Here is a 114,084-nt window from a genome sequence, read left to right as displayed (position 1 = left end):
CGGATAGTTTTGCATCGGCATCACTTCCCAGTTCGGATCCTTGATCGTACCCATGAAGCGGCTGCCCAGCTTGTCTGGTCCTCCAGCGGCCCAGCCGGTAAACACCTTGGCCAGGCCTGCCACGTCTTCATGGGTATAGGTTTCAACCGGCTTGCCGCTTTGCAGCTTCCGACTGCCATCGGGATTCAGTTCATACAGGCCGATGGTAAACAATTGCATGATTTCCCGGGCAAAGTTCTCATCGGGCTGGTGATTGCCATTTTCCTTCTGATTGCGGAAGTGGGAGAGATAAATCCCCATTGCCGGGTGCAGACTGACTCCTTCCAGCAGCGTGCGGAAATTCCCGAAGGCGTTGTCCGCCAACAGATCGTAGTAGTCGCCGACGCAACGTGGACGTCCACCGAGATTGGCTTCCTGGAACGATACGACGAAAATCTCCGAGAGTGCGAAGGCGATGCGTTGTCGCAACTGGTCATCGGCTTTGACGGCCTGCGTCCAGAATTTTTCCTGGAAGTTGGTTTGGGTGGGCGCGGTGTATTGATCCAGGTAGGTCAGGTAACGCGCCTGCGGGGCGTTGAACTGGGTGTTGATCCAAGCTTCCGCCGTGCCGCCCGTCAGGCTGGCTACCGATGCACTGGTCGGGCCGAAGGTGGCTTGCGCCAGCAAGCGCGAAGCCATCGGTGGTGTCAATGGCGCCGGCTCTGCGGCGCCTGCCTGGGTTGTTATTGTGACGAGTACTGCAAAGTAGGCCGCACTGGTTACAGTTCTGAAGGTTGCTTGCATTTCTTTTCCCTTTGGGCAATAGATGGAAATAATTGTAATATTTTTATTGCAATTAAAATTAATTTTTTATAATTTATTTTTTTTGCAATGGAATGCGCGCTGCGGTAACCGTTCTGTGGGAGCGTCATTGGGGTAGAAATAAAAGCAAGAATTATGGTGTTTTTAACGCAATTTCTATTGTTTTTATTGAAGCACTCGTCTTGCTGCGCTGTGTCATTGCTTTGGGGAAGCTTTTTCAACAAGGAATACGCCTTATTCTGTTGAATTTTCTACCGTTTCCCTATCATGGCGGTTATCATTCCGTTATCACGGATGTCAGTAAGCTGGCGTTGACAACCTTGCTTGCTGTGTCGCAGCATTTCTCTGGCGCTGTCGGCGTGGCGCCTCATTTTGCCGCCACGACGTTCTTAACCATCGATTTCTTCCTTTTCTCTGACTTATTGACATGCAAATGGATAAACCGTTTTCTAATCTGATCTTGGGCGGCGGTGATGTTCCCAAGCGCCGTCGTCTGCTGTACCGCGTTGCCAAAGCTGCACCTCAGGTGTTGTTGGAATACATTAAGGACTTTTCCAGATACCTGAAGTTTTCTGGCACGTTGGATGGCACCCCGGAGGCAAATCTGCTGGCGCGCATTACTGCGACTTACCACAATATTGAAAAGGGACTGTCGTTGCCCGAGCCGCGATTGGGGTTTGGCAAGGAAAACCTGACAAATCTGATCCTGGCGATCCAGAAATACCAGCGCCTATATGGCCCCAGTCATCCTATCCTGATGTCGGCACGTGATGTGCTTGCTACATATGCGGTCTACCATGAAAACCACCACTTTCCAGATTATCCTTGCAAGACTGAAATCCAGAAGTTAATCGCGGCGGTGCCGGCAGCCGAGACTGGCGCCCAGATGGGCGGCACCCGCTTGGTCAAGCGCGAGGAAATCATGCGGTCGGTGGCACCGGTCTCCGAGGAATTCTTCATGCAACGCCACAGCATCCGCGCCTTCAGTGACCGTGAAGTGGATATCGCCGATATCGAGGCGGCTATCCGCGTCGCGCAGAAGTCGCCGGTGGTGTGCAATCGGCAGTCGGGTTCGGTCCATGTGATCGCCGATCCGGAACTGGTGCAGGCCGCGCTGAACCTGCAAATGGGCGCGCGCGGCTTCTCCCAGGCTGTCAACAAGCTGCTGGTGGTGACCGTCGATCTGCGCAATTTCTGGCAGGCGGGTGAGCGCAACCAAGGCTGGATGGACGGCGGTATGTTCGCCATGTCGCTGATCTATGGTCTGCATTTGCGTGGACTTGGCTCGTGCTGTCTGAACTGGAGCAAGACCAACAGCCAGACCCAAGTCATGCGCGAGCTGTTGGGGCTGGAGTCGTGGGAGTCGATTATCATGCTGATCGCGGTTGGCCATATTCCTGACGAGGTTGTCGTGCCGTTCTCCAGCAGGAAAAATCCGTTGCTGGTGACGCGCGTGATTCAGCACTGGAAAAAGAAACAACCGGACTGACATGAAGACAATATTCGCAACTTCCTCGATGTTTGCCCGAATATTGAGTCAGACGCTGGTATTCCTATTGATAGGTAAAGTACTGGGTCCGGTCGAACTGGGCCAGTTCTCGCTGTTCATGGTGTACGCCAGCCTGATCGGCCTGGTGGCGGATTATGGTTGTTCCAACCCGGCGCTGCGCGAAATGTCGGTAGATGTGCCAGGCGCGACAGGCATCATGAACGACTATCTGGTATTTCGCATCGGCATGGGAATAGTGTGCTACGGCCTCGGTGGACTGGGCCTGTATTTTGGCGGCCTGGTCACGATGGCAGACTTCAACCTGTTTCTGCTGATTAGCTTGGCGTCATTTGTTGCGATGCAAACTGACTTTATTTTGCTGATCTTCCGCGCCACCACGCGTTACAATGAAGAGACAGTCACATCCGTCTGCACCTCGCTGTTCCACCTGCTGCTGGTCGGCTCAGTATGCTTTCTGGCGCCGCGCATCGTTCCGGTAACGCTGGCTTTCCTGATTTCACGGCTATTTGCGATGGCCTTCACGGTATTCATGGCGCGCCGTAAAGCTGCCATTTTCAGTTACCCGTCCGGCCGCATTGTCGTGGCGTTGAAAACGGTACCCGCGATGTTGCGTAAGCGTACATGGTATGCCGCCGACAGCTTTATCACGGCAGCGTTTAACCAGATCGACACTCTGCTGGTAGGGCACTTGCTTGGGCTGCACGCTCTGGGCAATTACCAGATCGGTGCCAAGGTTCTACAGATGAGCCTATCGATTGTGCAGATCGCTTCCAGCGTCTACATCCCGGTGCTTTCGCGCGCGATTCATCAGACGCACCCAGTCCGCGTCGTCATGCAGATGATCTTGTCGTTGGCCGCCGTGGGTGCCGCCGGGGCATGCAGCATTTACTGGATCATGCCGCATCTGGTCAACCTGTATATGGGTACCCAGTTCGCCGACGCCAATCTGCTGTGGGGGGGCATAGCGCTGGCGGTGTTCATCCGTTGCCTGGCTGCCGGTTTCGGCATTCTGTTGGTGGCGCTGGATAAGCCGGGCATCCGCACTTTCGTGCAGATCGGTATCATCTCCAGTCTTGTAGTGCTGGCGTGGGTGTTAGTGCCGGCATACGGCCTATGGGGCATGGGATACGCGGTGGCCGGCTCGTTGGGCGTGGGTCTGGTTATCTACGTCGTCGCGGTGCTGAAGTTGGCACCTGCTTTATTTTCATTGCGCAAATTGCGGGCGGTGAAACTGTCCTGATTGTGACCGGCCTCCACTACTTTCCGGTAGTGGAGGCCGCTGGGCTTAGCCCATGAAGCCGAGGTTTTTGACGGCAAAATTGCCGATGTTCGGGAATACGGCCGCCAACTGCGTGGCCGATACGCCAAACCACAAGGCCAGCGTTGCGCCGTACTGATCCACTGACGTGGTGGGGAGCAGTGAACCTGACCCCACATCCAGCGCGTGGTCAACGCCCGTGACCGGGAAGCTGCCGTAAATATCCTTGCCTTTGACTGCGCCGCCTACGATGAAGTGGTGCGAGCCCCAGCCATGGTCGGTACCGTTGCCGTTAGAGGTGAAGGTGCGGCCAAAGTCCGACGCAGTAAACAGCGTCACCTGCTTCCGCATATCGGCGCCCTGCAGCGCCGCCATTGTCGTGTTGAAGTAAGCGATGGCATGGTCGAGCCGCGCCATCAAGTCGGCATGCGCGGTCTTTTGCTGCGCGTGGGTGTCAAAACCGCTCATGCTCACATAAAACACTTGTCGTTTCACACCCAAGGCGTCACGGCCGGCGATCACGCGCGCCACCGCCTGCAACTGCAGCGCCAGCGGATTTGGCGTCGACATGCCGGTGTTGGGATTGATGTAGTTCGTCGGATTGGGAATGCCGCCAGCGCCGGCCGGCGCCATGGCGTTGGTCAGCGTCGCTTGCGCGGTGATGGCGCGGCTGGCCACGGCGGCATGATCGTTCTGGAATTTGTCGCTGCCTTGCCCGGTAATGATGGCGCGCAGCGGGTTAGCGCCAGGCAACGTGCCGAACAAGGATGTGTTCAGGTTGAGGATCCCAGGCAGACCGGTAGGCGCTATTTGCAATTGCCGTGTTTGTTTGCCCGCCAGAAATACTGCGTTGCCGGATATCGAAATGCAGCCGAAGGTCGAGTTGCTGTTGGCGGAGCCCACGACATCGCCCATACGTCCACCCCAGCCCGAGATTGCACCCTCCGGGCTGCTCGATTGCCAAATTGATTGCTGATCGTTGTGCGAAAACAGTTTTGGAGGCAGCGCTACCGAGCCCGCCTTGTACTGGGTCAGCGTGGTAGGCTGTACCAAGGTGCCGACGTTGGCGATGATGGCGGCGTTGCCGACGTCGAACAGGGATTTCACGGTCGTCAATCCCGGATGCAGGGCGAAAGTGCGGCCCTGATCGTTGAGAGGTGCGATCGGCAGGATTCCCCCAGCAGCGCCGAGGCCGGGCAACGCGATCGAATTGCCGTCGGTAGTGACGCGCAGTCGCTGATATTCGTTCCACGAGGTGCTGTCGGTAGCCAGCACGGTGTTGAAACCGTCATTGCCGCCGGCCATATAGAGGCAGACCAGGGCCTTGTAGTCGCTGGCGGTTTGCGCGGCGGCCGAGCTCATCGCTGCCAGATTCACGGTAAAGGGGGCTGCGGCGCCACCGGCCAGCGCGGCCATCGAACCGAGGAAGTTGCGGCGAGAAAAATTGTGCTTGCTCATGTCGACTCCTTATTTCTGTACGATATATTCGGGCGAGGCCATGGCAAGGAAAACAGCCATGTAGACGCGGTAGTTTGCCAGCCGTGTCACCAGTGCGGCATTGCTGCTGGTCGCTACCGGGCGCTCGATGGAGCTGACGGCGGCGATGATTTGTGAACGCAGGGTGGATGACATGTTGCCGTTCAGCAGCAGCAGGTTAATGCGGTCCACCAGTTTGCCCGGATTGTCGATCAATACCAGCTCATTCTGATAGTTGGGTTTAACGTCCAGGTTGGTTCCCACACCGCTGGAGACGGCATTCTGCATGAAGTTGAGATAACCGATCAGACTGGGTTCAGCGACGATCTGCATCTCCGGGGCCACCATGCCGGCGTCGGCCAGTTGGGACTCAGGTGGTACATAGCCAGGGCGGTAGAAGTTGAACACGGACGGCGAACGCAGCGGGGACTGTGCCAGGCCATAGATGGGATCATACAGGCTAGGAATCAGATAGCGAGCTGAGGCGGAGGTGGCGTTGAATGCGCGCATCCAGTTAGCCAGGCGGATCAGCGGTTCGCGTACTTTTTCAGCGCCGGCGCTCAAATCGCGCGCTTCGCTATCCATCAGGACCGCGCGGATCACCGCTTTCATGTCGCCGCGTACGCCAGAGCCGTTATCGGCAAAAGCAGCAGCCACGCGGCTGATGTAGGCAGGGCTGGGGTTGCTGGTAACCAGGCGCTGGATGAGTTCGCGACCGATGAACGGGCCAACATTGGGATGGTTAAACAAGGTGTCGAGTGCGACTTTCAGGTCGGCTTCGCCTGTGGTCGTGCCCTGAATTGTTTTGCCAAGGAAGGTTTTCTCCGACGTCGAGTGGAAAGCCGGATACATGACCATTGGCTTGATTTCCCAATCCGGGTCCTTGATCGTGCCGATGAAGCGGCTGGCGAGTTTGTCGGTATTGGAGAAGCTCCAGCCCGTAAATACTTTGGCCATGCCCATGACGTCGTCATGGGTGTAGGTTTCGACTGCCTTGCCGTTGACAATCACTTGGCTGCCGTCCTGGTTCAGCTTGTACAAGCCAATGGACATGAGTTGCATGATTTCGCGCGCGAAGTTTTCGTCTGGCAGGCGATTGCCCGACTCTTTTTGGTTGTGGATGCTGGACAGATAAACGCCCATCATCGGATGAAGGGCAACCGATTCCAGCAGTTGGCGGTAATTGCCGAAGGCGTTTTTGCCCAGCATATCGTAGTAATCAGCCATGCCGCGCGTGTGCTCGGCCAAGGTTGCGTCTTCAAACGACACGACAAAGATTTGTGACAGTGCAAAAACCACGCGCTGGCGCAACTGGTCGTTGCCTTCCATTACACGTTTCCAGAAAAACTCATTGAACTGCGCTTGGGCGGCGGGGGAGCCCGCCGCTGCCAAGGTTTCGATATACGAACGATAGGTGGGCGCCGGAATGAAATTGAGCTGAGCTTCCAGCCATGCCGACGGGCCGCTGGCGACCACCGAATTAATCAGCCCCATGTTCGGGCCGAAAGAGGCTTGAGCAAGGAAGCGCGAAGCCATTTCCGGCGTCGTAACCATGCTGTCGCCGCTGGTGGTCAGGCTGGCCAGTAGCTGGCTGCCACCACTCAATACGCGGCTGCTGCCGGTAGTGCTGCTGGTAACGATCTCGGCGCTGGTAACCGTACCGTTGTTAACGCCAACGCCGTTGCTGGCGCTCCCGCCGCCGCATGCGGTAAGGACTGCAAACGACGTTGCGGCGATCATCGTTCGGATAGTAGCGGAATTCATTGCGGTTGTCCTCGAAAGGTTGAATCGATGATGAATTGTAGCCCCGTGGAAAGTATTTCCACACGGGAATTCAAATTTATTTGCTCATCATTTGAGCAATGTTTACGACTAACTATTTTTCCGGCCGAAATTAGACGAAGTTCGCCACAAATTAAGCGAACTTTTCTAAAAGAAAACTAAGATGGTTTATTTGAAATGTCAGATTTCGACAACGGAAAATTAACTGTTGGACACAGTTTTTTCACAGGGGAAGGGATTTTTTTGTGACGATTCCAATCTGATAATTGCGCGTAGATGCGTTGAAATTGGCAGATATTGAGGTTTTTATATGGGAGTTGCCAAAAACATCTTGGCTTATAGGAGCGACAGGATAGTACCATGCAATTTAACATTTTTGCTCGCCCGAAATTGTAACAAGGGAGGAGCGTCAGATGCGTCAGGCGGGAAAACGGGGTGTGGAAAAGGCTGGAGGGGGGCTGGGGGATGGTGTCACCAACAGGAATCGAACCTGTATCAAGGTCTTAGGAGGACCCCATTCTATCCGTTGAACTATGGTGACACGCGCGCGACCGCCAGGTGGGGCGCAGCGAGCGGCTATCATATCGGCTTTTGGCGGGGAAAGGAAGCAACCGCCTTGTCGGACACATAAGAAGTCGTGGCCGGCGCCCCGTCTGCCAGTACAATACTGGCTTCATTCACCTATCGACGGTGCGGCCGCCTTCGGGCGTGGCGTTGTCGAGTACCTCTCTTTCTATCATGGCTGTCATAACTCTATCCTCGGCGCAACTGGCGTTTGGGCACGTCGCGCTGCTCGACCACGCGGAATTTTCACTGGAAACCGGCGAGCGCGTCGGATTGATTGGCCGCAACGGCACCGGCAAGTCGTCGCTGCTGAAGATCATTTCCGGCCGCTTCAAGCTGGACGACGGGCTGCTGGTGATGCAGCAGGGGCTGAAGATCGCCTACGTCGAGCAGGAGCCGGTGTTCGATCCGGAAATGACGGTGTTCGACGCGGTCGCTTCCGGCATGGGCGATCTGCAGGACCTGCTCAAGGAATACGACGCGCTGACTTCCCAGTTCGGCCAGGGCAATGACGACGCCGTCATGGAGCGCATGCACGACGTCCAGGTCTTGCTGGACGCGGCCGATGCCTGGAGCCTGCCGAACAAGGTTGAAACCGTGCTGGACCGGCTGAACCTGACCGGCGACATGCTGATGAAGACACTGTCCGGCGGGATGCAAAAGCGTGTGGCCCTGGCGCGCGCGCTGGTCTCGGCGCCGGACGTGCTGCTGCTCGATGAACCGACCAACCACCTGGACTTCACCTCCATCATGTGGCTGGAAGGCTTGCTGCGCGACTTTAAGGGCAGTGTGCTGTTCATTACCCATGATCGTTCCTTCCTGGATAACGTCGCCACCCGCATCATCGAGCTCGATCGTGGCCGCTTGCTGTCGTTCCCGGGTAACTTTACCGCCTACCAGGTGCGCAAGGCCGAGCAGCTGGAAAACGAGGAAGTGGAAAACGCCAAGTTCGACAAGGTGCTGGCGCAGGAGGAGGTGTGGATACGCCGGGGCGTCAAGGCCCGCCGCGTGCGCGACGAGGGTCGCGTGCGGCGCCTGGAGGCGCTGCGTCTGCAGCGCGCCGCCCGCCGCGAGCAGCAGGGCCAGGTCAAGCTGGAGGTGTCGTCGGGCGAGCGTTCCGGCAAGATCGTGGCGGAACTGGAAAACGTTAGCAAGAAATTCGGCGACCGCGTCATCGTCAGCAACTTCACCGGCACCATCCTGCGCGGCGACAAGGTCGGCTTGATCGGCGCCAATGGCGCCGGCAAGACCACGCTGCTGAAAATGATCCTGGGCGAATTGCAGCCGGACGGCGGCGTCGCCAAGCTGGGCACCAAGCTGCAGGTGGCGTACTTCGACCAGATGCGCACCCAGCTCAACGAGGAAGCCAACCTGATGGAAACCATCGCCCCGGGCAGCGACTGGGTCGAGATCAACGGCGCGCGCAAGCACGTCATGAGCTACCTGAACGATTTCCTGTTCGCGCCCGAGCGCGCACGCTCGCCGGTCAAGTCGCTGTCCGGCGGCGAGCGCAACCGCCTGCTGCTGGCGCGCCTGTTCGCCAAGCCGGCCAACTGCCTGGTGCTCGATGAGCCGACCAACGACCTGGACATCGAGACGCTGGAACTGCTGGAAGAATTGCTGGAAGAGTACCAGGGCACCGTGTTCCTGGTCAGCCACGACCGTACCTTCCTCGACAACGTGGTGACACAGGTGATCGTGGCCGAAGGCGAGGGCAACTGGCGTGAATTCGTCGGCGGCTACAGCGACTGGGAGCGCATGCGTCCAGCCCAGCAGGCGCTGGCGGCCAAAGCCCCCGTCAAGCCGGCGCCCGCCGCGGCGTCGGCTGCTGCGTCGCAGCAAAATTCGATTGCAAAGCAGAAAAAGCTCAGTTATAAAGAGCAGCGGGAACTTGATGAATTGCCAAAGTTGATTGCCGCGCTAGAGGATGAGCAGGCGGTGCTGGCCGGGCAGCTGTCGGATCCGGACTTTTACAAGAAGACCCCGGCCGAAGCCAAGCGCCTGAACGCGCGCGTGGCGGAGATCGAGGACGAACTGCTGTCGGCGCTGGAAAAATGGGAGGCGATCGAAGCGCGCGCCAAGGCTTAACTTTCTTATGAGATAGTTTGCATGGGTAATGTCAATGTTTGAGCGCGCCGCGCTGGTGCGCATCCTGCCGTTCGCGCTGTACATGTTTTTCCTCTTTATCTCCGACATGCTGGGACGGCTCGGTTACGGGCCGTACGCGCTGCGCTGGCTGTACGGTGTCAAGATAGCCTGCGTGCTGACGTTGTTGTGGCTGTTTCGCCGGGATTACATCGAACTGGCGCGGCCGCAGTGGCGCTGGACGGCGGTGGCTGGCGCGGTGTCGGCGGGCATTGTGGTATTTTTGTTATGGATATGGCTGGATGCGTCGTGGATGGTGATGGGCAGCTCGGCCGGTTTCGATCCCCGCGTGCAGGGCCGGATTGATTATCCGCTTGCGGCGGTGCGCCTGGCCGGCGCGGCGCTGGTGGTGCCGGTGATGGAAGAACTGTTCTGGCGTTCCTACCTGATGCGCTGGCTGGACAACAAAAAATTCCTGTCGGTCAATCCGGCTGGTGTAAAACTTTCTACAACTGTTGTCACGGTGATATTATTTGGGTTGGAGCACAATTTATGGTTTGCCGGCGTGGTGGCCGGCGCTGTTTACAGCGTGTTGTACATGCGTGGCCGCAGCCTGTGGTCGCCCATCCTGGCACACGCGGTGACCAATGGACTGCTGGGCGTTTGGGTGTTGGCCACGGCCAACTGGACCTACTGGTAGCGTGTTTTCTAGCAACAGATTTTTAAGACAAAACAACCAATGTCGATCTATTTGAAATTCTCTCCCGGCAGCCGTGGCTGCCTTGCATTGCAACCCTCCGCCTTGGTGGCTTGGACTTTGGTCGTGGGTGCCGCGTTCAGTTCGCCCGCCCAGGCCGCGCTCAGCGACACGATTCACCCGTTCGCCGCGATTGGCTATACCCATGACGACAACCTGCTGCGCCTGGAAGATGGCCAGCAGGTGGACGGCATGCGCAGCGACAACGTGCGCCAGCTTCAAGCCGGCTTCACGTTCGAGCGCCCGGTCGGCCGCCAGATGTTCGTCGGCTCGGCCAAGGCCAGCCGCGTCAGTTTCGACCACTTCAGCCAGCTGGACTACAGCGGCGAGGATCTGCAGGCCACGTGGAACTGGGTGTTGGGCAACCAGCTGACCGGTCACCTGGGCGCGACGTACTCGCAGACCATCGCGCCGTTCTCGGATTTTCACACCAACCAGCGCAACCTGAAGACGCAGAAGCACGGCTTCTACGACATCAATTGGCTGTTCCAACCGCACTGGCAGGTCCATGCGGGCTACATCAAGGACACCTTCGACTACGATCTGGCCTCGCAGCGCTTCAACAACCGCACAGAAAAAGCCACCGACGCCGGCTTCGACTTCCTGGCCGGCACCGGCAGCACGGTCGGCCTGGTGGCGCGCCGCCTGACCGGCAACTATCCGGACGCGGTGCGCCAGGGCACCTTCGTCCAGGAGTCGGGTTACACCCAGGACGAGCTCAAGCTCAAGGTGCTGTGGCGCGTCAGCGATGTCACCCAGCTGCAGTTCCTCGGCGGCCGCGTCAAGCGCCGGCACGAGCAGAGCGTCGAGCACGATTCCAGCGGCACCAACGCGCGCGTGACGGCGCAGTGGGCGCCGCGCGAACGCTTGCGTTTCAACGCGGCCGCCTGGCGCGAGTTCACCGCGGTCGAGTCGAGCGTGCTGAATTATGCGCTGGGCAAGGGTGCCAGCGTCAGCGCCGCCTGGGACGTGTCGGCCAAGATCCGCCTCGACGCGCAACTGCGCAGAGAGAAACGCGACTTCACCGGCCTGATCGCCTCCGTGCTGCCGGTTAGTTACAACGACAAGACCAGCGCAGCCAGCGTGGGCGCCACTTACGCGCCGACGCAAAGCAGCCAGCTCGGTGTCACGTACGCGCATGACAAGCGCGACCCCAGCAACCGCCTGTTCAGCAGTGGCTACCGCTCCAGCAGCGTGTCGCTAAACGCCAGCATCCAGTTTTGAGCCGCACGATGAATATTAGTGATCTTCCCCTGGTAGCTTTTTTTCAGCGCGTGCTGGATCCCCTGATCATCATGGGCAGCCTGTACCTGTGCTCGGCCGCCGTCGGCGCGCCATTCAACGGTTATATGTTGATTTTGATGGTGCTGGCGTTCTATGTGTCCACCTCGGTGTACGCCTATGTCGATCCTTATCGCAACTGGCGGCGCGGCCACATGTTGGGCTATGTGCGCGGCGTGCTGGTGGGCTGGGCCATCATTGCCGCCATCCTGTTGCTGTTAGGTAAATGCAGTGGCCTGATCTCGCTGTACGACCGTAAGGCAGTCACCGCCTGGCTCCTGGTGACGCCGCTGGCCTTGCTGGTGAACTACGTCGCCACTTGGTGGACCGGCAACGGCCGCCGCGCCAGCGAGGTGCGCTCGGTGGTGATCGTCGGTGCCAACGACCTGGGCCTGCGGTTTGCCGAGAAGATTGAGAACCAGGCGGGGCACCTGATGCAGGTGCGCGGCTTCTTCGACGACCGCATGGAATTGCGTCGTCCGCCGGGCTTGCGCCACGAAATGTTGGGGAAAATGGATGACGTCGCGCAATACGTGCGCGCCCATAACGTCAAGATGATATATATTAGCCAGCCGATTTCTGCGCAGCCGCGCATCCGCAAGTTGATCGATGAACTGCAGGACACCACCGCTTCGGTATATTTCTTGCCGGATATCTATGTCTTCGACCTGATGCAGGCCCGTTTCGACAGCGTAGCGGGCATGCCGGTGATCGCCATCTGCGAGACGCCTTTCACCGGCTTCAACAGCATGGTCAAGCGTGTCAGTGACATCGTACTGGCACTTGCCATCCAGATTATGTTGCTGCCAATCATGCTGGTGATCGCGTTGTTGGTGAAGCTGGGGTCGCCCGGTCCAGTGATCTTCCGTCAGCGCCGCTACGGGCTGTATGGCGAAGAGATCATCGTCTACAAGTTCCGTTCGATGACGGTGACCGAGGACGGCGACAAGGTGGTGCAGGCGAGGAAGGGCGATCAACGGGTGACGCCGATCGGTGCCTTCCTGCGCAAGAGTTCCCTGGACGAGTTACCGCAATTCATCAACGTACTGCAGGGGCGGATGAGTATTGTGGGGCCGCGCCCGCACGCGGTAGCGCACAACGAGCAGTACCGGAAGCTGATCAAGGGTTATATGCTGCGCCACAAGGTCAAGCCCGGCATCACCGGCTGGGCCCAGGTCAACGGCCTGCGCGGCGAGACGGAAACGCTGGACAAGATGGAGGCGCGCATCCAATACGACCTGGATTATTTGCGCAGCTGGTCGCTGTGGCTGGATATCTGGATTATCCTGTGCACGGTTAAAGTGGTATTGAAGCGCGAAAACGCGTTTTAACGACAAGGTGTCGCACTGCAGCAAAAAACGTGTTAAGAATGTCAAGAGTGTTTATAATATTGACAGGTATAATTGTTGCGGGCATACTTTTTGGCCGCGGTTGCGTAGTGCTGGCGCAGCCCTTGATTTTTAGAAGGTTGGACAGGCGTGGCTTGCAGGAGTCTGGGTGCCGCCGGATGGCCGGAGGCTCCAGCAGTTTTATGTGCAATTGCAACATGTCTGCCATTTACATGGTTTTATTGAAGGAATGACTTTGAATCACTTAAACAGCATGTACCGACAACGGCTCGCTTGCGCGGTGCTGGTATTGATCGCCGCCGCCGGCCTGAGCGCCTGCGGGGACAAATCCAAGAAGCCTGGTCAGACGCTGGCCAGCGTGAATGGCAACGAAATCACCGTATTGCAACTGAACGAGGAACTGCAGCGTTCCGGCGTTGCGCCGGCCCAGCAGGAAGCGGCCAGCAAGCAGTTGCTGGAAGCGTTGATCGATCGTCAGCTGCTGCAGGAGCAGGCGGAAAAAGATAAGACCGACCGCGATCCAAAAGTGGTGCAGGCAATTGAGCGCGCCAAGTCGCTGATCCTGGCCCAGGCTTATATGCAAAAGCGCATAGGCAATGTCGCCAAGCCCAGCCGTACCGAGGTTGAAGAGTACTTCCAGAAAAATCCTGGATTCTTTTCCGGTCGTAAGCAGTTCGACATGCGTGAGCTGGTGCTGGCCACGGCCGACGTCGACGCTCCGCTGAAGGCTGCCATGGACGCCTCCAAGTCGCTGGAGGAAGTGGCTGCATGGATGGACGCGCACAAGGTGCGTTACAGCCGCGCCCAGCTCACCCGCACCAGCGCCGACCTGCCGCCCGAGCTGTCCAGCAAGCTGCTGGCCCTGCCCAAGGGCCAGTTATTCATCATCAAGGAAGGCGCGCGCAGCCTGCTGATTTCGATCGCCGAGATCAAGGACGCGCCGGTGACGCTGGACATGGCGGCGCCGCAGATCGAGCAATTCCTGGTCAACAAGCGCACCAAGGAAGCCACCGACGCCGAACTGGCGCGTCTGCGGGCCGGCGCCAAGATCGAATATCTGAACAAGTCCGCAGCGCCCAAGGCTGCCGAACAGGGCGCTGCCCCAGCTCCGGCGGCGGTAGCCGCACCGGCGGCGGCTGCGCCGGCGGCCAGTTCGTCGGAGGCGAACGACCGCGGTGTGGCCGGCTTGAAATAAGCGTGCAAATTTAATTCTTCACGAACAGGGCATATGATGAAACGATTGATGGGATGGATATTGGCGGTGCTGTGCATGTCCGCGATGGGCAGTGCCGGCGCGGCCGACGTGAAGCTGGGGTCGAGCGACGTGCTCAAGGTGACGGTGTACGGTAGTCCCGACCTGACCACGGAAACGCGGGTCAACGAGGCCGGCAAGATCACCTTCCCGCTGATCGGTGAAGTTGAGATCGGCGGCCTGTCGACCGCCGACGCCGAAAAGAAAATCGCCGGCATGCTGGAGAGCGGCGGGTTCGTCCGCAAACCGCAGGTCAACATCCTGGTCACTGTGCTGCAAAGCCAGCAGGTATCGGTGCTGGGACAGGTCAACCGTCCTGGTCGCTATCCGATTGAAGGCAAACGCAGCGTGCTGGACCTGCTGGCGCTGGCCGGCGGTCTGAGCGCCGACGGCGGTGAAACAATCGACCTGATCCGCAAGACTGGCGACGGCAAGACCGTGCGCGAAGTGGTGGACGTGGTGGAAATGGCCCGTACCGGCGACCTGAACCGCGATCTGGAACTGACCAGCAACGACGTCATCTACGTCGAACGCGCGCCGCGCTTTTACATCTATGGCGAAGTACAGCGTCCGGGCGTGTTCCGCCTGGAGCGCAACATGACCGTGGTGCAGGCGCTGTCGACCGGCGGCGGCCTGACCCAGCGCGGCACCGAACGCGGCGTGCGTGTCAAGCGCCGCGGCGCCGACGGCAAGTTGCAGACGCTGGACGTCAAGCATGACGATCTGCTGCAGCCTGACGATGTCGTCTATGTCAAGGAAAGCTTGTTCTAAAGCCGGGTCACCGTCGTCTTTTTTAGTCCAGAAATGAAAGCATCGCCATGAATTTTTCCCAAATCCTGTTGGTTTTGCGGGCGCGCAAAAAAATCATCCTGCTGACGTTGCTGTTCACCGTGGCGGTGACGGTGGTGGTCAGCCTGATCCTGCCCAAAACCTATAAAGCGACCTCGTCGGTCCTGCTCAATTACAAGGGTGTCGATCCGTTGACCGGCATGTCGATGCCGGGCCAGCTGCTGCCGGGCTATGTGGCGACGCAGATCGACATCATCACCAGCAAGAACGTGGCGCTGCGTGTGGTGGACGCGCTCAAGCTGGCGCAGAGCCCGGCTGTCATCGAGCAGTTCAACGACTCGGAAGACGGCCAGGGTACAGTGCGCGACTGGCTGGCCGAGCTGTTGCTGAAGAAGCTGGAGATCGTGCCATCGCGCGAGAGCAGCGTCATCGAGATCAGCTTCAAGGGTTCCGACCCGCAGTTCGTCGCGGCCATCGCCAACGCTTTTGCCGAAGAGTATCAGCGCGCCAATATCCAGCTGAAGGTCGATCCGATGAAAAAGGCCACCACCTATTTCAACGACCAGTCCAAGTTGCTGCGCGACGCGGTGGAAGTGGCGCAAAGCCGCCTGTCGAAATACCAGCAGGAAAACGGCATCGTCAGCGTCGACAACCGCCTCGACGTCGAATCGAACCGCCTCAACGACCTGTCGGCGCAACTGGTCGCGGCCCAGGGCCAGCTGATGGAAGCGCAGTCGCGCCAGCGCATGGCGAGCGGCGAGTCGGGAGAATCGCCTGATGTGGCCGGCAACCCGCTGATCCAGAACATGAAGGTCGCGCTCAGCACGGCCGAATCGAAATTCGCCGACGTCGCCCAGCGTCTGGACAAGAACCATCCGCAATACCAAAGCGCCAAGGCCGAAGTGGACCAGTTGCGCGCCGACCTGAAGGCGCAGACCAAGGCCGCCTCGAACACCGTCGGCAACAATGCGCAGATCTTGATGCAGCGCGAAGCGCAGATCCGCTCCGCTTTGCAGGAGCAGAAGAACAAGGTGCTGGCGCTGAACCGCACCCGTGACGAACTGAACGTGCTGCAGAAAGATGTCGAGAGCGCGCAGCGCGCGTTTGACGCCACCTCGGTGCGCCTGTCGCAGACCCGCATCGAAGGCCAGGCCGAGCAGTCGGACGTCGCATTGCTGAATCCCGCCGTGGCGCCGGTCAAGCCCTACAGCCCGAAGATCCTGATCAACACGGCGCTGGCGATCGTGCTGGGATCCATGCTGGGCGTCGGCCTGGGCTTCCTGATGGAACTGTTCGACCGCCGCGTGCGCTCGCAGAGCGATCTGGCCGACATGCTCGACATCCCCGTGCTGGGCGTTATTGACTGGAACCAGGCCAAGCACCGCAAATCGCGCTTCAAGGGCCTGTTCCTCCGCCGTAGCACTTTGCGCCTGAATTAATCAGAGATGGAACCTTCCATGACCACCACTCCCAATCTTGTCTCGCCGGTCAATCCGGTCCCACCGATCCCGCGCAAGGGCGACTCCAGCATCGGCGGCTTGCTGCTGGCCTCCGGCAAAATCACGCCGGAAAACGCCGAACGCGTGCTGCGCATGCAAAAGGAACTGGGCATCCGCTTCGGCGAAGCGGCCCAGCGCCTCGGCCTGATCACCGAGCAGGACATCCAGCAGGTGCTGGCGCGCCAGTTCGACTACCCCTATCTGCAAGAGGGCGAGACCAAGTTCTCCAACCAGCTGGCGGCGGCGTTCCGCCCGTTCAGCCCGCAAGTGGAAACGCTGCGCGCCGTGCGCAGCCAGCTGATGCTGCGCTGGTTCGCCAGCGGCCGCAAGTCGCTGGCCATCGTCGGTGTCAACCAGGGTGACGGCGTCAGCATCTTTGCCGCCAACCTGGCCGTGGTGTTTTCCCAGCTGGGCGAAAACACGCTGCTGGTCGACGCCAACCTGCGCCGTCCGCGCCAGAACGAAATCTTCGACCTGCAGGCGCGCGCTGGCCTGTCCGACATCCTGGCCGGCCGCGCCGGCACGGAGGCCGTGGCCAGGATCGACTCCTTCGTCTCGCTGTCGGTGTTGCCGGCCGGCACGCTGCCGCCGAATCCGCAGGAGTTGCTGAGCCGCGCTTCCTTCGGCTCGCTCAACGCCACGCTGGAACAGAACTACGACGTCGTGCTGTATGACGTGCCGGCCTATGCGACCGGCGCCGACTTGCTGTCGATCGCCGCCCGCGCCGGCGGCGTGCTGCTGGTGGCGCGCAAAAATGAAACCCTGCTCACCGATATCAACACGATGACCGAACAGCTGTTGCAAAGCGGTTCCAAGGTGGTCGGTTCGGTACTGGTTGAGTTCTGATGCAGGATTCGGTCACACAAGCCGCCAGCAGCGGGCGCGTACCCGGCTGGAAGGTGGGTCTGGCCGATCTGTGGCCGGTCCTGCTGGGCATGGCCAGCCTGTTCGTGCCCAGTTTCTATCGTTTGTTTACGGGTGTCTGGGCCACGGAAGACCAGGCCCACGGCCCCATCATCCTGGCGCTGTCGTGCTGGCTGCTTTACCGCCAGTGGCCGGACATGCTGGCGCGCAGCGCCGGCGGCCGCGGCGCCCGCTTCGGCTGGCTGCCGTTCACCGCCGGCCTGCTGGCCTACATCGTCGGCCGTTCGCAGCAGATCTATATCCTGGAAATTGGTTCCTTCATCTGCCTGACCGCGTCGCTGGTGCTGATCCTGCGCGGCTGGACCGCACTGCGCGTGCAGTGGTTCCCGTTCTTCTTCATGCTGTTCATGATACCGCTGCCGGCCGAGCTGGTGATCATGTTGACCATGCCGATGAAAATGGCGGTGTCGTGGGCTACCGAGCAGTTGCTGTACGCGGCAGGCTACCCGATCGCCCGGGCCGGCGTGATCCTGCAGATCGGCCAGTACCAGCTGCTGGTGGCCAACGCCTGCGCCGGCCTGCAGACGCTGCTGACGCTCGAAGCGCTGGGCCTGTTCTACCTGAACGTGGTGCGCCACACGTCGGCCTTCCGTAACATCACGCTGGCGCTGTTCATCATTCCGATTTCCTTCTCGGCCAATGTGATCCGCGTCATCGTGTTGACCCTGATCACCTATTATTTCGGCGATGCCGCGGGGCAGGGCTTCCTGCACGGGTTTGCGGGCATGGTGCTGTTCATCAGCGCACTGAGCCTGATACTCGGCATCGACACGCTGCTGCAATGGTTCGTCTCGCGCCGCCAGCTGCGCAGCATTTCTCCCACAGGAACCCCGCCATGAAACAGACTTTGCGTATCAGCCTGGTGGCGGGCGTGCTGATGGTGTCGTCCGCCGTGCTGGCCAAGATCATGACGCCGACCGAGCGGCTTGCCGACGTGCGCCCGCCGCTGGTGCTGGAGCACGAGATTCCAACCGCTTTTGGCGACTGGACCGAGGAAAAGGAACTGATGGCGCAGGTCATTAATCCGGAAGCGGCCAGCGAGCTGGCGAAAATCTACACCCACACCTTGTCGCGCAACTACATCAACCGCAACGGTGAACGCATCATGCTGTCGATCGCCTATGGTGCGGACCAGACCAGCGGCCTGCAGCTGCACTATCCGGAAGTTTGCTATCCCGCACAAGGGTTCAACCTGGCGTCGGCCACCAAGGGCATCTTGATGACCAATCTGGGCGCGTTGCGCGTCAAGCGTCTGCAGACTTCGCTGGGCAGCCGCAATGAGCCGGTCACCTATTGGACGACGATGGCGGACAAGGTCGTGCTGGGCGGTTACGACACCAAGTTCGCGCAGTTGAGCTACGGTTTCCGCGGCCAGATTCCGGATGGCTTGATTTTCCGTGTGTCGTCGATTTCCAACGATCCTCAGGCAGCGTTTCAGGTGCAAGACCAGTTCGTACGGCAGATTGTCGACGCGCTGCCGGCGCAATCACGCGTGCGTTTCGTCGGCACGCCGCGTCGCCCATAAGGCGCGGCACCGGATGCGATAAATCCCTGTTTGTCCCCTTCACTGAGTTGTAAAAGGAAAATATATGATCACGGTTGGCTTGCTCTGGCATTCTTTATCCTCAGGTAACCTTGGCGTCGGAGCGCTGACTGAATCGAACATCGCGATCGTGCGTGGCGTGGCCGAGTCGTTGGGGCAGCGCGTGCGCTTCATCGTGCTCGGTTCCGGCACCGAAAACCTGCCGGCATTGGCGGCCGAGTTGGCCGAAGCCGGCCATGTGTTGGAGAACCAGCGCGTGCGAATTTTCCGTTCCAGCTTCCGCGAACAAATCAAGCGCTGCGACCTGGTCATCGACATTGGCGAGGGCGACAGCTTTGCCGACATCTATGGCTTCAAGCGTTTCTTCTTTTACTGGCTCAGCAAGAACATCGTCTGCAGCCTGGGCAAGCCGCTGATCCTGGCGCCGCAGACCATCGGCCCGTTCGATGGCGTGGCGGCGCGCATGCTTGCCAAGCAGGTGATGGGGCGTTGTCGCCGCGTGTTCGCACGCGACAACCTGTCGAGTGCTTATCTGAAGCAATTGGATGTGACGCAGAATACCGATGAGGCCATCGACGTCGCCTTCCGCCTGCCGTTCAAGGCCAAGCTGTTCGCCGACAACGGGAAGACCCGGGTCGGTATCAACGTCTCCGGCCTGCTGTTCAACGGCGGCTATACCGGCGGCAACCAGTTCGGCCTGAGCATCGACTATCCGTCGACCATCCGTCGCCTGATCAAGCACTTCCAGGCGCTGCCGAATGTGGAGGTGCATCTGGTCGGCCACGTGATCGAGCCGCACATGCCGAGCGAGGACGACTACGTACGCGGTTTGGCGCTGGCCGAGGAATTCCCCGGTGTGATCGTGGCACCGGTGTTCAGCCGTCCGAGCGAAGCGAAGTCCTACATCGCCGGCCTCGACTACTTTACCGGCGCGCGCATGCACGCCTGCATCGCGGCGTTTTCGTCGGGTGTGCCGGTGGTGCCGATGGCATACAGCCGCAAGTTCAACGGCCTGTTCGGCACGCTGGGCTACGACACCATCGCCGACTGCAAGGTCGACAGCGAGGATACGGTCTGCGCCAAGATTGGTAACGGTTTCAGCCAGCGAGAGCAGTTGCGCGGCCAGGTGCGGGCAGGGCTGCAACGGGTCGAGCAGCGTCTGGGGCGCTATGAGGCCAGCTTGACGCAGGTGCTTGGCGCTGCGACGGGGAAATAATATGAACACACTGCGCAGCTATTCCGTCGGTTTTTCCTCGGCACTGGGGAGTTTGTTCTCCAGGGCTCGTCTAAAGGCCCTGCTGGTGTTCTGGTTGCCGGTGTTTCTGGTTTCCGCGTTTCTGGGTCTATGCTGCGTCATGCTGCCGTGGTGGCTGAATCTGGGCATGGCCGCCGCAGTCGCTTATGTCTGCATGTTATGGATCTGGCCTTGGGTAGGCTTCGGCGTGTATGTGCTGATCGCAATCGTAGCGCCGGATTTCAAGCTGGCCGATGCTGCCACCGTCGGCACCATGATGGTCCTTGCGTTCCGGATATGGAGTACCAGACAGATGGCGCCGCCATTGCCATCGCGCCTGTCGACGGTGATGTGGGTATTTGCCATTATCGTTGCTGTGTCTTTTGGCATGGCCATTTTCTATTTCCATAACAAGGTGCCGAATATTTACCGCGATGGGCGGGCATTTCTTTATTGGCTGTGGCTGCCCATTCTATGGCGCATGACCGCTGGCCAGCAGGACAGCATTCCCAAACTGGTGCGGGTCATGGTCGGCATCGCGCTAACAGTGGTGGGCTTGGCTGTTTTTCAATGGGTTACGGGAATGCAGGTGGTGGCGGTGGGCTTGGTGGCATCGCTAGGCACCACCTCGGGCTTTGGCGAGGAAGTGACGCGGGTACAGATGCCGGGATTTTTGTTTGTATCCTGGGCCATCATCTGGCTAATGTTGCAGGTCCTCTACAAGCGTGTCAATCTGCTGGTCGCCGGCCCCATGATGCTGTTGCTGCTGGCTGGCCTATATGTCAATTTCGGCCGCGGTCTGTGGGCTTGGACGTTTATTGGCATTCTGTTGCCGGTATTTTTCATCGGTACCGGGCGCTCGGCCAAGTTGCTGGTTACGGTCACGCTGGGCGCTGTGCTCAGCGTGGGGACGCTAGCTGTGTTCAAACCTTCGGTTCTAGAAAATATCAGTAGCCGCCTGTCCAGCGTGCAAAACGAGGGCGGGCAAAAGACCTCCTACGGCTGGCGTGAACTGGAAAATCAGGAGGCGATGATAACGCTGCGGCGTACACCGGTATTCGGCGTCGGCATGGGCGGCGAATATCGGCCATGGGTACATGAACTGCGCTTGTTTTACGAGCACGTACGCTATATTCACAACAGTTACCTGTTCATCGCAGTCAAGCTTGGCATCCCTGGCTTGTTGTGCCTGATGCTGTTGTACTGGCGTGCCTGGAACGGCGCACGCCGAGGCTTGCCGAAGGTTAATGACCAGCAACGGGTGACGTTGCTGGCCTGTCTATCGTTTTTCCCGATTACCATGGGACTGTGCATCACTCAGCCGGAGTTCATGAATACCTACAGCGTACTGATCTTTGTATTCATGATCATTATTTTCGCCAACTGCTTTGTGACGGATGCGTCGGCCACCAAAACCGCGCGTCACGCGGGAAGGCATTGATGGCGAGCCCTCCTGCCAAGGCCTTTGTTGTCATCTTGAACTGGAACGGCTGGCGCGATACGCTGGAGTGCCTGGAAAGCCTGCTGGCCAGTACCGGGGTGGAACTGCGCGTGGTGGTGTGCGATAACGCATCTAGCGACGGTTCGGCTGCGCAACTGCGCGCATGGGCGGATCGCCGTTTCGGCGCGTTTGGCTGGACCGAGGTGGATCGCTTGTTGCCGCAGGCGCGGCCAACCACCGACCACGCATTTGTGCTGCTGCACAATGGCGGCAATTTGGGCTTTGCAGGAGGCAATAATCCAGGCATCGCCTACGCGATGGGTGATGCTGCTTGCGAATACATCTGGCTGTTGAATAACGATACCGTGGTCGAGCCTGATGCGCTGGCGCAGGCTATTGCACGCATGCGGCAGGACCGCCGCATCGGCTTGTGTGGTTCGACGCTGGTGTATTACCATCAGCGCGATCAGGTCCAGGCTTTCGGCGGCGCTCGCTATTCGCCCGCCCGGGGCAGTTCGGTGCATGTCGGCGCCTTCGAGCCGCGCTCCGCAGTGCCGGCGGCGTCGGCGGCAGTGGAAGCCTCATTGTCTTATGTCATTGGCGCGGCCATGCTGGTGCGGCGGGCTTTTGTCGAGCAGGTGGGATTGATGACGGAAGACTATTTCCTCTATTTTGAGGAGATTGACTGGTGTACGCGCGGGCGCGCCCATTTCGCGCTCGGTTATGCACCGGCCAGTGTGGTCTATCATAAGGAGGGGGCGTCGATCGGCACCGCCGCCACGGGTGGCTCGGCGCTTTCGGTGTATTACCTGTTCAAGAACAGGTTGCGCTTCACCGCGCGATTCCATGCGCGCCATCTGTTGACAGTAGTTTTGTTCAGCTTGATTGATGTCGCAAAATTTGTATACCGGCGGCGCTGGCCGCAAGTGTCTTCGGCGTTGCGGGGCATGTTGCAATTACCGCGGGCCCGACCCAAATGAGCTGGTCGTCGCCGGCTGCCGATGAACGAGTTGACTGGAGGTTGAAATGAACCTGATCCCGTTGCATATCCGTAGCGTCTTGCGACGCTTGGGACCGGCCGTGGTGATAGCAGCGCTGGGCATGGGCTGGCTGCTGCCATCTCACGCGGCCGATGATTTTAAAATCGGCGTGTACTATTTTCCTGGCTGGAAAGATAACCAACTGGGCGGGCCGTATCCCCACCCGTGGGAGAAAATCAAGCCGTTTCCCGAACGCGAACCGACGCTGGGTTGGTATGCCGAAGGGGATATTCCTGTCATGGAGAAACAACTCGGTTGGATGAATCAATACGGCATAGACTACGTGGTTTTTGACTGGTATTGGGGAAGTGACAACAAGACCCATCTGGATCATGCGCTAAATGCTTATTTGCGAGCGAAGGATCGTCATGACGTGCAGTTTGCGATCATGTGGACCAGTCACAGCGACTACATGTTTAGCCTGGAACAGTTCAAAACCATCTTTCAATTCTGGGCTGATCGTTATGGGTTTCGCAAAGAGTATTTGAGAGTGGACGGCAAACCAGTGGTGTTTATTTTTTCCGCTGGCTTGTTAAATAAGAATGCGGCCAAGCTGGGTATGACCACGGCACAGTTGCTGGCGATAGGCGATCAAATATTCAAGGATGCAGGTCTTGGCGGGGTTTCCTTTATTGGCGGGGTTTCGAACGGCCCCAACGGCGTGGATTATTCGCGTCAGAGCGGCTGGACCGGATTTTCTTCGTATAACCTGCATGGACCGGCGTTGAAGCGTTTTGCCGGGGGACGCCAGCAAACCCGCTCCTATGCCGAGCTGGCCCAGGGGTATGACGACCAGTGGCAATACATGCTGAGTCACGTCGAGGGAATTTACGTGGTGCCGATGCTCTCCGGATGGGACCACCGGCCTTGGGGGGCCAGCCCGGATCCTATGCATGACATGTCCATCGCCGATCCTGTCCAGTTCCAGAAACACCTGGAGGCCGCACGTGCGGTGATGCTCAGTGAGCCTGAAAAGACCAAAAAGATGGGGGTGATTTGCTGCTGGAATGAATTCGGAGAGGGTTCTTTTATCGAGCCAACCAAGAAATTCGGTTTTTCGTATCTGGAAAAAGTGAAACAGGTATTCGGAACGCAAAAGTGAGTCTCCAGCCATTCAATCGCGTGGTGTCTTTCTGAGGGACATGCTATGTTGTCGCCCCGCGGTATCTGCGGCGTTGACGAGGAGCAAGCGGTATAGACGCGGAATTTTTTTGGTCGGAGAGTAAATGATATCCAATATGAACTACACCTCGGCGGCGCCGCATGGTGAATGATAATTTGCGTCTGGTGATTGTCGCGCAGGAGTTTCCTTATCCTCCAAATCACGGCGGCAGGGCGGACGTGTGGCGGCGCATGCGTGCGTTGCAGCGCTTGGGCTGCTCGGTGATGCTCGTGTGCTGGTGCGACGACTATGACCAGCCCACCGCGGAGCATCTGCGGGCGGTCGAGCAGGTGGCGGAGACCGTGCAGGTCATCGTCAAGCGTCGCGGCTGGCGTCAGGATGGTCGGCGCTTATGGCGCATATTGAACGGCATCCCGTCTCACGCGGCCGCAAGATGGGCCGATAGTGCCGATCAAGGACCGCTGATGCGGTCCGTGCGCGCATTTCAACCGCAAGCGGTATTGCTGGACTCACCTTATGGCGGCGTGTTCGCGCGCCAATTGAGCGCCCGGTTGGATGTACCGCTGTTTTACCGTTCGCATAATATCGAGCACGCTTATTTTGCTGGCCAGGCTGCCGCTGCCAGCAGTATCAAGAATCGTTTGGCGTGGACCTTGGCGCGCTGGCATCTGCATGCATATGAGCTCTCGCTGATGAAGGTTGCCGCAATCACTTTTGATATTTCGGCCGATGATATGAAGATATGGCAGGCGGAAGGTATTCGCAACGGCCACTGGCTGCCGCCTCTGCCAGAGGCTATTTTCGACGCGGCGCCTGCGGCCACCACTGCCGTTGGTGCGCAATTGCTATTTCTGGGCAATCTGCGCGCGCCCAATAATGTGCGTGGAGTGCGCTGGCTGGTCGAGCAGGTCATGCCACTGGTCTGGCAGCGGAGGCCTGACGTGCCGTTGACCATTGCCGGTTCGATGCCGCTGGCTGAAGTGACCGCGCTGGTCGATACCGACCCGCGTCTGGAATTGCGCGCAAACGTCGCCGACGCGCCTGGACTGATGGCTGCGGCAGGCTTGCTGCTCAATCCAGTATTGTCCGGCAGCGGCGTCAATGTCAAAACCCTGGATATGCTGATGACCGAGCGTCCTATCGTTAGCACGCCGCAAGGGGTGGCCGGCTTGCCGCAGTCGCTGCGGTCATTGTGCCGGGTCGCTGCCGACCCGCAAACGTTTGCCGATCAAATCATCGAGGGGCTGGAGGCGCCGGCCATCGACGCCGCGGCCAGGGTGCGCGGACGCGAGCAGTTCTCCCTGCAGGCGGTATCTGCCGCAATGGCCGCCATGCGGCGCGCGATCGACGCGCATCGGCCTATCCGGACAACAGCTTAGAAAATAACGGGGTATATAAAATGAGAGTAGGTCTGGACTTGCATGTGGTGGACGGGATCTTTCAGGGATCGCGTTCGCACGTTCTGGAGGTGTTTTCCCGGGTGGCGAAGTTGTGCCCGGAGATCGAGTTTGTTGGCCTGCTGGACAAGGTCGACGAGTTCAAACGCAACTATCCATCCTTCAATTTGCCGAACGTCAGAGTGGAGCATTTGCCGCATACCGGCGCGATCAGGCGGTTGACCTGGGAGCTGCCCCGTCTGCAGCGCAAACTGGGGCTGGATTTGATGCATTCGCAATATATTATCCCGTTGCCGTCGTTGTCGAAGACGGTGGTAACGATCCATGATGTGTTGTTTGAGAGCCATCCGGAATTCTTCCAACCTTTCTTCCGCTTACGTTCGCGTTTGCTGATGCGGCTGGCCGCTTTCCAGTCCGAGCATGTATTTACGGTCAGCCAGTTCTCCAAGGGAGAAATCGAGCGGCGCTACCGCATGCGTCCGGAGCAGATTACCGTCACCCCCAACGGTGTCGATTACCGGCGCTTTTATCCCGGACAGGACGGCGAGGCCATGCTGGCACGGCGCGGGCTGGCATCTGGTGAATATTTACTTACCGTCGGCCGCCTGGAGCCCCGCAAAAACCACGTCACGCTACTCAAGGCCTACGCTCAACTGGGGGACGATGCGCCCAAGCTGGTCATCGTGGGACAGAAGGATTTCGGCTTCGAGGCGATGTTCAATGAGGTGGCGGGCAATCGCTTCCGCGACCGAGTATTGATCCTGGAGGATGTTGCTGAAGCGGAATTGCCGGTGCTCTACCGTCATTGCATGGCCTTTATCTATCCGTCGCTGGCTGAAGGTTTCGGCATGCCGCCGCTCGAAGCCATGGCCAGTGGCGCGCCGGTGATCGTTGCCAACAACACGGCCCTGACCGAAGTCGTGGAAACGGCTGGCTTGCTGGTCGGCTCCACCGATGTCGAAGGTCTGACGAACGCCATTCGGCGGGTGGTGACCGAACCGACCACCCGTGCGGACCTGCGCGCGCGCGGACTGGCACAGGCCCAGAAGTTTTCCTGGGACGTCGCTGCCGAGGCTGTGGCGGCGCGCTATCGAGCGCTGAATCGAAAATGAATCATTGAAATTTACTTGTGCATTTGCTCAGTTTAATTGTCTTGGTGTTAAAATTACCGGACTAAATGCTGCGCTGCGCAAAAAATGCCGTGTGTGATGCAATAACAGATATGAAAAAATGAGAAAAACTGTACGAATACTAGGCACCCATGGCGTGCCGGCCGCTTATGGCGGATTTGAAACCGCAGCGGAAAATATTGCGTTATTTTTGGTGCGGAAGGGCTGGCGAGTGATCGTCTACTGCCAGACAAAGGGGCGTGGCCCCATTGTCGAGGATGTCTGGCGTGGCATCGAACGCGTTTCCATTCCGATCGAGGCCGGCGGTTGGAAAGGCACCTCCCAGTTCGACCTGAAGTCGATTAAGCACGCTTGCCGGACCAAGGACTTGTGCCTGACTTTTGGGTACAACACTGCGGTGTTCAATACGCTGCAACGCATCAAAGGCATCCCTAACGTCATTAATATGGATGGGATCGAGTGGTCGCGCGCGCGCTGGGGATGGATGAAGCAAACCATTCTGTATGTCAACGAACGGATCGGCTGCTTCGTCGGCAATCACCTGATCGCCGACCATCCCGAAATCGAGACCCATCTGCTGACCCGGGCGCCGCAGCGCAAGGTCAGCACGCTGACTTATGGCGCCGATCCGGTCGCCGACGCGCCTGAAGATGCGGTGCGCGCGTTGGGCTTAGTGCCGGGGCAGTATCTGAATCTGATCGCACGGCCCATCCCGGAAAACTCGATCCTGGAAATGGTCGAGGGTTTTTCCGCCAAGCGGCGCGGTTGCAAACTGGTAATCTTGGGCAAGTATGAACCGGACATCGACGATTACCACCGTCAGGTACTGGCGGCGGCCAGCGATGAAGTGGTGTTTCCCGGTGCGATTTATGACACTGCGGTGGTGCAGGCGCTGCGCTTCCACAGCCTCGCTTATGTGCATGGTCATACCGTTGGCGGCACGAATCCGTCGCTGGTCGAGGCCATGGCTGCGACCAACGCCGTGATCGCGCACGACAACGTCTATAACCGCTGGGTGGCGCAGGGGGCGGCCGTGTATTTCAGTGACGCCGCCAGTTTTGGCGCCTGCGTCGAGAAATTGCTGGAGTCGCCGGAGGTGTTGCAGAGCCTGCGAGCGCACAGCAAGCGTCGCTTCTTTGAAGAATTTACCTGGGAGCACGTCGCTGGCCAGTACGAACAACTGCTGCTGCGCTATTTGCCTGGGCAAATAGCCGGACAGGGGTGAATTTTTTTGCATTGATAAATATTTTGATGAGGTGAAAAATGGTTAGAGTTGCCGTAGTCGGGCTGGGAAAAATGGGCTTGTCGCACCACGCGATGATCAATGCTCACAAGGATGTGAAACTGGTGGCGGTCTGTGACGGCACCGCCTACCTGCTGGATGTCTTGAACAAATACACGGGCGTCAAAACCTATTCGGATTACGCCCTGATGTTGAAAGAAGTCGAGCTCGACGCGGTATTGATCGCCACGCCATCGGGCTTCCATGCCGACATGGTTCGCGCGGCGCTGGAACGCGGGTTGCATGTATTTTGCGAAAAGCCGTTTTGCCTGACGGTGGCTGATGCCGAGGAATTGACTGCGTTAGCCCAGAAAAAAGGCTTGGTCAACCAAGTCGGCTACCACTGCCGCTTTGTCGGTGCGTTCCAGGAAGTCAAGCGTCTGCTCGACGCCAACGTCATTGGCGAGGTCAGCCATGTGCTGGCCGAGGCCTATGGCCCTGTGGTGCTGAAACCCAAGGGCTCGACTTGGCGTACGCAGCGATCCGAGGGCGGGGGCTGCCTCTACGACTACGCGGCACACCCGATCAATCTGGTTAACTGGTACTTTGGCGCGCCCAAGGGGGTCGGCGGTACCGTGCTGAATAAAGTCTTCTCCAAGGACACCGACGACGAAGTCTACAGCACCCTGTATTTCGACGGTGGCAAAAGCGCTCAGGTATCGGTCAACTGGAGCGATGAGTCGTACCGCAAGATGAGTACCAAGATCACGATCCAAGGTCCGGCCGGCCGTATCTATGCCGACCGCCAAGAGTGCCAAGTGTACCTGCGCGAAGACGCCGTTATTCCCGAGGGCTATAAAGTCGGTTGGAACGTGCGTTACACCACCGAGCTGACCGAGCCGGTCGACTTTTATCTGCGTGGAGAGGAATACACCGCCCAGCTGGATTACTTTGTTAGCAGCATTCAGCAATCGCGTGCCGACAACGTGAATTCCTTCGCCAGCGCCGCCGCGACCGACAAGGTGATCGCGCTGATGATAGCCGATGCGGAAAAAGGGCCTTCGACCTTGGCTGAAGGAGCGACGTTTGAGCCGGTGCGCAAAAAACGCGGTTTCTTTGGTCTGTAATTGTCACGCATCGTCACGGAATAAATTGAGGGAGTAAGTTATGGATCGTTTGCTGTTTGGTGACAACCAATTCTTTGGTGTTAATCATATGTCCGAAGAAAAAGCACGGGCGCAAGCCATGCGTTTTCAGGACACGGGGGCCATCATGGAGGTGCTGGACATCGCCTATGACGAGGGCATCAAGACTTTCATGTGCACAACCCACGAGCGTATCGCCGAGGTTTGCGACAAAGTGCGTGCTCAGCCTGAGCGCTACGCTGATTTCTCGTTCTACCCATGCATGCCTTACGCGCACAAGTACGCCAACGCAATGACCGACTATGGCATGATGGGCGCGATCAAGCGTTTTATGCCGGACGAGGGCTTTCTGGACGCGGCTCTGCGGGGCGGCATGTCGCTGGCGCGCAAGGACATCGAAGGCATCACCACGCTGTTGATCGATGCTGAAATGAAGATGTTCCAAGGATTGAAGACACCGGTCATCTTTTTGCAGAACGTCGTGGTTGACCTGCTGCTGGGCCTGGGTTTCAAGGAGGCGTTTTCGATTTTCGCGGATCACGTGAAGAAGCGTTACAACGCCGAGCCGGGATTCATCACGATGAACTTGCCTAAGCTGCTCGATGTGCTGGATGAGCTGGGCATAGAGAATCCCATCGTGTGCTCGAACATCAACAAGATTGGCTTCCGCGTGTCCGGCGGCGTTGAGGCATACGAGGACGCATTGCGCAATCGTAAGTTCCGCGCGATCGCGATGTCGGTCTTCGCATCGGGCGCGATTCCGCCGAAAGAGGCGATCGACTGGGTTTGCGAACAGCCCAACATCGAATCGATCGTGTTTGGTGCCTCCAGTCGCGGCAACATCCGCAGTACCCGCCAGTTGGTTCAAGAGAATTGGAAGGACGCGGTGTAAGCCAGTGCGCGGCGGCAGCGCCGCGCTGCGCCTAACAGCAGATGATTTCTACATTCGACAAGGCATATGCCGAAGGTGAGCCCAGGACCGGCGCGCCGCGCGCCGCTCGCCGCCAGGAAATCGAAGTGCTGCGTATCGTCAGCGCGTTCGGTATCGTCTGGTTCCATAATATTGCAATACCCGGTCAGGATATCGGCTACGCCGGCCTCGTCGCGTTCATCATTATTTCCATGTATTTTGCCACCTTGGGCAGCACGCCGCCCAAGCCGGTCGCGCAGCGCGCACGAGTATTACTGTTGCCGTGGCTAGTGTGGTTCATATTCTTTGGCTGTCTGAACCTGGCGAAACATGAGCCTTTTGTACCACTGGACCATGGCTTGGTCGCGGGCGTACTGCTCGGCAGCAGCGTGCACTTGTGGTACTTACCCTTCATCTGGATTGTCATTGTACTGTTTGACCGGGTCAAGCGGCCGCTGGGCGAGCGAACTCTGGCATATGGCAGCGTGACACTGGCGCTGTGCTTGTTGCTCTCCTGCAGGCTGTGGCGCGGCCCTTCGCTAGCGCTGAATTACCCGTATGCGCAGTATATGCATGCGGCTGCCGCAGTGTTCCTCGGAGTGTTTTTCGCCAATTGCAAGGTCTTGGCGCGCCCCGTGCAGTTGGCGTTGGTGGCGGCGGTGCTGCTGACGATCGTGTGGTTTACCCTGTCGATGCGTGGCATAGGCGTTCCCTATCTGCTGGGCGTGTCCGCAGCGGCCGTGACGCTGCTGCCAGAGTGGCAGCTGCCGCCGTCGTTCAACGTTAGCGGGCTATCCGAATGTACGCTGGGTATCTACCTCTGCCACGTTTTCTGGCTCAAACTTTTGCCGAAACTGGTACCGATGCCGCAAATGGTTCTGCCTTGCGTGGTGTTTGTGGCCTCGGCGCTCTCAGTCTGGGCGTTCAGAAAAACGCTGCCGCGTCTGGCCAGATATATCGTCTAGTTCAGACGCGGGCAGCCTGCCGCGCGGCCGGCATAAAACGGTTGCCAACCTTTTTGCCGTAGGCGATGGACGGCGTTTCAATATAGCGATAACCCAGCCAAGCCAATACAAAGGACAGGCCGAACTGCGTGGACACCAGCAACGGACCGACCGGTATCAGGTTTTGGCTGACGCCGATGACGATGGGGTGCAGCAGGTAGGCGGAATAGCTGACCGTGCCCATCCATGCCAGCCAGCGCGGCCAGCGGACGTATTCGGTGGTCAACAGGGCGGCAACAAAGAACACGATGCTCGCGCCCCAGGCGCTCGCCATGGGAACCAGGCTCAGCGTGCCGACGGCCAGTTCCTCGGTCCTGCCGGCGAAGGCCGCGTAGGCAGCAATCGCCGTCGTCAACAGACCCAGCGCAACGCCGGCGGCGGCGTATTTGCCGGCAAGCCTTTTCATATGCCATTCGGCCAGAACCCAGCCCAGTAGCATCAATTCCAGATTGAAGACACCGTAGGCGAAAAATTTATGCATTCCGAATTTCATGCCCAGCGCCAGTCCTGCCGTTAGCAAGGAATAACCCACAAAAATAAGGAAAGGGCGCTTCAGCATGCCTGTCACTGAGAGGGCCGTCATTAAGAAATAAAACGCCATTTCGAACTTCAGGCTCCAGAAGACATTGATCGCGTTCTTGATGCCGACGAATCCCTGCATCATCGTGAAATTGACTGCCATGCCGAACGGGCTGAGGGTTTCCTGAAAATGGTACAAGCCCGCACTGGCGAACAGCAGCACGGTAATCAGGCAGACCCAGTACGCAGGGTACAGCCGGAAAAAACGGTGCAGCCAGAACACCTTGAGGCTCGGCGATGCATTCAATGACTTGGGAATGATGTAGCCGCTGATCAGGAAAAACAACGAGACGCCGGCTTGGCCGATTTGAAAGTAGTTGGCGTCGATCAGTTGAGCCAATTGCGAACGTTCGTGCATGATGTGGCTGAAGATAACCAGAAAGACGGCGATACCTCTCAAGGCATCCAGGAATTGAAGCCGGGCTTTCGATGTGCTCATATCATCCCTTGGTTAGTATTGAAGTGTAATGATATCGTTTAATCATCATTGTGATGAAAAAAACATGTGGTCTGATGGATGTTCTTTGTATTATATTGTAACATAGCAAATATGCTGCGCCGCGGCGAATTTCTGCACGACGATGACTGTGACGGTGGTGTGGATGAGATGCTGCATAGCCATATTAAAGCGGCCGATGTGTGTGACGGGCGACAGCAATACTTGCTCAATCATATAGTATGCTTTCACGCGGAGTTAACAGAGAGGGTTTACATGAAAGCAATGATATTGGCTGCGGGCAAGGGCACGCGGGTGCGTCCATTGACCTATGATTTGCCCAAGCCCATGATTCCTATCCTGGGCAAGCCGGTGATGGCCTATCTGATCGAGCATCTGGCCAAGTACGGCGTGACGGAGATCATGGTCAACGTCAGCTATTTGCATGAGAAAATCGAGGATTATTTCGGTGAAGGCCATCAGTACGGCGTGCAGATCGGTTACTCCTTCGAAGGCTACACCAACAACTACGGCGAGGTGGTGCCGGAGCCCTTGGGTTCTGCGGGCGGAATGAAGAAGATCCAGAACTTCGGCGGCTTCTTCGACGAGACCACGATCGTGTTGTGCGGCGATGCGCTGATCGACCTCGACATCAAGTCTGCGCTGTTCGAGCACAAGCGCAAGGGCGCGCTGGCCTCGGTGGTGACCAAGGAAGTGCCTTGGGACAGCGTGTCGAGTTATGGCGTGGTGGTCAGCGACAAGAACGGCCGCATCCAGTCGTTCCAGGAAAAGCCTAGCAAGGAAGAGGCGCTGTCGAACTTCGTCAGCACCGGCATCTACATCTTCGAGCCGGAAGTGCTGGACCTGATCCCGTCGGACCGCCAGTTCGACATCGGCTCGGACCTGTTTCCGCTGCTGACCGAGAAGGGCCTGCCGTTTTACGCGCAGCAGCGGCCGTTCAACTGGATCGACATCGGCAGTGTCAAGGATTACTGGGAAGTGTGCCAGAGCGTGCTGATGGGCGAAGTGGCCCATCTGGACGTGCCCGGCATTCAGGTGGAGGAGGGGCTGTGGGTGGGCTTGAACACCAGCATCGACTGGAAGGGCACGCGCATCCAGGGACCGGTGTACATCGGTTCCGGCTCGCGTATCGAAGCGGGCGTGACCATCGTCGGCCCGAGCTGGATCGGTCATGGCAGCCATGTGTGCGAGGGCGCCAGCGTGGTGCGCAGCGTGCTGTTCGAATATACCCGCGTGTTACCAGATGTTTCGCTTGATGAAATGATCGTGTTCAAAGACTACAGTGTCGACCGTTCTGGAGAGATGCGGCACGTGTCGGACTACGATTCGGATGAATGGGCCAATGCGCGCGACCGCCGCAACAAGCGTCGCGCGGAAAACAGTAACGAAGTTAATCGAGAAGAGAAAGCTATTACAATCCTATGAAAATCTATCCAGTCATACTGTCCGGCGGCGCCGGCACCCGTTTATGGCCTTTGTCGCGCGCGGCGCTGCCCAAGCAGCTGCTGCCGCTGGTGTCGGACCGGACCATGCTGCAGGAAACCGCGCTGCGCCTGGCCGGCTATCCCGGCATGATGGCGCCGCTGGTGGTGTGCGGCAACGAGCACCGCTTCCTGGTGGCTGAGCAGATGCGTGAAATCAAGACCGCCCCGCTGGGCATCCTGCTCGAACCGGTCGGCCGTAACACCGCGCCGGCGGTGGCTGTCGCCGCCAACTACCTGACGGCCATCGATCCGGACGCGATGATGCTGGTGCTGCCGGCCGATCACGTGATCGAGAACGTCGATGCCTTCTACGCGGCCGTCGGCCAGGCCGCGGCGCTGGCCGCCGACGGCGCGCTGGCCACCTTCGGCATCGTGCCGACCGGTCCGGAAACCGGCTACGGCTACATCCAGAGCGGCAAGGCCGTCGCTGGCGGCAACAACGGCTTTGCGGTCGACCGCTTTGTCGAAAAGCCTGATATGGAAACGGCCAAGGGCTTTGTTTCGGCCGGCAACTTCTTCTGGAACAGCGGCATGTTCATGTTCCGCGCCGACCGCTATCTGAGCGAACTCAAGGAGTTTCAGCCAGCCATGGCGGCCGCCTGCGAAGCGGCGGTCAAGGGCGACTACCGCGATCTGGACTTCTGCCGCCTCGACGAGGCCGCATTCACCAGCGCGCCGTCCGATTCGATCGATTACGCGGTGATGGAGCACACCCGGCACGCGGTGGTGGTGCCGGCCGACATCGGCTGGAGCGACGTCGGCTCGTGGTCGGCGCTGCATGACGTGCAGCCGGGCGACGCCCAGGGCAATGTGCAGCGCGGCGATGTCTACCTGGACAATGTCTCCGGCTCGCTGGTGCGCGCCGAGAGCCGCATCGTGGCCGTGGTCGGCGTCAAGGACCTGATCGTGGTGGAAACCGCCGACGCCGTGCTGGTGGTGCACAAGGATCAAGTCCAGCGCGTCAAGCAGATCGTCGATCACCTGAAGGCCAAGGACCGCACCGAGCATCTGCACCACACGAAAGTCTATCGTCCATGGGGCTGCTACGAGGGCATCGACATCGGCGAGCGCTTCCAGGTCAAGCGCATCACCGTCAATCCGGGCGGCAAGCTGTCGCTGCAAATGCACCACCACCGTGCCGAGCACTGGATCGTCGTCAGCGGCACCGCCCGCGTTACCTGTGGCGATACCATCACGCTGCTGACCGAAAACGAGTCCACCTACATTCCGATCGGCATGAACCACCGGCTTGAGAACCCGGGCAAGTTGCCGCTGCACCTGATCGAAGTGCAGTCCGGCAGCTACCTCGGCGAGGACGATATCGTGCGTTTCGAGGACGTCTACCAGCGCGCCTGATGTTGCGGCGCAACACTCTGAAAGCCGGGGCGACCCGGCTTTTTCTTATTTCCCCGGGCAAAATGGGGATGTTCGAGGACAAATATTTCCATGGTGAATTTTTAAAAAAAAAGTTCTACATTTGCAAGCTTCAATGTGCAAATTGTAATATACTGGCGTCAGATGAGTAGTTCCCAACAAGCATGATGTCTTCCCGGCATCTTTTAATCCTAATAGTAGGCAGGCATGAAAAAAACTTCACACGCTATCGTTGCAGCCCTGTTGCTGGGCGCCGCCGCTTTCTCCGCTAACGCGGCGACAGTGACCCATACGCCTAAAACCATCGACCTGAGCGCAAGCGCCGCCAAGTACGGCGACAGCTTCAGCACCGGCCTGGCCCAGGCCACGTTCACCGATGTCTTCAATTTCCACGTCAGCGCCAAGAGCCTGCTGTCAGCCGACCTGACCTCGACCTCGAGCACCGCGGCTGTCGGCCTGGACCTGACCAATTTCCTGGTCTATAACAGCGCCGGCACCCTGCTGTACTCGGGTGTGCAGAAATCGACCGGCAAGGTCGACAACTGGAAGCTGAGCACGCCGAATCTGGTGTTGAACACGGGCAACTACTACCTGCAAGTGGTGGGCAAGGTCAATTCGAACAGCGCCGGCAGCTTCTCCGGCAACATCGCACTGAAAGCGCTGGCGGTACCGGAAGCCGATACCTACGCCATGCTGCTGGCAGGCCTGGGCCTGGTTGGTTTCGTCGCACGCCGCCGCAAAGCCGCGTAATTCGCCCACTTTAAGATAGAGAACAAGCATGAAAAAATATACTTCGATCCTGATGGCCGTGGTTCTGGCCGCCGCCAGCGCCTTCGCCGGCGCGGCTGATTTCCAGCGCACCTCCACCATCACCCTGGTTGACGGCACCTCGGACTTCGGTCCGGCCAGCGCCTTTAGCGCAGGCAACTTGGACAAAACCTTCTCGGACGTGTTCAACTTCTCCATTCCCAGCCTGAGCAGCGCCGACAGCAATGTGTCGTCGGTCAGCATCGGCGATAACGCAGGCATCGACTTCAGCCGCTTCGACCTGTATAAAGTCGGTTCGCCGATCGCCGCCGCCACCGGCAGCCTGGACGTCGACAGCGGCCTGTGGATCCTGTCTGGCACCAATCTGGCCGCCGGCAACTACTTCTTCAAGGTCGAAGGCACCATCAAGTCTGCCGACGCGATCAGCTACTCGGGCAACCTGGTGGTATCGGCAGTGCCGGAAGCGGACGCCTACGCCATGCTGCTGGCTGGCCTGGGCCTGGTTGGCGTGATCGCCCGCCGTCGCAAGAGCGCCTGATATACCGGCCGCGCCTTCGGGCGGCCCGCTCCTCTCACCCCGCAAGCCTGACGGTTTGCGGGGTGTTTTTATTTTCCGTCCCCGGTGAACCCGATATAATGCGCAGTAGGGCGGCGCCGCCGCCTGCTGCCATGGATCCCGCGTTGCGCACACTGTTATTTCTTGCCGCCCTCCTGAGTTGCTGCGCCGCCCGCGCGCAGATGATCCGCCCGCAAAGCGGTTCCGAATTGCGTGCCGCCCAGCTGGGGCTGGTGATCAACGACGATGATCCACGCAGCGTCGAGATCGGCGAATACTACCGCACCACGCGCGAGGTGCCGGCGCAGAACGTGGTGCACGTGCACATTCCCAACCGTCCGCGCAAGCTCGACGCAGAGCAGTTCCGCCAGCTGAAGGCGCAGATCGACGCCGGGCTGGGGCCGCAGGTGCAGGCCGTGCTGATGGTGTGGACCGCGCCGTATGCGGTCGAGTGCAATTCGATCACCTCGGCCTTCACGCTGGGCCTGGATGTGGGGCTGTGTCAGAAGCCCTGCGGCCCGGGCAAGCCCAGCAGCTATTTCAATGCGCCGGGCGGTCAGCCGTTCAGGGACTACCAGATGCGCCTGTCGATGCTGCTGCCGACCGAGTCGGTGGAGGGCGCGAAGGCGCTGATCGGACGTGGCATGGTGGGCGGCTTCAGCGTGCCGGCCGCCACCGCGTGGTACCTGGTCACCAGCGAGACGCCGCGCAACAGCCGGGCGCCGTTTTTCCCGCCGTCCGGCACGGTGGCATCGAAGAAGCTGACCATCAAAAACCTGCGCGCCGACAGCATTGAAGGGCAGGGCGACATCATGATCTACCAGACCGGCATGGCGCGGGTGGCCAAGCTCGACACGCTGCAATTCCTGCCGGGCGCGTTGGCCGATCATCTGACCTCGACCGGGGGCGATCTGCTCAGCGACGGCCAGATGAGCAGCCTGCGCTGGCTGGACGCGGGCGCGACCGCCAGCTACGGCTCGGTGACCGAGCCGTGCAACTATTGGCAGAAATTCCCCCAGCCCACCGTGCTGCTGCGGCACTATCTGGCGGGGGAGACGGCGATCGAGGCGTATTGGAAAAGCGTGGCGTGGCCGGCGCAAGGCGTGTTCATCGGCGAACCCCTGGCGGCGCCCTACCGGCGCTAGGCCGGCGTGTCAGGCGCCGCGCCGACGCAGGCGGACCAAGCCCAGCAGCGCCAAGCCCGACAGCAACATCAGATAGGTAGCGGGTTCGGGGATGGCGGCAGTGCTGCCCAAGCCGATAAGGGCGCCGCCGCCGGCTTGGTCGCCGGCCTGGCGCCTGTTGCCTTGTGCGTAGCGACCGTCGCTCTGGTCGAAGCGCAGCACAATCAAGCCGTCGTCTTCCGCCTGCTGCAGATCCAGGCGCGCCAGCTGGCCCAGGTCCTGGCGGTTCAGGCCGTCGCCAATATAGGCATGCAGCTCGTTGTCGGTGCTGTCGAGCTCGACGTGGACGTTGTTGCCCATCTTGTCCAGCAGCGCCTGTTCTTCTTCCGTGCTCAGCGTGCGCCGTCCGTCCGCCATTTCATCGAGCATGGCCAGCAGCTTGTCCGGATCGAGACCGTCGTTCAGCGGTTCCGAGGCGTCGTGGTTGGCGTCGGCCAGGCGGCAGCGGCCGGTGTAGCTGTCCAGGTCGTTCTTGCCTCCGCCGTTCAACGCGCGCTGGGCGCGGGACGACAGCGGCGCGTCGTCGCCGCCATTCCAGGCGGTGTTGGGTTTGGAGCGCTCGGCGGTCACCGGCTGACCGACGCAGTTGCCCATTCCGGAAGCCGGCGGCTTCGGCTTGTGCGTTTGCAGGCCGCTGTGAGCTTCAATGACGGGGACCGCGATGGCGCTGGTATAGCCGGTCACCAGCAAGCCGGCCAGGATCGCGCGGGTGCAGAGGTGTTCGATTGTATGCATTGTGGTCGTGTATGTCCGTATTTAACAAACAAATCGCTCGGCGGGGAGGGGCGAAAAACGTTCTTGGAAAAACAATTTCATTCCTGAACGGCAATTATTATTGTATCACGCTTTATTGTCGACAACGCACAACGTGCCGCCGTCACAACAGCCGGCTTAGTCTGAACGGACTAAGCCGGCGTCATCATGGCGTCATGGCCGGCCCTTAATATGCAAATTGCAAGCTTCAAAATCAATTTGCCAACATTCCAGGACTGTTCATGAAAAAATTCTTCGCTACACCGGCCACCCGGGCCGCCGCCACGCCTGGCCGGCGCACCATCATCGCCGCCGCCCTGATGGCGGGCCTGTCGGCCCAGGCCCTGGCCGCCACCCCCATCGTCATCAGCCAGGTGTATGGCGGCGGCGGCAATTCCGGCGCCAAATACAAGAACGATTTCATCGAACTGTTCAACCGCGGCGACAGCGCCGTCGACATCAGCGGCTGGAGCGTGCAATACGCCAGCGCCACCGGCAGCAGCTGGCAGGTCACCAAGCTCGCCGGCAACACCGTGCTGCAGCCCGGCCAGTACTTCCTGGTCCAGGAAGCGGTTGGCACCGGCGGCACCGACAGCCTGCCGGCACCGGATACCATCGGCACCCTGGCGCTGAGCGGCACCACCGGCAAGGTGGCGCTGGTCGGCAACGTCAGCGCGCTGGCCGGCGCGGCGCCCGCCGCCGGTTCCTATGTCGACCTGATCGGCTTTGGCTCCGCCGGCTACTTTGAAGGCAGCGCCGCCGCGCCAACCCTGAGCAACACCACCGCCGCGCTGCGCGCCGCCGCCGGCTGCACCGACGCCGACAACAACGGCACCGATTTCAGCGCCGGCGAGCCGACCCCGCGCAACCGCGCCAGCGCGCTGCATGCGTGCGGCGTGCCGGCCGCGCCGCCTATCGTCGCCACCTGCCCGACCAGCCTGTCGCTGGCCTTTGGTATCAGCGGAAGCGCCGACCTGAGCGCCACCGACAGCGACGGCGTCGTCAACAACGCCGTCATCACCTCGGCGGCCGTGCCGGGCATCAGCCTGGCCAACTTCCTGGCGGCATCGGCCGCCGGCGGCAACGCCACCGTCAGCCTGAACGTGGCCGCCTCGGTCCAGGCCAACACCTATCCGGTGACGATCCGCTTCGACAACGACCAGTCCCAGCAAACCAGCTGCACCATCAACGTCAGCGTCGCCGCGCCGGCCACGCTGACCCACACGATTCCGCAAATCCAGGGCCAGGGCGACACCAGCCCGTACGCCGGCACCATCCAGACCACCGAAGGCGTGGTCACGGCCAAGGTCGGCTCCGGCTTCTTCATCCAGGACGAGACCGGCGACGGCGATCCGCTGACCTCGGACGGCATGTTCGTCTACACCACCGCCGCCAACACCGGCACGGTGCAGGTCGGCGACAAGATCCGCATCACCGGCAGCGTCAGCGACTACGCGCCGGTCGCCGGCGGCCACGCCTACACCGAGCTGCAAAACATCAGCGCCATCGTCAAGCTGGCCGGCGGCATCAGCATCACCCCGACCAACGTCCAGCTGCCGCATCCGAACCTGGGCCAGGTCGAAGGCATGCTGGTGCGCTTCACCAATCCGCTGACCGTGTCGCAGCTGGAATTCCTGGGCGACCGCGGCGAAGTCACGCTGTCGTCGGGCCGCTTGGAAATCGCTTCCAACCGCTATCGCGCCGGCACCCCGGAAGCGCTGGCGCACGCCGCCGCCAACGCGCTCAACCAGATCGTGCTGGATGACGGCATCTTCGTCACGCCGACCACCATTCCCTACCTGGGCGCCGACGGCTCGCTGCGCGCCGGCGACACGGTGTCCGACCTGACCGGCGTGGTCGACTTCGGCGCCAAGGGCGGCGGCGGTGCCGGCTTCAAGCTGCAGCCGACCGTGGCGCCGGTGTTCTCGCAGGACAATCCGCGCACCGATCCGCCGGTGCTGGCACCGGGCAACATCAAGGTGGCCAGCGCCAACGTGCTGAACTACTTCACCACCTTCACCAACGGCACCGACGTCGAGGGCAACACCAACCAGGGCTGCTCGCTGGGTTCGTCGGTGGCCAAGTCGAATTGCCGCGGCGCCGACAACCTGAACGAGTTCAACCGCCAGACCACCAAGATCGTCGGCGAACTGAAGGCGATCAACGCCGACGTGTTCGGCCTGATGGAAATCCAGAACAGCGGCGAGTACACCGTGACCAAGCTGGTCGATGCGCTGAACGAAGCGATCTCGCCGGGCACCGGCCTCAAGACCTACGCCGTGGTACCGAAGCCGTCCACCACCGGCACCGACGCCATCCGCGTGGCGATGATCTACAAGCCGGCGGCGCTGACCATGGTCGGCAATGCGCTGACCGACGGCGACGCCATCAACAACCGTCCGCCGATGGCGCAAACCTTCAAGGCGGCCAATGGCGCCAAGTTCTCGCTGGTGGTCAACCACCTGAAATCGAAGGGCAGCTGCCCGAGCGGCAGCGGTCCGGACGCCGACCACAACGACAGCCAGAGCTGCTGGAACGCCACCCGCATCCTGCAGGCGCAGCGCCTGGTCAACACCTTCGTGCCGCAGGTGGTCAGCGCCGCCGGCGACGCCAAGGTGCTGCTGATCGGCGACTTCAATTCCTACGGCATGGAAGATCCGATCAACACCATCACCGCCACCGGCTACGTCAACCAGCTGGAGCGCTTCGTGCGCGGCAGCGGCGACATGCCGTACTCGTTCGTGTTCAACGGCGAAGCGGGCTACCTGGACCACGCGCTGGCCAGCGCCGCGCTGAGCCCGCAGGTGGCAGGCGCCGCCGAATGGCATAACAACGCCGACGAGCCGACCGTGGTCGACTACAACACCGACGGCAAGCCGCAGGACAAGTACACCAGCGCGCCGTACCGCGCGTCCGACCACGATCCGGTGGTCATCAGCCTGAACCTGGCGGCGCCGTACACCGACGTCACCGGCAGCTTCCGCGCCGTCGGCACCGGCCTGGTGCTGAACCGCGCCACCGGCAAGTTCGGTTCGACCTTCTCGATCACCAACACCGGCAGCACCACGCTGAACGGTCCGTTCCAGGTCGAGTTCGATGGACTGGACGCCAGCGTGACCCTGGTCAACGCCACCGGCAGCCATGCCGGCGCGCCTTACATCACGGTCAACACGGCATCGCTGGCGCCCGGCGCGACGGCCTCGTTCGCGCTGAGCTTCAGCCGCACCGGCAGCGCCAATATCAGCTACACCACCAAAATCTATACCGGCTCTTTCTAAGGATCACACCATGTTCGCATCTCATCTCTCTTTCGTACGCCGCGCGCTGCTGGCGCTGGTAATCGCCGCCGGCGCCAGCCTGGCGTCGGCCCAGACCATGCACGTGGAGCTGGACACCAGCCAGTTCAGCGATACCGGCTGGATCGACCTGCAATTCAATCCGTCGAACATGCCGGTCGCTTCGGCCGGCGCCGTGATCAGCAATCTGAGCGGCTTCGGTAGCTCGGCCGACGCTGTGCTGTCGGGCGACGTGCAGCAGCAGGCCGGAGGCTTCTTGTTCGGCAATAGCACGTCGTGGAACGACCTGTTCCATAGCGTGGCGTTTGGCGGCAAGGTCAGCTTCGACGTCAGCTTCAGCGGCTTGTCGGATGCGGCGCCGGCCGCCATTCCGACCAAGTTTTCGGTCGCGCTGTACGGCGCCGACGGCGCCACCCAGCTGGGCGATGTCGATCAGTTCGGCAACCTGCTGTCGTTGACCTGGCAGCCGACCGCCGGCGCCGGCATCGTGGCGCTCGACATCCACGATCACACGATCGGCAGCGTCAGCGCCGTGCCCGAGCCAACGACCTGGACCATGCTGGGCGCCGGCCTGGCGCTGGTTGGCCTGGCCCGCCGCCGCAAGCTGCAGGCCTGAGTTTTAGCCGCGCAAAAAAACGACACAGCAATGTGTCGTTTTTTTATGCGCGCACGATTTTAGATCGTCTGTTCTAAACCGCAAGTAATACAGGTAAACACTGGATATATACTAAAAATATCTGAATTCTCAATACAAATCATATTAGTAATGCCAGTTTGCTTATTGCATAGTATTTCCTTTACACGGATTTGCCATGCTACCCGCCCATATCCTTGTCATTGAAGACGAACCTGCGATCCAGGAACTGATAGCCCTCAACCTGAGCATGGCCGGGCACACGGTCAGCCGCGCGTGCGACGCCGAGAGCGCCTTGCTGATGCTCGAAGACGGCGTGCCGGACATGCTGATGACGGACTGGAACCTGCCCGGCCAGTCCGGCCTGTCGCTGATACGCCGCCTGCGCGCGCAGCCGTCCACGCGCGGCCTGCCGATCATCATGGTGACCGCCCGCTGCGGCGAGCCGGACAAGATCATGGCGCTGGAAAGCGGCGCCGACGATTACATGACCAAACCCTTCAGCCCGCGCGAGATGGTGGCCCGGGTGCACGCGCTGCTGCGCCGCGGCCAGTCGCACGTGCAACGGTACGGCGCCGACGCGGTGCAGATGGCCGGCCTGCGGCTCGATCCGCACACCTTGCGCGTGACCGCCGGCGCCCGCGAACTGGCCATGGGCCGGGTCGAATTCAAGCTGCTGAACTTCCTGATGAGCCATCCCGAGCGCGTGCACACGCGCGCCCAGCTGCTCGACCAGGTGTGGGGCAGCGACGTCTACCTGGACGAGCGCACCGTCGACACCCACGTCGGCCGCCTGCGCAGCGCGCTGCAGCCCAGCGGCCACCAGCAGCGCATCGAAACCGTGCGCGGCAGCGGCTACCGCTTCAGCGCCAGCGGGCATGCCGGCATGGCGGCCAGGGTCTGACCGTGGAACAACTGGTCATCTTGAGCAAGCTGGAGCAGGAGTACCTGCTGCACGCGATCGAGGCGGCGCTGCCGGTGCGGCAGGCGGGCCAGTTCTTCCTGTGGACGCAGGGCCAGCTGCAGGCGCTGCTGCCGCACCAGGTTATGATGTGCCTGCAGTTCGGCCCGCAGGACGAGGTGCAGCACGTCGAATGCGTGCACAGCACGGTGCTGGACGCCGGACTGCTTGGCCGCCTGGGCAACCGCGACGACGGCCTGGCGCTGCGGCTGGCGCGCCATTGCCGCCAGGGCGTCGGTTTGCCGGCCATGCTGGACGCCACGCCGGGCGCCGAGCGCCATCCGCTGGCGCCGTTCCTGGGCGAGCTGCGCGACCTGGGCCTGGACAACCTGCTGCTCCACGGCAGCGAGCGCCTGCCGGGCGGCGCCACCTTTTTCGCGCTGTTCGGCCTGCCGCACCGGCCGCGCGCGCGTCACGCCTATTTCCTCGAACTGCTGCTGCCGCATCTGCACATGGCGCTGCAGCGCATCAACCAGCAGCAGCGCCAGGCCCGCGCCGGCGCGCGGGCGCGGCCGGCCAGCGCGCGCGAGATGGAAATCCTGTACTGGGTGCGCGAGGGCAAGAGCAACGAGGAAATCGGCCTGATCCTCGGCATCAGCGGCCTGACGGTCAAGAATCACCTGCAGCGGCTGTACCGCCTGCTGGGGGTGTCCAACCGTGCCCACGCCATCGCGCGCGGCATGGCGCTGCACCTGTTCGAACAGCCGGCGCTGGCCCTGGCGGAAGCCGCCTGAGAGATTGTTATTCCGATAACGGGCATGAAACCGTCGCAATCTGGCGCGGCCGCAGGCGCACACGGCAAGAAAAGATTGTCTGGTATGCAAACCGCATGGTAGCCTCTGACATCTTGCCGCAGGGCGTGGCGAATTAAGGAGTCGTTAGGATGGAAGTTGCAAAGAATTCCCGTAAGACCGCAGCTCACAAGGCTGGCGGCTTTACCCTGCTGGAACTGCTGGTGGTCATCGTTATTATCGGTTTGCTGGCGGCCTATGTGGGCCCCAAGTACTTCGCCCAGCTGGGCAAGTCGGAAGTGACGATCGCCAAGGCGCAGATCGAAGCGTTTGAAAAATCGCTCGACACCTACCGCCTGGACGTGGGCCGCTATCCGACCACCGACGAGGGCCTGAACGCGCTGCTGGTGGCGCCTGCCACGGCCGGCGCCAAATGGAACGGCCCTTACCTGAAGAAGGGCGTGCCGCCGGATCCATGGGGCCATCCATACCAGTACAAGGCGCCGGGCACCAAGTCCGAGTTCGAGATCACTTCGCTGGGCCGCGACGGCCAGCCCGGCGGCACCGGCGAAGACGCCGACATCAGCTCGCAATAAACCGGCAACAATCTCGTAGTAAGCTAATCATCCCAGCCGTCACGGAAAGTAGTTTTCGCCATGCAGTTCGATGTCCGCACATTGTCGGCCGATATGGTCATCTCGCATCTGCTGATCGATGGCCGCGATGAGGCCGACGCGCGCCGTCAGGTGGAGGCGCGCGGCTTGTTCGTCAGCGCCATCACGCCGGCCGGCGGCGGGCTGGGCCTGCGACGGGGCAAGAGCCGCGGCAAGGGCCTCTCGCTGGTGCTGTTCAGCCAGGAGCTGCTGGCGCTGCTGACGGCCGGCCTGGGCATCGTCGAGGGCCTGGAGGCGCTGCTGGAAAAGGAAAGCAGCCCGGCCACGCGCAGCGTGCTGGAACGCCTGCTGTCCGGCCTGCGCGAAGGCCAGCGCTTTTCCGCCGTGCTGGCCGAGCAGCCGGAATTGTTCCCGCCGCTGTACATCGGCATCGTCAAGGCGGCCGAGGGCACCTCCGACCTGCCGCGCTCCCTGTCCCGTTTCATCGATTACCAGCAGCGCATCGACCTGGTGCGCGGCAAGCTGGTGTCGGCGGCGATTTATCCCTGCATCCTGCTGCTGGTCGGCGGCGGCGTCAGCATGTTCCTGATCGGCTACGTGGTGCCGCGCTTCGCCGAGGTCTATCAGGGCGCCGGCCGCAACCTGCCGTGGCTGTCGCAGCAGATGCTCAACTGGGGCCAGTTCGCCGGCCAGCACACCATGCTGCTGCTGGGCGGGATCGCCGCCGTGCTGGCGGCGCTGGCGCTGGGCGTGCGCCAGCTGATGGGCAACGGCGGCTTCGCGCGGCTGCTGGGCCGCCTGCCGGGCATCGGCGAGCGGGTGCGCATCTATGAGCTGTCGCGGCTGTACCTGACGCTGGGCATGCTCAGCGAGGGCGGCATCACCATCATCCATGCGATCGACACCGTGCAGGGCATGGTGTCGGCCGGCATCCGCCAGAACCTGCAGGCGGCGCGCGCCGATATCGAGGCGGGGCTGCCGCTGTCGACCGCGTTCGAATCGAACCAGCTGACCACGCCGATCTCGCTGCGCATGCTGCGCGTGGGCGAGCGCACCGGCGACATGGGGCCGATGCTGACGCAGTCGGCGGCCTTCTACGACGGTGAAATCAGCCGCTGGATCGAACGCTTTACCCGTACTTTTGAACCCCTGCTGATGGCGGCCATCGGCCTCGTCGTCGGTGCCATCGTGGTGCTGCTGTATATGCCGATATTTGATCTGGCCGGAGACATGTCGTGACGCTCCAGGCCCCACCGGTGCTGGATACCGCCATGGTGGCGCGCGCGCGCCACCTGCGCCAGCAATCGAAACGCACGCTGGTCGAGGAGCTGGAAGCCTTGAGCGGCATGGAGCCGCGCCTGGTGGTGCAGGCGCTGGCGCATCCGTTCGGCATGGCCGTGCTGGAGACCGTGGACATGCTGGCCTTCACCCCGGCCTTCGAGCTGCTGCCGCTGTCGCAGGCGATGGCGCGCCACTGCGTGCTGCTGCGCGGGCACGACGGCATGGTGGTCGGCGTGATCGCCGATCCCTTCGATCTCGACCTGCAGACCTGGCTGGGCACGCAGGCGCGCGCCACGCCGCACGCGCCGCTGCAAACGCGGCTGGCGCTGCAGGCCGACATCCAGGCCTACCTGTCGAAGCAGGAAGAATCCGCGCGCGCCACCGATTCGCTGCTGCCCGGCGCCAGCGAGGGCCGGCGCGACGGCAAGACCGCCGCCGTGCTGTCGTTCGCGTCGGTGTCGGAAGCGGCCAGCCCCGCCGTGCGGCTGGTCAATTCGACCTTGTACGACGCGCTGAAGGCGGGCGCCTCCGACATCCACCTGGAGAGCACCTCCGGCGGCCTGGCCGTCAAGTACCGCGTCGACGGCGTGCTCGATCACGCCACCGCCGTCAACGGCATCGACGTCGCCGAGCAGATCATCTCGCGCCTGAAGGTGCTGGCGGAGCTGGACATCGCCGAGCGCCGCGTGCCGCAGGACGGCAGCTTCCGCGTCGAGGCCAACTCGCGCGAGATCGATTTGCGCGTCTCCATCATGCCGAGCATCCATGGCGAGGACGCGGTGATCCGTATCCTCGACAAGCGCGCCATGATCGAAGCCTACGGCTCGCTGACCTTGGAGGCGCTGGGCTTCGACGCGCCGTCGCTGGCGACCCTGCGCGTGCTGGCGCAGGAAGCCTACGGCATGCTGCTGGTGACGGGGCCGACCGGCTCCGGCAAGACCACCACGCTGTACGCCGCGCTGACCGAGATCCACAACGGCCGCGAAAAGATCATCACCATCGAAGACCCGGTCGAGTACCAGCTGCCCGGCATCCTGCAGATCCCGGTCAACGAGAAGAAGGGGCTGACTTTCGCGAAAGGCTTGCGCTCGATCCTGCGCCACGACCCGGACAAGATCATGGTCGGCGAGATCCGCGACCGCGAGACGGCGGAAATCGCCGTGCAGTCGGCGCTGACGGGCCACCTGGTGCTGACCACCGTCCACGCCAACAACGTGTTCGACGTGTTCGGCCGCTTCACCCACATGGGCATCGATCCGTATGCGTTCGTGTCGGCCTTGAACGGCATCTGGGCGCAGCGCCTGGTGCGCATCAACTGCCCGCACTGCGCTGCGCAGTACACGCCGGACGATCAGGAACTGGCCAGCGTGGGCCTGGCCCGCGCCGACGTCTACGACTACCGCTTCATGCAGGGCAAGGGCTGCGGCGACTGCCGCGGCACCGGCTACAAGGGCCGCCGCTCGATCGCCGAGATCCTGACCCTGAACGACGAGATCCGCGAGCTGATCGTCGACAAGCGGCCGATCCGCCAGATCAAGCAGGCGGCCTACGAGAACGGCACGCGCAGCCTGCGCCTGGCGGCGCTGGAACTGGTCAAGCGCGGCGGCACGACGCTGACCGAAATCAAACGGGTGACCTTGCATGCGTAGATCATTCGGACAATCCCTGCGCATCGGCGTCTCCGGTTCCGGCGTCAGCCTGCTGCGCGTGAGCCGCTGGACCGGCGAGCCGGTCACGGTGCTGGCCGAGCAGGCGATCGCGCCATCGGGCGAGCATCCGTTCGACGCCATCGCCAACGCCTTGCGCGCGCTGCTGGGCGAACACGCTGGTGCCAACACCTTGGGCGGCTGGCCGACCAGCATCGTGCTGGCCGACGACCTGGCCCGCATGTGGCGCGTGACGCCGCCGCCGGGCGCCGCGCGTCTGGCGGACATCGAAGCGGCGGCCGGCTTCCGCTTCCAGTCGCTGTATGGCGAAGCGGCGACGGCGTGGCAGATTTCCGCCGACTGGAGCGCGACGCAGCCGTTCTTCGCCGCCGCCGTGCCGCGCGCCTTGCTGGCCGTGCTGCGGGTGGTGGCGCAGGAATTCAAGCTGCGCGTCGTCGGCATCGAACCGCATTTCGTCTCCGCCTGGAACCGCTGGCGGCGGGGCATCAAGCCGGGCGCGTGGTTCGGCCTGGTGCACGACAACCTGCTGACCTTGGCCGCCATCGAACCCGATGGCAAAGGCATCCGCGCCATCCGCGTGCTGCCGCTGCCGGGAGCGCAGGGGGCCGACCAATACTGGCTGAGCCAGACGCTGACGCGCGAGGCGCTGCTGCTGGACATGGCCGCGCCGGAGTCGCTGCAAGTATGCGGCGCCGCACCTGCCGCATGGAGCAAGCCGCCGGCCAACGCGGCCTGCATCGCTTGCGCGGCATTGGACCATGCGCAGCAGGCGCCGGCCGGCGAGATGTCGGCCATGGTGCTGCTGGCGCGCGGCGGGAGCCTCGCATGATACATACGAATAAGCGCATGAACATCGATTTCGCGCCGCGCAGCCTGCGCCGCAGCTTGTTCCACACCCATCCGGCGTTGCTGGCGCTGGCCGGCTTCGGCTTGCTGCTGTGCGCCGGCGCCGGTTTCGGCGGATGGAAGCTGGTCGAGCAGCAGCGCTTGCGCGCGCACCAGCTGCGGCACGTGCAGGAACGCGCAGCGGCCATTTCCGCGCGGCCGGTCGAGGTGGCGCAGGTGGCGATACCGGAGGCGCAGGCCACCTTCGTCAACGGCGCCATCATGCAACTGAACCTGCCGTGGCGCGAGCTGCAGGATGCGGTGGCCGCCGCCACGCCGCGCAGCGTGGCGCTGGTGGCGATGGAGCCGGATCCGCGCAAGCGGGTGCTCAAGCTCACGGCCGAGACCAAGACCAGCGACGACATGGTGGCCTACGTGGCGGAGCTGAAGCAGCAGGAGCTGTTCAGCGGCGTGATGTTGACCCGCCATGAGATCAACGAGCAGGACCCGAACCGGCCCTTGCGCTTCCAGCTGGAGGCCACATGGGTAGCGCGATGAACCGGATTAACCTGGCGGCCCTGGTGCTGCGCGCGCGGCTGGCGCTCGGCCGTATCGGCGCGCCCGCTTGCATCGCCATCGTGTTGTGCGTGGCCGGCGTGGCGGCGTGGGCCTGGCTGCTGCCGCATCGCGCGGCGCAGGCGCGGCTGATGGCGCAGCCTTTGCCGACGCCGGCCGCGCTGGTGACGGCGCCGCCGCCGCCATCGGCCAACCAGAACCTGGCCGGCTTCTATGAGGTGCTGGGCGAGAAGCGCTACGCCGAGCAGCAGGTCAAGGTGCTGTTCGACCTTGCCGCGAAAAGCAATCTGTCGCTGAGCCAGGGCGAGTACAAGGCCTTCTACGACAAGGCCAGCCGCGTCAGCACCTACCAGATCAACCTGCCGGTGAAGGGACCGTATCAATCGATCTGGCAGTTCGCCATGCAGGGCCTGCGCGACATGCCGTTTGCCTCGCTTGACGAAATCGCTTTCCGCCGCGACGCCATCGCCGACGCCAACGTCGAAGCGCGCCTGCGCTTTACCCTGTACCTGAAGGACGGCGAACCATGAAACCCTATCAAATCGTGATGGGTGTAGCGCTGGTCGCCGCCGCCGGCCTGGTGCTGTTTGGCGATAACTCGCCGTCCGGCGACATCGCCGAACCGGTGGCGCGCGTCCGCGCGTCCGCGCCTGCCGCCGCCGTTCCCGTGCCTGCAAGCCGGGCCTCCAGGGACGCCAAGCCGCAGGCCGAAGTCGCGATCCTGCGCCTGACGCCGCGCGCGATGCTGGTCGGCGAATCCGGCGAGGCCACGTTCGCCTCGGGCGAGGGCGTCTTCCTGGGTCAGAACTGGAACCCGCCGCCGCCACCGCCGCCGCCCAAATCCGCCGTGAACGTGCCGCCGCCACCGCCGATGGCGCCGCCGATACCCTTCGTCGTGATCGGCAAGGCCGTCGCCGACGGCGCCTGGGAAGTGTATTTGTCCCGCGCCGACAAAACCTATGTGGTGCGCAATCAAACCGTCATCGACGGCACCTACCGCGTGGACAGGATCGCGCCGCCGCTGATGTCCGTGACCTATCTGCCTTTGAACCAGGTACAACAGATCAATATTGGAGTCCTCGACTGATGGCTAGTCATCTGAAGAATGTGGGCCGCCGCGCCGCGCTGCCCGCCATGCTGGCGATCGCCCTGAGCGGCTGTGCCGGACAAATGGCGTACCGCGACGGCCGCGACCTGATCGCCAAAGACCAGATCGAAGCCGGTCTGCTGAAGTACCAGGAGGCGGTGAAGGCCGATCCCGGCAACGCCCAGTTCCGTTCCGCCTATCTGGTGGAGCGCGACCGCGCCACCCTGCGCTACCTCGACCAGGCCGAGCGCCAGCAGGCCGAGGGCAAGCTGGACCTGGCGGAGCAGGGCTTCCGCCGCGTGCTGGGACTGGACCCGTCGAACGAACGCGCCCGCAACGGCCTGCGCGCGCTGGAGCGGGACGGCCGCCAGGGCAAGCTGCTGGACGCCGCCGCGCAAAACCTCAACAAGGGCGAATACGAACTGGCCAAGCAGAAGCTCAACGCGCTGCTGACCGAGAACCCCGGCAACGAGAAGGCGCGCCTGATGCTGCGCGAGGCGCTGGACAAGACCGCGCCGCCGGCGGTGGAATCGGGCCTGGCGAAATCGTACAAGCAGCCGATCTCGATCGAGTTCCGCGACGCGCCGCTCAAGCAGGTGTTCGAGGTGATCTCGCGCCGCTCCGGCCTGAACTTCGTGTTCGACAAGGACGTCAAGACCGACCAGCGCACCACGGTGCTGCTGAAGAACAGCACCGTCGAATCGGCGATCTACTTCCTGCTGCTGACCAACCAGCTGGAGCAGCAGGTGATGGACGCGAACACGGTGCTGATCTACCCGAACGTGGCGGCCAAGCTGAAGGAATACCAGGAGATGACGGTCAAGACCTTCTTCCTGGCGAACGCCGAGGCCAAGCTGGTGGCCAACACGCTGAAGACCATCCTCAAGTCGCGCGACGTGGTGGTCGATGAAAAACTCAACCTGCTGATCGTGCGCGACAGCCCGGAGGCGATCCGCCTGGCCGAAAAGCTGGTGGCGCTGCAGGACGCGCCGGAGGCGGAGGTGATGCTGGAGGTGGAGATCCTCGAAGTCAAGAAGGGGAGCTTGATGAATCTGGGCGTCGAATGGCCGACCAGCATCGGCCTGGCGCCGTTGTCGACCTCCGGCGGCACCGGCATCACGATCCGCGACCTGAACAACCTGAACCAGCGCACCATCGGCGTCACCGGCGTGTCGATGGCCATCGACGCCAACAAGACCAACACCGACTCCAACCTGCTGGCCAATCCGCGCATACGCGTGCGCAACAAGGAAAAGGCCAAGGTCGTCATCGGCGACAAGCTGCCGGTGATTACCACCACGGTGTCGTCCGGCGTGGGCGGCTTCGCCAGCGATTCGGTCACCTACGTCGACGTCGGCCTGACCTTGAACGTCGAGCCGACCATCTACCTGAACAACGAAGTGGCGATCCGCGTGCAACTGGAGGTCAGCAACCTGACCAACACCATCACCACCAAGAACGGCGGCACCGCCTACCAGATCGGCACGCGCCAGGCGTCCACCCTGCTGCAGCTGAAGGACGGCGAGAACCAGGTGCTGGCTGGCCTGATCAACAGCGAGGAGCGCGGCACCGCCAACCGCATACCGGGCGCCGGCGACCTGCCCATCATCGGCCGCCTGTTCGGCAGCCAGCGCGACGACAACCAGAAAACCGAGATCGTGCTGTCGATCACGCCGCACCTGATCCGCAACGTGCAGCGTCCGGAAGCGTCGTCGTCGGAATTCTCGGCCGGCACCGAAGCCAGCTTCCGCCGCCGTCCGGACCTGACGCCGCGTGCGGCGGCGCAGTTGCCGCCGGTGCCGGGCATGCAGCCGGCCGCGCTGCCCGCCGTGCCGTCGCCGGTGCGTCCGCCGCCGCCGGTACAAGCCATGCCGATCTCGCAGGGCCAGCCGGCGCCGCTGCCGCCGACCCAGGGAGTGCAGCCGCAGCCGGTGCAGCCGGAACCTCAGCCCGAGCCTGCGCCGCCGGTGCCGCAGCAGTAAGGACATGACGATGCGCGCGCGGGGCTTCACGCTGATCGAGCTGCTGGTGACGCTGGCCATCCTCGGCCTGCTCAGCGCCCTGGTGATCCCGACCGCGAACGTGGTGGTGCAGCGCCGCCAGGAGCAGGAGCTGCGCGAGGGGCTGCACCAGATCCGCGCGGCGATCGACGCCTACAAGGTGGCGTACGACCAGGGCCGCGTCGCCAAGTCGCTGGGGGCGACCGGCTATCCGAAAACGCTGGAGCAACTGGTGGAAGGCGTGCCCGACGTGCAAAACCCCAAGCATGCGAAGATATTCTTCCTGCGCCGGGTGCCGCGCGACCCGTTCAATCCCGACGCCTCGCTGAGCGAGTCGCAGACCTGGGGCAAGCGCAGCTACGCCAGCGAAGCCGACCAGCCGAAGGAGGGCGAGGACGTCTACGATGTCTACAGCCAGAGCGACAAGACCGGCCTGAATGGCGTGCCGTACAAGAAATGGTGAACATGAAAACCAAGGGATTCACGCTGATCGAGTTGCTGGTGGTGCTGGGCATCGTCGCCCTGATGCTGACGCTGGCCGTGCCGCGCTATTTCCCCAGCATCGACAAGTCCAAAGAGGTGGTGCTGGCCGATAACCTGCGCAATATGCGCCAGGTGATCGATCAGTATTATGGCGATACCGGCCGCTATCCGGACACGCTGGAGCAGCTGGTGGAGAAGAAGTACCTGCGCGGGCTGCCGGTCGATCCGATCACCGACAGCGACGCGACGTGGGTACTGGTGCCGCCGGAAGACGCCACCAAGGGCGGCATCTACAACATCAAGAGCGGCGCTCCCGGCAACGACCGCAGCGGCAAGCCATATTCCGACTGGTGATATGGCTGAAGCGTCAACATTCCAGCGCATTCCGCGACGCCTGGCCGGCAGTCGCGGCTTCACCTACCTTAGCCTGATCATCCTGGTCGCCATCATCGCTTTGGTGGCCGCGACGTCGCTCAAACTGGGTTCGGTATTGCAGCGCAGCAGGGCGGAAACGGAGTTGCTGGAAATCGGCGCCGCATTCAGCGACGCCTTGAAAAGTTACGCCGACGCGACGCCGCAAGGACAGCCGCCGCAGCCGCCGTCGCTCAAGGAGTTGCTCAAGGATCCGCGTTTTCCCGGGACCCGCCGCCACCTGCGCAAGCTGTTTGTCGATCCGGTGACGGGCAAGCCGGAGTGGGGCATTGTTTATCTGGGCGACAAGGTGGGCGTGCTGGCGGTGTACAGTTTGTCGAATGACAAACCTGTGAAAGTCGGCAACTTCCCGGCGCGCTATTCTGGATTTGACGGCAAGAGTCACATCTCCGAGTGGAAGTTCACGATGGCGTCCGAGTTGCCTGGCGCCGCGACGATGACGGGAACCCAGCCGCAAATTGCGCCTGCTGTACCTGCGTTACAACAAAATATGCCTGCACCATTGCCTGCACCAATTCTGACGCCGGCGCCGACCGCCCCAACTCCAGCCACCCCCGTCCCGGCGCCTGAAACGCTGCCCGCTCCCTCTGAAGAGCCTGCTCCGGCACCGCCACCACCCCCGCCGCAAGAGCCCGAAAATCCTGATGTAAAGCAAGACTAGCGTGAGAAAAGTTCATTTTTTTCACCAAAATCATGCGCGAGGCTTTCACGGAATTGGTGCAATGCAATACGTGTTTTATATTGTGAAAATTGTTAACTATAAGAAATAAAAAATAGAATATTTACAATTGTAATGTATGCTTTTATGCTACTATTTGTCTCGGCAGCACTCCTATTGACTTACAAAGTGGTTGGCGCAAGCGCAGCCACAATTCGTTTGATTAAGGAAAATCATATGAAATTGAAATCTCTCGCGGCCGGCGCATTGCTGGCGGCAGCATCGTTCGGCGCGTCTGCGACAACCACAATTCTGGGCACCCTGGACCCTACCGGTCCGGACACCCTGTCGGACAAGTCGGTCAAGTACGTCGCAGTCGGCTCGGTGATCAACGACTCGTGGATCTTCACCGTCGATACGCCTTCGGCAACCTCGTTCGGTGCGCAGCAAACCTTCGCCGTTCCAACTGGTGCCATCACCGGTTTCGGCGCTGAGATCCTGGGCGTTCCAGGTGGCACGTTCGGTTCGGCCAACATCGACGGCAACCAGCTGAACTTGAACTGGGCCGGCAACCTGGCCGCCGGTACCTACACCGTGCACGTATGGGGTGTTACCGCTATTAAGAACACCCAGTACACCGCCACCGTTGCGGCTCTGCCAGTTCCAGAACCAGAAACCTACGGCATGATGCTGGGTGGCCTGGCACTGGTTGGTGCTGTCGCTGCTCGTCGCAAAGCAAAGAACGCAGCCTAAGTCTTAGCCGCTAAAAAACCCGCCAGCCTGAACGCGCTACGATCGCGTTCAGTGCGGCGGGTTTTTTTTCGTCTGTGGCTTCAGGTCAGCGCGCGATGCGTTTGAAGTCGGCGAGGCGGAAGCCCATCGCCAGCAGGGCGGCGAAGTAGACGCCGGCGCACACGCCGATTAACGCCAGCAGCGCGGCGGCGCGCAGCAGCGCGTGGTGCTGCAGGCCCAGCCAATCGATTTGACGCGCGCCGAACCAGGCGGCCGCGCCCATCAAACCGCAGGCGAGCACCAGCTTGACGCAGAACACTGTCCAGCCCGGCTTCGGCCGGTGGATGCCGCGCCGGCGCAAGCCCGCATATAAGAAGCCCGCATTCAGGCAGGCGCCCATGCCGATCGACAGCGCCAGGCCGGCCACCTGCAGGTAGGGCACGAAGACCCAGTTCATCAGCTGCGTCGCCAGCAGCACGCCGATGGCGATCTTGACCGGCGTGCGGATATCCTGTTGCGCGTAAAACGCCGGCGCCAGCGTCTTGACCAGGATAATGCCCAGCAGGCCGGCGGCGTAGGCGATCAGCGGGTGGGTGGACTGGGCGGCCGCCTCGGCGGTGAATTTACCGTAGTGGAACAGGGTGGCGATCATCGGCTCGGCCAGCACGGCCATGCCGACCGCCGCCGGCAGCGCCAGCAGGAAGGTCAGGCGCAGGCCCCAGTCGAGCAGGTCCGAATATTCCTGCTGGTCGCCGTCGGCCTGCGCCTTGGACAGGCTGGGCAGCAGGATCGTGCCCAGCGCCACGCCCAGCAGGGCGGTCGGGAACTCCATCAGGCGGTCGGCGTAGGACAGCCACGAAATGCTGCCCTCGGCCAGGCGCGAGGCGATGCTGGTGTTGATCATCAGGCTGATCTGCGCGGCCGAGACGGCAAACACCGCCGGGCCCATCTTCTTGAGCACGCGGCGCACGCCGGGATCGCCGAGGCCGGCGGCCGGGTTCCAGGACAGCGTCGGCAGCATGCCGATCTTGATCAGTGCCGGGATCTGGATCGCCACCTGCAGCACGCCGCCGACAAACACCGCGATCGCCATCGCGTAGATCGGGTGTTCCAGGTGCTGCTGCAGGAACAGCGAGGCCAGGATGGAGGCGATATTCAGCAGCACCGGCGTGAAGGCGGGGATCTTGAACTCGCGCCAGGTGTTGAGCACGCCGCCGGCCAGCGCCACGAAGGCCATGAAACTAATATAAGGGAACATCAGGCGCGTCATCCACACGGCGGCGTCGAACTCTTCCAGGCCGTTGGCGATCAGGTAGATAAACAGCGGCGACGCTATAATGCCGACCACGCTGACGATCAGCGTCGACCACACCAGCGTATTGGCCACGTGGTCGGTCAGGCGCTTGCTGGCTTCCTGGCCCTGCTTGTTCTTGTACTCCGACAGGATGGGCACGAAAGCCTGCGAGAACGCGCCCTCGGCAAACAGCCGACGCAGCAGGTTGGGTATGCGGAAGGCGACGATGTAGGCATCGGTATAGGCGCCGGCGCCGAAGGCGCGTGCAATCAGGGTTTCGCGCAGTAATCCGGTGATACGGGACAGCATGGTCATGCTGGAGATGGCGGAGAGTGTTTTGAGCAAGTTCATGGGCAGTGATTATAGTTGCTCCCGTCGAAAAATATCGCTATAATCGCAGGCTGTACAGAATTCTGTTACGCAGACACTAATGTTTGGCAGGCAGTAGTTTGACTCACATGGTTCGGCAGACGCACTGAACGCACCTGTTTGGCAAACAATAATGTTTGCAAACGCACCTTTACCCTGTTTTAGGAAATTCCATGGCAAATACCGCACAAGCGCGTAAGCGCGCTCGTCAAGCAGTCAAGCAAAACGCTCACAATTCGTCCCAGCGTTCGACCCTGCGCACCGCTATCAAGGCAGTTCGCAAGGCGATCCAGGGCGGCGACAAAGCTGCTGCGACCGCAATCTTCCAATCGTCCGTGTCGACCATCGACAGCATCGCCGACAAGAAGATCATCCACAAAAACAAGGCAGCTCGTCATAAGAGCCGTCTGGCAGCTGCCCTGAAGGCACTGTCCGCTTAATTCCCCGCACGGGGATTTACAGCAAGAACCCGCCTGACCTGGTCAGCGCGGGTCTTTTCGCTTGTGCGGCCGCTTTTTTGTGGGCGTAAAAAAGGCCGGCGCAAGGCCGGCCCGGTCCGGTCGCCAGAACTTATTTGGCTGGCATCGAAGCGGAGGCTTCTGCCGAAGCGGCGGCTTTCTTGGCTTTTTTAGCTTTCTTGGCTTTCGGAGCCGAAGCGTCGGCCGAAGCGGAGGCGGAGGCCATCGGCGCCGAAGCCATGGCCGAGGCGGAGGCCGAAGCGGACGGGGCGGCGGCGAAAGCGGAAGCAGCAAACAGGGAGGCAACCAGGGCAGCGATGATCTTGGACATGATAAGTTCCTTAGTCAGTTGAGAAACAGCTAAAAAAACAAAGATTCGGATGAATCTGTTTCATTAACGCAGCTCAAAAATTTCCAGTTGACACAAAAACTGCTGTTTTTCAAAATTTTATTTGCTGCATTGCATCAAATATGGCGCGTCGTTGCGGCATTGCGCGCCACAGTCCTCGTGCCGCAGGTGCCGCAGCAGATCGGTCAGCGGCGTGCGCGACAGGCCCAGCAGCTCGGCCGAGCGGCGGTCGATTTCATTGGCCAGGTCCAGCTGCAGCCATTCCATTTCATCGAGCATGGTGCGCAGCTCCAACAGGATGCCGGGGTCGTCGTGGGCGATGTCGAGCATGCTGTCGCTGTGGTCGGGGTCGAAGCCGGCCTGCAGCACCAGCTGCCGGATCGAGTTCATGCGCTCGAACAGGAAGGCCAGCGGCGAGCGCTCCGGTGCCGTCGGCGCCACCTGGTGCTCGAAGGCGCTGCGCAGCGCGAACCAGGCGCGCAGCACCTCGGCCAGGTGGGCCAGCTGGAAGGCCGGCCCGCGCTCCTGCCGCGTCTGGTGGGCGTCCTGCGGCGTGGAGTGGATCAGGTCGCGCAGGGCGTCGACGGCGGCCGCGTCGAAGCGGCTGTGGTGCAGGCGCGCCAGCATGTCCAGCCGCGGCAGGTCGAAGCGGCGTATCACCGTCTCGGCCACGTCGGCCACCGCCAGCAGCTTGGCCAGCGGCGAGATCTTCCCGGCCCGCAGCCCGGCCGGATAGCCGCTGCCGTCCTGCCGCTCGTGGTGCTGCAGGATCGCCAGCCGTGCGGCCGGCGGAAAGCCGGGGATGCAGCTGAGCAGCACATTGCCGGTCAGCGGGTGGACGTGGATGAAGCGGCGCTCGTCCGGGGTGATGTTGTGGCCGCTGGCCAGCAGCAGCGGGTCGGTGTGCATCTCGCCGACGTCGTGGCACAGCGCGGCCAGCAGCAGCGTGGCGCGGTCGCCGGCGTCCAGTTTCAGCCGCAGCGCCAGCGCGCAGGCGATCATGCTGGTGCGCAGCGAGTGCTCGAAGATGTCGGGGCGCTGCTCGCGCATCACGGTCAGCCGCATCAGCAGCGGGGGCGGCAGCCTCAGCGCTGCCAGGCCGTGCTTGACGGCCAGCGGGTCGCCGGCGCGGTTGGCGAGGCGGGCATAGACCGGGTCGTGCTCGAGGATCTTGCCGGCCTCGATGGCCAGGCCGGCGGCGTCGATCGCCCGATCGCTGATCAGCATGCCGTCCAGCGGCTCGGTCAGCTTGTGCTGGGCCAGCCGCTCGAACTGCTCGTCGCCGAGCCGCGTGCCGCCGGCGACCAGCTTCATGCCGTTGCTACAGTAGATGTCCCGGTGCGCCGTCACCGGTCGGCTGCGCGCCAGCGCGGCCACGGCCTGCAGATAGTATGGACTCTCGGTGTAGGACGCGGTCGCTTCTGCAGGCATGGCTTTCCCCCGGCGCGTGGCAATACGCCAACCTATTTAATATAGGCAATGCTTGCCCAAATGCTAGCTCAATTGCCAGATTTAGTTCTGGCCAGACAAATCCTTGGGCGACACTTCCATCCATTCGCCCGGCATCAGCGGGTGCGTCGCCAGCGAGATGGCGCCGATGGCGCTGCGCACCAGCCGCAGCGTCGGCAGGCCGACGGCGGCCGTCATGCGCCGCACCTGGCGGTTCTTGCCTTCCTGTAGCGTGATCGCCAGCCAGCTGGTCGGCTGTCCGGCGCGCTGGCGGATCGGCGGGTTGCGCGGCCACAGCCATTCGGGCTCGGCGATGCGCACCGCCTTGCACGGCTTGGTGACGAAGTCGCCCAGGTCGATCGGCGCCTGCAGCTTCGCCAGGCTGGCCGCGTCCGGCACGCCGTCCACCTGCACCAAGTAGACCTTGGCTTCCTTGTGGTCGGGATGGGCGATGGCGTGCTGCAGCTTGCCGTCGTCGGTCAGCAGCATCAAGCCTTCGCTGTCGGCGTCCAGGCGGCCGGCGGGGTAGATGGCGGGAATCTTCAGGTAATCGGCCAGCGTGGCCTTGTCGTCCTGCGGGGAGAACTGGCACAGCACTTGAAAAGGTTTATTAAAGAGTATCAGGGACATGCTTCTATACTGGTGAAATTGGTGTAGGCTTACAAGCCCAATTCGTGCATAATGTGAAACGTCTGTCTTATGTCTTATAGAAGACTTAGAGTCCACTTCGGAGAACCACGATGTATCAACATATCAAAGTACCTGCCGACGGCCAGAAAATCACCGTCAACGCCGATTTTTCCCTGAATGTACCAGATAACCCCATCATTCCCTACATCGAGGGCGACGGTACCGGTATCGACATCACACCCGTGATGATCAAGGTGGTGGACGCCGCCGTGGCCAAATCGTATGGCGGCAAGCGCAAGATCAGCTGGATGGAAATCTACTCCGGCGAGAAATCGACCACCGTGTACGGCCCCGACGTGTGGCTGCCGGAAGAAACCCTGACCGTGCTGAAGGATTATGTGGTGTCGATCAAGGGCCCGCTGACGACGCCGGTCGGCGGCGGCATCCGCTCGCTGAACGTGGCGCTGCGCCAGCAGCTGGACCTGTACGTCTGCCTGCGTCCGGTGCGCTACTTCACCGGCGTGCCATCGCCGGTCAAGGAACCTGAAAAGACCGACATGGTGATCTTCCGCGAGAACTCGGAAGACATCTACGCCGGCATCGAATACCAGCAAGGCTCGGAAGGCGCGAAGAAGCTGATCGATTTCCTGGTCAAGGAAATGGGCGTCACCAAGATCCGCTTCCCGAATACGTCGGGACTGGGCATCAAGCCGGTGTCGATCGAAGGCACGCAGCGCCTGGTGCGCAAGGCGATCCAGTACGCGATCGACAACGACAAGCCGTCGGTGACCATAGTCCACAAGGGCAACATCATGAAGTACACCGAAGGCGGCTTCCGCGACTGGGCGTACGAACTGGCGCAGAAGGAATTCGGCGCGCAGCTGATCGACGGCGGTCCTTGGTGCAAGCTGAAGAATCCGAAGACCGGCCGCGACATCATCATCAAGGATTCGATCGCCGACGCCTTCCTGCAGCAGATCCTGCTGCGTCCGGCGGAATACAGCGTCATCGCCACCTTGAACCTGAACGGCGACTACATCTCCGACGCGCTGGCCGCGCAAGTGGGCGGCATCGGCATCGCGCCGGGCGCCAACATGTCGGACTCGGTGGCGATGTTCGAGGCAACCCACGGCACCGCGCCCAAGTACGCCGGCAAGGACTACGTGAACCCGGGTTCGCTGATCCTGTCCGCCGAGATGATGCTGCGCCACATGGGCTGGACTGAAGCGGCCGACCTGATCATCAAGGCCATGGAAAAAGCCATCGACTCGAAGAAGGTCACCTACGACTTCGCCCGCCTGATGGAAGGCGCGACCCAGGTGTCGTGCTCGGGCTTCGGCGACGTGATGATCGAGCAGATGTAATCGCGCTTGCGCAGACCAGGCCCCGCCCCAGCGATGGTGCGGGGTTTTTTTCATCGGAGAGACCATGCGTGACACCGCCGCCCCCGCCGCGCCGACCTTGTGGCAGGCCTTCCTGTTCTGGCTCAAGCTGGGCCTGATCAGCTTTGGCGGGCCGGCCGGGCAGATCGCCATCATGCACCAGGAGCTGGTCGAGCGGCGGCGCTGGATCTCCGAGCGCCGCTTCCTGCACGCGCTGAACTACTGCATGCTGCTGCCCGGGCCGGAGGCGCAGCAGCTGGCCACCTACATCGGCTGGCTGATGCACCGCACGCGCGGCGGCGTCATCGCCGGCGCGCTGTTCGTGCTGCCGTCGCTGCTGTTGCTGATCCTGTTGTCGTGGCTGTACATCGCCTACGGCCAGCAGCCGCTGGTGGCGGGGCTGTTCTACGGCATCAAGCCGGCGGTGACCGCCATCGTGCTGCAGGCCGCGCACCGCATCGGCTCGCGCGCGCTGCGCAACGGCTGGCTGTGGGCGATCGCCGGCGCCGCGTTTGTCGCCATCTTCGCGCTGCAGGCGCCGTTCCCGCTGATCGTCGCCGGCGCCGCGCTGGCCGGCTACCTGGGCGGCCGTTTCCGGCCGCAGCTGTTCGGCGCCGGCGGCGGCCATGGTAAGGCCGGAGCAGGCGCCGCGCAGCCATCGCATGGCGCCGCCGTCATCGACGACGACACGCCGCCGCCGCCGCACGCGCAATTCCGCTGGAGCCGGCTGGCGCTGGTGGCCGGCTGCGGCGCCATGCTGTGGCTGCTGCCGATGGGCGTGCTGATGCTGACCTCGGGCTGGCAGCACACGCTGACGCAGATGGGCTGGTTCTTCACCAAGGCCGCGCTGCTGACCTTTGGCGGCGCCTATGCGGTGCTGCCCTATGTCTACCAGGGCGCGGTGGGGCACTACGGCTGGCTTGGCGCAACGCAAATGATCGATGGCCTGGCGCTGGGCGAAACCACGCCCGGCCCGCTGATCATGGTGGTGGCCTTTGTCGGCTTCGTCGGCGGCTACACCGGACAGCTGTTCGGCCCGGACCAGCTGGCGCTGGCTGGCGCCGTCGCGGCCACGCTGGTCACCTGGTTCACCTTCCTGCCGTCGTTCGTCTTCATCCTGGCCGGCGGCCCGCTGGTGGAGGCCACCCGCGACGACCTGAGCTTCACCGCGCCGCTGACCGCCATCACGGCGGCCGTGGTCGGCGTCATCGTCAACCTGGCGCTGTTCTTCGCTTACCACGTGTTGTGGCCGGCCGGCTTCGGCGGGCGGTTCGACTGGGCGTCGGCGCTGATCGCGCTGGCGGCGGCGGTGGCGTTGATCCGTTACCAGCGCAAGGTGCCGCAGGTGATCGTCGTGTGCGCGGCGGTCGGTTTGATTTTGAAACAACTAGTGTAGGGAGCTTAAGTGGATTGGATAGTACGCCGGCAAGGACTACGTGAGCCCGGACTCGCTGATCTTGTCCGCAGAGATCACGTTGCGCCACATGGCTGACCGAAGCGGCCGACCTGATCATCAAGGCTATGGAAAAAGCCATCGACACGAAGAGGGGCGCCTATTACTTCGCTCGCCTGGTGGAAGGCGCGACACAAGTGTTGTGCTCGGGTTTTGGCAATGTAATGATCGGCCAGATGTAAGACTGTCCGGCCCCGTTCCCTCAAGGGAGCGGGGCCGGCGTGCATCCGGAGGATGGCACCAAAGCCTCTCCGGAGAAATAGACTTTATTTGCCGTCGTCGCAGAAAATATAATCGCAGCAGTGGCTCCTGCAATCTGCTTGTTCCGCCTGGCACTCCGCAGTGGAGCCGCCACCCCTGATACACGATTGATATTCCTGATTGCAATAGAAGGCGCAGCTTGCCCATGCCGGGGCCGAGACGGTACCGATGCCGATTGCAAACGCAAACAATCTCAGTTTCTTATTCATCCGTTACTCCATTGATATATTGACGAGCGTGGTGGCAACATCGAAATCGCGTCGCTCTATCCGCGACTTCCCGATGGAACTGTCTGCATCGCGGCAGCCTAGCGCTGCCTAGATGGGGTAGTTTGACTGGCGGCGTGGAGCTGGGCATTGGACAATGCCGCCTCGATCACAGGTTTGTCAAAGCCTATGATGCGACGGTTGCCGATCAAAATCAGCGGCACGCTGTGAACGTGGAAGCTGTCATAGTCGGCCATGCCCTTGCCGGGCTGGGTGATGTCGATGTCGGCAAAGGCTATGTGGTGATCTTTGAGATAGGCTCGTGTCTGCATGCAGAACGGACAGGTTTGCGTGCCATAGACAACGACTTTTGTTGTTGCATCAGGGAAGTAATTTGCGAAATTCCCTTCTACATACGCTGGCGTGAGCCACTTGGGGACCTGCATCGCGAGGCGGCCGACGCCGATACCGCAGGCGACGATAAGTACATACAGCAACGCTGACTTAATGTTCTTAATCAACACGATCTCCTGATGGGTAAGATAATCAATTCAGTATAGCTATTTAAAAAATTATAATTGTATCGAATTGTCATCACTGCGACGGAGGAACGGGCCTGCCGGGCCTGTGTAGGCTGTTGCATTGACTACGGCAGCGGAACGTCGGGCTTTTACAACACAGGCAGGGAGAGTGGCAACTGTCTGGACGAAAAAAAACCCCGCGTCGCGAGGTTTTTCACATCTGCAGCTTAAGAACTTAAGCGGATTGGATGTTGGAAGCTTGCTTGCCTTTAGGGCCTTGCGTGACTTCGAATTGAACTTTTTGACCTTCTTTGAGGGTCTTGAAACCGTTCATGTTGATTGCGGAGAAGTGAGCGAACAAATCTTCGCCGCCGTCATCTGGAGTGATGAAGCCAAAACCTTTGGAATCATTGAACCACTTAACTGTACCTGTTGCCATAAAAAGAACTTTCAAAATTAAAACGGATCACACGAGCCATAAAAGCAAGAAGCTTCTTGCCCCCTCCTCACGCCTCACTTCTTATCAACATGTACATTTCTGCACGAAGCCGATAACGCATTGTTAGCGGACCAATTTCTAAAGTCAAGCAGATTTGTATGCATTTTGCTACTTTCAATCTGATTGGCGGATATGCAACTCTTGATTTTAACGAATGGGTCGCCATCTGCGTCAAGTTCAGAAAACGCGTAAGATGGAAAACAATTAGATGTGCACAGTGAAATGCACATTGCATCAACCCCGAAAGCATTAGAATATAAGCGTATGGCAACCAAGCATGACACCGAAACCCTCTTGGAGCGGCAAGCCCTAAAGCCGCCACCGCTGTACCAGGTGGCGCTGCTCAATGATGACTACACCCCGATGGAGTTCGTGGTGGCCATCATTCAGGAGTATTTCAATAAAGACCGTGAAACGGCCACGCAGATAATGCTCAGTGTTCACCGCTATGGCAAAGGAGTGTGCGGCGTGTTCTCAAAAGATATAGCCTGTACTAAAGTGGAGTTCGTTTTAACGCATGCGCGCAAGGCGGGGCATCCCCTGCAGTGCGTGATGGAGGAAGTATGATTGCGCAGGAATTAGAAGTAAGTTTGCACATGGCGTTTGTCGAAGCTCGGCAGGCACGGCACGAATTCATCACGGTGGAGCACTTGCTGCTGGCCTTGCTTGACAATCCTTCGGCTGCCGAAGTGTTGCGCGCTTGCGCCGTCAACATTGAAGACCTGCGCAAAACCCTGACCAATTTTATCGGCGATAACACGCCGACCGTGCCAGGCACCGGCGAAGTCGACACCCAGCCTACGCTCGGTTTCCAGCGCGTGATCCAGCGCGCCATCATGCACGTGCAGTCCGCTTCCAACGGCAAGAAGGAAGTCACGGGCGCCAACGTGCTGGTGGCCATCTTCGGCGAGAAGGATTCGCACGCGGTCTACTACCTGCACCAGCAGGGCGTGACCCGCCTGGACGTGGTCAACTTCATTTCGCACGGCGTGCGCAAGGACCAGCAGACCGATGCCGCCAAGGCCTCGGAAGGCGTGGAGGAGGGCGCTCCGGGCGGCGAAGGCCAGACCAAGGAAAGCCCGCTGGACCAGTTCACGCAAAACCTGAACAAGTCCGCCGCCGAGGGCAAGATCGATCCGCTGATCGGCCGCGAGGACGAGGTGGACCGCGTGATCCAGATCCTGTGCCGCCGCCGCAAGAACAATCCGCTGCTGGTGGGCGAGGCAGGCGTGGGCAAGACCGCCATCGCCGAAGGCCTGGCCTACCGCATCACGCAGAGCGACGTGCCTGAAATCCTGCAGAATGCCGTCGTGTATTCGCTGGACATGGGCGCGCTGCTGGCCGGCACCAAGTACCGCGGCGATTTCGAGCAGCGCCTGAAGGCGGTGCTGAAGCAGCTGAAGGACAATCCGAACGGCATCCTGTTCATCGACGAGATCCACACCATCATCGGCGCCGGTTCGGCGTCGGGCGGCACCTTGGACGCGTCCAACCTGCTCAAGCCGGCCCTGGCGAACGGCCAGCTGAAGTGCATCGGCGCGACCACCTACACCGAGTTCCGCGGCGTGTTCGAGAAGGATCACGCGCTGAGCCGCCGCTTCCAGAAAGTGGACGTCAACGAGCCTACCGTCGAGCAGACCGTGCAGATCCTGCGCGGCCTGAAGTCGCGCTTCGAAGAGCACCACGGCGTCAAGTATTCGTCGTCGGCGCTGTCGACGGCGGCCGAACTGGCGGCCCGCTTCATCAACGACCGCCACCTGCCCGACAAGGCGATCGACGTCATCGACGAAGCCGGTGCGGCGCAACGCATCCTGCCGAAGTCCAAGCAGAAGAAAACCATCGGCAAGACCGAGATCGAGGACATCATCGCCAAGATCGCGCGTATTCCACCGCAGACCGTCAACCAGGATGACCGCAGCAAGCTGCAGACCATCGACCGCGACCTGCGCAACGTGGTGTTCGGCCAGGATCCGGCGATCGAAGCGCTGGCCTCGGCGATCAAGATGGCGCGCGCCGGCCTGGGCAAGACCGACAAGCCGATCGGCTCCTTCCTGTTCTCCGGTCCGACCGGCGTCGGCAAGACCGAGGTGGCCAAGCAGCTGGCCTTCATCCTGGGCATCGAGCTGATCCGCTTCGACATGTCCGAGTACATGGAGCGCCACGCCGTGTCGCGCCTGATCGGCGCGCCGCCGGGCTACGTTGGTTTCGACCAGGGCGGCCTGCTGACCGAAGCCATCACCAAGAAACCGCACGCGGTGCTGCTGCTGGACGAGATTGAAAAAGCCCATCCGGACATTTTCAACATCCTGCTGCAGGTGATGGACCATGGCACGCTGACCGACAACAACGGACGCAAGGCCGACTTCCGCAACGTGATCATCATCATGACCACCAACGCGGGCGCCGAGAGCTTGCAGAAGACCTCGATCGGCTTCACCAATTCCAAGCAGGCAGGCGACGAGATGGCCGACATCAAGCGCATGTTCACGCCGGAGTTCCGCAACCGTATCGATGCGACCATCAGCTTCCGCGCGCTGGACGAGGAAATCATCCTGCGCGTGGTCGACAAGTTCCTGATGCAGCTGGAAGAGCAGCTGCACGAGAAGAAAGTCGAATCCATCTTCAGCGAGAAACTGCGCAAGTTCCTGGCGAAGAAAGGTTTCGACCCGCTGATGGGCGCGCGTCCGATGGCGCGCTTGATCCAGGACATGATCCGCAAGGCGCTGGCCGACGAACTGCTGTTCGGCCGCCTGGTCACCGGCGGCAAGGTCACGGTCGACCTGGACGACAAGGACCAGGTCAAGCTGGAGTTCCCGGAACCGCCGGACGCCGCGCCGACGATCCCGCCGGAAACCGTCGAAGTCGAATAAACAGTACGTTTTCGCAAAAAGCCCGCCCACGAAAGTGTGGCGGGTTTTTTTACGTCCGTTTTTCCAACAAAGAAACTTAGCGTGACGGCTTGTAACTATCCACTGTGGTATGTATCCAAATGGTTACTTATGCAATGTTTACTTCGCAACTTGCCTATACGACTATGGATTACCGACCAACCCGCTAGAACGGGTGGCGATATAAAGGGCATTTTCTAACAGCGGCATTTAATCGGGAGTAAGCATGTTAAGAAAGACAGTATTGGCGCGCACCTTGTCGATGGCGTTCGCCACGATGGCGGTCAGCGCAGTGGTGGTACCGAGCGCGATGGCGCAGTCCAATGCATCGGGCAACATTTATGGCCGCGTGGAAGCGCCGGCCGGCACCTCCATCCTGATGACCAATACCGACACTGGTCTGAAACGCACGATCACGCCGAATGCCGACGGTACTTATACCGCCACCGCCATGCCGATTGGCCACTACAAGGTTGAGCTGCAGCGCTCCGGCGCCACTGTCAACATCACGGAGATCGACGTGCTGGTGGGCCGCGGCGTGGAAGCGTCCTTTGTCGCCCAGGTGGCGTCGGTACAGGTGACCGGCCGCCGCAATCGCATCGACGTCTCCAGTGCCAACAACGGCGCCACTTTCACCGCCAAGGAATTGGCTGCGCTGCCGATCGCGCAAAGCGTGGACGCCATCGTGCAGTTGGCGCCAAACACCACGCGGGCCGACCCGCGCTACGCGGCGGGCGCCAGCTTCGGCGGCGGCGGTGCATCGGAAAATGCTTACTACATCAACGGCTTCCCGGTCACCAATCCGCTGACGCAGCTGGGCGCGTCGGAACTGCCGTTCGGCGCGATCGCGCAGACGCAAGTGCTGACCGGCGGCTTCGGTGCAGAGTTCGGCCGCTCGGTCGGCGGCGTGGTCAACACCACCACCAAGTCCGGCACCAACACCTGGGAAGCGGGCGCGCAGTTCAGCATCGAGCCGAACTCGCTGCGCTCCAAGGCGAAGGACGTCTACTACGGCCATACCGGCGATCCGGCCAACGCCACCACCGACGGCACCATCTACGCGATCAACCGCTTCAACACCGACACCACCAAGAAATACGGCGCCTATGTCGGTGGTCCTATCATTCAGGACAAGCTGTTCATGTTCTTCGCCGCCGAGCAGACCAAGCAGGACACCGGCAGGGTCGCCCAAACGGTCGATTCCAGCTCGCTGGACCAGAACGGCTGGCAGCAGGACAAGAACAAGACCACCCGCTACGTGGGCAAGTTCGACTGGAACATCAGCGACAACCATCGTCTGGAATGGACCACCATCGGCGATAAACCTGAGACCGACCAGGAGCTGTCCGGCTTCGACTACACCACCGGCGCCCGCAACGGCATCGTCAGCGGTCGCGCCCACTACGAGAGCATCGCCAACATCACGCCGACCATCGGCGCACGCACCAACATCCTCAAGTACACCGGTAACTGGACCGACGACCTGACCGTCAGCGCGCTGTACGGCCGCAACCACACCAGCCACGTGTCGTCGCTGGCGGGCTACGATCCGACAATGCCGGAAATTATCGTCAGCTCGGTGGGCCACGCGCCCGGCATCAGCTATCCAAGCAACCAGCCTTACTCCGGCCGCATCTCCTCGGCATCGTCGTATGACGAAGTGACGTCGGCACGCCTGGACCTGGAATACAAACTGGGCAGCCATTTGATACGCGGCGGTTTCGACAACAACAAGCTGTCGTCGTTCGGCGCGGGCGAAATCCAGGCCGGCGGCAACAGCTGGAACTACGATCACACCGACAATCCGCTCGACCCTATCAAGCTCAATGGCTACAACACCACGGTGGCGTCGGGTGGTGGCCTGGGCGCCCAAGGTTATTACGTTAGCAAGCGCATCTTCAGCGACATCACGGCGGCCTTCTCCGACCAGTCGGCGCAATATCTGGAAGACCGCTGGCAGGTCAACAAGGATGTGCTGGTGACGCTCGGCCTGCGCGAAGAGCAGTACAAGAACAAGAATGGCTTGGGCCAATCCTTCCTCGAGGTGAACAACCAGCTGAACCCGCGCTTCAATGCCGTGTGGGACGCCAATGGCGACGCCTCGCTCAAGGTGTTCGGCAGCGCAGGCCGCTATTCGATCCAGATTCCGACCCACGTCGCCGTGCGCGGCGCCTCGGTGTCGACCTTGACCCGGCAGTACTTCACCTACACCGGCGTCGACCAGAATGGCGCGCCGACCGGCACCGTGGCGATCACCCCGGTCACGTCGTCCGACAACGAGTTCGGCCAGCCCAAGCTGTACCAGACCGTGGCGGCACAAAACCTGAAGCCTAGCTATCAGGACGAGGCGACCATCGGCTTCGAGAAGGCCTATTCGCCATCGCTCAACTTCGGCGTCAAGGGAACCTACCGCAAGCTGAAATCGACCATCGACGACTTCTGCGACCAGCGTCCATTCGACACCTGGGCTGCGGCGCACGGCGTCGACGAATCGAACTGGGGCGGCTTCATGTGCGCGTCGATCAATCCAGGCCGCAGCAACGACTTCCTGGTTGACTTCTCGGGCACCGGCACCAACCTGACCAAGGTCACGCTGACGGCTAAGGACATGGGCTTCGAGGAAGCCACCCGCACCTACGCGGCGCTGGACTTCTTCGCCGAGCACCCGATGCGCGACGGCTGGTATGGCCGCATCAACTACACACTGGCCCGCAGCAAGGGCAACACCGAGGGCCAGACCCTGTCCGCCGTGGCGCAGATGGACGTGGCCGCGACCGAGACCTGGGATCACCGCGAGATCATGGAGCACGCCAACGGTCTGCTGCCTAACGATCGCAAGCATCAGATCAAGGCCTTCGGCTTCTACCAGTTCAACGACGAATGGTCGGTGGGCGGCAATGCGCTGATCGCTTCGGGCCAGCCGATCACCTGCCTGGGCAACTACCCGGGTCCGCTGGCAGACAACGATCCAGGCTTCCCCGACTATGGTTCGGCCTACCACTACTGCAACAACAACAACACGTCGACCACGCCGTCGCCGCAGGGTTCGGCTGGCCGCTTGCCGTGGGATGTGCGCCTCGACATGGACATCGTCTACAAGCCCAAGCAGTTGGCTGGCCTGGCGTTCAAGATGGACGTGTTCAACGTGTTCAACAAGCAGACCGTGCAGCAGATCGACCAGCAGTACAACAACGCCGACTTCAGCGTTTCGCCGACGTATGGCACGCCGGGTCCTTTCGTTGGATACACCGCGCCGCGCAGCATGAAGTTCACGGTGGAGTACAACCACCGCTTCTAATATCCTGACGTAGTCTGTAACTTTTATTTCCCAGCCCGTAACGCGCAAGCGGTACGGGTTTTTTTCTTTGGGGCGATAATAGTGTTCGGAAGCGAACAGCGACAACGTTCGTTTGCGGACATCCGGTGTCGCGCTGGCGCTGATTCTCGTGCGTCCCGGCGCCTGCGACCTTGTGGCATGGATGTTGCAGTCACAGGGTATTCCCCCAACGGACAAGGCATACATGAAGCTTGGAGATTTTCGCATCGGCTGGCGCACGCTGGCCCAGGAACCGGCCTACACGCTGGCGGTGGTGTTCGGCCTGGGCGTCGGCTTGGCGGCGAGCCTGCTGCTGCTTGGGTTCGTGCGCTACTCGCTGTCGTACAACACCCACTTTACGGATGTCGACCGGCTCTACGTCGTCAAGCAGCATTTCAACGTCGATCCCGGTTCTCCGCTGCAGGAGGTGGCGCCGATGTTCCTGCGCGAGGCCGCGTTGAAAATACCGGGCGTCGCCGACGCCACCGTCTACATTCCCGCGCGCGAGGAGATCAAGCCGCTGACGGTGCGCATCGGCCGCGCCATGTCGACCGTGCGCGGCCTGACGGTGCTGCCGGGCTTCCCCGCGATGCTCGGCCTGCGCGCGGCGCAGGGCGACCTGGCGGCGGCGCTGGACCGTCCCGACCTGTTCGTGATTACCGAAGCGGGCGCGCTGCGCCTGTTCGGCACCCGCGATGCGCTGGGCCGTACCATGCAGGCCGAAGGCAAGACCGTGCAGGTGGGCGCCATCGTGCCCACGCCGCCGGGGAATACGACGATACCGTTCGAAATGCTATTCGGCGTCAACTCGGTCACGCAGGATCCCGCGATCAAGCACGAGATGCTGACCGGCGAGCATGGCTGGATGTCCAAGATGCTGGTGCGGCTGCGGCCGGGCGCCGATGTTCCCGCCATCGTCGAGCGCCTGCAGCAGGTGGTGGACAATGCGCCGAGCATGAACCAGTTCCCGCCGGAGGTGCGCGAGCGGCTGGGCAAGCGCAAGGCGGTGGAACTGGCCATGTCGCCGCTGCGCGACGCCTATTTCGACTATCGGATGCAGAGCAGCTTTGTCTCGCTGCCGGGCGATCGCGCCAATCCCGTCGTCATCGCCGGCGTGGCGGCGATGGCGGTGTTGATCCTTATGCTGGCCGCGATCAACTACGTCAACCTGAGCACGGTGCGCGTGCTGCGGCGCCAGCGCGAAGTGGCGATGCGCAAGGTGCTGGGCGCCGGCGTGCCGCAGATCATGCTGCAATTCCTGCTCGAATCGCTGCTGGTGGCGATGGCTGCTACCGTGCTTGGCTTGCTGCTGGCGTGGCTGGCGCTGCCGGTCTTTTCACAACTGGTCGACCGCCGGCTCGACAACCTGTTCTCGGCGCAGAACATCGCGGCCGCGCTCGGCATCGGCGCGTTGCTGGGCTGCGCAACGGCGGTCTATCCCGCCTGGATCGCGATGCGGGTGCATCCGGTCCAGGTGCTGGCCGGGCGGCCGGATACCGAGTCCCGTGGCAGCATGCAATGGCGCCGGGCACTGACGGTGCTGCAGGTGGCCGCGGCGATGGGCTTTGCCAGCGTCACCGTCGCCGTCGCGTGGCAGACCGATTATGCGATGCACGCCTCGCCCGGCTTCGATCCGTCGGCGATGGTGATCGTCGACCTGCCAGAGCATGTGCGGGACAGCGCGCAGGCACGGCGCTTTTATTCCGCGCTGAAGGCACAGCCCGGCGTGGCGGGCGTGGCGATCTCGGAGGATCCGGTCGGCCGGCTCGACTGGTCCTGGACGCGCGCGTTGAAGCGCCCCGGCGGCCCGGCGGCGGAAATGGAGATGAAATCGGTCAGCGCTAACTTCTTCGAACTGTACGGCATCGCGCCGCTGGCGGGGCGCTTGTTCCAGTCCGGCGTGGACCAGGACGACGACAAGGTGCCTGTGGTGTTGAACGCCGTCGCCATGCGTCAGCTGGGTTACGCCAATGCCGAGGAAGCGATAGGCCAGACCGTGCTGTTCACCGGCTTCGACAACAAGGAGATCGCCAAGCGCGTCGTCGGCATCGCGCCGGAGCTGCGCTTCCATACGCTGCGCGACCCGCCGCGCGCGACCGCCTATGAGCTCTGGACAGCGGGGACGGTGTTGAACGTGCGCGCATCCGGCGCGCCGGCCGACGTCGAGCGTGCGGCGCAGTCGCTGTGGCCAGCCTATTTCCCGGATGCGATACCGAAGATTTTCCGCGCCGCCGATCCGCTGGCCGTCCACTACGCGGAGGATGCGCGCATGGCCAAGCTGCTGGCGGTGGCCACCGGCATCGCGCTGGCGATCGCCGCTTTCGGTACCTATGTATTGGCGGCCAATACCGTGCAGCGGCGCGCCAAGGAGATCGTGCTGCGCAAGCTGCACGGCGCCGGCCGCGCCGACATTGGCCTGCTGGTGGTGCGGGAGATCGGCGCGCTGACCCTGGCCGCCGCCGTCATCGGCCTGCCGCCGGCGGCGATCGCGATCAACCGCTATCTGGCCGGCTACGTCGAGCGTGCGCCGATAGGCTATTGGACGCTGCTGTTCGCGCTGTCGCTGACCTTGATGGTGGCCCTGGCCGCCATCACGCGTCACACCCGGATCGCCATGCGGATGGTGCCAGCAGACGCATTGCGCGCCTAGGCATGGCCGCAGACCGCCGACCCAGCCCCAGCCAGCCTGCCGCGCCAATCAGCAGCAGCATCAACGGCGACGGCTCCGGAACGAAGCGGCATGCGTCGCTGCAGTCGCTGGTGACGTCGTAGATGTAGCGCGGACCAGGGCCGCCGGCGGGATCGGGTTCCCAGCCGGGCAGGCCCGCCGTCGGCCTCCAGACGGCATGTTCGTTGAGCAAACCGCGTCCGAAGATGACGATGGTTCCTGGCGGCGACGGCAGCAGCCCCAGCGCGTCGGCCGGATTTTCCGTTGCCGGATCGGAGTCCGATCGGAGCCGCACCGTCATGACGCCGGCCAGGACGACAAATTCCAGCTGGTCGCTTACCGCTTCGCAGCTGAACAGGCCGCAAGTTCCGGCGATGTCGATCAGGCCGGGAACGACGGCGGGCGTCAGCGCCGCAGTGTTGGCGGTTTCTGTCAAGGTGATGACGATGGGGACGGCGGTGGCGGCGGTGGACAAACTGATTAGTCCGGCCAGTAAAATCGAACGTAACGTATTCATTTTCGTTTCCTTGTCCAGGTTGAATGACAAGGAAGCGACATGCATAGATCGCGCCAAAAAAAATAGCCGTGCATGATCAAACACTTAGCCGCCTGGCCGGCGCCCAGTGTCAAGTATCTCGACAGTGGACTGCCTACAGGCTGGCCAGGCTCTTGAACTGGGCGGCGCGGCGGCGGGAGACTTCGACTTCGAGGTGGTCGCGTACCAGCAGGTCGAGGCCGCCGGCGTCGTTCGGCGTGACCTGGTCGATGTAGTCCAGGTTGACGATATGGCGGCGGCTGGCGCGGAAGAAGCGCTGCGGATCGAGCCGCTCTTCCAGCTGGTTCAGCGACCGCAGCATCAGCGGCTTGTGCTGGTCGAAATACACGCGCGTGTAGTTGCCGTCCGATTCGAACAGGCGCACGTCCTGCAGGCCGACGAACCAGCAACGCTCCCCGTCCTTGATGAACAGTTTTTTTGCCGCCGTCGGCGCCACGGCGGCCACTCCGGCTTCCGCGTAGGCCAGCGCGCGCTGGTGGCGCATTGCGCAGCGCGCCAAGGCGGCGGCCATGCGCGCGGCCTGGATCGGCTTTTGCAGATAGTCCAGCGCGTTGACTTCGAACGCCTGCAACGCGTACTGGTCGAAGGCGGTGGTGAAGATCACTTCCGGCGCATCCTCCAGCGCCGCCAGCATGTCGAAGCCGCTGCCGCCGGGCATCTGCACGTCGAGGAAAATCAGGTCGGGCTTGAGGGCGGCGATCTGCTGCACGCCGTCGGCCGCGTTGACGGCCTCGCCGACGATTTCCACTTCGGGATGTGCCGCCAGCAGGCGTCGCAGTTCAGCGCGTGCCAGGCGCTCGTCGTCGATCAGTAAAGCGCGCATCAGGCGGCCTCCGGTAAAGTCAGCGTGGCGCGTACCCAGCCACTGTTTTCTGTCAGGTCCAGGTTGGCGCTGGAGCCCAGCGCCAGCGCCAGCCGCTTGCGTGTGTTGACCAGGCCTACCTTGGTCGAATTGGCGAACGGCAGGATCGCGCCGAGGTTGGCGATTTCGATGTGGATCATGCCGTCGTCCATGCGCTGCGCGCGGATGCGGATCTCGCTGCCGGTCGGGCTGGTCTCGACGCCGTACTTGACGGCGTTTTCCACCAGCGTCTGCAAGGCCATCGGCGGGATGCGCACGTGCTCCAGCCCCATGCCGATTTCCACGCTGACCCGCATGCGTTCCTCGAAGCGGATTTTTTCAATCGCCAGGTAGGCCTGCACGGCTTCGATTTCGGCGGCCAGCGGCACGGTATCGTTCTGGCCGGACTGCAGCGCGTAGCGCATCACGCTGGCCAGCTGGTCGATCATTTGCGCGGCGGCGTTCTGGTCTTCATAAATCAGCGCGCGCACGCTGTTCATGCTGTTGAAAAAAAAATGCGGATTGACCTGCGCCTGCAGGGCGCGCAGCTCGGCGTCCTTGGCGGCGATTTCCAGCCGCAACGCCTCCTGCTCGAAACGGTTGGCGCGGCGCAGCGACAGCACGGCCATGTAGAAGATATTCCACACCAGATAAACTCCCCACCAGAACATCAACGCGCCCGGCAGCCAGGCCACGCCGTGTACTTCGCCGAACGGCTTGATCACCAGGTAGCCGACCGTCTGCACGCCGGTGTGGATGGTGCCGAGCACCAGGATCGCCACCAGCATCACCTTCCAGTTGATGCGGATGCCGTTGCGGACCTGGGCCTTGAGCAGGCGGTGCCACAGGTCCGAGATGACCAGCCCCGCCGCCACGCCCCAGAAGGAGATGGCCACCATGCGGCCGGTGTGACTGTCGCCGGGCGTCATGGTCATCAACAGCAGGGGCAGGAAGTTCCAGCCTGCCAGCTGGAACACCCAGTACCAGTTCAGGCGGGCGAGCCAAGGGCGGTCGTTGGTCATGATGGGCTTATTTCAAAAAGTTATCGATACGATCATACATCCAAGTTGGATCGTCGTACATGATGAAGTGACGGGCGTTGTCCGCCAGCTCCACCTTGACGCCGGCCAGCTGCTGGTACTGCGCCTTGTACATCTGCTCGAACATCGGCTTGGTGCCGTAGTCCTTATAGGCGATCCAGCTGCCCAGCACCAGCGTCGGCGCCTTGATGCGGCTGATGTCCTGGCGCATATCGTCGCTCATCATCTCGGTCATGGCGTTGATGACGGTAGGGCGGTCGGACAGTTTGCCCCAGCCCAGCGCGCGGTCGATGTCTTCCTGCTTGCTGATCATGCTGGCCAGCGTTTTCTGCTGGCCGGCGCGGTAGGCTTCGACGTCCTGCGCTTCCATGCGGGCACGCATGCCGGCGGCCATTTCCTTCATCTGCGCAGCGGTGATGCTGGGCATCTGGACGGCGGCCAGCGCCGGCAAGGTGTCGACGATGACCAGGCGGCCGACCTGGTCGGGATGGTCCGCCGCCAGCTTCATGCCGATGAAGCCGCCGAGGCTGTGGCCGATGACGACGGGATGATCCAGCTTGTTGGCGGCGATGTAGTCGCTGATCTGCTGCTCAACGGCCGGCAGCAGCGGGCCTGCGACGGCGGGTACGCCGGCAAAGCCCGCGACCGTCAGTACGTGGCACTGGTTCTTGGCGCCGCAGTAGTGCGCGACCGTGCCATTCCACACTTCGCCGGCGGAGGCCAGGCCGGGAATCAGGATGATGGGCGCGCCCTTGCCGCTGACGTCGACTTTGAAGGCGGGATGGGCCGTGGTGGCGGCCGCAGCCGGCGCGGCGGCATAGGCCAGCGTCAGGCTGGCGGCGATGGTGGCGATGCTTTTGATGAGCGTGCGTGGCATGGTGATCTCCGTTAGCGTGGGTAAGTGAAGCCATGCTAACGGTCGGCCGGCGCGCCGGCGACGGCTACTTGATGAGCGGTTTTTTTACCGTGATGAGCGGCAGGGCGAACCACAGCGTCAGCAGCAGGGCCAGCGCCAGCACGCAGGCGGCGGCGCTGATCGCCACCGAGGTGCTGACCAGGTAGACCACGACGAACATGTCGAGCGCCAGCCCGAACGCCAGCGGGACGAGCGCGGCGCTGATCATGCGGGACGAGAGTTTGACGATGGCTTCCGACACGCGGTGCGGCGCGACGATGCGGTGCCATGCGGCGGGTGACATGATCAGTGCGATAGAGATCACCACCATGGCCAGTGCGAACAGGTGCGTGGCCTGCACGGCGGCGGGCAGTTCGTCGAAGCGCTGGTTGAACACGGCGATGGTCTGGAAGCCGAACAGCGCCTGTATGCCGGGCAGCACCATGCGCGCTTCCTCGATGATGTTGCGCAGTTGTTCTTTCAGCGAGTTGGGTTCGGGTGGCGGCATGGGCCGATTCTAGCGCCGGCCGCCGGTCGCCGGCGCACGCTTATTTTCCAGCCTCGGCGCGCAGCTTGCGCCACAGCGTGGTGCGGCTGATGCCGAGGTAGTCCGCCGCCGCGTCGCGCCGGCCGCCGAAGCGGGCCAGCACGTCGGTGACGCTGGCGGCGCCTGCGCGCCCGGCCGTCGCCACCGATCCGGCGGGGATGGGGGGCGAGGAAGACATGGCAGCCTGTGCGGCGCCCTGGCCGGCCAGTTCCGGCGCCACGCCGAGTACGAAGGCCGGGGTCAGCGCCTGCAGCGGCTCGGCGGCCAGGAACAGCGCCAGGCGCTCGGTCAGGTTGCGCAGTTCGCGCACGTTGCCGGGCCAATCGTAGCGCTGCAGCAGCGGGGCGCAGGCCATCGTCTCCGCGTGCAGGTTGGGATGCGGCCGCGCGCCCAGCGAGGCCAGCGCGTTCTTCAGCGACCACTCGGCCAGCGTCATCACATCTTCCGGCCGCGCGCGCAGCGGCGGCAGCGACAGCCGCAGCACGGCCAGCCGGTAGAACAGGTCGGCGCGGAAGCGGCCCTCGCGCACGCGCTGCTCCAGGTCGCAGTGGGTGGCGCTGATGATGCGCACGTTGACGGCGATAGGCCGCGTGCCGCCGACGCGCACCACCTCGCGCTCTTCCAGCACGCGCAGCAGGCGCGTTTGCAGCGTCAGCGGCATCTCGCCTATCTCGTCGAGGAACAGGGTGCCGCGGTTGGCCGCTTCAAACAGTCCCGCGTGGCCGCCGCGGCGCGCGCCGGTGAACGCGCCTTCCTCGTGTCCGAACAGCTCCGATTCCAGCAGCGATTCCGCGATCGCGCCGCAATTGACGGCCACGAACGGCCGGTTCTGTCCCAGCGTGCGCGGGCTTTCGCGATGGATGGCTTGCGCCACCAGTTCCTTGCCGCTGCCGGTTTCGCCTTGTATCAGCACGGTCGCCGGCGATTTCGCATACAGCACCACGGCCTGCCGCAGCGTTTCCATCGCATCGGAATCGCCGCGCAGGTCGTTGAGGCCGTGCTTGGCGCGCAGCGTGTCCGCCACCACGGCGCCGCGCGCGCGGCTGCGGTTCGACTCCAGCTGCGTCAGGCGCGCCATTTCCAGCGCATCGTCGAAGGCGTGGCGGATCGAGGCGGCGGAGTAGACGAACACGCCGGTCAGTCCCGCTTCCTCGGCCAGGTCGGTAATCAGGCCGGCGCCGACGATGGCCTTGATGCCGGCGGCCTTCAGGTCGTGGATCTGCGCGCGCGCATCCTCTTCGGTGGCGTAGGTGCGCTGCGCCACGTCGAAACCGAAGGTACCGGAAAACTCGGCCAGCTCCGGCAGCTTTTCCTGATAGGTGACGATGCCGATGCGGTCCGACACGCGCCGCGCCCGCGCCAGCGCCTGCATCACGTCGAAGCCGCTGAACTTGGCGATCACCACCGGCACCGACAACCGGCCCTTCAGGTAGGCGGCGTTGGAGCCGGCGGCGATGACCGCGTCGCAGCGCTCGGTGGCCATGCGTTCGCGGATATGGCGCGCCGCTTCGTCGAAGCCGAGATTGATCGGTTCGATGGTCGCCAGGTCGTCGTATTCCAGCGTGATGTCGCGGAACAGGTCGTACAGGCGCGAGACGGAAACCGTCCAGATCACCGGTTTGTCGTTGGCGTCGAAGGGCAGGGGTGTGGAATGGCGCATGTTTCAATTGTAACGCATTCGTTTCGATGTTTCATATTGAAACGCAGCTGAAACGTCGATTTGACGTAAGTGTTTGATTTATAAGGACTGACGCTCTGGCACGCCCTTTGCACTAGTAAGCACAACTTCACCGCAACATTGAAAGGTCACAACATGAGTTCATACTCCGCAGGCGCCGCGTTCCGCAAAGCCGTTCAAGAGGAATCCCCGTTGCAGGTGGTCGGCGCGATCAACGCCAACCATGCCCTGCTGGCCAAGCGCGCCGGCTTCAAGGCCATCTACCTGTCGGGCGGCGGCGTCGCGGCCGGCTCGCTGGGCCTGCCGGACCTGGGCATCTCCAACCTGGACGACGTGCTGACCGACGTGCGCCGCATCACCGACGTGTGCGACCTGCCGCTGCTGGTCGATGTCGATACCGGTTTCGGCGCCTCCGCCTTCAACGTGGCGCGCACCGTCAAGTCGATGATCAAGTTCGGCGCCGCCGCCATGCACATCGAAGACCAGGTCGGCGCCAAGCGCTGCGGCCACCGTCCGGGCAAGGAGATCGTCACCAAGCAGGAGATGGTCGACCGCATCAGCGCCGCCGTCGATGCGCGCACCGACGACCAGTTCGTCATCATGGCCCGCACCGACGCGCTGGCCGTCGAAGGCCTGGACGCCGCGATCGAACGCGCCGTCGCCTGCGTTGAAGCGGGCGCCGACATGATCTTCCCGGAGGCGATGATCAGCCTGGATATGTACAAGAAATTCGCCGCCGCCGTCAAGGTGCCGGTGCTGGCCAACATCACCGAATTCGGCTCGACGCCGCTGTTCACCGTGGACGAGTTGCGCAGCGCCGATGTCGGCCTGGTGCTGTATCCGCTGTCGGCCTTCCGCGCGATGAACAAGGCTGCGGAAAACGTCTACGGCGCGATCCGCCGCGACGGCACGCAGCAGAACGTCGTCGACACCATGCAGACCCGTGCCGAACTGTATGAACGCATCAACTACCACAGCTTCGAGCAGAAGCTGGATGCCCTGTTCGCTGCACAGAAAAAATAATTGAAATCGAGGAGACCCTGAAATGACCGAAGCCACCTTCAAACCAAAAAAATCCGTTGCCCTGTCGGGCGTCACCGCCGGTAACACGGCGCTGTGCTCGGTCGGCAAGACCGGCAACGACCTGCACTATCGCGGCTACGACATCCTCGACGTCGCCAGCACCTGCGAGTTTGAAGAAATCGCCTACCTGCTGGTGCATGGCAAACTGCCGACCGCCGCCGAACTGAAAGGCTACAAGACCAAGCTGAAATCGCTACGCGGCCTGCCGCAGTCGCTGAAGGCCGCGCTGGAGGCGCTGCCCGCGTCGGCCCACCCGATGGACGTGATGCGCACCGGCGTGTCGGTGCTCGGCTGCACCTTGCCGGAGAAGGACGACCACAACGTGCCGGGCGCGCGCGACATCGCCGACCGCCTGATGGCGTCGTTCGGCTCGATGCTGCTGTACTGGTACCACTTCAGCCACAACGGCAAGCGCATCGACGTCGAAACCGACGACGACTCCATCGGCGGCCACTTCCTGCACCTGCTGCACGGCGAGAAGCCGTCCGACAGCTGGGTCCAGGCGATGCACACCTCGCTGATCCTGTACGCGGAACACGAGTTCAATGCCTCCACCTTCACCAGCCGCGTCATCGCCGGCACCGGTTCGGACATCCACTCCGCCATCACCGGCGCGATCGGCGCGCTGCGCGGCCCCAAGCACGGTGGCGCCAACGAATTCGCCTTCGAGATCCAGAAGCGCTACGAAAACGCCGACGAAGCCGAAGCGGACATCCGCAACCGCGTCGCCAACAAGGAAGTCGTGATCGGCTTCGGCCACCCGGTGTACACCATCTCCGACCCGCGCAACGTGGTGATCAAGGAAGTGGCGCGCAAGCTGTCGCAGGAAGCCGGCTCGATGAAGATGTTCGACATCGCCGAGCGCCTGGAAACCGTGATGTGGGACATCAAGAAGATGTTCCCGAACCTGGACTGGTTCTCGGCCGTGTCGTACCACATGATGGGCGTGCCGACCGCCATGTTCACGCCGCTGTTCGTCATCTCGCGCACGTCCGGCTGGGCCGCGCACATCATCGAGCAGCGCATCGACAACAAGATCATTCGTCCAAGCGCGAACTACGTCGGTCCCGAGGACCTGAAGTTCGTTCCGATCAAGGACCGTCAATAATGAATACCCAATTCCGTAAATCCCTGCCCGGCACCAAGCTGGATTACTTCGACGCGCGCGCCGCCGTCGATGCGATCCAGCCCGGCGCCTGGGCCAAGCTGCCGTACACCTCGCGCGTGCTGGCGGAAAACCTGGTGCGCCGCTGCGATCCGGCGACGCTCAACGCCTCGCTGTCGCAACTGATCGAGCGCAAGCGCGACCTGGACTTCCCATGGTTCCCCGCGCGCGTGGTGTGCCACGACATCCTCGGCCAGACCGCGCTGGTCGACCTGGCCGGCCTGCGCGACGCGATCGCGCTGCAAGGCGGCGATCCGGCGCTGGTCAATCCCGTCGTGCCGACGCAGCTGGTGGTCGATCACTCGCTGGCCGTCGAATGCGGCGGCTTCGATCCGGATGCCTTCGACAAGAACCGCGCGATCGAAGACCGCCGCAACGAAGACCGCTTCGACTTCATCAACTGGACCAAGAAGGCGTTCAAGAACGTCGACGTGATCCCGCCGGGTAACGGCATCCTGCACCAGATCAACCTGGAACGCATGTCACCCGTCATCCAGGCGGTGGACGGCGTGGCCTTCCCGGACACGCTGGTCGGCACCGACTCGCATACGCCGATGGTCGACGCGCTGGGCGTGATCGCCATCGGCGTCGGCGGGCTGGAAGCGGAGAGCGTGATGCTGGGCCGCGCGTCGTGGATGCGCCTGCCGGACATCATCGGCGTCGAGCTGACGGGCAAGCCGCAACCGGGCATCACCGCCACCGACACCGTGCTGGCGCTGACCGAATTCCTGCGCAAGCAGAAGGTCGTGTCCTCGTACCTGGAATTCTTCGGCGAAGGCGCCGCCCACCTGACCCTGGGCGACCGCGCGACCATCTCCAACATGGCGCCGGAATACGGCTCCACCGCCGCGATGTTCTACATCGACGAGCAGACCATCAAGTACCTGAAGCTGACCGGCCGCGACGACGAACTGGTCAAGCTGGTCGAGCTGTACGCGAAGGAAACCGGCCTGTGGGGCGACGCTTTGGCAACAGCCGAATACGAGCGCGTGCTGAAGTTCGACCTGTCGTCGGTGGTGCGCACCATCGCCGGCCCGTCCAATCCGCACAACCGCGTGCCGACCTCCGAACTGGCCGCGCGGGGCATCAGCGGCGTGGTTGAAAATGAACCGGGCCTGATGCCCGACGGCGCGGTCATCATCGCCGCCATCACCAGCTGCACCAACACCAACAACCCGCGCAACATGATCGCCGCCGGCCTGCTGGCCCGCAACGCCAACGCGCGCGGGCTGACCCGCAAGCCGTGGGTGAAAAGCTCGCTGGCGCCCGGCTCCAAGACCGTGACGCTGTATCTGGAAGAGGCGGGCCTGATGCCCGAGCTGGAGCAGCTGGGCTTCGGCGTGGTGGCCTATGCCTGCACCACCTGCAACGGCATGTCCGGCGCGCTCGACCCTGTCATCCAGAAGGAAGTCATCGACCGCGACCTGTACGCCACAGCCGTGCTGTCGGGGAACCGCAATTTCGACGGCCGCATCCACCCGTACGCCAAGCAGGCTTTCCTGGCGTCGCCGCCGTTGGTGGTGGCCTACGCCATCGCCGGCACGATACGCTTCGACATCGAGAAGGACATCCTCGGCATCGACAGCAATGGTCAGCAGGTAACGCTGAAAGACATCTGGCCGACGGACGAGGAGATCGACGCGCTGGTCGCCTCCAGCGTCAAGCCTGCGCAGTACAACAAGGTCTACATCCCGATGTTCGCCAAACAGGAGGACGACGGCATCAAGGTCAAACCGCTGTACGACTGGCGTCCGCAGACCACTTACATCCGCCGTCCGCCGTATTGGGAAGGCGCGCTGGCCGGCGCACGTCCGCTGAAGGGCATGCGTCCGCTGGCTGTCCTCGGCGACAACATCACCACCGACCACCTGTCGCCGTCGAACGCCATCATGCTCGACAGCGCGGCCGGCGAGTACCTGGCGAAAATGGGCCTGCCGGAAGAGGACTTCAATTCCTACGCCACCCACCGCGGCGACCACCTGACCGCGCAACGCGCCACCTTCGCCAATCCGACGCTGAAGAACGAGATGGTGCGCGACGCGGACGGCAAGGTCAAAGCCGGTTCGCTGGCGCGCGTGGAGCCGGAAGGCAAGGTCACGCGTATGTGGGAAGCCATCGAGACCTACATGGAGCGCAAGCAGCCGCTGATCGTCATCGCCGGCGCCGACTACGGTCAAGGCTCGTCGCGCGACTGGGCAGCCAAGGGCGTGCGGCTGGCGGGCGTGGAGGCGATCGTGGCCGAGGGCTTCGAGCGCATCCACCGCACCAATCTGGTCGGCATGGGCGTGCTGCCGCTGGAATTCCTGCCGGGCGTGAACCGCCTGACGCTGGCGCTGGACGGCACCGAGACCTATGACGTGATCGGCGAGCGCACGCCGCGTTCGACGCTGACGCTGGTGGTCAACCGCAAGAACGGCGAACGTGTCGAAGTGCCGGTGATCTGCCGCCTCGATACGGCGGAAGAAGTGTCTATTTACGAAGCCGGCGGCGTGCTGCAGCGTTTCGCGCAGGACTTCCTCGAATCGGCCAAAGCAGCCTAACCACGCGTCATTCCCGCACAGGCGGGAATCCATACTGACTATGGGCTCCCGCTTTCGCGGGAGCGACGGTAACGGATGAATGACATGAAACATCTACCGCAAATCAAAATCCCCGCCACCTATATGCGTGGCGGCACCAGCAAGGGCGTGTTCTTCCGCCTGCAGGATCTCCCCGAAGCGGCACAGCAGCCGGGCGCCGCGCGCGACGCCTTGCTGCTGCGCGTGATCGGCAGTCCCGACCCGTATGGCAAGCAGATCGACGGCATGGGTGGCGCCACCTCCAGCACCAGCAAGACCGTGATCCTGGCCAGGAGCGCCAGGCCCGACCACGATGTCGACTACCTGTTCGGCCAGGTCGCCATCGACAAGGCCTTCGTCGACTGGAGCGGCAACTGCGGCAACCTGTCGGCGGCGGTCGGCGCGTTCGCCATCAGCGGCGGCCTGGTGGATCCGGCCCGCGTTCCGCGCGACGGCACGGCCGTGGTGCGTGTATGGCAAGCCAATATCGGCAAGACCATCATCGCCCACGTGCCGATGACCAACGGCGAGGTGCAGGAGACGGGCAACTTCGAACTCGACGGCGTGACCTTCCCGGCGGCCGAAGTCGTGCTCGAGTTCATGGACCCGGCGGCGGAGGAAGAGGGCGCCGGAGGCTCGATGTTCCCGACCGGCCAACTGGTCGACGAACTGGAGGTGCCCGGCGTCGGCACGCTGAAGGCGACCATGATCAACGCCGGCATCCCGACCATCTTCGTCAATGCCGAAGACATCGGCTACACCGGCACCGAGCTGCAGGATGCGATCAACAGCGATCCCAAGGCGCTGGCGCGCTTCGAGCTGATACGGGCCCACGGCGCGCTGCGCATGGGGCTGATCCGCCACATCGACGATGCGGCCACGCGCCAGCACACGCCGAAGGTGGCGTTCGTCGCCAAGCCGGCGCCGTACACGTCCTCCAGCGGCAAGGAAGTCGGCACCACCGATGTCGACCTGCTGGTGCGCGCCATGTCGATGGGTAAGCTGCACCACGCGATGATGGGCACGGCCGCTGTGGCCATCGGCACGGCGGCGGCGATACCGGGCACCCTGGTAAACCTGGCAGCCGGCGGCGGCGCGCGCGAGTCGGTGCGCTTCGGCCACCCGTCCGGCACCTTGCGCGTCGGCGCGCAGGCGACATGGCAGAACGGCGAGTGGAGCGTAACAAAAGCGGTCATGAGCCGCAGCGCGCGCGTGCTGATGGAAGGTTGGGTACGCATACCCGGCAATACGTTCTAAGCGGCTTATACCCACAACGGAGGAGATATGAAATACGCTGATTTCTATCAGCGCTCTATCGTCACGCCTGAACAATTCTGGCAAGACGAATCGGCGCTCATAACCTGGGACACACCCTGCATGCAGGTACTCGATTATTCGCACCCTCCGTTCGCCAGGTGGTTCGTCGGCGGACGGACCAACCTGTGCCACAACGCGGTCGACCGCTGGTGCGCCACTCAGGGCGACAAGGCGGCGCTGATCGCCATCTCGACCGAGACCAATACCGAGCGCACCTATTCGTTCAACGAATTGCAGGCCGAAGTGGAACGCTGCGCCGCCGTGATGCTGGCGCTGGGCGTGGGCCGCGGCGACCGTGTGCTGATCTACATGCCGATGATCGCCGAGGCGGCGTTCGCGATGCTGGCCTGCGCGCGCATCGGCGCGATCCATTCGGTGGTGTTCGGCGGCTTTGCCGCCAACAGCCTGGCCAGCCGCATCGACGACGCCAGGCCGGTGCTGATCGTCTCCGCCGACGCCGGCTCGCGCAACGGCAAGGCCATTCCGTACAAGCACCTGCTGGACGAGGCGATAGCGCTGTCGTCCGCCAGGCCGGCCAAGGTGCTGCTGGTCGACCGCGGACTGGCGGCGATGGAACTGGTGGCCGGCCGCGACGAGGATTACGCCAGCCTGCGCGCCGCCCACCTGGATGCGCGCGTGCCGGTGACCTGGCTGGAATCGAACGAGCCGTCCTACATCCTGTACACCTCCGGCACCACCGGCAAGCCGAAGGGCGTGCAGCGCGACGTCGGCGGCTATGCGGTGGCACTGGCCTCGTCGATGAAGTACAACTTCTGCGGCAAGGCCGGCGAGACCTTCTTCGCCACCTCGGATATCGGCTGGGTGGTGGGCCACTCCTATATCGTCTACGGTCCGCTGATCGCCGGCATGGCGACCATCATGTACGAGGGAGTGCCGGTCTGTCCCGACCCCGGCATTTGGTGGAGTATCGTCGAAAAGTACAAGGTCACCCGCATGTTCTCGGCGCCCACGGCAATCCGCGTGCTGCGCAAGCATCCGCCCGAATTCATGCGCAAGTACGACCTGTCGTCGCTACGCGCGTTGTACCTGGCGGGCGAGCCGCTGGACGAGACCACCTCGGAATGGATCGCCGGCGAACTGGGCGTGCCCATCATCGACAACTACTGGCAGACCGAAACCGGCTGGCCCATCCTGTCGATCGCCAAGGGCGTCGAGGATTTGCCGACGCGCTTCGGCAGTCCCGGCGTGGCGATGTACGGCTACCAGGTCAAGCTGCTCAACGAGTCCACCGGCGAGGAATGCGGCGCCAACGAAAAGGGCGTGGTGGTGATCGAAGGCCCACTGCCGCCGGGCTGCATGCAGACCGTCTACGGCGACGACCGGCGCTTTGTCGATACCTACTGGTCCACCTTCAGCGGCCGCCAGGTTTACTCGACCTTCGACTGGGGCGTGCGCGACGCCGACGGCTATTACTTCATCCTCGGCCGCACGGACGACGTGATCAACGTTGCCGGCCACCGGCTCGGCACGCGCGAAATCGAGGAGTCCATCTCCAGCCACGCGAACGTGTCGGAAGTGGCGGTGGTGGGCGTGGAGGACAAGCTCAAGGGGCAGGTGGCGGTTGCTTTCGTCATCGTCAGGCACGGAGAACAGATCGCCGCCGAGGCGGGGCGCGCGGCGCTGGAGCGCGAGATCCTGGGCGTGGTCGATCACCAGCTGGGCGCCGTGGCGCGGCCGGCGCGCGTGTACTTCGTGCCGCAGCTGCCCAAGACCCGCTCCGGTAAGCTGCTGCGCCGCTCGATACAGGCCGTCTGCGAAGGCCGCAATCCGGGCGACCTGACGGCGATTGAAGATCCCGCTTCGCTGCAACAGATACAGCACGTGCTGCAGGACTGTGTATCGAAATAATGACGGCGTAAGAGGCCGGTAAGTCTCGTCATGTATTGTGGATTCAAGCTCGGAAAAAACACGGGCACATACCACTACAGGAGACACACAATGCATGACGATCTGGTTCAAAAAATCAAGGGCGATCCCAGCTACCATCAGCTGGTCAAGGTACGGTCGCGTTTCGGCTGGGCGCTGACGGCGGTGATGATGCTGGTGTATTACGGCTATATCGTGCTCATCGCATTCGACAAGGAATTGCTCGCGTCGAAAACCGGCGCGGGCGTGATGACCTGGGGCATGCCGATCGGCCTGTTCGTCATCGTGTTCACGGTGCTCATCACGGGCATCTATGTACGGCGCGCCAACAAGCAGTTCGATGAACTGACACTGGCCATTCATCAGCGGGTGCGGGCATGAACGCCGTCCGACGCAGCCTGGGCTGGCTGGCGGCGCTGACGCTGCTGGGCGCCAGCGGCGCGGCGCTGGCGGCCGGCGCCGACCTGGGCCAGGCGGTGAAGCAACCTGTCAACTGGACCGCGATCACCATGTTCGGCGTGTTCGTCGTGTTCACGCTGTTCGTCACCAAATGGGCTGCCGCCAAGACCCGATCGGTGGCCGACTTCTACACCGCCGGCGGCGGCATCACCGGCTTCCAGAACGGCCTGGCCATCGCCGGCGACTATATGTCGGCCGCGTCCTTCCTCGGCATCTCCGCCGCCGTGTTCCTCAACGGTTACGATGGGCTGATCTATGCCATCGGCTTCCTGGTCGGCTGGCCGGTCATCACCTTCCTGATGGCCGAGCGCCTGCGCAACCTGGGGCGCTTCACCTTCGCCGACGTGGCGGCCTACCGCTTCAAGCAGGCGCCGATCCGCATCTTCTCCGCCTCCGGCACGCTGGTGGTGGTGGCGTTCTACCTGATCGCGCAGATGGTCGGCGCTGGTCAGCTGATCAAGCTGCTGTTCGGCCTGGAGTACTGGATCGCGGTGGTGCTGGTCGGTACGCTGATGATGGTCTACGTGCTGTTCGGCGGCATGACCGCCACCACCTGGGTGCAGATCATCAAGGCCGTCATGCTGCTCGGCGGCGCCACGTTCATGGCCTTCGTGGTGCTGGCGCAGTTCAATTTCAGCCCGGAGGCACTGTTCGCCAAGTCGGTTGAGGTGCATGCCAAGAAGGACGCCATCATGGGCCCCGGCACCTTCATCAAGGATCCGGTGTCGGCGATCTCGTTCGGCATGGCGCTGATGTTCGGCACCGCCGGCCTGCCGCACATCCTGATGCGCTTCTTCACCGTGCCGAGCGCCAAGGAAGCGCGCAAGTCGGTGTTCTGGGCCACCAGCTGGATCGCCTACTTCTATGTCCTGACCTTCATCATCGGCTTCGGCGCCATCGTTTTGGTGAGCACCAACCCCGAGTTCAAGGACGCCGCCGGCAAGCTGCTGGGCGGGAATAACATGGCGGCCATCCACCTGGCCAAGGCGGTGGGCGGCAACGTCTTCCTCGGCTTTATCTCGGCCGTGGCGTTCGCCACCATCCTGGCGGTGGTGGCCGGCCTGACGCTGTCGGGTGCCTCGGCGGTGTCGCACGACCTGTACGCCACCGTCATCAAGAAGGGCAAGGCCAGCAGCGCCAATGAGCTGTATGTGTCGCGCCTGACCACCGTCGCGCTGGGCGTCGTCGCCGTGGTGCTGGGCATCGTGTTCGAGAAGCAGAACATCGCGTTCATGGTGTCGCTGGCGTTTGCCATCGCCGCCTCGGCCAATTTCCCGGTGCTGTTCATGTCGGTGCTGTGGAAGGATTGCACCACGCGCGGCGCCACCGTCGGCGGCTTCGTCGGCCTGCTCACCGCCGTGGTCCTGACCGTGGTGTCGAAGTCGGTGTGGGTCGATGTGCTCGGCCATGCCGACGCGCTGTTCCCTTACGCGTCGCCGGCCATCTTCTCGATGCCGGCCGCCTTTGTCAGCATCTGGCTGTTCTCGATGCTGGATCAAAGCGCGCGCGCCCGCATCGACCGCGCCGGCTACGAGGCGCAGCAAATGCGCTCCGAGACCGGTATCGGCGCGGCCGGAGCCAGTGCTCACTGATACAATTGACAAGAGGTGGGATCAGGATGGTGCCCGCTTCGGCGGGCATTGTCGTTTTTAGGGGCAGGTCTCGGTGCGCGCGATGGCTAATGCCTCCAATGTGGTTTATCATCTGCCAACTATGCTGCCGTGAAGTAATGGATGAGGTGGCATCTTCCATTGGATGCCCTGGTGTACATGAATCGAGTTTCGACCCATCCGGATTTCGTAGCGGACGCCATCGCGCTGATCGGCGTGCCTGCCTGCGCGTACAGCACCGAGGGCATCGTGCTCGCGGCGAACCCGGAGCTGGTGGCCTTGCTCGGCTTCGATCCCTGCGGCCGTCCGGCGGCCGACCTGTTTGCGCGCCACGTGCGCGCCGCCGGCGTGGCGCAACTGGATGCCGCCCTGGCGGCCAGCGGGGCCGGCCAGCGCTGGGACAGCTGCCTGACGTGCGCCAGCGGCTCATACCTGTCCGTGCAGGCCTGGACCAAGCCGCTGCCGGCCGGTTCGGCGGTGCAGGGCGCCACCATCGTGTTCCACGATATCAGCGACGTCGAACGCGACCAGCGCGCGTTGCGCAAGGCGCTGATGGAGCAGCAGGCCATCCTGGAAAATGCCGCAGTCGGCATCTTGTTCAGCAAGGACGGCCTTATCCAGGAATGCAATATCCGCTGCGCCGAAATGCTGGGCTACAGCCGCCATGAGCTGGAGGGCGCTTCGACGCTGGTGGCGTATCCAAACGAGGAAAGCCTGATCCAGCTGGGCCGCGAAGCGGGGCCGCCGTTGTCGCGCGGCCTGTCCTTCATGGCCGAAACGCAGCTCAAGCGCAAGGACGGCTCGCTGTTCTGGGCACGGCTGTACGGCCGCGCCATCGACCCGGCCCAGACCGGCGACGGCACGGTGTGGATCATCGAGGACATCAACGAGCACCGCATCGACGAAGAGAGACTGCGCCGCGCGCTGCTGGAGATGCAGGCCATCATGGACAGCGCGCCGCTGGCGATCGGCTTCCAGCGCGACAACCGCATCCTGCGCTACAACCACCGCTTTGCCGAGGCCTTCGGCTTCAGCGACGAGAACGGCGTCGGCCAGCTGACGTCGACGCTGTATCCATCGCAGGAAGCGTTCGACGCGGTGGTGAAGAAAGCCCGGCCCCTGCTGGCGCGCGGCAAACCCTACCAGGCCGAGATGGAGATGCGGCGCCAGGACGGCACCACCTTCTGGGCCCATGCCTTCGGCTACGTGATCAATCCGGGCCGCACGCAGCAGGACACGATCTGGATCTTCGACGACCGTAGCGCGCAGAAGCAGCACGAGGAGGCGACCCGGCAATTGCTGCTGGAGCAGAAGGCGATCCTCGACAACGCCTCGGTCGGCATCCTGTTCAGCAAGGCGCAGGTCATGCTGAGCTGTAATCCGCGCATGGCCAAGATGTTCGGCTACGACATCGACGAGATGGTCGGGCGGCCGTCGTCGATGGTGTTCCCGTCGCCGGCGCATTACGAGGAATTCGGCCGCGAGGCGGCGCCGCTGCTGGGCACCGGCCAGCCGTTCGAGAAGCAGGCATACGAGTTCAAACGCAAGGACGGCAGCCTGTTCTGGTGCCGCGTGCGCGCCAAGGCGGTGGACGACGAGCATAGCGACGGCGGCACCATCTGGATCCTGGAAGACGTGACCCACACGCGCCAGACGCAGATGGAAGTCGAGGCGATCATGACCAACGCGTCGATGAGCATCCTGTTCACCAAGAACCGCATCATCACGCGCTACAACCGCGGCTTCGCCGAGATGTTCCGCTACGAGGGCGATTCCGGCTTGGGCCTGCCGGGGCGCGCGCTGTATCCGTCGCAGGAATCCTACGACAAGCTGGGTGGCGAAGCCTACCCCTTCCTGTCGGTCGGCAAGCCGTTCCAGACCGAGATGGAGATGCGCCGCGCGGACGACTCCTTGATGTGGGCGCAGCTGATCGGCTACGTCGTCAATCCGGACGACCCGACGCAGGGCACGATCTGGGTCATCGAGGACCGCACCGAGCAAAAACGCGCCGAGGAATCGCTGCGCAACGCGCTGCTGGAAAACCAGGCCATCCTCGACAGCGCGGTGCTGGGCATCTCGGTGGTCGAGCATGGCCACAACCTGCGCTGCAACACCAAGATGGAAGAGCTGTTCGGCTACGCGCCCGGCGAGATGAACCACCTGAGCGTGCAGGCCTTCTACGCCGACAAGGAAGCCTGGGAAGTGGCCCGCGCCGAGACGGCGCGCGACTTCCACGCCGGCCGCGTCAACGTCTCCGAGTACCAGCTGGTGCGCAAGGACGGCAGCACGTTCTGGGCGCGGCTGTCGGGCCGTCCGTTCGACCTGGCGCAGGCCACCGGGCGCTCGGTGTGGCTGGTGGACGACATCACCGCGCGGCGCGAGGCGGCCGAGGCGGTCAGCCGCGCGCGCGACGAGCTGGAGGTGCGGGTGCTGGAGCGCACCGCCGAACTGGCGGGCGCCAACGCGCTGCTGCAGGGCGAGATCGTCGAGCGGCGCCAGGCCGAGGCGCGCGTGCACCACATGGCTTACCACGACAGCCTGACCGGCCTGCCGAACCGCGCCTTGCTGTCGGACCGGCTGGACCGCGCGATGCTGGCGGCGCAGCGCTCCGAGCGCAAGCTGGCGGTGATGTTCATCGACCTGGACCGCTTCAAGACCATCAACGATTCGCTGGGCCACATGACGGGCGACCAGCTGCTGAAGGAAGTGGCCAGCCGCCTGTGCCGCGCGGTGCGCGCCAGCGACACCGTGGCCCGGCTGGGCGGCGACGAGTTCGTGGTGCTGGTGCCGGGCATACGCTCGGCCGACGAGTCCAGCCACGTGGCGCAGAAGATCATCGAGGCCTTGTCCGAGAGCTTCCCGCTGGAGGGGCGCAACCTGCACATCACGCCGTCGATCGGCATCTGCGTCTATCCGGACGACGGCGCCGACGTCGAAACGCTGATGCGCCACGCCGACGCCGCCATGTATCACGCCAAGGCCAGCGGCAGGAACAATTACCAGTACTTCAAAGAGGCGATGAACCAGACCGCGGCCCAGCACTTCGAGCTGGAGACCAGTCTGCGCGGCGCGCTGGCGATGGACGAATTCGAGCTGCATTTCCAGCCCATCATGGACATCGGCACGCGCCGCCTGCATACGATGGAAGTGCTGCTGCGCTGGCGCCGCGGCGACGGCCAGCTGGTGTTGCCGGACCACTTCATCCCCATCATCGAGGAGAACGGCCTGATCGTGCCGATCGGCGAATGGGTGATACGCCAGGCCTGCCGGCAGAGCATGGAGTGGCTGCGTGCCGGCCTGGCGCCGGTGCCGCTGGCGGTGAACCTGTCGCCGCGCCAGTTCATGCACCGGGGGCTGATCGGATCGATACGCGCCATCCTCGACGAAACCGGCATCGATCCGTCGCTGATCGAATTCGAGATCACCGAGACGGCGCTGATGCAGCACGGCGAGCAGACGCTGGACATCCTGGGCCAGATCAACGCCATGGGCATCCGCCTGTCGATCGACGATTTCGGCACCGGCTATTCGAGCCTGGCCTACCTGAAGCGTTTCCCGGTCAAGAAGATCAAGATCGACCGCGCCTTCATCAAGGAACTGGAAGAGAGCGCGGAGGACCGCGCCATCGTGGCGGCCATCATCGCGCTGTCGCACAGCCTGCAGCTGTCGGTGGTGGCGGAGGGGGTGGAGACGGAGGGGCAGTATGCGCTGCTGCAGCGCGACGGCTGCCAGTACGCGCAGGGCTACCTGTTCTCGCAGCCGGTGCCGCACGCGACGGCCCAGCTGCTGCTGCCCCGGCTGTAGCCGCTTAGTCGAAGGTGGCGATCACCGGCGCGTGGTCGGACGGCTGCTCCCATTTGCGCGGCACGCGGTCGATCACGCAGGCGCTGCAGCGCGACACCAGCGCCGGCGACACCAGGATGTGGTCGATGCGCAAGCCCTTGTTCAGGCGGAAGCCCAGCGCGCGGTAGTCCCACCAGCTGAACGACTTCTCCGGCTGTTCGAACAGGCGGTAGGAATCGGTCAGGCCGATGTCGAGCAGGCGGGTGAGGGCGGCGCGTTCCTTGTCGGACACCAACACCTGCCCGGCCCAGGCGGCCGGATCGTGGACGTCGCGGTCTTCCGGCGCGATGTTGTAGTCGCCCAGCACCGCCAGTTGCGGATGGGCAGCAGCTTCCTCGCGGATCCAGTCGTGGAAGGCGGACAGCCAGGCCAGCTTGTACTCGTATTTGTCGGAATCGACGCTCTGGCCGTTCGGCACGTAGGCGCAGACCACGCGCACGCCGGCTATGGTGGCGGCCAGGATGCGCTGCTGCGGGTCTTCGTATTTCGGATTGTTCTTGACCACGTCGCCGATCGGCAGCTTGGACAGGATGGCGACGCCGTTGTAGGTCTTTTGCCCGCTGTAGACCACGTGGTAGCCCGCGGCCTCGATGGCGGCGGCCGGGAACTTGTCGTCAGTTAATTTTGTTTCTTGGATGCAGAGCACGTCGACGGGGCTGTCCTCCAGCCATTTCAAGACGTGCGTCAGCCGAACGTTGAGTGAGTTAACATTCCATGTGGCTAGTTTCATTTGATTCAGTGTCCTTGCGGTTTGGGCATGGCCCAATCTTACAGTATCTTGATTTAACACATAGGGTTGTAATTTTGGCGAGTTTTATAAAAAAACATGGAAAACCTCTTCGCGTGCGCGCCTCGAGGCTCTAGAATGTTGCAAAATATGTGAAATCAAAAAAAAATTGCCAATAGTGTCTCGTTGTTATCAAAAGATAACTGTAACTAAAGACAACACGACAAAAGAGAAATATACTGTTGTAAATGAGCGGAAAACTTGTGTTTCCGATCGGCAATGACAAATAGCAACGGTACGTGTACATTTATGTGTTGTGAGGCGACAATAAATGGTACTATACGGAAATAACTTGTAGTTTTAACAGTGAATTGCGCGTGGCGCGTTTACAAAGGAATGAAAATGCGAACTGCATTTGAGACGTGGGCACAGAAGGACGGACACATCGTCCGCCGCCGTGAAGACAAGCCGGATGAATATCTGGTCTTCGAAACCCAACGCCGCTGGGTAATCTGGCAGGCGGCGCTGGAACATGGCAAGACGCCGGGCGGCCGCAAGACCGCCGCGCAGAAGGAGGCGGCAGCCATCGAGAAAGCCAAGGCCGCCGTGCAGCGTCCACCGGTGATCAACCCGGACGAGGCTGCGGTGCGTAACCAGGTGCTGAACGAGGTGCTCGATGCCTTCTCGACGCTGGGCGGCGAGCGCGGCATGGACGATATCCTGAAAGTGGTGCAGGGTCTGAAGAAGAAGCAGCAGGAACAGGCGGAAGAGCGCGCTGTTGCCGAGGCGCCGGTACGTCATAACGCCTGATACCGCGCATGCGCTTCAAGCATTACAAGGGTGGTCTCTACGAGCTGGTGTGCGAGGCCACCCTGGAATCCGATCTCAGCACCATGATCATCTATCGCGCCGCGAACGGTTCCGTCTGGGCCCGGCCGAAAGATGTGTTTTTCGAAGTAATCGAGGTTGATGGCGTAAAAGTGCAACGCTTTACGCCTCTTGATTGAGCAAATAGAACCGCTTGCGGGCTGCTACACTGGTCTGACCCACTCATCCTGAGGCAGACCATGTATTTTCGCCCCGCTGCAGCGTCGACCGCGTTGTTGACCGTGCTGGCCATGTTGGCCGGCTGCGCTTCGCTGACTGAATCCACCCAACAGAACGTGCTGGTGCAAACCGTGCTCGATCATCGCGAGATCGGCGGGGTCGGCTGCGTGCTGTACAACGACGTCGGCAAATGGTTTGTCACGACGCCGGCGCGCGTCACGCTGCGCAAGAGCGCCGGCGCGCTGCGCATCGACTGCGCCAAGGACGGTACGGCCTGGGCCTACGAGAAGGTCGATCCCAAGGTGAACGGCAATCTGTGGGGGAATGTGGTGCTGACGGCGGGTGTCGGCTATTTCATCGACAAGAACACGGGGGCGGGCTACGACTATCCGTCGACGCTGACGGTGGTGATGCACCCGGCTGCGGAGCGCGATGCGCTGCCGCCGCCGGCTGCAGGGGTCACACTTTATTAACTACGACCGATCAGGAAGTTAGACAGCAGTGGTACCGGACGGCCGGTGGCACCCTTTGCGCCGCCCGATTTCCAGGCGGTGCCGGCGATGTCCAGGTGGGCCCAGGTGTACTTGCGGGTGAAGTTCTCCAGGAACGCCGCCGCCGTGCACGACGCGCCGCCCGGCGTGCCGATGTTGGCCAGGTCGGCGAAATTGGACTTCAGCTGCTCGTTGTACTCCTCGCCGATCGGCAGGCGCCATGCGGTGTCGCTGGAAGCCTTGCCGGCGGCGATGATTTCGTCGGCCAGCTTGTTGTGGACCTCGTCGTCGCGCGTGAACAGGCCGCTCTTGTGGTGGCCAAGGGCGACGATGCAGGCGCCGGTCAGCGTGGCGATGTCGATCACTGCGGCCGGGTTGAAGCGCTCGGCGTAGGTCAGCGCGTCGCACAGCACCAGGCGGCCTTCGGCGTCGGTGTTGAGGATCTCGATGGTCAGGCCGTTCATCGACGTGACGATGTCGCCCGGCTTGGTGGCGCGGCCGGAAGGCATGTTCTCGCACGAGGCGATCACGCCGATCACGTTCAATTTCAGGTTCATCTCGCCGATGGCGCGGAAGGTGCCCAATACCGACGCGGCGCCGCCCATGTCGTACTTCATCTCGTCCATGCCGGGGCCGGCTTTCAGCGAGATGCCGCCGGTGTCGAAGGTGATGCCCTTGCCGACCAATACCACCGGTGCATCCTTCGGTTTGCCACCCATGTGCTTGATGATGATGAACTTCGGCGGCTGCTCGCTGCCGTTGGTCACGGACAGGAAGCTGTTCATCTTCAGCGCTTCCAGCTGCTTGCGGTCCAGCACTTCAACGTCGAACTTGTAGTCCTTGCCCAGTTTTTTCGCGGTGTTGGCCAGGTAGGTCGGGGTGCAGACGTTGGCCGACAGGTTGCCCAGCTCCTTGGTCAGGTCGACGCCGTTGGCGATCGCCACGGCCTGGGCCAGCGCCAGCTTGGTGCCGGCGTTGCTGGCCACGGCCAGCGCGATTTTCTTCACGCCGCTCGCCGCGGGATCCTTCTTCGATTTCTGCCCGTCGGTGCGGAACACGCCTTCATGGGCGCTTTGCACCACGCAGCGGATCGCCCAGTTGACATCGCGCTCTTTCACTTCGGTCATCGGCAGTGCGATAATAGCGTCGCTCGTGCCCAGGGCCGAGAAAGCCTTGAGCGCCGCGGACACGCCGCTGGCAAAGCTTTTCTCGCTGACGGCATCGTCGCTGCCCATGCCGACCAGCAGCACGCGTTCGGCCGATGCGCCCTTCACGCCGCGCAGCAGCAGGGTGGTGCCGGCTTTGCCGGAAATGTCGCCGGACTTGAGCGCAGCCGTGATTTCACCGGAGCCGTCCAGCGCCTTGGCGGCCTGCGACAGCTTCTTGTTCTCGAAGACGGCGACGGCGACTACGCCGGCCTTGGCCGAGGCGATGGTGTTTTTTGTGTCGAATGCTTTTATGCTAAAGTCCATTTGATTCTCCGTGTCGTGTACGAATTGCCAGCCTGTTTATCAGGCTGTTATTTAATCTTGTGGCCCCGTGATGGGCCCTTAACTACCGAATTATAACTTTCGAATGATCTTTCAACGCGCCCTACGACGTGAAATGACCAGTGCCGCCGGCGCTACTTTCACGGTGCTGTTCAGTATTAGCGTTACCTGGACCTTGATCGGTGTCCTCGGCAAGGCCGCCGGCGGCAAGGTCGCCTCCAGTGACGTGGTCGCGCTGATTGCCTTTGCAGCCTTGAATTATCTGCCAACTATCATCATCCTCACCAGCTTTATTTCGGTGCTGATGGTCGTCACGCGCAGCTATCGCGATTCCGAGATGGTGGTGTGGTTCGCTTCCGGCTTGAGCCTGACCCGATGGATAGCACCGGTGCTGACCTTCGGCCTGCCGCTGGTGCTGGTGACGGCGGCCCTGAGCTTTGTCGCCACCCCGTGGGCGCAGCAGAAAAGCTCCGAGTACGTGGAGCGTTTCGAAAAGCGCGAGGACCTGCAAAAGGTTTCGCCGGGCCAGTTCAAGGAATCGGCGTCGGCCAACCGCATTTTCTTCGTCGAAGGTGTGGCCGGCAAGACGGCCGTGGTGCAGAACGTATTTGTCAACACGGTCGATGAACACGGCACCGCCGTCATCGTCGCGCGCGAAGGCGTCATCAATGCCGGGCCGAAAGGCGAGCGCTATCTGGTGCTGAAGAACGGCCGCCGCTACCAGGGTACGCCGGGGCAGTCGGATTTCCAGACCATGGAGTTTGAAAGCTACAGCATGCGCGTGACCAACCAGAACCAGGAACTGGACGCCGAACGCAATATCAACGCGGTGCCGACGATGCAGCTGTTGAACGACAAGAGCAGCTTCGCGCAGGCCGAGATCCTGTGGCGCATCGCGCAGCCGATGACCTGCCTGGTGCTGATACTGCTGGCGATTCCGCTGGGCTTCGTCAATCCGCGCGCCGGCAGTTCCGCCAACCTGATTATCGCGCTGCTGGTCTTCTTCAGCTACAGCAATGTGGTCAAGCTGGTCGAGGCCAGCGTCAAGCAGGGCAAGTCCACGTTCGGCATGGCGTGGTGGCCGCTGCACCTGCTGGTCGCGCTGCTGGTGCTGGGCTTGTTCGCCTGGCGCCTGAACCTGAACCACCGCTACCATCCGCTGGCGCTGCTGGCGGGACTGAAGCGCTCGCGCGCCGCAGACAAGAAAGCCGTATCGCCATGAAAATCCTGCAACGCTATTTCGCCGTCTCGATCCTGCAGGCGGTTGCCTTTGTGCTGGTGGCCTTCCTGGCGCTGCAAGCCTTCATGGACCTGACCGGCGAACTGCCGTCGGTGGGCAAGAACGGCTACGCGATCCAGTATGCCTTCCTGTACGTGCTGGTGCAGCTGCCCGGCCACGTGTACGAGGTGATGCCGCTGGCGGCGCTGATCGGCACCATCTACACGATGGCGCAGTTTGCGGCCACTTCCGAATTCACCATCATGCGGGCGTCGAGCATGTCGACCGGGATGGTGGCGTGGATGCTGGCCAAGATCGGCGTGGTGCTGGTGATTATCACCTTCATCTTCGGCGAACTGGTGGCGCCGCGCACCGCGCCGCTGGCGGAGAAAATCAAGCTGAGCGCACGCGGCGCGGCGATTTCGTCGGAGTTCCGCTCCGGCCTGTGGACCAAGGATATCGTCAAGTCGGACGGCATGAGCGGCACCGTGACCGGCTCGCGCTTCTTCAACGTGCGCCAGGTGAAGCCGGACGGCACGCTGATCGACGTCAAGCTGTATGAGTTCGACACCAACTTCCGCCTGCGCTCGATCACGCTGGCCAAGACCGGCACCTTCAAGGGCAACAACAACTGGCAGTTGCAGGACGTGACGGAAAACCTGTTCACCAACCCGGCGCTGCTGAAGCCGGGCAGCGAGGCCAACCTGGCCAACAACTTCGCCCAGGACACCAGCCTGATCGAAACCCGCCACAGCGCCAGCAAGGACCTGCTGTCAGAGGTCACGCCGAAGATCCTGTCGGTGGCCGGCTCCGATCCGGACCGCATGTCGGCCAATGAGCTGGCGGTCTACACCCGCCACCTGCAGGAGAACAAGCAGGAAACCGAGCGCTTCAAGATCGCGTTCTGGAAGAAGCTGTTCGATCCGCTGGCGATCTTCGTGCTGATGGCGCTGGCGCTGCCGTTCGGCTACCTGCACACGCGCAGCGGCGGCGTGAGTCTGAAGATCTTTGTTGGTATCATGATCGGTGTCAGCTTCCTGCTGGTGAACACGCTGTTCTCTCACCTGGGCTTGCTGAGCACCTGGCCAGCGGTCATGACGGCGATCGCACCGAGTTTATTGTTCCTGCTGCTGGCGCTATGGGCCTTGTGGTGGGTGGAGCGGCACTAGATGGTTGAAACGATGAGCAAGCAGGCCCTGGTTTTGTTCGCGCACGGCGCCCGCGCCGCATCGTGGGCCGCGCCGTTCGAGCGGCTGCGCGACCTGACCCAGCCACGCATGCCGGAAGTGCGCGTGGCGCTGGCCTTCCTCGAGTTGATGACGCCACGGCTGCCCGAGCTGGTGGCCGAGCTGACCGCCGGCGGCGTCACTCGCATCACCGTGGTGCCGGTGTTCCTGGGGCAGGGCGGCCATGTGCTGCGCGACCTGCCGCTGATGGTGGAGCAGCTGCGCATCGATTATCCGCAGACGACCATCGACGTGGTCGAGGCGGCCGGCGAGAACGCGGCCGTGCTCAACGCGCTGGCCGACTACTGCGTGGCCTCGCTGTCAGCGCACACGCCGCCAGACTGACAGCGGTATGTAGCCGTCCGGCCTGGCCGGCACGCGGTAGCTGAGTTCATCGCCGTTCAATTCGTAGCTGCGCTTCTGCTGCGTTCCCTCCCAATTTGAAAAAGCCGCAGTGGCGATGCTGAAGGTCAGCGTGTGTGCCTCCTTGTCGATGGCCACGGTGCCGAAGTGCGCGCTCGAGCCCATGATGGCCGCTTCGAATTCGGCCGGCGTGCCGGTCTTCTTGTCGCCGCTGGCAAAGCGCGGCCGGTCGGAGCGGTAAATCTGCACCGTGTACCGGCCCTGCGCATCGATCATCATCAGGCCGGCCGGCGCATCGCCGTAATCGCGAATGCGCACGCCGTCGGGCCGTATCAGGTCGGCGGCGACCAGCGTCCAGGTGCCGGCCAGCGGAAAGTCGGGCGCCGGAGCCGCCGTTGCTTGCGTTGCGGGCACCCACATGACGAGACAAAATAATCGGTTCAGCAGTTTCATGGCAATCTCCTTATTAGCGGTGCGGCCACGATAGCTGCTTCTGCGCTTGAACGAAATTGGCAAAAATCGTGCAATATGTGTGCATAATTGCACAATGAACCAACCTGACTGGGACGACCTGCGCCACTTCCTGGCCCTGCACGACGCGGGCACGCTGACGGCCGCCGCGCGTTCGGCCGGCGTCGAGCACACCACGGTGGCGCGGCGCATCGATGCACTGGAAACCGCGCTGGCGGTGAAGCTGTTCGACCGCTTCCCCAAGGGCTGGTCGCTGACGGCCGCCGGCAAGGCGCTGGTGCCGCATGCGCGCCAGATGGAGTCGGGTCTGCATGGACTGCTGCGGGCGGCCAGCGGCACGGCCGCGTTGAGCGGCAAGGTACGGGTTTCCGCGCCGCCGGCATTGGCGGCCTATTTACTGGCGCCGCGCCTGAAGGCGGCTGTGCATCGCTTGCCGGGAATAGAACTGGACTTGCGCGGCGAGGCGCGCGAAACGGACCTGATGCGGCGCGAATCGGATATCGCCCTGCGCTTCAGGCGTCCCACCGCGCCGGGACTGGCGGTGCGGGCGCTGACGACGGTGCACTATCGCCTGTATGCCAGCGCCGCCTACCTTGAGGCGCGCACGCCGGAGCAATGGGAGTTTGTCGGCTACGATGAGCTGATGCAGGACACGCCGCAGCACCAGTGGCTGGAGAAGATACGCGGCGGGCGCCGCTACTGCCTGCGCTCCAACGACCTGGGGGCCCTGTTCCAGGCGGCGCAGGCCGGCTGCGGCGTGGCGGTGCTGCCCGAATACTTCTTCGGCATCCAGCGTGGCGACCTGGTGGCCATCGACACGCCGGCCTGCCCGGTCAAGCGCAAGCTGTGGATCGTCATGCACGAGGACGTTCGCCGCGCCGCGGCGGTGCGCGCGGTCGCCGACGAACTGATTGCCCTGTTCATCGCCTGAACCTGATCGGCCGCACAGCATGTAAAGCTTGCTTGACAAGCCGCCGCCTTCACGTCATAGTAAAGCATGCTTTACATCACAAGGAGGTCCAGATGGTCTACACTAAATTTTCGCGTAGTGCGGTAAGTGCAATTTTATGGAGTCAGTGGGCATATTGGTGTGCCTTGGGCGTGGCCATTTGGGCATACATTGCTATGCCAAAAGGTAATATCCGCGATTGCCTTGTGATTGCACCCATAGCGCCGGGGATGCTGATTTTTGCGGTGAGCTATTGGCTCTACCAATCATCCGATGAGTATGTAAAACAGCGGACGTTACAAGCGGCAACGCTCACCGCCATTACGGTAGCGATGCTATCCATGATTTACTTTTTTCTTGAGCTGCTAGGCTTCCCAAAACTCAGCATGATGTGGGTGCATATCATCGGCTGGAGTCTATTCAATGTTCAGATGCTCAGGTTGTGGTTCGAGGCAAAATGAAGAACATACTTCCGCAACTCCGTGCTCAGCAAGGTTGGACACAAGGGGACCTCGCGACACGCCTGGGGGTGTCACGACAGTCCGTGAATGCAATTGAAACTGAACGCTATGAGCCCAGCTTGGCGCTGGCGTTTTCCATCGCCGAGCTATTCGCAATGCGGATAGAGGACATTTTTCTATTCAATCGAAAAGCCGGTGGTGGCGCCTAGGGACGAAGTCATCGTCCGCCGCGCGGCACCAGCTTGATTTCGTATACCTTCGGCCACAGCTTGCCGGTGACGAACAGGCGTTTCTTCTCGGCGTCGTAAGCGATGCCGTTCATGACGTTTTCGCCGGTCGGTCCCTTGCCGGCGGCAGGATAGAGCTTGCCCAGATCGATCCAGCCGGTGATCTTGCCGTTGGCCGGGTCGATGCGCGCGATGGTGTTGGTGTGCCACAGGTTGGCGTAGATTTCGTCGCCGACCACTTCCAGCTCATTGACCTGGTCGACCGCGATGCCGTCCGCCGTCACCTTGACGCGCCGCACTTCGAGGAAGGTTTTCGGATCGAGGAAGCGCAGCGTAGCGGTGCCGTCGCTCATGATCAGCTCCTTGCCGTTCTGCGTCAGGCCCCAGCCTTCGCCGGGGTAGGCGAACTGGTTGCGCAGCTCGAAGGTCTTCAGGTCGAACACGAAGCCGGTCTGGGTTTGCCAGGTCAGGCCGACCAGCGTGTCGTTCCACACCGTCAGGCCTTCGCCGAAGTACTGCGGCGGTATGTCCTTGCTTTGCAGGACCTTGCCGGTTTCCAGGCTCACCTTGCGGATCGACGATTTGCCGTTCAGGCCCGTGCTCTCATACAGGAAGCCGTCGCGGTACAGCAGGCCCTCGGTGAAGGCTTGCGGATCGTGCGGGTAGGTGTTGACGACCTTGAAATCGTAGGTCGGAATCGCCGCCAGCACGCTTGCCGGCAGCAGGGCCAGGATCAGCAAGGCCTTTGCGTAGTTCTTTTTCACTATTCAGTCACCGAATTTTGTAGTTCGACCATGGCGTCCAGCGTTGCGCCGGGGGCGGCCAGTTCCGCCTCGACGCAGGCGCGTGCTTCCGCCGACCGCACCAGCGACGCCGCCTGTGCACGCGCCGCTTCCGCCGCAGCAGTATCGCCGCAGCCGGCCAGCAAGTCCAGTACCAGTGCGAGTTCGGCGCTGTAGTTGAAGACTTCGGCCAGCAGGTCGGCCATGCCGGCGCCGGTCAGCAGGTCCAGGCCCTGGACGCTGGCATCGAGATGCGCCGCGGCCTCCGCCAGATGGCGCTGCGGATCGGGCAGGAAGCGGCGCGCCAGCGCGAAGTCGCCGCAGGCCATCAGCGAGGGAAGGGCCGCGCGGGCGCATTGCTGCGCGAGGTCCTCGGGCAGGCGCAGGAACAGCTGGTAGGTGTTTTGCAGGTCGCCCAGCTTGTCGTTGATGGCGCGGATGTCGTTGAACAGCGCCGCCTTGTCGCCGGCGGGGGCGGCGCCCAGCAGTTCGCTGGCGGTGTCGCGGGCGTGGACCAGCGCGTGGCGGGCCGGCAGGTATTCCTCGGCCAGCTTGGCCCAGGCGCTGAGGACGTAGGAGAGGCGCAGCGCCGCGTCGTCGCCGGCGGCGGTGGCGTCAAACAGCCAGATGTAGTCCCGCAGCGCGGGTTCGAAGTCGCCTTCGGAATGGGCGCTCCAGGCGCGCTCCAGCACTTCGTGAACAGAGTCCATTGCATCCTCGATGAGAGTGAACGGACATTCTATTACGGAAAGCGCCGGGTCAGGCTCTCAGTTGTTGCTGGCCGGGGAGGGGGGCTTGCGCGTCGTCGGTTTGATGCGCGCGTGGCTGCATGGCGTCGCCCAGCATCACCAGCACCGGGCCGTGGGCCGCGCCCAGACCCTGCGCCAGCGTGGCGATGGTCATGCGGCGGATATGCTGGTCGGCGCGGCTGACGTTTTCGATGACGACCACCGGCGTGTCCGGCCGGCGGCCATGCGCCAGCAGGCGCTCGGCCGTGGCGATGGCTTCGCGGCCGCCCATGTACTGCACCAGCGTGTCGGTATCCGGAATGGCGTCGTGACCGGCGTGTTCCGGCGCGGTGGAGGAGGTGAAGAACGCCACGCTGCGCGCCACGCCGCGCTTGGTCAGCGGCTGTTTGCTGGTGGCGGCGGCGGCCAGCGCGGTGGTGATGCCGGGGACGACTTCCACCTCGATGCCGGCTTCCTCCAGCGCGCGCAGTTCTTCGTCGGCGCGGCCGAACAGCATCGGATCGCCGCCCTTGAGGCGCACCACCAGCGGGAACTTCCTGGCGTTGTCGATCATCTGCTTGTTGATGAACTGCTGCGCGGTCGACAGCTGGCCGCAGCGTTTGCCGACCAGGATTTTCTCGGCTTGAGGGCACAGCTCCAGCATCTCGTCGGTCACCAGCGCGTCGTGCAGCACCACGTCGGCTTGCGCCAGCAGGCGCGCACCGCGCAGTGTCATCAGGTCCTGGGCGCCGGGGCCGGCGCCGATCAGGTAGACTTTTCCGTGAGTTGCCATCGCTGTTTCCTCTTGCCGTTACTCGCCGAGACGGATCATGCCCGCCGCCACGGTCTGGTGCGTGACTTCGTCGATCAGGATGAAGGCGCCGGTCGCGCGGATGTCGGCGTAGGCGTCGGCGGCCAGCGGCTGCTGCACGGTCAGGCCGATGCGGGCGATGTCGTTCAGTTTCAGGCCGTCGGCGGCGTGGCGCTGCTGGGTGTTGATGTCCAACAGCGAATCGATGCCGGTGATCTTGGCCGAAGTCTGCTTGGTGCCGTGCTTGATCCAGTACTTGCGGCGCTGGTCCAGCGGCTCGTCGGACATCCAGCAGACGTCGGCCTTCAGCGTCTTCAGCAAGGTCGCTGGCTGGGCGGCGCCGGCCAGCAGGTCGCCGCGCGAGATGTCCAGGTATTCGTTCAGCAGCAGCGTGACCGACTGGCCCACCACCGCCGATTGATGCGAGCCTTCCAGCGTGACGATGTCCTTGACGGTCGCGCTCTGGCCGGACGGCTGCACCACCAGCTTGTCGCCGACGGAGACCTTGCCGGCTTCGATGCGGCCCATGTAGCCGCGGAAGTCGTTGGCTTCGTGACCGTTGTGGCGCGCCACCAGCTGTACCGGGAAGCGGAACGGCGCGTTGTGCGATTCGTCGTACACGGACAGCGATTCGAGCAGCTCGATCAAGGTCGGGCCCTTGTACCAGCTCAGCTTCTCGCTCTTGTCGACGACGTTGTCGCCGGTCAGCGCGGACAGCGGAATCGGCGTGATGTCCTTCAGGCCCAGCGTGCCGGCGAACTCGCGGTAGGCCTTGATGATGCGGTCGTAGGTCGCCTGGTCGTAGTTCACCAGGTCCATCTTGTTGACGGCGACGACGATATGCTCGATCTGCAGCAGGTGGGCGATGGTCGAGTGGCGCTTGGTCTGGATCAGCAGGTCCACGCCGCCGTCCTCGCGCAGCTTCACTTTCGAGACGTCGATCAGGATGATGACGGCATCGGCGGTCGAGGCGCCGGTGACCATGTTGCGTGTGTACTGCTCGTGACCCGGCGTGTCGGCGATGATGAACTTGCGCTTGGGCGTGGCGAAGTAGCGGTAGGCCACGTCGATGGTGATGCCTTGTTCGCGTTCGGCTTCCAGGCCGTCGGTCAGCAGCGACAGGTCGACGGCGTCGCCGACGGTGCGCTTGTGCTTGGAGCGCGACATGGCGTCCAGCTGGTCGGCGAAGATGCCTTTGCTGTCGAACAGCAGGCGGCCGATCAGCGTGGATTTTCCGTCGTCGACGGAACCGGCGGTGATGAAACGCAGCAGGCCGCGTTCGGTCAGTTGTTCAGTGGTGTTGTCGTTGCGAGCGTTCATCAGAAGTATCCTGCTTTTTTGCGTTTTTCCATCGAGGCTTCGGAGGTTTGGTCGTCCATCCGGGTGGCGCCGCGTTCGGTGATCTGCGTGATCGCGGTTTCGGCGATGATCTGATCGACCGTCGCCGCGTCCGAGGACACGGGGCAGGTGCAGGAGATGTCGCCGACGGTGCGGAAGCGCACCACTTGCGTTTCGACAGTCTCGCCTTCGCGCGCCGGCGTCAGGTCGGTCAGCGGCACCAGCAGGCCGTTGCGCGGAATGACCTTACGTTCGTGCGCGAAGTAGATCGGCGGCAGTTCCAGTTTTTCGCGGGCGATGTACTGCCACACATCGAGTTCGGTCCAGTTCGAGATCGGGAACACGCGCATGTTCTCGCCCGGATGGACGCGGGTGTTATACAGGTCCCACAGTTCCGGGCGCTGCGACTTCGGATCCCATTGGCCGAATTCGTCGCGGAAGGAGAAGATGCGCTCCTTGGCGCGGGCCTTCTCTTCGTCGCGGCGGGCGCCGCCGATGCAGGCGTCGAAGCCGTGGGCGGCGATGGTTTCGAGCAGCGTGACCGCCTGCGCGGCGTTGCGCGAATCGGTCTGCGGATTGCGCAGGCGCACGGTGCCTTTCTTGATCGAGTCTTCGACCGAGCCGACGATCAGGCGCTCGCCCAGTTCGGCCACGCGCTTGTCGCGGAAGGTGATGACTTCTTCAAAATTGTGGCCGGTATCGACGTGCACCAGCGGGAAGGGGAATTTGCCGGGGCGGAAAGCCTTCTCCGCGATGCGCAGCAGCACCACCGAGTCTTTACCACCGGAGAACAGCAACGCGGGGTTGCTGCACTCGGCCGCCACTTCGCGCATGATGTGGATCGCTTCCGATTCCAGGGCGTCGAGGTGGCGCGAATTTACGTGCACGTTGTTTTCAACTAAAGCGTTCATGGACTAGCCTATTCTTTTGAGGGGGCTTACGCCGCCACGGATTTAATGCGTATCAGTTTGCCGTCAACCATGTGCAGGCCGCATTCCTTCGATTCCGGATTCTCCCACCACCAGCGCCCGGCGCGCACATCCTCGCCCGGCTCGATGGCGCGGGTGCACGGTTCGCACCCGATCGACGGGTAACCCTGATCATGGAGTGCATTATATGGCACGCCGTTGTTGCGGATGTAGTTCCAGACGTCTTCCTCCGACCAGTCGGCCAGCGGATTGAACTTGGTCATGAAGTGCGCCGGATCGTCCTCCTCCACCATCAGCGAGGTGCGGGTGGCCGATTGCGCGCGGCGCTGGCCGGTGACCCAGGACTTGTTGCCGGCCAGGGCGCGGCCCAGCGGCTCGACCTTGCGGATGCGGCAGCATTCCTTGCGCATCTCGACGCTGTCGTAGAAGGCGTTCAGGCCGTTCTGCGCGACGTAGGCATCGACCGCTTCGGGCTGCGGCTTGTACAGCGCGATGTCGTAGCCGTAGTGCTCCTTCACCTTGTCCACCATCGCCAGCGTTTCCTTGTGCAGGCGGCCGGTTTCAAGCGAGAAGATGCCGATATCCAGTTTGGATTTCAGGATCAGGTCGGTCAATACCATGTCTTCCGCCGCCAGGCTGGAGGCGAAGACGGCCGGGCTATGTTCGCTGGCGATGCGGGCCAGCGTGGCGCTGGTGTCCGCAATCAGCTTGCTCAGGTCACTCATTGTTGCTCCTGTCAGATGCCGTAGCCGTCGTTGTTTGCGCCGGCGCCGACGCCGACATTGCGGGCATGGCGGCGGAACAGCGGCACTTTCTGGTCCACCGATGCTTGGTAGGTTTCCGAGAAATCGGACAGGCCTTTCAGCGCGTCATGGATGCTGCGGTCCGGGCGCGTGGCGTAGGCGTTGAAGCCGACGCGCTGCATCGAGAACAACTGGTCGCGCAGCACGTCACCGATGGCGCGCAGTTCGCCGGTCCAGCCCAGGCGGGTGCGCAGGTTGTAGGCGATCGAGTAGCCGCGGCCGTCGGTGAATTTCGGGAAGTCGACGGCCACCACGGCCAGCTTGGCCAGGTCGTCCTTCAGCGTTTCCGGACGCTCGTCGGGGGCGATCCAGACGCCGATCCCGCCGGCGGCGGCGCGCGCGGCCAGCAGCTCGCGCTGCACCAGCCACAGGCTCAGCGGCACGATGAATTTACCTTCCGGGACGGACACGGTGGCCGGGTCGTGCTTGGGCGCGCCGTCGACCGGCTCGGCCAGGCGCAGCACCTGCCAGTCGTCCTCGACGACTTCACGGCCCTTGATGATCAGGTTTTTCACGGCTTCAGACATATTCATCCTCTCCAACCAGGCGGCCACCTTTTTCGGTGATCGGCGTGGCGTACACATGTTCCTTGAACGGCGCGATGCCCAGGCGCTGCGCGCAGGCGGCGAACGATTCGTCTTCATAGCGCTCGCGCACATAGACCTGCAGCAGGCGGTCGATCACTTCCGGCATTTGCAGCGCGGAGAACGACGGTCCGATGATCTTGCCGATGGCGGCGTTGTTACCTTGCGAACCGCCGATCGACACCTGGTACCATTCGCTGCCGTCCTTGTCGACGCCCAGCACGCCGATGCTGCCGACGTGGTGGTGGCCGCAGGCGTTGATGCAGCCGGAGATATTCAGCTCGATCTCGCCGATGTCATGCTGGAAGTCGATGTTGTCGAAGCGCTCGGCGATGGCGGCGGCGATCGGCAGCGACTTGGCGTTGGCCAGCGAGCAGAAGTCGCCGCCGGGGCAGCAGATCATGTCGGTCAGCAGGCCGATGTTCGGCGTGGCCAGGCCGTGCGCCTTGACTTCCTGCCACAGCGTGAACAACAGCGACTGCTCGACGTCGGCCAGCACGATGTTCTGCTCGTGCGTGACGCGCAGTTCGCCGAAGCTGTAGCGGTCGGCCAGCTCGGCCATGAAGTCCATCTGTTCGGCGGTGGCGTCGCCCGGCGGCACGCCGGTTTTTTTCAGCGACAGCACGACCGCCGCGTAGCCCGGCTGCTTGTGCGGCTTGACGTTGCGGTTGACCCAGTTGGCGAAGGCCTTGTTGCCCGCCTGGGCGGCGGTGACGTCGCCGTCGTCCAGCTGCTTGTAGGCGGGTGGCTGGAAGTAGTCGATCACGCGCTGCATCTCTTCGACGGTCAGCGTTTCAGGGCCGTCCTTCAGGTCCGCCCACTCCTCTTCCACCTGGCGCGTGAATTCCTCGACGCCGATGGCTTTCAGCAGGATCTTGATGCGGGCCTTGTACTTGTTGTCGCGGCGGCCGTACTGGTTGTAGACGCGCATCACGGCTTCGGTGTAGGTCAGCAGGTGCTGCCATGGCAGGAACTCGCGGATCACGCTGCCCAGGATAGGGGTGCGGCCCATGCCGCCGCCGGCCATGAACTTGAAGCCGATCTCGCCGGCGTCGTTGCGCACCACGGTCAGGCCGATGTCGTGCACGGCGATGGCGGCGCGGTCTTCGACAGCGCCATTGATGGCGACCTTGAATTTACGCGGCAGGGCGATGAATTCCGGGTGGAAGGTCGACCACTGGCGCAGCACCTCGGCGTACGGACGCGGGTCGATGATCTCGTCGGCGGCCACGCCGGCGTACGGATCGGAGGTGGTGTTGCGGATGCAGTTGCCCGAGGTCTGGATGGCGTGCATCTCGACCGAGGCCAGGTCGGTCAGGATGTCCGGCGTCTGCTCCAGCTCGATCCAGTTGAACTGGATGTTCTGGCGGGTGGTGAAGTGGCCATAGCCGCGGTCGTACTTGCGGGCAATGTGGGCAAACATGCGCATTTGTTTCGATGCCAGCAGGCCGTAAGGCACGGCGATGCGCAGCATGTAGGCGTGCCGCTGCATATATAAGCCATTTTGCAGGCGCAGCGGCAGGAATTCGGCTTCGGTCAGCTCATCGGACAGGCGGCGGCGCACCTGGTCCCGGTACTGGGCGATGCGCTCACGCACGATGAGATGGTCGTATTGGTCGTATTGATACATATTCTTCCTAGATAGTCGCTTGCTAGAATCCCCAAACTAGCGCTAATAGTAATAAACTTCGTCTTTATTCCATACGACTTAGTCTTTATTTGCTTATATAAGGATTGGGCATAAGCATGGACGCTAATAATTTATGACGGGCCACGACTAGCAATGAACCTTCACCAGCTGCGCTTTGTGCGCGAGGCAGTACGCCAGAACTACAATTTGACCGACGCCGCCAAGGCGCTGTTTACCTCGCAGCCGGGCGTGTCCAAGGCGATTATCGAGCTGGAGGAGGAGCTGGGCGTCGATATCTTCACCCGCCACGGCAAGCGGATACGCGGCCTGACCGAGCCGGGACGCCTGGTGCTGGAGTCGGTGGAGCTCATTATGCAGGAAATCGACAGCCTCAAGCGCATCGGCAAGGAATACGCGGCGCAGGACAGCGGCAGCTTTACCATCGCCACCACACACACGCAGGCGCGCTACACGCTGCCCAGGGTGGTGCAGGCCTTCATGCTGAAGTTTCCCAAGGTGCGCTTATCTTTATTGCAAGGAAATCCGCAGCAGATCGCCGAAATGGTCCAGCGCGACCAGGCCGACCTGGCCATCGCCACCGAATCGATCGCCGGCATCAGCGGTTTGATCACCTTGCCATGTTATCAATGGGAACACGTGGTGGTGGTGGCGCCGGACCATCCGCTGCTGAAATCGCGGCAGGTCACGCTGGAAGAAATTGCCGCTTTCCCCATCATCACGTACGATAGCGCCTTCGCCGGCCGCAGCAAGATAGACCACGCGTTTTCGCTGCGCGGCCTGAAGCTGGACGTGCTGCTGGAAGCCATCGACGCCGACGTGATCAAGACTTATGTGGAGTTGGGCATGGGGATTGGTATCATAGCGGGCATGGCGTTTGACTCCGAGCGCGACAAGAACCTGCGCGCCATTCCGGTAGGCCACCTGTTCGGCATGAACGTGTCGCGGGTGGCGGTCAAGCAGGGCGCCTACCTGCGCAGCTATATCTACACCTTTATTGAACTGCTGGCCCCCACGCTCAACCGCAAGTTGATCGAACAAGCCATGAGCGGTGAAAAAGAGCACTACGAATTGTAAAATTAGAAAGCAATACCATGATCACCAACCAGTTGGCACAATTTTATGCCGTCAACGCCGACAATTACGACCAGGTCTACGCGCAGGAAGAGCGCTTCGACGACCTGGATGACCTGCAGGAAATGGTCGCCGAGCTGTTCCAGGGCCACAAGGTGCTGGAACTGGCCTGCGGCACCGCTTACTGGACCGATTTGATCGCCGAAGTGGCCGAATCGGTGCACGCCACCGATTTGTTGCCGGAAATGATAGCGCTGGCGGAGACGCGCGGCCTGGACGAGGACGTCGTCACCTTCGGCGTGATGGACGCGTTCAACCTGCCGGACGGCCTGGAAGGCCAGTACACCGCCGTGTTTGCCGCCGGCCTGTGGTCGCACGTCAAGCGGGAGGACCAGGAAAAGTACCTGAAGACGCTGCGCGCCAAGCTGGGCAAGGACGTGCTGCTGGTGCTGATCGACGAAACTTATGTGGATGGCAACAGCATGGTGTTCGCCCGCACCGACATGGAAGGCAATACTTTCCAGATCCTGACGGCCGACGACGGCCAGCGCTATGAAGTGATGAAAAACTACCTGACCGACAGCACGCTGCGCAAACGCTTTGCGGCGTCGGCGCGGCAGATCCGCGTCGAGCGGCTGGAATATTACTACCTGCTGAGCTGCCGGCTCAAGTAAGCAGGCGAGCAAGCCAATTCACGAAAAGCCGCGTCCTGCGGCTTTTTTTTCATCTTGATGTCGATTTACAACAAATGGCCAATGTCACATTGTTGAAGTAATTGATAGGCATGATTCCGCCCGTAGATTCATTACATGCAGTATTTCTTCCAACCTCAAGTAGAGAACATCAAGTGAAAAAACTTACTCTGGTAGCAATGATCATCGGCGGTTTCGCAGCCCAAGCCCAAGCTCAATCGAACGTCACGATCTACGGCCTGGTCGATGCAGGTATCGTAAGCGAGCGCGGCGGCGCTGCCGGCTCCGTGACCAAAGTCACCAGCGGCATCGGCAGCCAGTCGCGTCTGGGCTTCCGCGGTACCGAAGACCTGGGCAACGGCCTGTCGGCCATCTTCACCCTGGAAACCGGCCTGAAAGTGGACGACGGCTCGCTCGACAACAGCAACAGCGCCCTGTTCAACCGCCAGTCGTTCGTCGGCCTGAAATCGAAAGAAGCCGGCACCTTGACCCTCGGTCGTCAATACACCATGCTGTACAACGCCATGAGCCAGGTCGCCGACCCATTCGGCGCCGGCTACGCAGGCAGCATCAAGAACTTGTTCCCAGCCGCCGGCGCGAACACCCGAACCAGCAACGCCATCGTCTACGCCACCCCGTCGTATGAAGGCTTCAGCGCCGAAGGCCTGTACTCGCTGGGCGAGCAGGCTGGCAGCACCACCGCCGGCCGCCAGTTCGGCTTCGGTCTGCTGTATGGCCAGGGCCCGCTGAACGCCCGCCTGGTGTACAACAACCGCAACAACGACACCGCTGCCGTCGGCGCCACTCCCGCCAAGCTGCAGGACACCGGCCGCAACACCCTGTTCGCGATCAATTACGACTTCCAGGTTGTTAAGGCTTACTTCGCTTATGGCGCGGACAAAGGCGTGAACAGCGCGGCCCTGCCAGTGGCTAACGCCTACGGCTACACCGTTGCTCCCAAGGCCAGCCTGGACAGCAACGATCTGCTGATCGGCGTGCAAGTGCCGGTTGCACCTAACGGCACCATCATGGCTTCGTACATCCGCAAGAACGACAAGACCGTCAACAACCAGGACGCCGACCAGTGGGCGCTGGGCTACTCGTACGCCATGTCCAAGCGTACCAACATGTACGTCGCATACGCCAAGATCAAGAACAAGAACGGCGCCGGCTATACCGTTGGTAACAACAACGAAGCTGGTTCCGGCGACAAAGCCTTCAACGCAGGCATCCGTCACTCGTTCTAAGCTGGTTCAGGCGAGGCTTTCCTGAGGCAGCGGCAGGCGGATCATGATCCGCGTGCCGTTGTCGCTGACGATGGAGATGTCGCCATGCAGCGCCCAGACGCGTTCGCGCATGCCGATCAGGCCGAAGGACGAGGCCTTGTCCATGTCCTTTTCGGCGATGCCGCGGCCGTCGTCATGTATCGTAATCTGCAGCATTGAATCGGTGCGGTATAGCGACAGCACGACGCTGCGCGCTTCCGCGTGGCGGGTGATGTTGGTCAGCGCTTCCTGCGCAATGCGGAAGATGGCCGTGCTGTAGGCGTCGTCCAGTATCAAATCCTCTTCGTTCGCGTCCAGCTTGCAGGCGATGCCGTAGCGCGAGACGAATTCCTGGCGCAGGCTTTCCAGCGCAAAATACAATCCTCCCTCATCGAGCGCGCGCGGCCGCAGGTTGCTGGCGATGCGGCGCAGCGACGTGATGGCCGACATCAGCAGCTCGTCCATGCCGGCCTGCAGCTTGCGCGCCGTGTCGCTGCCGTGCTGCTGCTGCAGCAGCGCCAGGTCGACGCGCAGGGTAGCCAGCAGCTGGCCGAGATCGTCATGCAGCTCGCGGGCGATGTGCTTGCGCTCCTCTTCCCGTATGGTCTGCAGCGCCGCCGACAGCTCGCGCAGCTGCGAATACGATTGCTCCAGCTGCTCCTGCACCTGCTTGCGTTCGGTAATGTCGCGCAGGATGATGGTGTAGATCTGGTGGCCGTCTTCCCTTAGCGAGGAGATCGAGCCTTCCAGCGGAAAGTGCTGGCCGCTGGCCTTCTGGCCGGTCACCGCGTAGTCGCTGGCGCGGCGGCCCTTCATGCGCAGCCGGATGCCGGTGGCGCCAAAATAGTGGACGGCGTTCGGCTCGCTGGTGGCGCGCTGGTCGCGCGGAATGTAGCGATGCAGCGGCGAGCCTTCCATCGCCTGCACGGTGGTGCCGAACATGGCGGCGGCCGATGGGTTGGCCTGCAGGATGTGCTGGGTTTCATCGGTGGAGATGATGGCGTCGCTGGCGTGCTGGATGATGCCGCGGCTGCGCTTGTGCGCGGCCGCATCGCGCGCGCATTGCCAGCCCATGCGCCACGACAGGCGGGTGGCCAGTGCAACGAGGCCGGTAAGCAATAGCAACGATCGGGTGCGGCCCATAATGCGCGTCTCCATACGGCCGGGAGACCGCGTGGTCACACACTAAAGCAAGCGCGGGGGAGGGGCTTGATATGACGCAAACGCCCTGTGGCGTTTGCATTTTCGACTCGGCTTCGGATTACATCTGCTTGAACAGGTGCAGGAAACTGCGGCTGACTTCCAGCTTGTCCGGCTTGCCCTTGATCATGACCAAGTGGCGGCCGCGGATATCGCGCGTCACGCCTTCGATGGCGTTGACGTTGACCAGCGTGGCGCGGTGGATTTGCCAGAACAGCGCCGGATCGAGCTCCTCGGCCAGGTCGCGCACCGGCTTGCGGATCAGCGCTTCGTAGCGCTCGGTCTGCACGCAGGTGTATTTTTCGTCGGAGCGGAAGAACAGGATTTCCTCGACCGGTATCATGCGCAGGTCCTGGCCGATGCTGGCCTGTATCCATTGCAGGTATTGCGGCTTGGGCGCGGTGATCTTCTCGGCCAGTTGCGACAGCATCGCCGTCACGCTCGCGTTGACGTCGGTGGCCGGCTTGCTCAGGCGGGTCTTCAGACGGTCGACGGTGATCTGCAGCCGCTCCTGCTCGGGCGGTTTCAGCACGTAGTCGACGGCGCCGCGCTCGAAGGCTTCCACCGCGTAGGCATCGTAGGCGGTGACGAACACGATGTGGCTCTTGGCGCCGATGACGGTGGCTGCTTCCATGCCGGTCTTGCCCGGCATGCGGATGTCGAGGAAGGTGAAGTCCGGCTTCATCTGGTCGACCAGTTCGATCGCTTCGTCGCCATTCTTGGCTTCGCCGATGATTTCCAGCTCGGGCCAAACCTGGCCCAGGCGCATGCGCAGTTGGTCGCGCATCAAACGTTCGTCGTCGGCAATGATTGCTGTAGGCATGTGGGTGTGTTCTGCAATGTTAATTATTCAATCAATTATTCAACGAATCGCTGTAATAATCAATCTATCTTATTTGGACAGCTGATACGGCACTTCGATCGTTGCGATAACGCCGCTTGGGCTGTTGGCCGCGATCAGCAGTTGGCCCTGGTCGCCGTGCAGCAGTTTCAGGCGCTCGCGGATGGTCATCAGCCCCAGGCCGGTGCCGTCGCTGGGCACCGCGCCGAAGCCGAGGCCGTTGTCGGTGACGATCACGCGCAGCTTGTTGTGGGCGACGTCGGCGCGCACTTTCAGCGTGCCGCCCTCCGGTTTGGCTTCGAGGCCGTGCTTGATGGCGTTTTCCACCATCGATTGCAGCATCATCGGCGGGAAGGCGGCGGTGCGCAGGCCGTCCGGGATGTCGAAATCGACGGTCAAGCGTTCTTCCATGCGCATTTTCAGCAGGTTCAGGTAGGCCAGCACCATGTCGGCTTCGCGGCCGAGGTTGGTGATCAGCGCGTTGTCGCGCATTTGCGGCAGCACCGCGCGCAGGTATTTGATCAGGCTGCGCTGCATGGCGGAGGCGCGCGGCGGATCGGTTTCGATCAGGTGTTCGACCGAGGCCAGCGTGTTGAACAGGAAGTGGGGCTCGACCTGGGCCTGCATCATCTGCATCTTGGCCTCGCTCAGCTGGCGCTGCATGGATTCGCGTTCGACGGCGGCGTTGGCGGTCAGCGTTTCCGCTTCGGCGCGTTTTTTGCCGCCCATCAGCGCCTTGGTGCCGAACAGCGCGAGCACCAGCAGCGAGACGAAGCTCTTGAACCAGGTGGAGGCTTGGCGGTGGTAGCGGGTGACCTTCTGCTCGGCGGCGTCGTCGACGGCCTCTTCAATTGCGTTCGACAGTTCCTCACCGATTTGCGGCGGCAGGTCGATGTGGACTTCTTCGCCAGGCAGCGTCGGCAGGGCGGGGACGGCTGGCGTCGCAGGCTTGGCGCCCTTGGCCGGAGGCGCGGCCGGAGCGGCCGGTGCCACCGGTGCCACGCCAGCCACTTCGGCCGGTGGAGCCACTGGCGCGACCGGGGCTTCGCCGTTGTCATCGCTGCTGGAGTCGGATTTTTCGCTCTTGTCGGTCTTGTCGGCATCCTTGTTGCGCAGCTTGCCGCGTGGATTGAAATGGATGCCGCTGTCATCGATCAATATATTGGTGTCGCCATTTTTGCGTTTCCCCGGTTTGTCTTTTTTGACGATGACTTCTTCGTCCGAGTTGGATGAGAACAACTCGTCCTGCAGGATGGAGCCGGCTATCAGCGTCAGCACCGCAAACACCAGGAATTTCCACCACGACAGCTGGGTAACCCAGGTCGCGGTCGTATCGAAGCCGCGGTGCAGCCAGGCGCCGGCGGTTTTCAGGGTGTCTTGCGTTTTAGGCATAGGAAACATGTAAGACTTTCACTCTTGAGTACGAAGCAAGTGTAACGAGTTTTTTGATGATGCAACTGTACTGATTAGCGTCAGCGCACGCCATGCTATTGCGACAGTCTGCAAGAAACGCGGAGTGGACGGCACAAGATGGGGAACAGAAAATAAGTGAGGGGGAGGGGTTGACGATATTCGCGATGTCCCCCATAATCTCATTTCTCTGCTGCGAACAAAACGATTCGTAAGCAAGCAGTACCGAACAAAGTTCTTTAAAAATTAACAGTCGATAAGTGTGGACGTTTGATGGAAGTGCACACGAAACCTTCGGGTTTCGTGAAACTTAAAAAATATCAAATGTTCACAAGAAGTAATGAAATAGGCGCTATGAAAATAGTGGCCTGTCAGTATTTTGAGTGAGCGACCCGTCAGCAATGACGGTGCCATGAAAATGGCAAAGTAACAGAGATT

Annotated in this window: 102 protein-coding genes, 1 tRNA gene and 1 pseudogene (1 of these 104 only partly in view); 72 read left to right on the top strand and 32 right to left on the bottom strand. The window is 62.2% G+C overall.

The window, feature by feature from the left end; all coding sequences use genetic code 11:
- On the bottom strand, positions 1-783 hold the 5' portion of the coding sequence (locus ACCD07_RS15890; protein ID WP_353404232.1) for a DUF1800 domain-containing protein. It extends 855 nt beyond the left edge of the window; 783 of the gene's 1,638 nt are visible here — the first part of the coding sequence; it begins with the start codon at positions 781-783; its stop codon lies beyond the left edge, outside the window.
- Positions 784-875: 92 nt separating this feature from the next.
- Here ACCD07_RS15890 and ACCD07_RS15885 point away from each other — a divergent pair, with 92 nt between their 5' ends.
- The 3 genes from ACCD07_RS15885 to ACCD07_RS15875 are packed head-to-tail and all read left to right on the top strand — an operon-like array spanning position 876 to position 3,551.
- Complete coding sequence (locus tag ACCD07_RS15885; RefSeq protein WP_353404233.1) at positions 876-1,259, top strand: hypothetical protein; 384 nt, start codon at positions 876-878, stop codon at positions 1,257-1,259.
- Entirely contained in the window at positions 1,235-2,290 is a 1,056-nt protein-coding gene (locus ACCD07_RS15880) for a nitroreductase family protein (protein ID WP_353404234.1), read from the top strand. Before ACCD07_RS15885 ends, ACCD07_RS15880 begins: the two co-directional genes overlap by 25 nt.
- Position 2,291: 1 nt before the next feature.
- On the top strand, positions 2,292-3,551 hold the full coding sequence (locus ACCD07_RS15875) for an oligosaccharide flippase family protein (protein ID WP_353404235.1): 1,260 nt from the start codon (positions 2,292-2,294) through the stop codon (positions 3,549-3,551).
- 45 nt (positions 3,552-3,596) lie between these two features.
- On the opposite strand, the gene ACCD07_RS15870 is transcribed toward ACCD07_RS15875, so the two are convergent.
- From ACCD07_RS15870 to ACCD07_RS15860, 3 genes are all read right to left on the bottom strand, one after another.
- Positions 3,597-5,027: a DUF1501 domain-containing protein gene (locus tag ACCD07_RS15870; RefSeq protein ID WP_353404236.1), complete on the bottom strand. Its 1,431-nt coding sequence runs from the start codon at positions 5,025-5,027 to the stop codon at positions 3,597-3,599.
- A gap of 9 nt (positions 5,028-5,036) precedes the next feature.
- On the bottom strand, positions 5,037-6,809 hold the full coding sequence (locus ACCD07_RS15865) for a DUF1800 domain-containing protein (RefSeq protein ID WP_353404237.1): 1,773 nt from the start codon (positions 6,807-6,809) through the stop codon (positions 5,037-5,039).
- A 484-nt stretch (positions 6,810-7,293) separates the two neighbouring features.
- A tRNA-Arg gene (locus tag ACCD07_RS15860) sits at positions 7,294-7,368 on the bottom strand.
- A 197-nt stretch (positions 7,369-7,565) separates the two neighbouring features.
- On the opposite strand from ACCD07_RS15860, the gene ACCD07_RS15855 reads away from it, so the two are divergent.
- From ACCD07_RS15855 to ACCD07_RS15760, 20 genes are all read left to right on the top strand, one after another.
- On the top strand, positions 7,566-9,479 hold the full coding sequence (locus tag ACCD07_RS15855; protein ID WP_353404238.1) for an ATP-binding cassette domain-containing protein: 1,914 nt from the start codon (positions 7,566-7,568) through the stop codon (positions 9,477-9,479).
- A 34-nt stretch (positions 9,480-9,513) separates the two neighbouring features.
- Positions 9,514-10,176 (top strand): CAAX prenyl protease-related protein, encoded by a 663-nt coding sequence (locus ACCD07_RS15850; RefSeq protein WP_413447893.1) that lies wholly within the window; start codon positions 9,514-9,516, stop codon positions 10,174-10,176.
- Between the two features lie 123 nt (positions 10,177-10,299).
- A complete protein-coding gene (gene epsL / locus ACCD07_RS15845) occupies positions 10,300-11,457 on the top strand; it encodes an XrtB/PEP-CTERM-associated polysaccharide biosynthesis outer membrane protein EpsL (RefSeq protein WP_353404240.1) in 1,158 nt (385 codons plus the stop codon).
- Positions 11,458-11,465: 8 nt separating this feature from the next.
- Complete coding sequence (locus ACCD07_RS15840; RefSeq protein ID WP_413447892.1) at positions 11,466-12,845, top strand: undecaprenyl-phosphate glucose phosphotransferase; 1,380 nt, start codon at positions 11,466-11,468, stop codon at positions 12,843-12,845.
- Between the two features lie 247 nt (positions 12,846-13,092).
- Positions 13,093-14,058 (top strand): EpsD family peptidyl-prolyl cis-trans isomerase, encoded by a 966-nt coding sequence (locus ACCD07_RS15835; RefSeq protein WP_413447891.1) that lies wholly within the window; start codon positions 13,093-13,095, stop codon positions 14,056-14,058.
- A 36-nt stretch (positions 14,059-14,094) separates the two neighbouring features.
- The gene (epsE, locus tag ACCD07_RS15830) at positions 14,095-14,886 is read left to right on the top strand and encodes a polysaccharide export protein EpsE (protein ID WP_413447901.1); all 792 of its coding nucleotides are present in this window, start codon (positions 14,095-14,097) and stop codon (positions 14,884-14,886) included.
- A 47-nt stretch (positions 14,887-14,933) separates the two neighbouring features.
- Positions 14,934-16,343 carry a chain length determinant protein EpsF gene (epsF, locus tag ACCD07_RS15825; protein ID WP_353404242.1) on the top strand — a complete coding sequence of 470 codons (1,410 nt, stop codon included), beginning with the start codon at positions 14,934-14,936 and terminating at the stop codon, positions 16,341-16,343.
- Positions 16,344-16,361: 18 nt separating this feature from the next.
- Complete coding sequence (epsG, locus tag ACCD07_RS15820) at positions 16,362-17,249, top strand: chain length determinant protein tyrosine kinase EpsG (RefSeq protein ID WP_353404243.1); 888 nt, start codon at positions 16,362-16,364, stop codon at positions 17,247-17,249.
- Positions 17,249-18,166, top strand: a complete 918-nt coding sequence (xrtB, locus tag ACCD07_RS15815; protein WP_413447890.1) for an exosortase B — start codon at positions 17,249-17,251, stop codon at positions 18,164-18,166. Before epsG ends, xrtB begins: the two co-directional genes overlap by 1 nt.
- Complete coding sequence (epsI, locus tag ACCD07_RS15810; protein WP_413447889.1) at positions 18,163-18,852, top strand: exosortase-associated protein EpsI, B-type; 690 nt, start codon at positions 18,163-18,165, stop codon at positions 18,850-18,852. The genes xrtB and epsI overlap by 4 nt, the downstream gene beginning before the upstream one ends.
- Positions 18,853-18,916: 64 nt before the next feature.
- Entirely contained in the window at positions 18,917-20,086 is a 1,170-nt protein-coding gene (locus tag ACCD07_RS15805; RefSeq protein WP_353404246.1) for a polysaccharide pyruvyl transferase family protein, read from the top strand.
- Between the two features lies 1 nt (position 20,087).
- Positions 20,088-21,545 (top strand): O-antigen ligase family protein, encoded by a 1,458-nt coding sequence (locus ACCD07_RS15800; protein ID WP_413447888.1) that lies wholly within the window; start codon positions 20,088-20,090, stop codon positions 21,543-21,545.
- Positions 21,545-22,525, top strand: coding sequence for a glycosyltransferase family 2 protein (locus ACCD07_RS15795; protein WP_413447887.1), 981 nt, complete (start codon positions 21,545-21,547; stop codon positions 22,523-22,525). The genes ACCD07_RS15800 and ACCD07_RS15795 overlap by 1 nt, the downstream gene beginning before the upstream one ends.
- Positions 22,526-22,571: 46 nt before the next feature.
- On the top strand, positions 22,572-23,687 hold the full coding sequence (locus ACCD07_RS15790; RefSeq protein WP_413447886.1) for a glycoside hydrolase family 99-like domain-containing protein: 1,116 nt from the start codon (positions 22,572-22,574) through the stop codon (positions 23,685-23,687).
- A 161-nt stretch (positions 23,688-23,848) separates the two neighbouring features.
- Positions 23,849-25,087, top strand: coding sequence for a glycosyltransferase (locus tag ACCD07_RS15785; RefSeq protein ID WP_353404250.1), 1,239 nt, complete (start codon positions 23,849-23,851; stop codon positions 25,085-25,087).
- 20 nt (positions 25,088-25,107) lie between these two features.
- Positions 25,108-26,217 (top strand): glycosyltransferase family 4 protein, encoded by a 1,110-nt coding sequence (locus ACCD07_RS15780; RefSeq protein WP_353404251.1) that lies wholly within the window; start codon positions 25,108-25,110, stop codon positions 26,215-26,217.
- Positions 26,218-26,335: 118 nt separating this feature from the next.
- Entirely contained in the window at positions 26,336-27,460 is a 1,125-nt protein-coding gene (locus tag ACCD07_RS15775; RefSeq protein ID WP_353404252.1) for a DUF1972 domain-containing protein, read from the top strand.
- A 38-nt stretch (positions 27,461-27,498) separates the two neighbouring features.
- Complete coding sequence (locus tag ACCD07_RS15770) at positions 27,499-28,584, top strand: Gfo/Idh/MocA family protein (protein WP_353404253.1); 1,086 nt, start codon at positions 27,499-27,501, stop codon at positions 28,582-28,584.
- A 40-nt stretch (positions 28,585-28,624) separates the two neighbouring features.
- A complete protein-coding gene (locus ACCD07_RS15765; protein ID WP_353404254.1) occupies positions 28,625-29,494 on the top strand; it encodes a hypothetical protein in 870 nt (289 codons plus the stop codon).
- 41 nt (positions 29,495-29,535) lie between these two features.
- Positions 29,536-30,477, top strand: coding sequence for an acyltransferase family protein (locus ACCD07_RS15760; RefSeq protein ID WP_413447885.1), 942 nt, complete (start codon positions 29,536-29,538; stop codon positions 30,475-30,477).
- Between the two features lies 1 nt (position 30,478).
- Here ACCD07_RS15760 and ACCD07_RS15755 read toward each other — a convergent pair whose 3' ends face one another.
- On the bottom strand, positions 30,479-31,534 hold the full coding sequence (locus ACCD07_RS15755; protein WP_413447884.1) for an acyltransferase family protein: 1,056 nt from the start codon (positions 31,532-31,534) through the stop codon (positions 30,479-30,481).
- 273 nt (positions 31,535-31,807) lie between these two features.
- On the opposite strand from ACCD07_RS15755, the gene ACCD07_RS15750 reads away from it, so the two are divergent.
- The 5 genes from ACCD07_RS15750 to ACCD07_RS15730 all read left to right on the top strand — a co-directional run bounded on the left by ACCD07_RS15750 (position 31,808) and on the right by ACCD07_RS15730 (position 36,879).
- A complete protein-coding gene (locus tag ACCD07_RS15750; RefSeq protein WP_353404260.1) occupies positions 31,808-32,977 on the top strand; it encodes an NDP-sugar synthase in 1,170 nt (389 codons plus the stop codon).
- On the top strand, positions 32,974-34,392 hold the full coding sequence (locus ACCD07_RS15745) for a mannose-1-phosphate guanylyltransferase/mannose-6-phosphate isomerase (protein WP_353404261.1): 1,419 nt from the start codon (positions 32,974-32,976) through the stop codon (positions 34,390-34,392). The genes ACCD07_RS15750 and ACCD07_RS15745 overlap by 4 nt, the downstream gene beginning before the upstream one ends.
- Positions 34,393-34,617: 225 nt before the next feature.
- The gene (locus ACCD07_RS15740) at positions 34,618-35,160 is read left to right on the top strand and encodes an FxDxF family PEP-CTERM protein (RefSeq protein WP_353404263.1); all 543 of its coding nucleotides are present in this window, start codon (positions 34,618-34,620) and stop codon (positions 35,158-35,160) included.
- Between the two features lie 28 nt (positions 35,161-35,188).
- Positions 35,189-35,716: an FxDxF family PEP-CTERM protein gene (locus tag ACCD07_RS15735; RefSeq protein WP_353404264.1), complete on the top strand. Its 528-nt coding sequence runs from the start codon at positions 35,189-35,191 to the stop codon at positions 35,714-35,716.
- A gap of 143 nt (positions 35,717-35,859) precedes the next feature.
- The gene (locus ACCD07_RS15730) at positions 35,860-36,879 is read left to right on the top strand and encodes a TIGR03790 family protein (RefSeq protein ID WP_413447883.1); all 1,020 of its coding nucleotides are present in this window, start codon (positions 35,860-35,862) and stop codon (positions 36,877-36,879) included.
- Between the two features lie 9 nt (positions 36,880-36,888).
- Here the strand turns inward: ACCD07_RS15730 and ACCD07_RS15725 are convergent, their stop codons facing one another.
- Entirely contained in the window at positions 36,889-37,653 is a 765-nt protein-coding gene (locus ACCD07_RS15725) for a PEP-CTERM sorting domain-containing protein (RefSeq protein ID WP_413447882.1), read from the bottom strand.
- A gap of 260 nt (positions 37,654-37,913) precedes the next feature.
- On the opposite strand from ACCD07_RS15725, the gene ACCD07_RS15720 reads away from it, so the two are divergent.
- From ACCD07_RS15720 to ACCD07_RS15645, 16 genes are all read left to right on the top strand, one after another.
- Positions 37,914-40,949: an ExeM/NucH family extracellular endonuclease gene (locus ACCD07_RS15720; protein WP_413447881.1), complete on the top strand. Its 3,036-nt coding sequence runs from the start codon at positions 37,914-37,916 to the stop codon at positions 40,947-40,949.
- A gap of 10 nt (positions 40,950-40,959) precedes the next feature.
- Positions 40,960-41,583 carry an NF038129 family PEP-CTERM protein gene (locus ACCD07_RS15715; protein WP_413447880.1) on the top strand — a complete coding sequence of 208 codons (624 nt, stop codon included), beginning with the start codon at positions 40,960-40,962 and terminating at the stop codon, positions 41,581-41,583.
- Between the two features lie 196 nt (positions 41,584-41,779).
- Complete coding sequence (gene phoB / locus ACCD07_RS15710; protein ID WP_413447879.1) at positions 41,780-42,505, top strand: phosphate regulon transcriptional regulator PhoB; 726 nt, start codon at positions 41,780-41,782, stop codon at positions 42,503-42,505.
- Positions 42,506-42,507: 2 nt separating this feature from the next.
- Positions 42,508-43,296: an XrtB/PEP-CTERM-associated transcriptional regulator EpsA gene (gene epsA, locus ACCD07_RS15705; protein ID WP_413447878.1), complete on the top strand. Its 789-nt coding sequence runs from the start codon at positions 42,508-42,510 to the stop codon at positions 43,294-43,296.
- Positions 43,297-43,445: 149 nt separating this feature from the next.
- Positions 43,446-43,889, top strand: coding sequence for a type II secretion system major pseudopilin GspG (gene gspG / locus ACCD07_RS15700; protein WP_176655165.1), 444 nt, complete (start codon positions 43,446-43,448; stop codon positions 43,887-43,889).
- A gap of 60 nt (positions 43,890-43,949) precedes the next feature.
- Complete coding sequence (locus ACCD07_RS15695; protein WP_176655166.1) at positions 43,950-45,146, top strand: type II secretion system F family protein; 1,197 nt, start codon at positions 43,950-43,952, stop codon at positions 45,144-45,146.
- Positions 45,147-45,178: 32 nt separating this feature from the next.
- Positions 45,179-46,837 carry a GspE/PulE family protein gene (locus tag ACCD07_RS15690; protein ID WP_176655239.1) on the top strand — a complete coding sequence of 553 codons (1,659 nt, stop codon included), beginning with the start codon at positions 45,179-45,181 and terminating at the stop codon, positions 46,835-46,837.
- On the top strand, positions 46,830-47,684 hold the full coding sequence (locus tag ACCD07_RS15685; protein WP_413447877.1) for a hypothetical protein: 855 nt from the start codon (positions 46,830-46,832) through the stop codon (positions 47,682-47,684). The genes ACCD07_RS15690 and ACCD07_RS15685 overlap by 8 nt, the downstream gene beginning before the upstream one ends.
- Positions 47,681-48,238 (top strand): hypothetical protein, encoded by a 558-nt coding sequence (locus ACCD07_RS15680; RefSeq protein WP_413447876.1) that lies wholly within the window; start codon positions 47,681-47,683, stop codon positions 48,236-48,238. The genes ACCD07_RS15685 and ACCD07_RS15680 overlap by 4 nt, the downstream gene beginning before the upstream one ends.
- The gene (locus tag ACCD07_RS15675; protein ID WP_176655241.1) at positions 48,235-48,786 is read left to right on the top strand and encodes a hypothetical protein; all 552 of its coding nucleotides are present in this window, start codon (positions 48,235-48,237) and stop codon (positions 48,784-48,786) included. The genes ACCD07_RS15680 and ACCD07_RS15675 overlap by 4 nt, the downstream gene beginning before the upstream one ends.
- Positions 48,783-49,343, top strand: coding sequence for a hypothetical protein (locus ACCD07_RS15670; RefSeq protein WP_413447875.1), 561 nt, complete (start codon positions 48,783-48,785; stop codon positions 49,341-49,343). The genes ACCD07_RS15675 and ACCD07_RS15670 overlap by 4 nt, the downstream gene beginning before the upstream one ends.
- A complete protein-coding gene (locus tag ACCD07_RS15665; protein ID WP_413447874.1) occupies positions 49,343-51,325 on the top strand; it encodes a secretin N-terminal domain-containing protein in 1,983 nt (660 codons plus the stop codon). Before ACCD07_RS15670 ends, ACCD07_RS15665 begins: the two co-directional genes overlap by 1 nt.
- Positions 51,326-51,329: 4 nt before the next feature.
- A complete protein-coding gene (locus ACCD07_RS15660; protein WP_176655170.1) occupies positions 51,330-51,806 on the top strand; it encodes a type II secretion system protein in 477 nt (158 codons plus the stop codon).
- Positions 51,800-52,180, top strand: a complete 381-nt coding sequence (locus ACCD07_RS15655; protein ID WP_176655171.1) for a type II secretion system protein — start codon at positions 51,800-51,802, stop codon at positions 52,178-52,180. Before ACCD07_RS15660 ends, ACCD07_RS15655 begins: the two co-directional genes overlap by 7 nt.
- Position 52,181: 1 nt before the next feature.
- Positions 52,182-52,919, top strand: coding sequence for a type II secretion system protein (locus ACCD07_RS15650; protein WP_413447873.1), 738 nt, complete (start codon positions 52,182-52,184; stop codon positions 52,917-52,919).
- Positions 52,920-53,153: 234 nt separating this feature from the next.
- Positions 53,154-53,669 (top strand): FxDxF family PEP-CTERM protein, encoded by a 516-nt coding sequence (locus tag ACCD07_RS15645; protein WP_413447872.1) that lies wholly within the window; start codon positions 53,154-53,156, stop codon positions 53,667-53,669.
- Between the two features lie 85 nt (positions 53,670-53,754).
- Here the strand turns inward: ACCD07_RS15645 and murJ are convergent, their stop codons facing one another.
- Positions 53,755-55,293: a murein biosynthesis integral membrane protein MurJ gene (gene murJ, locus ACCD07_RS15640; RefSeq protein ID WP_413447871.1), complete on the bottom strand. Its 1,539-nt coding sequence runs from the start codon at positions 55,291-55,293 to the stop codon at positions 53,755-53,757.
- A 191-nt stretch (positions 55,294-55,484) separates the two neighbouring features.
- Here murJ and rpsT point away from each other — a divergent pair, with 191 nt between their 5' ends.
- Positions 55,485-55,751: a 30S ribosomal protein S20 gene (gene rpsT / locus ACCD07_RS15635; protein ID WP_008446456.1), complete on the top strand. Its 267-nt coding sequence runs from the start codon at positions 55,485-55,487 to the stop codon at positions 55,749-55,751.
- A gap of 130 nt (positions 55,752-55,881) precedes the next feature.
- On the opposite strand, the gene ACCD07_RS15630 is transcribed toward rpsT, so the two are convergent.
- The 3 genes from ACCD07_RS15630 to ACCD07_RS15620 form a co-directional block, all read right to left on the bottom strand.
- On the bottom strand, positions 55,882-56,100 hold the full coding sequence (locus tag ACCD07_RS15630) for a hypothetical protein (protein ID WP_176655174.1): 219 nt from the start codon (positions 56,098-56,100) through the stop codon (positions 55,882-55,884).
- Positions 56,101-56,217: 117 nt separating this feature from the next.
- Entirely contained in the window at positions 56,218-57,549 is a 1,332-nt protein-coding gene (locus ACCD07_RS15625; RefSeq protein ID WP_353404278.1) for an HD-GYP domain-containing protein, read from the bottom strand.
- Between the two features lie 81 nt (positions 57,550-57,630).
- Positions 57,631-58,197 carry a pseudouridine synthase gene (locus ACCD07_RS15620; RefSeq protein ID WP_413447870.1) on the bottom strand — a complete coding sequence of 189 codons (567 nt, stop codon included), beginning with the start codon at positions 58,195-58,197 and terminating at the stop codon, positions 57,631-57,633.
- Positions 58,198-58,307: 110 nt separating this feature from the next.
- On the opposite strand from ACCD07_RS15620, the gene icd reads away from it, so the two are divergent.
- The 3 genes and pseudogenes from icd to ACCD07_RS15605 all read left to right on the top strand — a co-directional run.
- Positions 58,308-59,561, top strand: coding sequence for an NADP-dependent isocitrate dehydrogenase (icd, locus tag ACCD07_RS15615; protein ID WP_176655177.1), 1,254 nt, complete (start codon positions 58,308-58,310; stop codon positions 59,559-59,561).
- Between the two features lie 64 nt (positions 59,562-59,625).
- A complete protein-coding gene (gene chrA / locus ACCD07_RS15610) occupies positions 59,626-60,975 on the top strand; it encodes a chromate efflux transporter (RefSeq protein ID WP_413447869.1) in 1,350 nt (449 codons plus the stop codon).
- A 22-nt stretch (positions 60,976-60,997) separates the two neighbouring features.
- Positions 60,998-61,214: pseudogene (locus tag ACCD07_RS15605) on the top strand (isocitrate/isopropylmalate family dehydrogenase); the annotation flags it as partial.
- 386 nt (positions 61,215-61,600) lie between these two features.
- On the opposite strand, the gene ACCD07_RS15600 reads toward ACCD07_RS15605, so the two are convergent.
- Together ACCD07_RS15600 and ACCD07_RS15595 are read right to left on the bottom strand one after the other, a co-directional pair.
- On the bottom strand, positions 61,601-62,020 hold the full coding sequence (locus ACCD07_RS15600) for a glutaredoxin family protein (RefSeq protein ID WP_413447868.1): 420 nt from the start codon (positions 62,018-62,020) through the stop codon (positions 61,601-61,603).
- Between the two features lie 235 nt (positions 62,021-62,255).
- Positions 62,256-62,459 (bottom strand): cold-shock protein, encoded by a 204-nt coding sequence (locus ACCD07_RS15595; protein ID WP_008446468.1) that lies wholly within the window; start codon positions 62,457-62,459, stop codon positions 62,256-62,258.
- Positions 62,460-62,783: 324 nt separating this feature from the next.
- On the opposite strand from ACCD07_RS15595, the gene clpS reads away from it, so the two are divergent.
- From clpS to ACCD07_RS15575, 4 genes are all read left to right on the top strand, one after another.
- Entirely contained in the window at positions 62,784-63,086 is a 303-nt protein-coding gene (gene clpS / locus ACCD07_RS15590; RefSeq protein ID WP_090315375.1) for an ATP-dependent Clp protease adapter ClpS, read from the top strand.
- Complete coding sequence (gene clpA, locus ACCD07_RS15585) at positions 63,083-65,389, top strand: ATP-dependent Clp protease ATP-binding subunit ClpA (protein WP_176655179.1); 2,307 nt, start codon at positions 63,083-63,085, stop codon at positions 65,387-65,389. Before clpS ends, clpA begins: the two co-directional genes overlap by 4 nt.
- A 244-nt stretch (positions 65,390-65,633) precedes the next feature.
- Positions 65,634-68,705: a TonB-dependent receptor plug domain-containing protein gene (locus ACCD07_RS15580; protein WP_413447867.1), complete on the top strand. Its 3,072-nt coding sequence runs from the start codon at positions 65,634-65,636 to the stop codon at positions 68,703-68,705.
- A gap of 223 nt (positions 68,706-68,928) precedes the next feature.
- Positions 68,929-71,373: an FtsX-like permease family protein gene (locus ACCD07_RS15575; RefSeq protein WP_413447866.1), complete on the top strand. Its 2,445-nt coding sequence runs from the start codon at positions 68,929-68,931 to the stop codon at positions 71,371-71,373.
- On the opposite strand, the gene ACCD07_RS15570 is transcribed toward ACCD07_RS15575, so the two are convergent.
- From ACCD07_RS15570 to prpR, 6 genes are all read right to left on the bottom strand, one after another.
- A complete protein-coding gene (locus ACCD07_RS15570) occupies positions 71,315-71,908 on the bottom strand; it encodes a PEP-CTERM sorting domain-containing protein (protein WP_176655182.1) in 594 nt (197 codons plus the stop codon). The genes ACCD07_RS15575 and ACCD07_RS15570 overlap by 59 nt on opposite strands.
- Positions 71,909-72,041: 133 nt before the next feature.
- Complete coding sequence (locus ACCD07_RS15565) at positions 72,042-72,770, bottom strand: LytR/AlgR family response regulator transcription factor (protein ID WP_176655183.1); 729 nt, start codon at positions 72,768-72,770, stop codon at positions 72,042-72,044.
- Positions 72,770-73,810 (bottom strand): sensor histidine kinase, encoded by a 1,041-nt coding sequence (locus tag ACCD07_RS15560; protein ID WP_353404285.1) that lies wholly within the window; start codon positions 73,808-73,810, stop codon positions 72,770-72,772. Before ACCD07_RS15560 ends, ACCD07_RS15565 begins: the two co-directional genes overlap by 1 nt.
- A gap of 7 nt (positions 73,811-73,817) precedes the next feature.
- Positions 73,818-74,705 (bottom strand): alpha/beta fold hydrolase, encoded by an 888-nt coding sequence (locus ACCD07_RS15555; RefSeq protein ID WP_353404286.1) that lies wholly within the window; start codon positions 74,703-74,705, stop codon positions 73,818-73,820.
- Between the two features lie 64 nt (positions 74,706-74,769).
- Positions 74,770-75,231, bottom strand: coding sequence for a DUF6328 family protein (locus ACCD07_RS15550; protein WP_353404287.1), 462 nt, complete (start codon positions 75,229-75,231; stop codon positions 74,770-74,772).
- Positions 75,232-75,271: 40 nt separating this feature from the next.
- Positions 75,272-76,930 (bottom strand): propionate catabolism operon regulatory protein PrpR, encoded by a 1,659-nt coding sequence (gene prpR, locus ACCD07_RS15545; protein WP_413447865.1) that lies wholly within the window; start codon positions 76,928-76,930, stop codon positions 75,272-75,274.
- A gap of 153 nt (positions 76,931-77,083) precedes the next feature.
- On the opposite strand from prpR, the gene prpB reads away from it, so the two are divergent.
- The 8 genes from prpB (at position 77,084) to ACCD07_RS15505 (ending at position 90,831) form a co-directional block, all read left to right on the top strand.
- The gene (gene prpB / locus ACCD07_RS15540; protein WP_353404289.1) at positions 77,084-77,971 is read left to right on the top strand and encodes a methylisocitrate lyase; all 888 of its coding nucleotides are present in this window, start codon (positions 77,084-77,086) and stop codon (positions 77,969-77,971) included.
- 22 nt (positions 77,972-77,993) lie between these two features.
- The gene (gene prpC, locus ACCD07_RS15535; RefSeq protein ID WP_353404290.1) at positions 77,994-79,139 is read left to right on the top strand and encodes a 2-methylcitrate synthase; all 1,146 of its coding nucleotides are present in this window, start codon (positions 77,994-77,996) and stop codon (positions 79,137-79,139) included.
- Positions 79,139-81,736, top strand: a complete 2,598-nt coding sequence (gene acnD, locus ACCD07_RS15530; RefSeq protein ID WP_413447864.1) for a Fe/S-dependent 2-methylisocitrate dehydratase AcnD — start codon at positions 79,139-79,141, stop codon at positions 81,734-81,736. Before prpC ends, acnD begins: the two co-directional genes overlap by 1 nt.
- Before the next feature lie 84 nt (positions 81,737-81,820).
- Entirely contained in the window at positions 81,821-83,011 is a 1,191-nt protein-coding gene (prpF, locus tag ACCD07_RS15525) for a 2-methylaconitate cis-trans isomerase PrpF (RefSeq protein WP_413447863.1), read from the top strand.
- A gap of 27 nt (positions 83,012-83,038) precedes the next feature.
- Positions 83,039-84,940, top strand: coding sequence for a propionate--CoA ligase (locus ACCD07_RS15520; RefSeq protein WP_413447862.1), 1,902 nt, complete (start codon positions 83,039-83,041; stop codon positions 84,938-84,940).
- Between the two features lie 90 nt (positions 84,941-85,030).
- Positions 85,031-85,339 carry a DUF485 domain-containing protein gene (locus tag ACCD07_RS15515; protein WP_176655193.1) on the top strand — a complete coding sequence of 103 codons (309 nt, stop codon included), beginning with the start codon at positions 85,031-85,033 and terminating at the stop codon, positions 85,337-85,339.
- Positions 85,336-87,009 carry a cation acetate symporter gene (locus tag ACCD07_RS15510; RefSeq protein WP_413447861.1) on the top strand — a complete coding sequence of 558 codons (1,674 nt, stop codon included), beginning with the start codon at positions 85,336-85,338 and terminating at the stop codon, positions 87,007-87,009. The genes ACCD07_RS15515 and ACCD07_RS15510 overlap by 4 nt, the downstream gene beginning before the upstream one ends.
- A gap of 177 nt (positions 87,010-87,186) precedes the next feature.
- Positions 87,187-90,831, top strand: coding sequence for an EAL domain-containing protein (locus ACCD07_RS15505; protein ID WP_413447860.1), 3,645 nt, complete (start codon positions 87,187-87,189; stop codon positions 90,829-90,831).
- A 4-nt stretch (positions 90,832-90,835) separates the two neighbouring features.
- Here ACCD07_RS15505 and xth read toward each other — a convergent pair whose 3' ends face one another.
- Positions 90,836-91,600 carry an exodeoxyribonuclease III gene (gene xth / locus ACCD07_RS15500; RefSeq protein WP_353404297.1) on the bottom strand — a complete coding sequence of 255 codons (765 nt, stop codon included), beginning with the start codon at positions 91,598-91,600 and terminating at the stop codon, positions 90,836-90,838.
- 399 nt (positions 91,601-91,999) lie between these two features.
- Here xth and ACCD07_RS15495 point away from each other — a divergent pair, with 399 nt between their 5' ends.
- Genes ACCD07_RS15495 through ACCD07_RS15485 form a run of 3 tightly spaced genes read left to right on the top strand, consistent with a single transcriptional unit; the run spans position 92,000 to position 93,117 of the window.
- The gene (locus ACCD07_RS15495; RefSeq protein ID WP_176655197.1) at positions 92,000-92,407 is read left to right on the top strand and encodes a hypothetical protein; all 408 of its coding nucleotides are present in this window, start codon (positions 92,000-92,002) and stop codon (positions 92,405-92,407) included.
- A gap of 8 nt (positions 92,408-92,415) precedes the next feature.
- A complete protein-coding gene (locus ACCD07_RS15490; protein WP_353404299.1) occupies positions 92,416-92,604 on the top strand; it encodes a DUF1653 domain-containing protein in 189 nt (62 codons plus the stop codon).
- A 60-nt stretch (positions 92,605-92,664) separates the two neighbouring features.
- Entirely contained in the window at positions 92,665-93,117 is a 453-nt protein-coding gene (locus tag ACCD07_RS15485; protein ID WP_176655199.1) for a hypothetical protein, read from the top strand.
- Here ACCD07_RS15485 and ACCD07_RS15480 read toward each other — a convergent pair.
- Positions 93,114-94,607, bottom strand: coding sequence for a leucyl aminopeptidase (locus ACCD07_RS15480; RefSeq protein WP_413447859.1), 1,494 nt, complete (start codon positions 94,605-94,607; stop codon positions 93,114-93,116). The two genes, ACCD07_RS15485 and ACCD07_RS15480, sit on opposite strands and share 4 nt — an antisense overlap.
- A 103-nt stretch (positions 94,608-94,710) precedes the next feature.
- Here ACCD07_RS15480 and lptF point away from each other — a divergent pair, with 103 nt between their 5' ends.
- The 3 genes from lptF to ACCD07_RS15465 are packed head-to-tail and all read left to right on the top strand — an operon-like array spanning position 94,711 to position 97,415.
- Entirely contained in the window at positions 94,711-95,847 is a 1,137-nt protein-coding gene (gene lptF / locus ACCD07_RS15475; protein WP_413447858.1) for an LPS export ABC transporter permease LptF, read from the top strand.
- A complete protein-coding gene (gene lptG / locus ACCD07_RS15470; protein WP_353404302.1) occupies positions 95,844-97,013 on the top strand; it encodes an LPS export ABC transporter permease LptG in 1,170 nt (389 codons plus the stop codon). Before lptF ends, lptG begins: the two co-directional genes overlap by 4 nt.
- A gap of 12 nt (positions 97,014-97,025) precedes the next feature.
- Positions 97,026-97,415 (top strand): sirohydrochlorin chelatase, encoded by a 390-nt coding sequence (locus tag ACCD07_RS15465; RefSeq protein WP_413447900.1) that lies wholly within the window; start codon positions 97,026-97,028, stop codon positions 97,413-97,415.
- On the opposite strand, the gene ACCD07_RS15460 is transcribed toward ACCD07_RS15465, so the two are convergent.
- Positions 97,392-97,886: a lipocalin-like domain-containing protein gene (locus ACCD07_RS15460; protein ID WP_413447857.1), complete on the bottom strand. Its 495-nt coding sequence runs from the start codon at positions 97,884-97,886 to the stop codon at positions 97,392-97,394. The genes ACCD07_RS15465 and ACCD07_RS15460 overlap by 24 nt on opposite strands.
- Positions 97,887-97,980: 94 nt before the next feature.
- Between ACCD07_RS15460 and ACCD07_RS15455 the strand changes: the two genes are divergently transcribed.
- From ACCD07_RS15455 to ACCD07_RS15445, 3 genes are all read left to right on the top strand, one after another.
- The gene (locus tag ACCD07_RS15455) at positions 97,981-98,835 is read left to right on the top strand and encodes a LysR family transcriptional regulator (RefSeq protein ID WP_413447856.1); all 855 of its coding nucleotides are present in this window, start codon (positions 97,981-97,983) and stop codon (positions 98,833-98,835) included.
- A 92-nt stretch (positions 98,836-98,927) separates the two neighbouring features.
- Entirely contained in the window at positions 98,928-99,314 is a 387-nt protein-coding gene (locus ACCD07_RS15450; protein WP_413447855.1) for a hypothetical protein, read from the top strand.
- Positions 99,311-99,523 carry a helix-turn-helix transcriptional regulator gene (locus ACCD07_RS15445; RefSeq protein ID WP_176655206.1) on the top strand — a complete coding sequence of 71 codons (213 nt, stop codon included), beginning with the start codon at positions 99,311-99,313 and terminating at the stop codon, positions 99,521-99,523. Before ACCD07_RS15450 ends, ACCD07_RS15445 begins: the two co-directional genes overlap by 4 nt.
- Positions 99,524-99,531: 8 nt before the next feature.
- Here ACCD07_RS15445 and ACCD07_RS15440 read toward each other — a convergent pair whose 3' ends face one another.
- From ACCD07_RS15440 to ACCD07_RS15405, 8 genes are read right to left on the bottom strand one after another with little or no spacing between them, the layout of a single operon-like run.
- On the bottom strand, positions 99,532-100,305 hold the full coding sequence (locus ACCD07_RS15440) for a glutaminyl-peptide cyclotransferase (protein ID WP_413447854.1): 774 nt from the start codon (positions 100,303-100,305) through the stop codon (positions 99,532-99,534).
- Positions 100,305-101,033: a hypothetical protein gene (locus ACCD07_RS15435; RefSeq protein ID WP_353404312.1), complete on the bottom strand. Its 729-nt coding sequence runs from the start codon at positions 101,031-101,033 to the stop codon at positions 100,305-100,307. Before ACCD07_RS15435 ends, ACCD07_RS15440 begins: the two co-directional genes overlap by 1 nt.
- A gap of 49 nt (positions 101,034-101,082) precedes the next feature.
- Positions 101,083-101,844: a uroporphyrinogen-III C-methyltransferase gene (gene cobA, locus ACCD07_RS15430; protein ID WP_413447853.1), complete on the bottom strand. Its 762-nt coding sequence runs from the start codon at positions 101,842-101,844 to the stop codon at positions 101,083-101,085.
- Between the two features lie 18 nt (positions 101,845-101,862).
- Complete coding sequence (locus ACCD07_RS15425) at positions 101,863-103,182, bottom strand: sulfate adenylyltransferase subunit 1 (protein WP_353404314.1); 1,320 nt, start codon at positions 103,180-103,182, stop codon at positions 101,863-101,865.
- Positions 103,182-104,111, bottom strand: coding sequence for a sulfate adenylyltransferase subunit CysD (cysD, locus tag ACCD07_RS15420; protein ID WP_413447852.1), 930 nt, complete (start codon positions 104,109-104,111; stop codon positions 103,182-103,184). Before cysD ends, ACCD07_RS15425 begins: the two co-directional genes overlap by 1 nt.
- 26 nt (positions 104,112-104,137) lie before the next feature.
- On the bottom strand, positions 104,138-104,854 hold the full coding sequence (locus ACCD07_RS15415; protein WP_353404315.1) for a phosphoadenylyl-sulfate reductase: 717 nt from the start codon (positions 104,852-104,854) through the stop codon (positions 104,138-104,140).
- Between the two features lie 11 nt (positions 104,855-104,865).
- Complete coding sequence (locus ACCD07_RS15410; RefSeq protein ID WP_353404316.1) at positions 104,866-105,459, bottom strand: DUF934 domain-containing protein; 594 nt, start codon at positions 105,457-105,459, stop codon at positions 104,866-104,868.
- The gene (locus tag ACCD07_RS15405; protein WP_413447851.1) at positions 105,452-107,146 is read right to left on the bottom strand and encodes a nitrite/sulfite reductase; all 1,695 of its coding nucleotides are present in this window, start codon (positions 107,144-107,146) and stop codon (positions 105,452-105,454) included. The genes ACCD07_RS15410 and ACCD07_RS15405 overlap by 8 nt, the downstream gene beginning before the upstream one ends.
- Before the next feature lie 153 nt (positions 107,147-107,299).
- On the opposite strand from ACCD07_RS15405, the gene ACCD07_RS15400 reads away from it, so the two are divergent.
- The 3 genes from ACCD07_RS15400 to ACCD07_RS15390 all read left to right on the top strand — a co-directional run bounded on the left by ACCD07_RS15400 (position 107,300) and on the right by ACCD07_RS15390 (position 110,177).
- Positions 107,300-108,241: a CysB family HTH-type transcriptional regulator gene (locus ACCD07_RS15400; protein WP_176655215.1), complete on the top strand. Its 942-nt coding sequence runs from the start codon at positions 107,300-107,302 to the stop codon at positions 108,239-108,241.
- A 17-nt stretch (positions 108,242-108,258) separates the two neighbouring features.
- Positions 108,259-108,912: a class I SAM-dependent methyltransferase gene (locus tag ACCD07_RS15395; protein WP_176655216.1), complete on the top strand. Its 654-nt coding sequence runs from the start codon at positions 108,259-108,261 to the stop codon at positions 108,910-108,912.
- A 197-nt stretch (positions 108,913-109,109) separates the two neighbouring features.
- On the top strand, positions 109,110-110,177 hold the full coding sequence (locus tag ACCD07_RS15390) for a porin (protein ID WP_413447899.1): 1,068 nt from the start codon (positions 109,110-109,112) through the stop codon (positions 110,175-110,177).
- A gap of 6 nt (positions 110,178-110,183) precedes the next feature.
- Here the strand turns inward: ACCD07_RS15390 and ACCD07_RS15385 are convergent, their stop codons facing one another.
- The 3 genes from ACCD07_RS15385 to ACCD07_RS15375 all read right to left on the bottom strand — a co-directional run bounded on the left by ACCD07_RS15385 (position 110,184) and on the right by ACCD07_RS15375 (position 113,637).
- The gene (locus tag ACCD07_RS15385) at positions 110,184-111,338 is read right to left on the bottom strand and encodes a PAS domain S-box protein (protein WP_176655217.1); all 1,155 of its coding nucleotides are present in this window, start codon (positions 111,336-111,338) and stop codon (positions 110,184-110,186) included.
- A gap of 118 nt (positions 111,339-111,456) precedes the next feature.
- Positions 111,457-112,218: a LytR/AlgR family response regulator transcription factor gene (locus tag ACCD07_RS15380; protein WP_413447850.1), complete on the bottom strand. Its 762-nt coding sequence runs from the start codon at positions 112,216-112,218 to the stop codon at positions 111,457-111,459.
- 69 nt (positions 112,219-112,287) lie between these two features.
- The gene (locus ACCD07_RS15375; protein WP_176655219.1) at positions 112,288-113,637 is read right to left on the bottom strand and encodes a histidine kinase; all 1,350 of its coding nucleotides are present in this window, start codon (positions 113,635-113,637) and stop codon (positions 112,288-112,290) included.
- Between the last annotated feature and the right edge of the window lie 447 nt (positions 113,638-114,084).

The sequence above is a fragment of the Duganella sp. Dugasp56 genome (genome assembly GCF_047304105.1).
GTDB lineage: Bacteria > Pseudomonadota > Gammaproteobacteria > Burkholderiales > Burkholderiaceae_D > Rugamonas > Rugamonas hordei.
The sequence above is the reverse complement of the archived record's forward strand: the minus strand, read 5'-3'. Positions and strand labels throughout refer to the sequence as shown.

Excerpts from the sequence above, each read along its gene's own strand:
- epsE (WP_413447901.1), top strand. The coding sequence starts at position 14,095 with ATGAAACGATTGATGGGATGGATATTGGCGGTGCTGTGCATGTCCGCG.
- ACCD07_RS15515 (WP_176655193.1), top strand. The coding sequence starts at position 85,031 with ATGCATGACGATCTGGTTCAAAAAATCAAGGGCGATCCCAGCTACCAT.
- ACCD07_RS15725 (WP_413447882.1), bottom strand. The coding sequence starts at position 37,653 with ATGCATACAATCGAACACCTCTGCACCCGCGCGATCCTGGCCGGCTTG.
- ACCD07_RS15415 (WP_353404315.1), bottom strand. The coding sequence starts at position 104,854 with ATGAGTGACCTGAGCAAGCTGATTGCGGACACCAGCGCCACGCTGGCC.
- ACCD07_RS15450 (WP_413447855.1), top strand. The coding sequence starts at position 98,928 with ATGGTCTACACTAAATTTTCGCGTAGTGCGGTAAGTGCAATTTTATGG.
- prpC (WP_353404290.1), top strand. The coding sequence starts at position 77,994 with ATGACCGAAGCCACCTTCAAACCAAAAAAATCCGTTGCCCTGTCGGGC.
- ACCD07_RS15840 (WP_413447892.1), top strand. The coding sequence starts at position 11,466 with ATGAATATTAGTGATCTTCCCCTGGTAGCTTTTTTTCAGCGCGTGCTG.
- cysD (WP_413447852.1), bottom strand. The coding sequence starts at position 104,111 with ATGAACGCTTTAGTTGAAAACAACGTGCACGTAAATTCGCGCCACCTC.
- ACCD07_RS15875 (WP_353404235.1), top strand. The coding sequence starts at position 2,292 with ATGAAGACAATATTCGCAACTTCCTCGATGTTTGCCCGAATATTGAGT.
- ACCD07_RS15745 (WP_353404261.1), top strand. The coding sequence starts at position 32,974 with ATGAAAATCTATCCAGTCATACTGTCCGGCGGCGCCGGCACCCGTTTA.
- prpF (WP_413447863.1), top strand. The coding sequence starts at position 81,821 with ATGAAACATCTACCGCAAATCAAAATCCCCGCCACCTATATGCGTGGC.
- ACCD07_RS15680 (WP_413447876.1), top strand. The coding sequence starts at position 47,681 with ATGATACATACGAATAAGCGCATGAACATCGATTTCGCGCCGCGCAGC.
- ACCD07_RS15660 (WP_176655170.1), top strand. The coding sequence starts at position 51,330 with ATGACGATGCGCGCGCGGGGCTTCACGCTGATCGAGCTGCTGGTGACG.
- ACCD07_RS15850 (WP_413447893.1), top strand. The coding sequence starts at position 9,514 with ATGTTTGAGCGCGCCGCGCTGGTGCGCATCCTGCCGTTCGCGCTGTAC.
- ACCD07_RS15395 (WP_176655216.1), top strand. The coding sequence starts at position 108,259 with ATGATCACCAACCAGTTGGCACAATTTTATGCCGTCAACGCCGACAAT.
- ACCD07_RS15550 (WP_353404287.1), bottom strand. The coding sequence starts at position 75,231 with ATGCCGCCACCCGAACCCAACTCGCTGAAAGAACAACTGCGCAACATC.
- rpsT (WP_008446456.1), top strand. The coding sequence starts at position 55,485 with ATGGCAAATACCGCACAAGCGCGTAAGCGCGCTCGTCAAGCAGTCAAG.
- ACCD07_RS15490 (WP_353404299.1), top strand. The coding sequence starts at position 92,416 with ATGCGCTTCAAGCATTACAAGGGTGGTCTCTACGAGCTGGTGTGCGAG.
- ACCD07_RS15885 (WP_353404233.1), top strand. The coding sequence starts at position 876 with ATGCGCGCTGCGGTAACCGTTCTGTGGGAGCGTCATTGGGGTAGAAAT.
- ACCD07_RS15435 (WP_353404312.1), bottom strand. The coding sequence starts at position 101,033 with ATGGACTCTGTTCACGAAGTGCTGGAGCGCGCCTGGAGCGCCCATTCC.
- epsG (WP_353404243.1), top strand. The coding sequence starts at position 16,362 with ATGACCACCACTCCCAATCTTGTCTCGCCGGTCAATCCGGTCCCACCG.
- ACCD07_RS15765 (WP_353404254.1), top strand. The coding sequence starts at position 28,625 with ATGGATCGTTTGCTGTTTGGTGACAACCAATTCTTTGGTGTTAATCAT.
- prpB (WP_353404289.1), top strand. The coding sequence starts at position 77,084 with ATGAGTTCATACTCCGCAGGCGCCGCGTTCCGCAAAGCCGTTCAAGAG.
- icd (WP_176655177.1), top strand. The coding sequence starts at position 58,308 with ATGTATCAACATATCAAAGTACCTGCCGACGGCCAGAAAATCACCGTC.
- ACCD07_RS15555 (WP_353404286.1), bottom strand. The coding sequence starts at position 74,705 with ATGCCACGCACGCTCATCAAAAGCATCGCCACCATCGCCGCCAGCCTG.
- ACCD07_RS15575 (WP_413447866.1), top strand. The coding sequence starts at position 68,929 with ATGAAGCTTGGAGATTTTCGCATCGGCTGGCGCACGCTGGCCCAGGAA.
- gspG (WP_176655165.1), top strand. The coding sequence starts at position 43,446 with ATGGAAGTTGCAAAGAATTCCCGTAAGACCGCAGCTCACAAGGCTGGC.
- ACCD07_RS15790 (WP_413447886.1), top strand. The coding sequence starts at position 22,572 with ATGAACCTGATCCCGTTGCATATCCGTAGCGTCTTGCGACGCTTGGGA.
- ACCD07_RS15390 (WP_413447899.1), top strand. The coding sequence starts at position 109,110 with ATGATCATCGGCGGTTTCGCAGCCCAAGCCCAAGCTCAATCGAACGTC.
- ACCD07_RS15620 (WP_413447870.1), bottom strand. The coding sequence starts at position 58,197 with ATGTCCCTGATACTCTTTAATAAACCTTTTCAAGTGCTGTGCCAGTTC.
- ACCD07_RS15495 (WP_176655197.1), top strand. The coding sequence starts at position 92,000 with ATGCGAACTGCATTTGAGACGTGGGCACAGAAGGACGGACACATCGTC.
- ACCD07_RS15565 (WP_176655183.1), bottom strand. The coding sequence starts at position 72,770 with ATGCGCGCTTTACTGATCGACGACGAGCGCCTGGCACGCGCTGAACTG.
- ACCD07_RS15880 (WP_353404234.1), top strand. The coding sequence starts at position 1,235 with ATGGATAAACCGTTTTCTAATCTGATCTTGGGCGGCGGTGATGTTCCC.
- cobA (WP_413447853.1), bottom strand. The coding sequence starts at position 101,844 with ATGGCAACTCACGGAAAAGTCTACCTGATCGGCGCCGGCCCCGGCGCC.
- ACCD07_RS15715 (WP_413447880.1), top strand. The coding sequence starts at position 40,960 with ATGTTCGCATCTCATCTCTCTTTCGTACGCCGCGCGCTGCTGGCGCTG.
- ACCD07_RS15740 (WP_353404263.1), top strand. The coding sequence starts at position 34,618 with ATGAAAAAAACTTCACACGCTATCGTTGCAGCCCTGTTGCTGGGCGCC.
- ACCD07_RS15775 (WP_353404252.1), top strand. The coding sequence starts at position 26,336 with ATGAGAAAAACTGTACGAATACTAGGCACCCATGGCGTGCCGGCCGCT.
- ACCD07_RS15595 (WP_008446468.1), bottom strand. The coding sequence starts at position 62,459 with ATGGCAACAGGTACAGTTAAGTGGTTCAATGATTCCAAAGGTTTTGGC.
- ACCD07_RS15760 (WP_413447885.1), top strand. The coding sequence starts at position 29,536 with ATGATTTCTACATTCGACAAGGCATATGCCGAAGGTGAGCCCAGGACC.
- ACCD07_RS15670 (WP_413447875.1), top strand. The coding sequence starts at position 48,783 with ATGAAACCCTATCAAATCGTGATGGGTGTAGCGCTGGTCGCCGCCGCC.
- ACCD07_RS15480 (WP_413447859.1), bottom strand. The coding sequence starts at position 94,607 with ATGGACTTTAGCATAAAAGCATTCGACACAAAAAACACCATCGCCTCG.
- ACCD07_RS15445 (WP_176655206.1), top strand. The coding sequence starts at position 99,311 with ATGAAGAACATACTTCCGCAACTCCGTGCTCAGCAAGGTTGGACACAA.
- ACCD07_RS15460 (WP_413447857.1), bottom strand. The coding sequence starts at position 97,886 with ATGAAACTGCTGAACCGATTATTTTGTCTCGTCATGTGGGTGCCCGCA.
- ACCD07_RS15685 (WP_413447877.1), top strand. The coding sequence starts at position 46,830 with ATGCGTAGATCATTCGGACAATCCCTGCGCATCGGCGTCTCCGGTTCC.
- ACCD07_RS15770 (WP_353404253.1), top strand. The coding sequence starts at position 27,499 with ATGGTTAGAGTTGCCGTAGTCGGGCTGGGAAAAATGGGCTTGTCGCAC.
- ACCD07_RS15855 (WP_353404238.1), top strand. The coding sequence starts at position 7,566 with ATGGCTGTCATAACTCTATCCTCGGCGCAACTGGCGTTTGGGCACGTC.
- ACCD07_RS15455 (WP_413447856.1), top strand. The coding sequence starts at position 97,981 with ATGAACCAACCTGACTGGGACGACCTGCGCCACTTCCTGGCCCTGCAC.
- ACCD07_RS15835 (WP_413447891.1), top strand. The coding sequence starts at position 13,093 with ATGACTTTGAATCACTTAAACAGCATGTACCGACAACGGCTCGCTTGC.
- ACCD07_RS15665 (WP_413447874.1), top strand. The coding sequence starts at position 49,343 with ATGGCTAGTCATCTGAAGAATGTGGGCCGCCGCGCCGCGCTGCCCGCC.
- ACCD07_RS15720 (WP_413447881.1), top strand. The coding sequence starts at position 37,914 with ATGAAAAAATTCTTCGCTACACCGGCCACCCGGGCCGCCGCCACGCCT.
- xth (WP_353404297.1), bottom strand. The coding sequence starts at position 91,600 with ATGAAACTAGCCACATGGAATGTTAACTCACTCAACGTTCGGCTGACG.
- ACCD07_RS15645 (WP_413447872.1), top strand. The coding sequence starts at position 53,154 with ATGAAATTGAAATCTCTCGCGGCCGGCGCATTGCTGGCGGCAGCATCG.
- ACCD07_RS15805 (WP_353404246.1), top strand. The coding sequence starts at position 18,917 with ATGATCACGGTTGGCTTGCTCTGGCATTCTTTATCCTCAGGTAACCTT.
- ACCD07_RS15405 (WP_413447851.1), bottom strand. The coding sequence starts at position 107,146 with ATGTATCAATACGACCAATACGACCATCTCATCGTGCGTGAGCGCATC.
- ACCD07_RS15400 (WP_176655215.1), top strand. The coding sequence starts at position 107,300 with ATGAACCTTCACCAGCTGCGCTTTGTGCGCGAGGCAGTACGCCAGAAC.
- acnD (WP_413447864.1), top strand. The coding sequence starts at position 79,139 with ATGAATACCCAATTCCGTAAATCCCTGCCCGGCACCAAGCTGGATTAC.
- ACCD07_RS15380 (WP_413447850.1), bottom strand. The coding sequence starts at position 112,218 with ATGCCTACAGCAATCATTGCCGACGACGAACGTTTGATGCGCGACCAA.
- ACCD07_RS15785 (WP_353404250.1), top strand. The coding sequence starts at position 23,849 with ATGGTGAATGATAATTTGCGTCTGGTGATTGTCGCGCAGGAGTTTCCT.
- clpA (WP_176655179.1), top strand. The coding sequence starts at position 63,083 with ATGATTGCGCAGGAATTAGAAGTAAGTTTGCACATGGCGTTTGTCGAA.
- chrA (WP_413447869.1), top strand. The coding sequence starts at position 59,626 with ATGCGTGACACCGCCGCCCCCGCCGCGCCGACCTTGTGGCAGGCCTTC.
- prpR (WP_413447865.1), bottom strand. The coding sequence starts at position 76,930 with ATGCGCCATTCCACACCCCTGCCCTTCGACGCCAACGACAAACCGGTG.
- ACCD07_RS15580 (WP_413447867.1), top strand. The coding sequence starts at position 65,634 with ATGTTAAGAAAGACAGTATTGGCGCGCACCTTGTCGATGGCGTTCGCC.
- ACCD07_RS15690 (WP_176655239.1), top strand. The coding sequence starts at position 45,179 with ATGGTGGCGCGCGCGCGCCACCTGCGCCAGCAATCGAAACGCACGCTG.
- ACCD07_RS15510 (WP_413447861.1), top strand. The coding sequence starts at position 85,336 with ATGAACGCCGTCCGACGCAGCCTGGGCTGGCTGGCGGCGCTGACGCTG.
- ACCD07_RS15650 (WP_413447873.1), top strand. The coding sequence starts at position 52,182 with ATGGCTGAAGCGTCAACATTCCAGCGCATTCCGCGACGCCTGGCCGGC.
- ACCD07_RS15735 (WP_353404264.1), top strand. The coding sequence starts at position 35,189 with ATGAAAAAATATACTTCGATCCTGATGGCCGTGGTTCTGGCCGCCGCC.
- ACCD07_RS15750 (WP_353404260.1), top strand. The coding sequence starts at position 31,808 with ATGAAAGCAATGATATTGGCTGCGGGCAAGGGCACGCGGGTGCGTCCA.
- ACCD07_RS15425 (WP_353404314.1), bottom strand. The coding sequence starts at position 103,182 with ATGAACGCTCGCAACGACAACACCACTGAACAACTGACCGAACGCGGC.
- ACCD07_RS15560 (WP_353404285.1), bottom strand. The coding sequence starts at position 73,810 with ATGACCAACGACCGCCCTTGGCTCGCCCGCCTGAACTGGTACTGGGTG.
- ACCD07_RS15520 (WP_413447862.1), top strand. The coding sequence starts at position 83,039 with ATGAAATACGCTGATTTCTATCAGCGCTCTATCGTCACGCCTGAACAA.
- ACCD07_RS15865 (WP_353404237.1), bottom strand. The coding sequence starts at position 6,809 with ATGAATTCCGCTACTATCCGAACGATGATCGCCGCAACGTCGTTTGCA.
- epsF (WP_353404242.1), top strand. The coding sequence starts at position 14,934 with ATGAATTTTTCCCAAATCCTGTTGGTTTTGCGGGCGCGCAAAAAAATC.
- ACCD07_RS15375 (WP_176655219.1), bottom strand. The coding sequence starts at position 113,637 with ATGTTTCCTATGCCTAAAACGCAAGACACCCTGAAAACCGCCGGCGCC.
- ACCD07_RS15675 (WP_176655241.1), top strand. The coding sequence starts at position 48,235 with ATGAACCGGATTAACCTGGCGGCCCTGGTGCTGCGCGCGCGGCTGGCG.
- ACCD07_RS15570 (WP_176655182.1), bottom strand. The coding sequence starts at position 71,908 with ATGAATACGTTACGTTCGATTTTACTGGCCGGACTAATCAGTTTGTCC.
- ACCD07_RS15505 (WP_413447860.1), top strand. The coding sequence starts at position 87,187 with ATGAATCGAGTTTCGACCCATCCGGATTTCGTAGCGGACGCCATCGCG.
- murJ (WP_413447871.1), bottom strand. The coding sequence starts at position 55,293 with ATGAACTTGCTCAAAACACTCTCCGCCATCTCCAGCATGACCATGCTG.
- lptF (WP_413447858.1), top strand. The coding sequence starts at position 94,711 with ATGATCTTTCAACGCGCCCTACGACGTGAAATGACCAGTGCCGCCGGC.
- phoB (WP_413447879.1), top strand. The coding sequence starts at position 41,780 with ATGCTACCCGCCCATATCCTTGTCATTGAAGACGAACCTGCGATCCAG.
- ACCD07_RS15385 (WP_176655217.1), bottom strand. The coding sequence starts at position 111,338 with ATGGGCCGCACCCGATCGTTGCTATTGCTTACCGGCCTCGTTGCACTG.
- ACCD07_RS15755 (WP_413447884.1), bottom strand. The coding sequence starts at position 31,534 with ATGAGCACATCGAAAGCCCGGCTTCAATTCCTGGATGCCTTGAGAGGT.
- ACCD07_RS15795 (WP_413447887.1), top strand. The coding sequence starts at position 21,545 with ATGGCGAGCCCTCCTGCCAAGGCCTTTGTTGTCATCTTGAACTGGAAC.
- ACCD07_RS15625 (WP_353404278.1), bottom strand. The coding sequence starts at position 57,549 with ATGCCTGCAGAAGCGACCGCGTCCTACACCGAGAGTCCATACTATCTG.
- ACCD07_RS15655 (WP_176655171.1), top strand. The coding sequence starts at position 51,800 with ATGGTGAACATGAAAACCAAGGGATTCACGCTGATCGAGTTGCTGGTG.
- lptG (WP_353404302.1), top strand. The coding sequence starts at position 95,844 with ATGAAAATCCTGCAACGCTATTTCGCCGTCTCGATCCTGCAGGCGGTT.
- ACCD07_RS15410 (WP_353404316.1), bottom strand. The coding sequence starts at position 105,459 with ATGTCTGAAGCCGTGAAAAACCTGATCATCAAGGGCCGTGAAGTCGTC.
- clpS (WP_090315375.1), top strand. The coding sequence starts at position 62,784 with ATGGCAACCAAGCATGACACCGAAACCCTCTTGGAGCGGCAAGCCCTA.
- ACCD07_RS15800 (WP_413447888.1), top strand. The coding sequence starts at position 20,088 with ATGAACACACTGCGCAGCTATTCCGTCGGTTTTTCCTCGGCACTGGGG.
- epsI (WP_413447889.1), top strand. The coding sequence starts at position 18,163 with ATGAAACAGACTTTGCGTATCAGCCTGGTGGCGGGCGTGCTGATGGTG.
- ACCD07_RS15630 (WP_176655174.1), bottom strand. The coding sequence starts at position 56,100 with ATGTCCAAGATCATCGCTGCCCTGGTTGCCTCCCTGTTTGCTGCTTCC.
- ACCD07_RS15695 (WP_176655166.1), top strand. The coding sequence starts at position 43,950 with ATGCAGTTCGATGTCCGCACATTGTCGGCCGATATGGTCATCTCGCAT.
- ACCD07_RS15870 (WP_353404236.1), bottom strand. The coding sequence starts at position 5,027 with ATGAGCAAGCACAATTTTTCTCGCCGCAACTTCCTCGGTTCGATGGCC.
- xrtB (WP_413447890.1), top strand. The coding sequence starts at position 17,249 with ATGCAGGATTCGGTCACACAAGCCGCCAGCAGCGGGCGCGTACCCGGC.
- ACCD07_RS15485 (WP_176655199.1), top strand. The coding sequence starts at position 92,665 with ATGTATTTTCGCCCCGCTGCAGCGTCGACCGCGTTGTTGACCGTGCTG.
- ACCD07_RS15780 (WP_353404251.1), top strand. The coding sequence starts at position 25,108 with ATGAGAGTAGGTCTGGACTTGCATGTGGTGGACGGGATCTTTCAGGGA.
- ACCD07_RS15465 (WP_413447900.1), top strand. The coding sequence starts at position 97,026 with ATGAGCAAGCAGGCCCTGGTTTTGTTCGCGCACGGCGCCCGCGCCGCA.